This is a genomic window from Mycetocola sp. Y791, assembly GCF_059445325.1.
Genome location: NZ_JCAIUC010000001.1, coordinates 168,656 through 278,949, shown reverse-complemented (window position 1 = coordinate 278,949; position 110,294 = coordinate 168,656). Strand labels below are relative to the sequence as shown.

Here is a 110,294-nt window from a genome sequence, read left to right as displayed (position 1 = left end):
GAACAGATATGCGGCTCCGAACAGCGAGGCCTTGAAGGCGCCGGCAAGCTTGCCGAGCAGAACTTCGCGGGACTCGAGGTCGGCGAGCTTGCCTACCTCTTCGGCGGTCAGAGGGTTACCGTCAAAGTAACCGCCCTTGATCACCAGGAGAGGGTTTGCCTTGGAGAAGTCGCGCATGCTCTTCGCAACGGTGACAGGGTCTCCGTGAACGAAAGCGATGGCCGACGGACCAACGAGCTCTTCGTCAAACGACGAAATGCCCGCGTTGTTCGCGGCAATCTTGGTCAGCGTGTTCTTCACCACGGCGTAGGTTGCGTCCGCACTGATGTTCTTGCGCAGCGTCTTGAGCTGGGCAACAGTGAGGCCGCGGTACTCGGTCAGCAGAACGGCGGTCGAGCTCTGGAATTTCTCCGTGAGTTCGGCAACCGAGGCTTCCTTGTTCGCCATAGCCACTCCTTGATTAGTCTTCCTCGCACCGCGGAGGCGATGCGAGCCAAAAGGGGCAGTCGGTTTTCGGCAAAAAAAGAGCTCCGGCGCAAGCGCACGGAGCATTTTGAGAGAATCTCTAAGAATGTTTCGTTCACCTGCGCGGGTTGTCTCAGCTGAGAACCTTCGATCGGATGCACACTTGCGCGAGCACGCCGAAAACCTGCGGTCTTTGGTTTTGTCCCAGCTTATGGCATCCGCTTCACTTCGCCAAATCGCGTGCTGTCGTCAGGCGAGCGGGCTGAGCGACAACTCACGCAGCAGGGCGGCGGGGTCGTCGTAGACGGCAATGGCGCCGGCCGAGAGCAGTTCAGCCGAACTAAAACCGCCGGACAGCAGGCCGACCGTACGGACGCCGGCGCGCGATGCCGCAATGCAGTCCCAAACGGAATCACCGACGAACACCGCCTCACCTGCGTCCACTCCGGCTTTCTTGAGTGCGATCTCGACGATCGACGGGTCGGGCTTGGCGGTCTCGACATCGTCGGCGTTGGTGGTGGCGTCGATGGCGTCATCGACGTCGAGCTTGCCGGTCAGGATCTCCAGCTCGTCCTCGGGCGCTGAGGTCGCAAGCACGATCCTGAGGCCACGGCCGTGAAGTTCACGGAGGAGGTCCCGCGCCCCGTCGAGCGGACGCAAGCGATCGGCGAGTTCCTTGTAGTACTGCGAGTGCAGGTCTTTGGCACGATCACCGAGTTCGTCGACTTTGTCACCCAGCAGCGCTTCGAGCAGCTTCGCGGAGTCCAGGCCGATCGCGCGGTGGATGCGCCACGACGAGACTTCGGCACCGACGTCGGCGAAGGCGTGCGCCCAGGCCTCGACGTGCAGGTAGTTGGAATCGACGAGGGTGCCGTCGATGTCAAACAGAACGGCGCTCGGGGACGTGGCTGGTGCGGCTTCGGTCAATGGATTCTCCTCCGGTTCGCCGCAACTGTAGCGCGACGCGATCCTCCTCGTCAGGGGATTGCGCCAGCCGCGTCCTTTCCGTCAGTGACGGGCGCGGTGCCCTGATCGGCGAGGGGCAGGCGGATGCAGAATCGGGTGCGACCCGGCGCCGACTCGACGGCGACGGTACCGCCGTGTGCCTCGATGACGCCGCGGGCAATGGCGAGCCCGAGCCCGGTTCCGCCTGACGCGCGCTGTCTGGACGAGTCCCCGCGCACAAACCGCTCGAACACCGACCCGAGCAGGGCCGGGTCGATGCCGGGGCCGTTGTCTGTGACGGTGATCTCGGCGGTGTCCCCGTCGACGGAGAGGGCAGTGACCACTCGGGTTCCATCCGGGGTGTGCACTCGCGCGTTCCCGAGGAGGTTTGCGACGACCTGGAACAGGCGCTGCGCATCACCAAGAACGACCACATCCCGGCCGGGCAGTTCGAGTTGCCAGTCGTGGCCTGACGCCGCCGCTCTGGCGTCGTTGACGACCGAGGACACCAGCGCGCTGAGTTCGACCGGGTCCTTTGCCAGTTCCCGCCCCTCGTCGAGCCGCGCGAGCAGCAGCAGGTCTTCGACGATTGCGGTCATCCGCACAGCCTCCGACTCGATCCGGCCCAGGGCATATGCGGCATCCTCCGGGAGTTCCTCGCCTGACCGTCGGGTCAGCTCGGCATATCCGCGGATCGACGCGAGCGGGGTGCGCAGTTCGTGGCTGGCATCCGACACGAAGGTTCTGACCTTGTTCTCGGATGCCTGGCGAGCGGAGAGCGCGGCGGCGACGTGACCGAGCATCCGGTTAATCGACGCACCAACCCGCCCGACTTCGGTGTCGGGGTCGGCGTCCTCAGGTGGCACTCGGACGGCGAGCGCGACCTCGCCGCGGTCAAGCGGCAGTTCTGACACGGCGGTCGCCGTATTCGCCACCCGGTCGAGCGGGCGAAGCGCGAGCCGCACGATGACGTACGAGGCCGCACCGGCGACGACGAGAACGCCCAGCGTGATCGCACCGATCACGGCAATGAGCTGCCCGAGAGTGAACTCGAGGTCTGCGAGCGGAAGTCCAACGATCATCACGCCGTCCCCCGCCTCGACCGCCACCACCCGGTAGGAACCGAGCTCACCGCCGAGGTCAATCGACTCCGGCTGACCGCCCATGCTCACGGTCAGCAGCGTCTCCACCTGTCCCGCCGTCAGCGGCTGCAGGTCGCCGGCGTCGTCGAGGTAGCCGGCGTAGCGCACCGCTCCCCCGGAGATGATCGCGCCGAGCGTGCCCGCGGACTGCCCGGGCACCCCGATGAACTCGGGCACCGGCGGTTGCCCCCTCGGGGACATCGGGCCATCGTTGCCGCGGCGCGCTTCCTCGGCGCCGTACGACCGCGAGGTCGCGGCCGTCAACTGCGCGTCGACACGGTCGAGCAGCACCGTCCGCACGCTCACCACGCTCGCGAAGCCGATGATCACCGCGGCGAGCGCCAGCAACGCGACGACAGCGACGACGAGACGTCCCCGCAACGTCCACCGCGACATCCGTTTCATGGCGTCGTCTCGGCCGCCTTGAGCATGTATCCGGCCCCGCGAACCGTGTGGATCATCGGCGGACGTCCGGCGTCGATCTTCTTGCGCAGATAGGAAATGTAGATCTCGACGACGCTCGCCCTGCCCTCGAAGTCGTAGCTCCACACCCGATCGAGGATCTGCGCCTTGGAGAGGACGCGCCGCGGGTTGCGCATGAGGAAGCGGAGGAGTTCGAATTCGGTCGCGGTCAGTTCGATCGGGGTGCCGCCGCGCGAGACTTCATGGCTGTCTTCGTCGAGCGTGAGGTCACCGACGGTGATGACGGGGCCACCGGTCGCACCGGTGAGCGTTGAACGCCGGATCAGCGCGCGCAGGCGGGCAACGAGTTCCTCGAGGCTGAACGGTTTCGTCACGTAGTCGTCTCCGCCGGCGGTGAGGCCGGCGATCCGGTCGTCGAGCGCGTCCTTCGCCGTGAGGAACAGCACCGGGACGTCGTCGCCCTGTTCGCGCAGGCGGTGCAGCACGCTCAGCCCGTCGATGTCGGGAAGCATGATGTCGAGCACGATGGCGTCTGGCCGGAACTCGCGCGCAACGTCGAGTGCCTTTCGGCCGGTGGCTGCCGTGCGGGTCTCCCAGCCCTCATAGCGAAGCGCCATCTTCAGCAGGTCGGTCAGGCTGCTCTCGTCATCGACGACGAGCACGCGGATGGCACTGCCATCTGCTCGCTTCAGGGGTACGGATGCCGCTGGCAGCGAAGAAGACTCGAAAGCGCTCATATTTCCAGTATCCGCCCGTTGCTATGAGCCACCTATGAGCAATCTTGGGGGATCCCGTGGCCCCTGTTCGTGTCGCTACACCCGTGGCTGAGCCGCCCACTATTCTCGGGGCATGACCCGCTCCGTCGACGTGGCCAGCCGCACAGTTCCAGCGGGTCGCGACCTCACACTTGACCTTGCCCGCGTGTTCTGCGTGGTGCTCGTCGTTTTCGTCCACATCCTGTTCACGGGGGTCGGGCGCGACGCAAACGGATCGCTCCTGATCGAAAGGACCGTGGAGTTCCAGCCATGGTTCAACGCCGCGACCTGGATCGCGAACATCATGCCGCTGTTCTTCGTGGTCGGCGGCTACGCGGCGAGAGCAGGCTGGCGATCCGCCGTTGCGAAAGGCACGACCGCCGATCAATTCGTGCGCGTTCGCCTGGCGCGCCTCGCTCGCCCGGCGCTCGTCGTTTTCGTCTTCTTCACCGTCGTTCTCGGCGCTGCCGGAGCCCTGGGCATCGACCCTGAACTGGTCGACGCCATAGCGATCGGGGTCGGTTCGCCGCTGTGGTTCCTCGCCGCGTACATGATCGTCCAGGCGCTCGCGCCGGTGATGATGCGGTGGCACGACCGGTACGGCGGGTGGGTGCTCCTGGCGTTGTTCGCTGCGGCGCTGGCGACTGACGGCATCCGCTTCGTTGTGGCTGGCGGCCTTCTCGGCATCGACCGGCTTCCGCCGACCGGATATGAGATCGGGCAGGAGCTCTTCGGCATCCCCAACGTCGCTTTCGTCTGGCTCTTCGCCAGCCAGGTCGGCTTTTTCCTCTACGACGGCTGGTTCGCGAAGCGCCGGTGGTGGCAGCTCCTCCTGCTGGTTGGCGCCGGCTACGTCGCCGTGTGGCAGCTGGTTGCCCTCGGCGGCTATTCGGTGAGCATGCTCGGCAACCAGTGGCCGCCGACCGCGCCCATGGCAGTGTTCGCCGTCATTCAGGCGGCGGCTTTGACCCTGCTGCACACACCACTGACCGCGATGATGCGCACGCGAGCGGCGCAGGGTGCCGTGTTCCTCGTCGGATCGCGGTTGATGACGGTTTACCTCTGGCACCTGCCGATGATTATGGTGCTCATCGGCATCCAGCTGCTCCTGCCACTCCCGTTGCCTGAGCCGGGGAGCGCCGCATGGTGGTGGACGCGGCTCCCGTTCTTCGTCCTGGTTCTCGGGGCCGTGTGGGTTCTGTCGCTCTGGCTGATCAGGTTCGAGAAGGTGCCACCTTTGGGTGCCCCGCGTATCGCGGCGCCGTGGGCCACTCCGGTCGCCGTTTTACTTTTCGTACTGCCCATTCTGGCGATCACGGCGTACGGACTGGACTTCCCGCTCGCCGCGATCGCACTTGGAGCCTGTGCTGCGGCACTGTGGCTGACGGGATCAGAGCGCACCGCCATCCCCCGCGGGTGAGTGCGCGGCCCGCCGACAGCCGCGCACCCACCAGTGCGGCTTCGGTCAGTCGCGCCAGGAGTGCTGCGGGTCGTACCCGAGCACCCGTCGTGCCTTGTCGATCGACAGCAGTGTGTCGTTCGTCCCCAGCTCGCGCGTCACGGGAACGTCGGGGAAGACCTCGGCGACGAGTTCGTCGTTCGGGCGTGACATGACAGTGTCCGCCGCCGCGATGATGAACCGGTCGAAGCCCGTGGTGTCGAGCTCGAGGGCGCGCTCAACCGCCTGGGCACCGTCCCGTCCGTCGATGTAGCCCCACAGGTTCCACTTCCGCAGCGACGCGTCAGAGTCAAAGTCAGGGAACTCCGCGTAATCCTCGGGATTCATCACGTTCGAGAACCGGAGCGCAATGATCTTGAGGTCGGGGTTCCACCGCACGAGCTCGATCGCCATCTGCTCTTCGAGGTGCTTGACCAGCGAGTAAGTGCTCTCCGGCCGTGCCGCGTACTCCTCATCGATGGGAATGTACGGCGGGGGCGTTTCAAACGGCAGGCCGAGAACCGTCTCGCTCGACGCGTAGACGATGTTGCGGATGCCGGCGCGAATAGCACCACTCATCACGTTGTAACTCGCGAGGATGTTGTTGGAGAACGTCGCCACGTTGCTCGCCAGCCCGGCGGCCGGGATCGCGGCGAGGTGAACGACAGCATCGAATCCCGAGTGCCTGTCGTCGACACCGAGCAGTGCGTCGAGGGTCTGACCGTAGTCGGTGAGGTCGACGCGCACGAATCCGGGCCCACGCTCCCCCGTCATGTCGAGGTTGATGACGACGTGCCCCGCGGCGCGCAGTTCGCGGACGACGGTGCGTCCCAGTTTTCCGGATCCACCGGTAACAGCAATTCTCATGGGCCCATTCTGTTGCAGTTGGGGCATCGGGGGTATGGGTGGCGCTCGGGCGTGGTTGAGTGTAAGCATGCAACTCGTCCTTTACACCTCGTCGTTCTGCACCCCGTGCGCCCGCGCCCGAGAGGTGCTCGCCGAAGCCGAACGCGTCGTGCCCAAAGCCAGGGTGGTCGAGCGTGACGTCGCCATCGAGAATGCGAAGGCGGCGGATGACGGCATCCGCCTCACCCCGACGGTTCTCGTCCTCGACGACACGGGCAAGGAAGTCTTCCGCGCGACGGGGGTTCCCACGCTCAACCAGGTGCTCCGGGCCGCAGCCAAGGCGCTCTGACGCTCCGGACCGGGTGCTCGGGCTGAGTCAGCCGGCCGGACCCGCGCGGTCCAGAAACCGACCGCCCCGATAAGGCGCGCCGACAGGGTGCCGGTGGCGGGAGCATCCGCCCGGCCGAGGCACAATAGAGTGTGACTTCCAGCCATCTTGACCGCCTCGTTGCCGATTCATCGGACCGGGTGGCCTGGCTCAGGGCTCGCTCTCGCGGCATCACCGCGACGGATGTGGCCCGGCTCTCGAGCGCGAAGTCGATCGACGCCGTCGCCACCGAGAAGCTCGGCGGCGGTCCCGGCTTCTCCGGGAACGCCTACACCGACCACGGTCGGGCGCGCGAACCTGAGATTGCTCGCTGGGTGGCCGCGACCCACGGCATTTCGCCGTCGTCGGCGCTCTTCCACGCGGAGATCGAGAAGCGTCACCTCGCGACCCCTGACGGCCTCGCCGTATCAACGTCGGGTGCGCTTGTGCTCGCCGAGATCAAGACAACGACCAAGCCGTGGTCGAGCGTTCCCCGCAACTACCTGCGTCAGATCTGGTGGCAGCAGTACGTGCTCGGGGCAGAGCGAACCCTCGTGGTCTGGGAACAGCACGCGAACTTCGTGCCGGTCGGCGAGGAACCGATGTGCCGCTGGATCGACCGCGACGAGAAGCAGATCAACCAGCTGGTCGGACTCGCCAACAACCTCATCGACGAGTTGCACCGCAGAACCACACGCGTGTCGCGGTACCTCGTGCACGACGACCCGTACGACATCCCCTGATCCCTGGTCCGTCGCGGCCCTCCCTGTTCGCGACCGCTGCACGTCCATGCCCGCGCTGCAGATGTTTATGTAGCGCAGGCATGGATCTGGAGCGCTCGCGGGACGATTGTTTGCTGGGTGGGAACTCGGCCGTAACACCACTGACTCATTGTGGGCGTTAGCTGTAAACAGAGCAACAACGACAGGGGACAGAGATGCGTGAGGGTGTGGGGATTGCGTGGCAGACTCGGGGCATGACTGGATCATCTGATGCGTCCCCGGCGGGAGCATCAGCCCCGCCCGCGATTCCCGAAACCATGCGCGCGGCGGTCATCGATGCCACCGGCGACGCAAGTGCATTGCACGAGGCCACTGTCCCCGTCCCGTCCGCGTACAACTCCGAGTTCATCGTGCAGGTCGTGGCCGCCGGCATCAACCCCATCGACGCGAAGACGCGGGCCGGACGCGGCGTCTCTGCCGGCATCCCGAGCTTTCCCGCCGTGCTCGGCTTCGATTTCAGCGGTGTCGTCGTGAAGTCACCGTATGAGGCGCACCCGTTCGCCCCGGGCACCGAGGTGTACGGCATGACCATGGTTCCGCGCACCTCGGGCAGCTACGCGCAATTCGTCGCCGTGTCCAGCCTGTCCGTCGCGAAGAAACCAGCGGCGCTCTCGCACGTCGAAGCCGCCGGTGTGCCGCTGGCCGCGCTGACCGCCTGGGGAATGGTCGTCGAGGTCGCCAAGGCCCACCAGGGCCAGCGCATCCTCATTCACGCAGCGAGCGGCGGCGTCGGGCACTTCGCCCTGCAGTTCGCCAAGTATTTCGGTGCGCACGTCATAGCGACAGGATCGAGCCGCAACCAGGAATGGCTGAGAGAGCTTGGCGCCGATGAGGTCATCGACCACGGGACGACCCGATTCGAGGATGCCGTCAGCAATGTCGACGTCGTCATCGACCTGATCGGAAATGTCAGCGACAACACGGGCTCGCGCTCTCTCGGTGTGCTGCGCGATGGCGGTCTCATCGTCAATGCGCCGACCGGCAGCTGGCCGACCTTCCTCGCCGAGGCCGCTGCCGCGGGAATGCGCGCGACGACGTTCAAGGTCGCGCCGGACGGCGACAGCCTTTCCACCATCTCCCGCCTGCTCGAGTCGGGGGATGTTCGCGTGTTCGTCGACCAGGTTTTCGATCTCGGCAACGCCGCCGAGGCGCACGAGGCACTCGAGTCCGGGCATACCCGCGGCAAGATCGTGCTCACGATTCCCGCACACTGACGGCTGCGCCACACAAGCGCCGCGTCCGGGCGTCAGCTCGCGCGTTCCGAGAGCGCCTGCCCGAGTTCGCTGCGGAAGTAGAGAACGCTGTGTCCGTGCCTCGTCGACGTCACGAGCCCCGTGTCCGCGAGTACACGCAGGTGCTGGTTGACCGCCGAGGTGGAGATGCCAAACCTGATCCCGAGCTCGGTCGATGACGCCGGCGAGCCCAGCGCCCTGAGCAGCGCCGTTCGCCGGGGGCCGATGAGGCTGACGAGAGCACCCTCCGGTGCCAGGGTCTCTGGCTCCCACATCGCGCCCTGACCGCGCGTGGGGTACATGACAAGCGGGGCCTGCCCGGCCTCGACCGGCGCCGACGCCCGCCGGGTGAACATCGTCGGGACGAGGGTGAGACCGAGGCCACCCGTGTACTCGGTCCGGCTCTCCGGTGCGGCAAGGGCGATAGACACCACTCCGTTCTCATAGGTCACCGCCGATGAGACACCGTTGAGCATGACGGCGAGCCCGTCGAGCGCCACGACACGGCCCCTGTGCACGATGTCGGACTCCAGGATCGCCCGCATCCGGGGCCAGTGCGGGCGGAAGCACGCGTCCCAGTACTCCCGGAGGGCGCTCACCATCCGCCGGATAGCCCGGTCAGGCGGCCCGGCAAACACCGGAGGCAACTCCGGGTGCACCGAGAGCACCCCGCGCAAGAAATCGGCAGCCGGGAGCGCCTCGAGCCGGGCGAGTTCGTTCTCGATTCGTGTGAGGGGCGAGTCCGGCCGCGGGTTGAGGAAGTCAGGTGTCCACAACCGGTCGTTGACCAGCGCCGCGAGCACCTCGGTGTCGAGGGAGCGCCTCGCGTCTTCTGTTCGAATAACCCACGGCAGCTGCAGCGGGTAGCGCCCGGGATCCCGGATCGACCGCAGCGAGAGACCGAGCTCGCACAGCGGCGAGATTCCGAACCGCACGCCACCGAGATCGGACTCGCTGAGTTCATACCGCAACATGTAGCCATACGCTACATCACTAACGGATGCCGTTCCGCGCATGGGAGAAAGGAACGTGAGCGCACCACCACCCAGCAACGCCCCCTCCCTCCCCGACACCACACCGATCCCGGACGGCATCCGTCGTCGTGATCGCAGATGGTTCGCTTCGATCACGCAGGATCCCGTTCTGAGTCGGCTTGTGCTCGCCACCCTCGTTTCGACTCTGGGCCGTGGCGTGTTTCTCACGCTCACCGTCCTGTACTTCACCCTCATCGTGGAGCTGCCCGCGATCGAGGTCGCCCTGCTTCTCACGATCTCGAGCGCCATCGGAGTGGGAACGTCTTATCTCGGCGGCCACCTCGCCGACCGGTTCAGCGCCAGGCGCCTCGCCGTCTGGCTGGTGCTCATCGAAGCCGTTGCGCTCGCGTGCTATCCATTGGCGACCTCATTCCCCGTGGCACTCGCCGTCGCGTGTGTCGTCACGGCAACCGCGAGTGCCGCGCACTCCACTCGCGGCGCGATCATCGCCCGCGCCTTCACCGGGCAGGGCAGGGTGGGCGCCCGCGCCGTGCTCCGCACCGTCACGAACATCGGCATCTCGCTCGGCAGCGCCGCCGGCGGAATCGCACTGCTGCTCGCCACCCCGACGGCCTACCGAAGCGTGATGGTGATCGCTGCGGTCCTGACGGGAGCGAGCGCGTTTGTGCTCGCTCGCCTGCCAAAATCCGTCGACGCCCCGCAGCACGACCCGACGAGCGACGTGCCCCGCCCGGTGCGGGGGCGCTCACCGTTCCGAAATCCGACCTACCTCGCGCTCACTGTGCTCTCCGGCGTGTTTGGCATGCAGTTCGGTGTTGCCGAGGTTGGCCTGCCGCTGTGGATCGTCCACGACACCCGGGCACCAAGTGCTGTGTACTCGCTCCTGCTCATCCTCAACACGGTCCTCGTGATCGCATTCCAGGTGCGGCTCTCCCGTGGCACCCACGATGTCGCGCACGCCGGAAAGATCTCGGTGCTCGCCGGCATCCTCATGGTTGTCGCCTGCGGTCTCTACGCCGGGTCCGCTGACGTCGCCATCGGCGTCGCCATCGCCCTCCTCGTGCTCGCCATGGTCGTGCACTCCTTCGCCGAGATCCTCTCGAGTGCCAGCAACTGGGGGCTGAGCTTCGAGCTCGCGGACCAGTCCCGCGCAGGCGCGTATCAGGGGGTCTTCGCCATGGGCTATTCGCTCGGCGCCATGGCCGCGCCGCTCGTCATCAGCGCGACCGTGCTCACCCACGGCACGATGGGCTGGCTGGTTCTCGGTACGGTCTTCCTGCTGTCAGCGCTGGGAATCAACCTGCTCGCGCGACACCACCTCACGACGGCCCTGCCAGTGCCCGTTCCATGACGAAGTCGCTGTGGAGCTCCGGACCGAGGGAGAACTTCTTCTCGCCAACGATGGCGAACCCGCTCTTCTCGTAGAACCGGATCGCCCTGGCGTTGAGCTGGTTGACCCCGAGCCAGATGCCCGCTGCACCCCGTTCTCGCGCTGCGTCGAGCGTGGCCGTCATCAGCGCCGCCGCCACGCCCCTGCCGTGAACCCCCGGCCGGGCGTAGGCCTTGCTGAGTTCGATGGTCGGCCTGATCGTCACCGCAGCGGCGACGTCGGGGTCGGTCGGCTCCCCGCCGATGAGCATCATGTATCCCACCGGCCCACTGTCATCCTCGGCCAGCAGGATGCCACGGTTGCCGTCGTCGAGGTACCGATCGAAGCTCCGCTCCGTCAGATTGCCGGCGATGTACTCGGCGATCGCCTCCGGCGCGCTGCCGGGAGGGCAGGCGAGCGGAAACGTGACGGCAGCGAGCTCCCCCAGCCCCGTGGCATCCGTCGGTTGGGCACGTCGAACAGTCAGGGTCATCCCGGTATTTTATGGAGCACGGCGGAAGCCGCATTGCACGCAAAAAAGGACCCCGCCGAAGCGAGGTCCTTTTTGTGTGTTCCGAGGAACTAGATGGAGTTGATGTCCATCGGGATGCCAGGACCGAAGGTGGTCGAGACGGTTCCCTTGAGGATGTAACGGCCCTTCGAGGAGGACGGCTTGAGGCGGTTGACCTCTTCGAGAGCGGTCGAGATGTTCTCGAACAGCTGCTCGGGCGAGAACGATGCCTTGCCGACGACGAAGTGGACGTTGGAGTGCTTGTCAACGCGGAATTCGATCTTTCCGCCCTTGATGTCGTTGACGGCCTTGGCCACATCGGGGGTGACGGTTCCGGTCTTCGGGTTCGGCATGAGGCCGCGGGGTCCGAGGACCTTTCCGAGACGACCGACCTTGCCCATGAGCTCCGGGGTCGAAACCGCGGAGTCGAAGTTGGTGTAACCAGCGGCCACCTTTTCGATGAGCTCGTCGCCACCGACCTCGTCAGCACCTGCAGCGATTGCTGCTTCTGCTGCAGGGCCCGTTGCGAAGACGATGACGCGGGCGGTCTTACCGGTTCCGTGAGGAAGAATCACGGTACCGCGGACCATCTGGTCTGCCTTGCGGGGGTCGACACCGAGCTTGAGGGCAACCTCAACCGTGGAATCGAACTTGGCCGAACCGGTTTCCTTGGCAAGGTTAACTGCCTCGGCTGCGGTGTAGACCTTGTCAGTGCCGATTTTCTCGGCGGCGGCCCGGTAGGCCTTTGACTTCTGTGCCATGTGAATTTCTCCAATTCGAGAATGTGGTCATTTGCGCCTGGCCGGCGCTGCCACGAATGTTGTGTCGTGAGCCGGCATCAGACGGTGTCTGGCCGACTCGGGTGGGATCCGCCGCCTGTGATGACGGCTGGGTGTCCCGAGGTGTTACTACGCTTCGACGGTGATTCCCATGGAGCGAGCGGTTCCGGCGATGATCTTCGACGCAGCGTCAATGTCGTTTGCGTTGAGGTCGGCCATCTTCTGCTCAGCGATCGAGCGGACCTGCTCCTTGGTGAGCTTCGCAACCTTGACGGTGTGCGGGGTTCCTGAACCCTTTGCAACGCCGGCAGCCTTCTTGATGAGCTCTGCAGCGGGCGGGGTCTTCAGGATGAATGTGAACGAGCGGTCCTCGTACACGGTGATCTCGACCGGGATGACGTTTCCACGCTGGGACTCTGTCTGGGCGTTGTATGCCTTGCAGAATTCCATGATGTTCACGCCGTGCTGACCCAGTGCCGGGCCGATTGGCGGGGCGGGGTTGGCGGCGCCAGCCTTGATCTGAAGCTTAATCAGACCAGTGACCTTCTTCTTCGGAGCCATGTTTCTTCCTTCTTATTGGGTTTCGAGCACCGTCCGTGTGACGGGCGCTCTCCCGCTGGCCCGGTTGGGCCGCGGTGGTTGAGAAAACTTCTAAAGCTTGGTGACCTGGTCGAAGCTGAGCTCGACCGGGGTCTCGCGCTCGAACAGCGATACGAGCACGATGAGCTTGCCGCTCTCCGGCTTGATCTCGCTGATCGAACCGGGAAGGCCAGCGAACGAGCCTTCCTTGATCGTGATGGTCTCGCCGATTTCGAAGTCGACCTCGGCGGGAATCGAGCGAGCCGTCTGGCCGCCCTTCGCTCCGGTGGCCTTCGACTGTGCGGCTTCCTTGACCTCGACGAGGCTCTTCAGCATGTTGAAGGCCTCTTCGAAGCGCAGCGGCGTCGGGTTGTGGGCGTTGCCCACGAATCCGGTGACGCCGGGCGTGTGGCGAACCACAGACCAGGAGTCTTCGTTGAGGTCCATGCGAACGAGCACGTATCCGGGGATGCGCACACGGGTGACCATCTTGCGCTGGCCGTTCTTGATCTCGACGACATCTTCCATCGGAACTTCGACCTGGTAGATGTAGTCGGCGACGTCGAGCGATCCCTTGCGCTGCTCGATGTTCGCCTTGACCTTGCGCTCGAACCCGGCGTAGGAGTGAATGACGAACCATTTGCCCGGCAGGCTCCGCAGTTCCTTGCGGAATGCGTCGTAGGGGTCGGCGTCTTCTGCGTCGGCCTCGTCGCCAGCGGCGGCAGCCTCGACGACATCGGCAACGCCGGCATCCGGCTCCTCGCCGTTGTACGGCGCGACCTCTGGCTCGAATTCTGCTTCTTCTTCGCGCTCGACCTCGATGGAATCTGCGAGAGCGAGAGCAGCGGCTTCAGCCTCTGCAGCCTCGTCGATCTCGAGAGCGTCATCGACGATCGCATCGGCTTCGGGATCTACGGCTTCGGCGAGAGCCTCGACCTCCTCCTCGACGTCAACGATGACATCCGCGGTGTCTTCGATGTGCAGCGCTTCGTGCTCGGCGGGGTTGACAGCCTTCTCTTCGGCCGCGAGCACGTTGCCCTCCTGGGCTTCGTCGTCCTCACTGGACTGCTCAGCGGCAGTCGACCAGTCGACGTCGTCTAGATTTCTCTCCGACACTTAAATCTCTTTCCTTTGGCTCTCGTTTGGCCGGTGCACGGCCACGTTGCGCTGTATGAGGTTCGGATGAACGGATGTCAGCGGCTAGGCCGCCGGAGTACCGAACGTGAAGATCACGACCCAGCTGAACACCTGATCCAGGCCCCAGACAAGCGCCATCATGATCACGACGAACACGAGCACAACACCGGTGTAGCTGAGCAGTTCCTTGCGGGTCGGTGTGACGACCTTCTTGAGCTCAGCGACAACCTGCTTCAGAAACAGGATGATCCCGGCGAAGGGTCCACGCTTTGCGGCACGGTCCTTCTTCGCTGCTGCGACGATTTCCTCGCTCGGTTCGTCGATAACTTTTCGGGCCACCTGGTTACACCTTTCATGTGCCGGGGTGTTAACACCGACGCGCAGGGCGGACAGGACTTGAACCTGCAACCTGCGGTTTTGGAGACCGCTGCTCTACCAATTGAGCCACCGCCCTATGACCGGATACCCGGTCGGGAAGCAAAAACCTGATTCACGATTCTGACCTGCAATCCCCTTCTTACGGCGGTTGCCGAAAAAAGATGAAAATAGGCGCAAAAAAGCTTGGCAGATTTCAACTACCTCCCCAAGTGTACAGGGCGAAATGCTCTCCGCAAACACGAGCACGCCGAGGACAGCAACCTGCCGGGTGTTTACAATCACGACCTCGGCGCGTATGGTTCCTATAGGATATTGGAAGCCGTGATGGCGACCCTGAATGCAATGGAGCACAATGTCGACTGAGAAACCCAAGTACACGGCTGAGACCTGGCCCATCGCCACCTGTCTCCACGCTTTCCCGCCGGTCGATAAGCAAGGCCTCGCCATGCATGACGCCCCGGCCGAGGTGTGGGACGACATGTTCGCACAGGTGGCCGACGTCGGATTCACCCTGGCCGAACTCGCTGACAGCCACGTGCGCCCCGCAGACCTCGAACCATCGAGGCGCGACGAGTTCCTCTCCATCGCGAAATCGCACGGAGTTGGCATCCCCTCGGTGCACCTCCAGCGTCAGAGCGTCATCATGCCGGGCTCTGAAGAGAAGAACCTCGCGTACGCGCACCGCACCATCGACGCGGCAGCCGAATGGGGCATGGAGGTCTTCTCGACCGGCCTGCACCAGCCGTTCAGCGACGCGCAGAAGAAGGCGCTGTGGTTCTGGACAGCGGAGGGCCCGAAGGACCCTGACGACCGCGACGTCTGGGACACCGCCGTCAAGCGCATCCGTGAGCTCGGCGAGCACGCGGCATCCGTTGGTCTTCCGCTCTCCCTCGAGATGTACGAGGACACCTACGTCGGCACCGCGGACAGCGCCGTTCGGTTCGTCGAAGATGTGGGCCTCGACAACGTCGGCATCAACCCCGACGTTGCAAACCTCATCCGCCTGCACCGGCCCGTCGAGGACTGGCGCGAGCTCTTCGCCAAGACGCTCCCCTATGCCAACTATTGGCACGTCAAGAACTACACGCGTGACGAAGCGGCAGACGGAAGCTGGTTCACCTCGGTTCCGTCGACCATGGAAGCGGGTCTCATTAATTACCGCCAGGTCTTCCGGGATGCCATGGCGCTCGGCTACAACGGGATCATCCTCGCCGAGCACTACGGCGGAGACAGCCTCGGCATGTGTGCCACCAACCAGAAGTACATCCGCTCACTTCTTCCGAAGGCCTAGGAGAGAATCATGACCAATCGCATCATCGCCGTCGTCGGCTCCGGATACATGGGTGGGGGAATCGCTCAGGTTCTCGCCCTGTCTGGTGCCCAGGTCCGCATCGCGGATATCTCCGAGGAGATCGCCGTCAAGAACTACGAGCGCCTCATCGAGGAGGCCGCGCAGTTCGTCGCTGACGGGCTGTTCCCCGCCGACGCCGTGGAACGCATCCGCGCCAACGTCTCGCCAGCCGCGTCGATCGAGGAGGCCGTTGCTGACGCCGACTTCATCGAGGAAGCGGTGCCGGAGAAGATCGAGATCAAGCACGCGACGCTCAAGCGCATCAGTGATGCAGCGCGTCCTGACGCGATCATCGGCTCGAACACCTCAACGATCCTGATCGGGTCGCTCGCTGAGGCCGTGACCAATCCGGCCCGGTTCCTCGGCGTTCACTTCTCGAACCCGGCCCCGTTCATCCCTGGCGTTGAACTCATCCCCCACGAGGGAACCGACCCTGCGGCGATCGAGGTCGTCGAAGAAATCGTGAAGGCGACCGGCAAGGAGACGGCGCGGGTCAAGGACGCGACGGGCTTCGTGCTCAACCGCCTGCAGTACGCACTGTTCCACGAGGCGACCCAGCTCGTCGAAGAGGGCGTTGCAACCCCCGAAGACATCGACACGATCGTGCGGACCACGTTCGGCTTCCGCCTTCCGGTCTTCGGACCGTTCGCGATCGCCGACATGGCCGGCCTCGACGTCTACTCGTTCTGCTACGCCTCCCTGCAGACCCGCTGGCCCGAGCGCTTCGCGACCCCGGACTCGCTCAAGGAACTCGTCGACGCAGGCAAGTTCGGCACCAAAACCGGTGCGGGCTACCTCGACGTACCCGCGGAACGCACTGCGGAGCTGATCGCCTACCGCAACAAGGCATACGTCGCCATCAAGAAGCTGATGGATGAGCTCGGCCCTGCCCCCATTCACCCCTCGAACTGACACGATCGGACCGGACATGGCAACACAGTTTCCCGAATCGCGCGCGGTCATCCTCACCGGTGCCGCGTCACCGCGTGGCATCGGCCGCGCATCAGCCCACTATCTGGCCGAGCAGGGCTGGAACATCGGCATCATTGACCTCGACGCGGATGCCGCGGCATCCGTTGCAGCGGAGATTGCGGAACAGCATGGTGTCGTCGCCGCTGGCGCCGGTGCGAATGTTGCCGACGACGCGCAGGTCCGTGCCGCTTTCGACTCGCTCGAGGCTGCGCTGCCCCAGGTCGTCGCGCTCGTGAACCTCGCCGGCGTATCCTCACCGGTGCCGTATCTCGAGGTGACGAACGAGGAGTGGAACCGGGTCCTGGGCATCAACCTGAACGGCGTCCACTTCGCCACACGGCGCGCCGTCGAGTCCATGGTGAAGAACGGCGTCGGCCGGGTCGTCAACCTCTCGTCGGTCTCGGCCCAGCGCGGCGGAGGCACCTTCAGCAAGACGGCGTACTCCGCGGCGAAGGCCGGCGTCATCGGGTTCTCTCGCAGTGTCGCTCGCGAGCTCGGCAAGGACGGGATCACGGTCAACGTCATCTCCCCCGGCCCCATCGACACCGACATCATGGGCGGAACACTCACGGACGAACGCAAGGAAGCCATGGCATCCGACGGCGTTCTCCCGCGCATCGGCACGCCGCGCGACATTGCCGCCGCCATCTCCTACCTCATCAGCGAGGACGCCGGATACGTGACGGGTCAGACCCTGAACGTTGACGGCGGCCTCTACATGCACTGAGGCCGGGATCATGACGGGAGCAACAGGACCCTGGTCCAAAGGCCGCATCCTTTTCCTCGCCCTCGGGATCATTCTCGTTGGAGTGGGAATCTGGTTGCTCGCACCGAGCATCTTCGGCTGAGCACTCCACCGCCCCCGCGTGCCGCGCGCGGGCTACATCGAATAGACCTCAAAGGAGAGCAGTTTGTCCGCGCTAAACCCCACTGCCGGCATTGATCCCAATGCCCACAGCCCGGCGCTCAAGTCGGCGATTTCAAAGGCGGCTCGGCACCTCATGCCGATGCTCGTCATCCTCTACTTCGTTGCGTTCCTCGACCGCACGAACATCGGCTTCGCCGAAGATGCCCTGTCGATGGACCGCGGGATTTCCCAGGGAGCGTTCGCGCTCGGTGCGGGAATCTTCTTCATCGGCTACGCGATCTTCGAGATCCCGAGCAACTTGCTGCTGAAGAAGTTCGGAGCGCGGTTCTGGCTTGCCCGGATCGCGATCACGTGGGGCATCGTCGCCGCGGCGTTCGCCTTCACCACGAACGACACAATGTTCATCATCCTGCGGTTCCTCCTCGGTGTCACCGAGGCCGGGCTGTTCCCCGGTGTCATCATGTTCCTCGCGGAGTGGTTCCCGAACAAGGTCCGCGTGCAGATGTTCGCTATCTTCTACCTGGCACAGCCGTTCTCCCAGATGCTCGGGGCACCGCTCAGCGGCGGCCTGATCAGCTTCGGTGACACCCTGACGCCGTGGCACGGCTGGCAGGTGATGTTCTTCGTCGAGGGCATGTTGGCGGTTGTCGCCGGTATTGCCGCGCTCTTCTTCCTTGTGAATAGTCCGCAAAAGGCGAAGTTCCTCAACCAGGAGGAGAAGGATGCCTTAACCGAGGTCATGGCGAAGGAAGACGCTGTACGCACCGAAGACGGCCCCTCCGGCATCTGGCGCGCGATGTCGAACTGGAAGGTCTGGTACTTCACCCTTATTTACTTCTGCCTCCAGATCGCGGTTTACGGCACCACGTTCTACCTCCCGCAGCAGGTCTCCGGACTGATCGGTCAGGATGTCGGTTGGCAGGTTGGTCTTGTCTCGGCTATCCCGTGGCTGGTCGGTCTGTTCGCCTGCTACCTCGTGGGCAAGAATGCGTCGACCATCAGGTTCCGTCGCAATTGGGGCACGCTGTTCTACATCTTCACCGGTCTCTCGATCTTCGGCTCTGCCTGGGCTGGCGCGAACAACCTGCCGGTCGTTGGCATCCTGTTCATCACACTTGCGGTCGCCAGCTTCCTCTCGGTTGGTCCGATCACCTGGTCGTACCCGACGGCGTTCCTCACCGGAACGGCGGCGGCCGCCGGAATCGGCCTGATCAACTCGCTGGGTAACCTCGGTGGATTCGTCGCACCCATTATGCGTACGAGCTTCAACGAGACCGCACCCACCGAGAGTGGAATCTGGGGCATCGTCTCGCTCGGTGTGTTCGCGTTCCTCGCGGCCGCGATGATGTACTGCACCCGGTTCTTCAAGGCGCGTGCTGATGCGCTCCTCGAAGAGGCTCCTCCGGGACACTAGCTGTCACGGTGAACCGGGTCGGGTCCTCAAGGACCCGGCCCGGTTTTCGTTGGGTGGGTGGTCGCTCGAGTCGCCGCTCGAGCCGGTGCCGCGGCGCCGGGAGGAAATACCGGGGGTCCACCGCCGGTAGCGGCGCCGACCCCCTGATCCGCCGCCCGAAACAACACCCCTTGCTGCGAATCGCTCGCCCCCGCCGCCGGCTGGCCGCGAGCCGCCGCTCGAGCCGGTGGCGCGGCGCCGGGAGGAAATACCGGGGGTCCACCGCCGGTAGCGGCGCCGATCCCGTGATCCGCCGCCCGAAACAACACCCCTCAGGGCGAAGGAGAGTCAGCGCGTGTGCGCGTCCGACCGCGACCGCGACCGCACCTTCTCGATGTGGTCACGCATGGCCCCGGCGACAGCGTCCGGGTCGCCGGTGCGGAACGCCTCGATGATGTGCGTGTGCTCGTTGACGGCATCCTCGGCGTCGGTGACGCCGCTCAGCACCGTTTGGCGCATGCGGTGCACCCTCGTCGAGATGACCTCGGACATGTCGATGAGGAACTGGTTGTTCGTGCCCTCGAAAATGAGGTGGTGGAAGTTCCAGTCGACCGCGAAATACTCACGCAGCAAAGCCACCGAGAGGGCGCCACCCTGGGCCGCCGCACGCACGCGCTCGGTCACCTTCCGGTGCTCCTCGAGCGCTGCCTCGAGCAGAGGAACCAGTTCGTCCGAATGACGTGCCGCGAGCGCCGCGGCACCGCCCTCGAGCACGATCCGGGTATCGAAGAGCGACTCGAGCTGTCCGTCGGTGATCTGCGGAGCGACCCGGTAGCCCTTGAGCGGCTCCCTCGTCACGAGCCCCGTGCGCTCCAGCTGGACGAGTGCCTCGCGCACCGGAGTGGGCGACACATTGAGGTCACGGGCGATCGCGTCGATCGAGAGTCGGGTGCCTGGAGCGACGGACTGGCTGACGAGCATGTCAAGCACGAGGTCATAGACACGGTCCCTGAGCCCTTTGCGCTCAATCACCCCCGCCTGTCCGAGCGGGTAGGTGGATTCAGGCATTGGCTCTCCTCGACGTTCCGTTCTCGAGAGTACCAGCGCCGTGGGGTGCCTTCGCGGCGTCCGCTGCTTCGTCGAGGATGACACGCACGGCATCGGGGTCGTGAGCGAACCGTCCGAGGAACAGGCCATCGACGCTGTCGGCGATGTGTCCGAGGAGGCCGGGGCCTGCGCTGCCGCCGTAGATCACTACCGACCCTGGGAAGTCGGCGAGCGAACTGACGTACTCGCGCAGCGCGGAGCAGACCGTGCGGATGTAGTCAGCCGACGCCGGTTCCGGCGCACCGATCGCCCAGTGCGGCTCGTACGCAACGATGACCCGGCCGTGGTGGCCAGCCGTGCGGCTGGGTTCAAGGGCCGACGCGATCTGGGCCGTGCAGTCAGCGATGGCGTCCTCCGCGGTCGAGCGCACGGTTTCGCCGATACAGAGCACGGGATCGAGCCCGTTGCGCAACGCCGCATCGGTTTTCGCCGCGACAACCTCGGCTGTTTCGCCAAACAGACGCCGCCGCTCGGCGTGCCCCACCTCCACCACGCGGCAACCCAGTTCGGCGATCTCAGCCCCGCTCACCTCTCCGGTATACGCGCCGCTGTCCTCGGTGCTGAGGTCTTGCGCGCCGACCAGCGCAACAGCCCCGAGCGCATCGATGGCGGCAGGAACCGAGAGGAAGGTCGGGATGACGAAGAGCTCGACGGTGCCGTCGGCGATCGCCGGATTGTCCCCGGCGATCGCGGCGACGTCGCGGCACCAGGCCACGGTGCGAGCGTGACTGAAGTACATTTTGTGGCTCACCCCGATCAGGAATCGAGGTGAGCCGGCCGGCGGCATCAGACGCCTTCGTAGCTGCGGATCTCCTGCACCTTGTCGTTGGAGGCGCTCGACTCGTCGAAGGTATAGGTCAGCCACTCGCGCACGAGGCGTCGAGCGAGTTCGAGTCCGACGACGCGCTGGCCCATGCACAGCACCTGCGCGTTGTTCGAGAGCACGGCGCGCTCAACGGAGTATGGGTCGTGGGCCGTGACGGCGCGCACTCCGGGGACCTTGTTCGCCGCAATGGCGACGCCGAGTCCGGTTCCGCACACCAGGAGGGCGCGGTCGGCCTCGCCTCGAGCTACCATTTCGGCTGCCGCTATCGCGATCGTCGGATAGTTGGTGTGGCCATCGGCGTTCACGCCAACGTCGGTGACGGATGCCACGAGGTCGCTGCCCTCGAGGTCGGCTTTCAGCCGTTCCTTGTACTCGAATCCTGCGTCGTCAGAGCCGACGACGATACGAAGTGCGCTCATGTTGTGCTCCTGTTCGTGGGTAAATCAGAGAACGGATGCCGTGGGCAGGACACCCTGCACCACCGCCGCGATCATCGCGAGTGAAACCGCACCGGGATCCGCGACCCCGAGCGCCTTGTCACCGTGCGATCGGGCGCGGCCCATCCCCGGCATCATGTCGGTGGTGCCGTCCGCTGCGTCCTGTGCGGCAGTTGCCGCGGCCGACCATGCGGCGGCAAGACTATCGCCGGAACCAATACGTTGGCTGAGCGTCTCGGCGAAAGGCACGAGCGCGTCGACCATGGTCTTGTCGCCAACCTTCGCCTTACCGAAATCCATGACGGCATTACTGGCGCCGACGAGTCCATCGGCAACGGCGTTCGCCGTGACCGGTGCCGTGTTACCGAGCCGCTCGCCGACGGTGCGGAGGATGACCGCCCAAATCGCGCCGGAGGTACCACCGGCCCGGTTCGACCACTCATCCGCCGCCGAAGCGAGCACACTCTGGGCGCCGGCCCCGTTCGAGTGCGCGGAGCGGGCAGCGGCGAGCGCGGCGTGTGAGCCGCGCTTCATCCCGATACCGTGGTCGCCGTCCCCGGCGATCGCGTCGATGCGGCCGAGCTCTTCGGCGTTCGCGTCGATGACCGAGACGATCGCCTCGAGCGCGGTGACAACCACCGCAGCAGCACGTCTGGACTCGTCGCTCGCGTCGGGGATGACCTCCTCGGCAACCGAGTCGTCGATCTCGTCCCGTTCAACCTGCGCAGTACTGTCGACAGAACCCGTGCGGAACGCGGGGGTGTCGGCAGGGGCGCGCCACAGGGTCTCGAGCTCGTCGTCGAGCCAGAGCAGGGTGAGCGAGACACCGGCCATGTCGAAACTGGTGCAGAACTCGCCGACGTGCGGATCGACGATCACTGCACCGGCATCCTCCAGCAACGTGGCGATGCGGTCGAAAACGACGTAGAGCTCCTCGTTCTTCACCGAGCCGAGACCGTTGAGGATGGGAACCACCCGCGCACCCGACACGGTAACACCCTCGGGAATCTCAGCGGGGTCGAGGAGGCGCTCGACGAAGAGTTCCGCGAGGCCGTCTGCGCTGGGGATGTCGACCTCGTCGATGCCAGGCTCACCGTGAATGCCGAGACCGATGGCCATCCGTCCCTCCGGCACCGTGAACAGCGGCTCGGCGGCTCCAGGCAGCGTGCACCCGGTAAAGGCGACACCCATCGTGCGTGTGCGATCGTTCGCGAGGATGGCGGCTCGCTCGACGCCATCCATGTCGTACCCGGCCGCGGCAGCGGCGCCGGCGGCCTTGAACACCGTGAGGTCCCCTGCGATCCCCCGGCGCTTCTCCTGCTCGCCCGCTGGTGCGCTGAAGATGTCGTCCGTCACCGTCACGGTCCTGCAGTCGATGCCGTCGGCACGGAGCTTGTCCTGCGCTTCGGTGAAGTGGAGAACGTCGCCGGCGTAGTTGCCGTAGCTCAGCAGGACGCCCCTGCCCTGTTCGCTCGCGCGAGCGACCGATTCGACCTGCCGCGCGGACGGCGATGCGAACAGGTTTCCCATAGCGGCCCCGTGTGCCAGACCGTGACCGACCAGGCCGCCGAACGCCGGGTAATGACCTGACCCGCCGCCGATCACGAGGGACACCGTCGGTTCTTCCGAGCGGGTCGAGCGGGTGACCCCTCCTGACACCCGGCGGACCCATCGCGCGTTGGCGCGAGCGAATCCATCGGTCATTTCGTCTGCAAAGTTCTCGGGTTCGTTCCAGAGCCTGGTCATGTGTCTTCCTCGACGTTGAGTGTGTGGTTCGACTAATCCTATAGGATATTTCCAGCCGTGTCGATGGGTCTCAGCTACGCGACTGGCCGACGAAACCGACCGTCATTCGGTCCGATCGGGTGCGACGACCCGGATCACCGCGGAATCATCGGCGGCACCGAGACCCTGCGCCTGGCCAAGCAGGAACAGCTGTTCGGCTGCCGCAGCGACCGGTGCCGGCAGCCCGGCGGCACGCGTTGCCGCGCCGACAATGCCCAGGTCCTTGACGAAAATATCGAGCCTGCTCAACACCTCCGCGCCATCCTCGTCGTACGCTTCCAGCATCCGCGGTCCGCGATTCGAGAGCATGAAGGATCCGGCCGCGCCCGCCTCGAGGGCCGCCAGGGCCTTGCCCGGATCGAGACCAAGCGCGTCAGCGAGGGCGAGCGCCTCAGCCGCAGCCGCGATGTGGACACCGCACAACAACTGGTTGACGGTCTTCATCGCCTGCCCGTCGCCCGGCTTGTCGCCCACCACCGTGAGCGTCGACGCGAGCAGGTCGAGGACCGGACGAGCGCGCTCGAGCGCCCGGGGTGACGCCCCGACGACAATGAGCAAATCGCCCTGCCCTGCCCGAACCGGACCACCGGACAGCGGCGCATCGACAAGCTCGACCCCACGCTCGGCGAGCCGATCGACGGTCGCCGGAATGGCATCCGCCCCGATCGTGCTGGTGAGGATCACGATGCTTCCGGACCGAAGCACCTCGGCGACGCCATCGGGCCCGAAGAGGGCGCTGTCAAGCTGCTCGCCGTTTCTCACCGCGATCAGCACGATATCCGCGCCGCGCGCAGCGTCAGGTGCCGAGTCGAAACAGGTCACGCCCCGCTCAGCGGCGAGCGCCATCCGTGCCGGATCGAAGTCGAAGGCCCGCACTGACAGGCCGCTGGCGAGTCGCGTCGCCATCGGCAGCCCCATGGCCCCGAGACCGAGAATGGCCACGGTGTCAGGGGCGGATGCCTGGGGTGTCGTCGTCATGCGGATCTCCTGTCAGCGCCGTTGCGGGTCACACCCGCGGTGGATGTGTCCGACATCTTATATATTTGGCGCTGTCACCCGGAACGGACCGTGGCGGTTCCGGAGCGGCAGTGGAGCCACAGCGCCGGGTCGACCGGCAGTATCAACGGGGAGCAGCAGATGAGCGACACACCGAACGCGCCGGCGGGCCGCACGATGCAGGAACTCTCGACGGGACTCCCCGCGCCGCTGACCATCCCTGACGCACGTCGGAGGATTCGCGAGGCCAACGAGTCAGGCAACCGCTGGGTGATCGTGCTCGACGACGACCCGACCGGAAGCCAGACCGTTCACGACACCCCGGTGCTGACCAGCTGGGACGCCGATGACCTCGAGTGGGCGTTCGACCAGCCAGGCCACGGGTTCTTCATCCTCACCAACTCCCGCGGGTTCAACGACGACGAAGCCCGCGAACGGGTATCAGAGGTCGCCAGAGCGGTCGAGCGGGAAGCCAGGAGGCGAGGCGCTGAGATCGCGCTGATCGCACGCGGCGATTCCACCCTCCGTGGGCACTACCCGCTCGAGACAGACGTGCTCATCGAGCAGGCGGCAGCCACGGGGACGCCGTTCAACGCTCTCCTCCTCGCTCCTGCCTATTTCCCGGCGGGACGGGTAACCGTGGGAGACGTGCACTACGTCGGCACCGGGAACACGTTCGTTCCGGTCGGACTCTCGAACTACGCGAAGGATGCCACGTTCGGCTTTTCGGCATCGACCCTTCCCGAGTACATCGAGGAAAAGACGGGTGGTGCAATCGCGGCGACGGATGTGATCAGCATCGGTCTCGAGGACATCCGTGAGGGCGGCCCCGAGCGGGTGCGCGACATTCTCCTGGGCTGCACCAACGCCCAGCCGGTCGCGGTCAACCTGCTCGATGAAGCTGACCTCGACGTCGTCGTGCTCGGGCTGTTGCTGGCAGAAGAACAGGGAGCCAGGGTCCTGACCCGCTGCGGGCCGTCGTTCCCGGGAGCGAGGCTCGGCATCGCCGCCCGCGAGCCGCTCACCCACGACGAGATCTTCGCCGGGGGCGAGCGTCCTGGCCACGGACTCGTCGTTGTCGGGTCGCACGTCGAGCTCACCACCCGCCAGGTCGCGCACCTGCAGTCCGAGGTCACCGACATCGAGACAGTTGTCCTCGACGTGCCGCGACTGCTCGACCCGGAAGGCACCGGCCCCGAACTCGCGCGGGTCGCTGAGGCGCTGATCTCGGCGCTCGGCCGCACAGACGTCGTCCTCGCCTCGAGTCGCGAACAGATCACCGGCGACTCCGGTCATTCCAGCCTCGTGATCGCGCAGACGGTCTCCGCGGTGCTCGTCGCACTCACGGAAGTCGCCGTCAGTGATGCGACGCCAGCGTGGGTGATCGCCAAGGGCGGCATCACGTCGAGCGATGTTGCCACGGGCGGTCTGAAGATCCGACGGGCAATAGTGGCCGGCCAGCTGTTCCCCGGCATCGTCTCAGTCTGGCTGCACGTCGGGGAGGACAACCCGGCCCTGAGTGGGCTTCCTTACGTCGTCTTCGCCGGCAATGTTGGTGCGGACGAGACCCTGGCTGAGGCCGTCAAGATCCTCCGCGGCAACGCTCGCGCCTGACGCACGGGCGCGGCCGGGCGGTTACGCCGGTGCGTGCGCCTCGAGGAAGCGGTAGACCTCCACCTGGTCGACGCCCGGAAACGTCCCCGTCGGCAACGCCGCGAGCAGACTCGTCGGCGTCCGTGCCGCAGGCCAGGACTGGTGTTCCCACTTCTCGGCGAGCTCGCTCGGTGCGCTCTTGCAGCAGCTCTCGTCCGGGCAGCTGGACCGCGACCGGTTGGCCGTCTCTCGCCCACGGAACCACTTCACGTGCTCAAACGGCACCCCGACGGTCACCGAGTAATCGCCCTCCTTGGCCTTCTCGATCCGCGACGTGCACCAGTACGTGCCGTTCGGGTTGTCCGTGTACTGGTACCAGGGGCTGAACCGGTCTTCAGCAGCGAAGACGGTGAACGCCGTCCACTTGCGACAGACGGTCGTCCCCTCGACCGCGCCGAGGGCATCCGTCGGGTGCTTCACACCGTCGTTGGAATACGCCTTCACGATCGTGCCCGATTCGTGGACCTTGGTGAAGTGCACGGGGATGCCGAGGCGTGCGGTGGCGAGGTTGGTGAAGCGGTGCGCCGCGGTCTCGTAGGAGACGGCGAACGCGTCGCGGAGATCCTCCATCGAAATCCGGCGGAAGTTCTTCGCCTCGGTGAGGAACCGGACGGCATCCGACTCCGGCAGCAGGATCGCCGCCGTGAGGTAGTTGGTCTCGACCCGCTGTCGGAGGAAGTCGGCGTAGCTCGTCGGCTCCAGGTGTCCGAGCACGTGGCTGGCGAAGGCCTGCACAACGGGCGAGCGCGAGTCGCGGGATGCCGACTGCGACGTGGGCAGGTAGATCCGGCCGTTGCGTGAATCGGTCACCGACCGGGTCGAGTGCGGCAGGTCACCGACGTAGTGCAGCGTGAACCCCAGGTGGTTGGCCATGTCCCCGACGAGCTGCTGCGATACGGGGCCGCCGGTGTGCCCGACGGCGGCGAGCAGCTGCTTCGCCTGCGCCTCGAGCTCGGGAAAGTAGTTGTCTTTCGCCCGCATCGTCGCCCGCAGCGAGGCGTTCGCCCGCCGGGCCTCCTCCGGGGTCGCCGCCCGTTCGCGGTGCAGCCGCTCGACCTCGGTGGCGAGCGCCAGGATCGTGCGCAGCGTGTCGTCGCTGTGCCCCTTCGACACCCGGATCGGGTCGATGCCGAGCGCGGAGAAGACCGGGCCGCGCTGGGCACGTTCGAGCGCCATCTCGAGGGCCGCCCGCTCGCTCGGGGCCTCATCGCGCAGAAGATCGTCGGTAGTTGTGCCGAGGGCCGTCGCGATCTGGCGCAGCATCGAGAGCCTCGGCTCCCGCTTGCCGTTCTCGATCGTCGACACCTGGGACGGAGCGCGGTCGATCGCCGCCCCGAGCTGCTCGAGCGTCATTCCGCGGGCAACGCGCAGCGAACGGATGCGACGCCCCAGCAGGAGGGCGTCGACGGTTCCCGCGTCGGACTCGGGAGTGGCGAGAATTCGTGGGTCAGCTGCGGTGCTGGTCATGGTGCCATCGTCGCATTCGGCGGTCCTTCCGACAACCAGAAGAATCGTGCTTTTTCTACGGACTTTCCGGGTCGGGCACCGCGTGGCGCACACAGACTCTCTGTACGACCTCCGAACCACGGCTCTTCGAAGCCGGTTCGGCCCCCGACGAAGGAGCACAACGATGAGCACCGACAACACCCGCCCAGGCGACCAGGTCCAGACCGCGGCCGAACTGCAGCTCGAGTGGGACGCCAACCCCCGCTGGGAAGGTGTCCGGCGTGACTACACGGCCGCCGAGGTCGTCGCGCTTCGGGGCAGTGTCCGTGAGGACGCAACCCTCGCCCGTCGCGGTGCCGAGAACCTGTGGAACCTCATCCACTCCGAAGAGTGGGTCCCCGCACTCGGTGCTCTCACCGGCAACCAGGCGGTGCAGCAGGTTCGTGCCGGCCTCAAGGCCATCTACCTCTCCGGCTGGCAGGTCGCCGCAGACGCGAACCTCTCCGGCCAGACCTACCCGGACCAGTCGCTCTACCCGGCCAACTCGGTGCCGAGCGTCGTCCGCCGCATCAACAACGCCCTGCTCCGCGCTGACCAGATTGAGTTCGCCGAGACCGGAACCACCACGGTGGACTGGCTCGCCCCGATCGTCGCCGACGCCGAGGCCGGATTCGGCGGACCGCTCAACGCTTACGAACTGATGGCATCCATGATCTCGGCCGGAGCGGCTGGCGTGCACTGGGAAGACCAGCTCGCGAGCGAGAAGAAGTGCGGGCACATGGGCGGCAAGGTCCTCATTCCGACCAGCCAGCACATCCGCACCCTCAACGCTGCCCGGCTCGCCGCCGACGTTGCCGGCGTGCCGAGCGTCATCATCGCCCGCACCGACGCCCTCGCGGCGACGCTGCTGACGAGCGACGTCGACGAGCGCGACCGCCCCTTCCTCACCGGAACCCGCACCGCCGAAGGCTTCTACGAGGTCAACAACGGCATCGACACCGTCATCTCCCGTGGCCTCGCCTACGCCGAGTACGCCGACCTGCTCTGGGTCGAGTCGGCGGAGCCGGACCTCGAGCTCGCCCGCCGGTTCGCCGAGCGCATCCACCAGGACTTCCCCGGCAAGAAACTCGCCTACAACTGCTCGCCGTCGTTTAACTGGAAATCCCACCTCGACGACGCGCAGATCGCGACGTTCCAGAAGGAACTCGCCGCCATGGGCTACGCCTTCCAGTTCATCACGCTGGCTGGCTTCCACGCGCTGAACCATTCGATGTTCACGCTCGCTCAGGACTACAAGAACCGCGCCATGAGCGCATATGTCGAACTGCAGGAGGCCGAATTCGCCTCGGAGGCAGACGGCTACACCGCGACGAAGCACCAGCGCGAAGTGGGCACAGGCTACTTCGACCGGATCGCAACGGCCCTGAACCCCACGAGCGCCACCCTCGCGCTCGTCGGCTCGACCGAAGAAGACCAGTTCCACTAACCATTTTTCCGCCCGGCCGTTCGCGACAGCTCGTTCGCGGCCGGGCGACCCCGAAGGGATTGTCATCATGAACACTCTGCTCACCGAACCCGGCACGACCACGACACCAGCCACCTCCCCCACAGACACCGGCCCTCGCATCGAGGTCGTCGGCAGGCTGCACGAACGATTCGACGAGATCCTCACCCCCGAGGCACTGCAGTTCCTCGCCGAGCTTCACCAGCGCTTCGCCGGTCCGAGGCACGACCGGCTCGCCGACCGCATGCGCCGCCGGTTCGAGATCGGCAACGGCCGTGACCCGAAGTTTCGCGATGACACCGCATCGATCCGGGCGGATGCCACGTGGCGCGTCGCCGGCGCGGGGCCGGGCCTCGAAAACCGTCGCGTCGAGATCACCGGTCCCACCGACCGCAAGATGACCATCAACGCGCTCAACTCGGGTGCTAACGTGTGGCTCGCCGATCAGGAGGACGCAACAAGCCCGACCTGGGCGAACGTCATCGGCGGACAGATCTCGCTGTTCGACGCGATCCGTCGGCAGATCGACTTCACCAGCCCAGAGGGTAAGGAATACACGCTCACCACGGGCGAGACCCCGACGATCGTGATGCGACCGCGCGGCTGGCACCTCGTCGAGAAGCACCTTCGGTTCGTTGACTCCGCCGGTCACTCGATGGCGGCATCCGGAAGCCTCGTCGACTTCGGCCTGTATTTCTTTCACAACGCGCAGGCGCTCATTGACGCGAGCCGCGGGCCGTACTTCTACCTCGCCAAGCTCGAGTCGAGCGAGGAAGCCCGCCTCTGGGACGACGTGTTCACCTTCTCGGAGCAGCGCGCGGGCATCCCGCACGGAACCATCCGGGCGACGGTGCTCATCGAGACCCTGCCCGCTGCGTTCGAGATGGACGAGATCCTCTACGAGCTGCGTGACCACTGCGCCGGGCTCAACGCCGGCCGCTGGGACTACATCTTCTCGATCATCAAGAACTACCGCGGCCGCGGTGCCCGGTTCGTTCTGCCCGACCGCAGCGAGGTGACGATGACCGTTCCGTTCATGCGGGCGTACACCGAGCTGCTCGTGAAGACCTGCCACAAGCGGGGCGCGCACGCCATCGGCGGGATGAGCGCGTTCATCCCGAACCGCCGCGATCCCGAGGTGACCGCCCGCGCGATCGAGAAGGTCTCGGCAGACAAGAGGCGCGAGGCCGGCGACGGTTTCGATGGCACCTGGGTTGCTCACCCCGACCTGATCGAGACGGCCCGCGGTGAGTTCGATGCCGTGCTCGGCGAGCGCCCGAACCAGCTCGACCGCCAGCGCGACGATGTCGAGGTGACCGCGGCGCAACTGCTCGATGTGCACATCGGTCGTGCGGTGACGGATGCCGGGCTTCGCGACAACGTGTCGATCGGCGTTCGGTATCTCGAATCGTGGCTCCGCGGCGTCGGCGCTGCGGCGATCGACAACCTGATGGAGGACGCGGCGACGGCGGAGATCAGCCGCTCACAGATCTGGCAGTGGATTCACCAGGACGTGCGCACCGACGACGGCGCCCCGGTCACCCGGGATCGGGTCGAGGACATCCTCGCTGAGCTGCTCGGGTCGGTCGACAGGTTCGACGGCGACCGGTTCGACGACGCCGCAGAGGTGTTCCGTGACGTCGCGCTGAAGGACGAGTTCCCGACCTTCCTCACGGTGGGTGCGTACTCGAGGTACCTCGTCGACCTCGCCTGACGGCATCCGCGTCGCCCCTGACAAACGGTCCCCGCACGCTCGTGCGGGGACCGTTGTGCGATCGCCGAAGAAAACTTTGGGATCGATGGAACCTTTCGTGGCGTGCCGGACACTACAGGTATGAGTATTCCCCTGAGCGACGCTGACGAGTGGCGCGCTGTCGTGGCCGGAGACGGCGAGGCCTTCGCCCGCATCTTCGACAGGCACAGCCAGCGCGTCTACCGCCACAGCCTCGCGATGGTACCCGCGATTGACGACGCCCAGGATGTCGTCGGGGTCACTTTTCTTGAAGCGTGGCGCAAGCGCGGTGACGTGCGTTTTGTGAACGGGTCACTTCTGCCCTGGCTTCTCGTGACGGCATCCCACTCGTCGAAGAACATCTCGCGGGCGGCCCGGCGGTACCGGAACCTGCTCGAACACGTTCCCCGCCCCGACCCGCAGGCTGGACCCGAGCTGATGCTCGACGACGGCGCCGCGATGACGGCGCTCCGTGACCTCGGGACTCACCACCGCGACGTTGTCGCCCTCTGCGTCATCGAGGGCTTCAGCGAAGCCGAGGCTGCCGAGGCCCTCGGTGTTCCGGTCGGAACCGTGAAGTCCCGGCTGCACCGGGCCAAGAAGACACTGGCCAGTCGCCTTCGCCGGGACGTCACCCCTGAACTGCTGGCTCCGGCGACAAACCGGGCCGCCGCATCCGCCACCCATAACACCGCCTCCGCTTCGATCGAAATGAGTGATTCCCGATGACCTCCCTCGGCACCGAACAATCCAGCGCCCTCCGACGCATCCTCGTCGACACCGTCGAGCACCCTGTGTCCCCTCAGCCACCCAGACGACCTCTGATCGCCGGCCTCATCGCGGTGCCGCTCGCGGCCGCGCTCGTCGTCGGCACCGTCGTGTTCGGCCCCAGCCCGGACGCCGCCCAGGCGTCGGAGGCGCTGCGGAACGCTGCGGACCGGACGATCCGCGTGTCGGACCCGGTGGTTGGCGAGGGCCAGTACCTGAAGATCACCACCGAGGAGGCGTTCCTGGCCTACGAGATCGCCGCGGACGGCGAGTACTCGGCGTACCGGTCGACCTCGGTGTCCGAGGTCTTCGTTCCTGCGAGTCCCGGAGACAGTTGGGTACAGCGGGTGACCGCGCAGCCGGCCACGGAGTTCTACGGTGAGGCGTCGCGCGCGGCAGCCGCGCGTGACTGGGCAAACACGGTTGAGAACGGGGTCGTCCGTATCACGCGGGATTCCGATGGAGACTTCGTCCACGCCCGGGAACTCGGCGGCGAGGTCGACGAGCCCGTTGTGCCGAGCGACCCGGAGGATGCCCTGGCGTTCCTTCACGAGATGCCGTACGGCGACGGCACCGACGCGGGTGCTCTCTCGTACGCCGCACAGTTGCTCCGCGACGGCACGATGGCGGCGGAACAGCGCTCCACGCTGTACCGGGCCCTGGCGCTGCTGCCCGGCATCCGCATCACTGACGGCAACGCTGCCCTGAACGGGCGCACCGGCATCGCATTCAGCATCGACTCCGACACCACGGTCCCGGAGATCATCGTCGACCCGGACACCGGCCAGTTCATCGGCGAACGCTCACTCACTCCTGCTGCGCAGGATGCCATACCTGCCGGAACCGTGGAGTATTACACCGCCGTGACGACGACGGTCGTCGACGAGGCGCCGTAGGCGATCCGCGCCGCCGACGTCGACCTCGCCTGACGGCATCCGTTCGCTTCCAGTGGCGCGATTACGTCTTATGGAGGCTTCATTCGACGTAATTGCGCGACCGGAAGGCGGAGGAACTCCAGGAAACGGGGGCCTTGACGACTTACTTGCTTTTTGCAAGCATGGCTCCTGACGGTGACCGTCACCGCCGGAACGTCAAAGGAGACATCATGACCGACATCTTCGTCAACCTCCCCACAACGGACCTTGAGCGCTGCAAAGCGTTCTATTCGGCCCTCGGCTGGACAATCAATCCGCAGTTCACCGACCAGAACGCCGCGTGCGTTGTTGTCGACACGAACATCTACTTCATGTTCCTCACGCATGAATTCTTTGCCACATTCACCGACAAGCAGATCATCGACACCACCACTTCGGCGCAGGCCTCAACCGCATTCAGCCGGGAGAGCCGTGAAGCAGTGGACGCCATGATGGAGAAGGGACTCGCGGCTGGGGGAACGGAACCGCGCGCCGCCCAGGACTACGGGTTCATGTACTCACGTGACCTCGAGGACCCGGACGGCAACCTCCTCGGATTCCTCTACATGGAACCCGCTGCCGTCGAGAAGGGGCCAGAAGCCTATATGGCAGAACAGGGCGTCGAGGCCTGAAGCGCGCCCCGCCATGACAGCTCGCAATTACGGTCAGAACAGCGGCCTGGTTAGTGCGCTCGAGCTGGTCGGCGAACGGTGGGCGCTGCTCATCGTTCGCGACCTGCTCGTCGGCCCACGCCGCTACACCGATCTCAAGGCCGGGCTGCCGCGCATTCCCACCAACATCCTCAGCACCCGGTTGAAAGAGCTGCAGGAGGGCGGCGTCATCCGCCGCGCCCCGCTCCACCACTCGGTCGTGTACGACCTCACCGATGCCGGCCGTGAACTCGAGCAGGTCGTCCTCGCACTGAGCCGGTGGGGGCTCAGCGCGGCGGGCGAACCGGCCGACGACGACGACATCATCACCGCGGAATCACTGACCCTCGATCTTCGATCCGTGTTCCGAACGGATGCCGCCAGCAGCTACGAACCGACGGCGTACGGTGTGCGGGTGGGTGGCGTCCACCTCACCGCCAGGGTGGACGGTCCGACGCTCGACATTTCACCGGGCGCCTCGGGTGCGATCGACGCCGACCTCGATTTCGCAGCGGGTCACGGCATCCGTTCGGTGATCACGGGCGAGGTGACGGCGGACGCGGCGATCGACCGGGGAATCGTGCGGATCCTCTCCGGCAACGCGGCGCTGATGGACCGCTTCGCTGCAACCTTCACGGCCGCACGGCAGGCGGTACCCTTCTAGGGTGAGCACAACACCGAGACTCTCCACCAAGATTTCCGCCATCGCCGAGTCAGCCACGCTGAAGGTCGACTCGAAGGCCAAGGCGCTGCAGGCCCAGGGCCGCCCCGTGATCAGCTACGCCGCTGGCGAGCCCGACTTCGGGACGCCGCAGCACATTGTCGACGCCGCGATTGCCGCCGCGAGCGACAAGAAGAACCACAGGTACACGCCGGCAGCGGGTCTGCCCGACCTGCGAGAGGCCATCGCCGCGAAGACCCTGCGCGACTCCGGTCTTGCCGCGAGCGCGAGCCAGGTGCTCGTCACCAACGGCGGCAAGCAGTCCGTCTACGAAGCGTTCCAGGTGCTGCTCAACCCGGGCGACGAGGTCATCGTGCCGACGCCGTTCTGGACCACGTACCCCGAAGTCATTGCCCTCGCCGACGGTGTCGCCGTCGAGGTGTTCGCGGACGCATCGCAGGGCTACCAGGTCACCGTCGAGCAGCTCGAGGCCGCGCGCACCGAGCGCACCAAGGTGCTGCTGTTCGTGTCGCCATCGAACCCGACCGGTGCCGTGTACTCGCCCGAGCAGACGAAGGCCATCGGCGAGTGGGCGCTCGAGCACGGGCTCTGGGTCATCACCGATGAGATCTACCAGAACCTCACCTACGACGGCGTGAAGGCCCTGTCGATCGTCGAGGCGGTTCCCGCTCTCGCCGAGCAAACCCTGCTCGTCAACGGTGTCGCGAAGACCTACGCGATGACCGGCTGGCGGGTCGGCTGGACCGTAGGACCCGCGGATGCCATCAAGGCGCTGTCGAACCTGCAGTCGCACCTCTCGGGTAACGTCAACAACATCGCCCAGCGTGCCGCGATTGCCGCGCTCACGGGCCCCCAGGACGACGTCGAGACCATGCGGCTGGCATTCGATCGACGCCGCAAGCTCATCGTCTCCGAGCTCAATAAGATCGACGGCTTTGCCGTGCCGACCCCGCAGGGCGCGTTCTACGTCTACGCGGATGTGACGGGGCTGCTCGGCAGGGAGTTCGGCGGAGTCACGCCGACGACCTCGCTCGAGCTCGCTGATCTCATGCTCGATCAGGCCGAGGTCGCCGCCGTTCCCGGTGAGGCGTTCGGCCCGTCGGGGTACCTGCGCTTCAGCTACGCGCTCGGTGACGACGCACTGCTCGAGGGCGCCCAGCGGCTGCAGAAGCTGTTCGGGTAGGCGCACCCGCCGACGGGTGAACACCCGCCGAGAACATCACTTCCGGTCGAGAACATCCCGAGCAACTGATGCGCTCGACCGCAAGTGATGCGTTCGGCGCAGCCCCCGCCTAGAACTCGACGTTCACAAACACCGGCTCGGGCTGCAGCACGACGCCGAACTCCGCACCGACGCGCATCTGCACGTAGCGTGCGAGCGCGGCGATCTCATCGGCCGTCGCCCCACCCGTGTTGGTCAGGGCGAGTGTGTGCTTGCTCGAGATTGCGGCGCGCGAGCCCGGCAACCGGAACCCGCGACGGATGCCCGAGCGTTCGATCAGCCAGGCTGCGGAGAGCTTGACCCGTGCGTCATGCTCGAGCGACGGGCGCGGGACCTCGCCCGTCCACTCACCGAGGGGGATGACGACCGCGTCGTCTGCGTCGTCATCCGCGATCGGCCAGCGCGGGGCATCCGACGGCAACGACCGGGCGAACGACTCGGAGACGATGGGGTTGGTGAAGAAGGATCCGGCGCTCGAAGTGTCAGGGTCTGCCGGGTCAAGAACCATGCCCTTCGACCGGCGAAGCTCGAGCACGGTGCGCCGAACGTCGGCGATCGGGAGCCGCGTGCCAAGCTCGACGCCGAGCGATGAGGCCAGCTGCGGGTACGCGACAGGAGCGCTCAGCCCGCCGGCATCCGTCAGTTCAACGTCGATCGACACAACAACGCCGTCACGGACCGGGGCTTCCCCGCCGTGCCGCTTGAGCACTGACGTGCGATAGCCAAGGCCCAGTTCGGATGCCGGCACGCGCACGAGGTCGCCGTGTTCACGGTCGAGCAGTTCGACCGCGATGAGACTCGCCGACAGCTCCTGCCCGTACGCCCCGATGTTCTGGATCGGGCCGGCACCGCACGATCCGGGGATGCCGCTCAGCGCTTCGATTCCGGCGAGGCCGCGATCGACGGCATAGGCAACGAGGTCGTCCCAGCTCTCGCCGGCCTCCACCCGGAGCAGCACGCGCCCGTTGGCGGCACCGACCTGTTCGATACCCCGCGTCGCGACGCGAACGAGGGTGCCGTCGTAGCCGTCGTCGCCGACGAGCACATTGGAGCCGCCGCCGAGCACGAACGGATCGTCGCCCTCGTCCCAGACTGCGGTGACGGCGCGAAGAAGCTCGTCGCGGGTGGTGGCGGTGACCGTGTGCGCGGCGGGTCCACCGACCCGGAGGGTCGTCAGTTCAGCGAGTGTCGTCATCGGCGGTTATCCGAGCGCAACGCGCGCCTGGGCCTTGCCGAGGACAGTCTTGCCGTCGAAGCTCACCGTGAGGTCGACGCGCGCAATACCCGGCTCGATCGCACCGATCTTCGCGACCACAGTGACGAGGGCGCCATCCTGCGCGTCGACGATGACCGGCCGGGTGAATTTCACCGCGTAATCAACGACGCGAGCGGGGTCGCCAACCCAGTCGACAACCGGCTGAACGGCGAATCCCATGGTCAGCATGCCGTGGGCGAGAACACCGGGCAGTCCAACGGATGCCGCAACATCGTCGCGGTAGTGAATCGGGTTGAAATCTCCGGATGCTCCGGCGTACCGAACGAGCGAATCGCGCGTCAGCGGGAACTCGCGTTCGGCGATCACGTCACCGACGGTGAGCTGGTCAAGGGTCGGGGTACTCATTCGTCACCTCGCACAACAAGGGTGGATGTCGCCGTGACGACGTGGGCTCCCGAGGCATCGACCATGTTGGACTCAGCGGTCACCATGGCGTGCGGGCCCAGGGTTTTGACGCTCGTCACCGCGAGCGTCGCCGTGAGTTCGTCGCCGGCGACAACGGGCCGGGAGAAGCTGAACCGCTGGTCGCCGTGGACGACCCGCGAGAAGTCGATGCCGGCATCCGGTTCGCTGAGCAGTTGAGCAAGTGTCTGCTCCTGCACAACGACGGGGAAGGTCGGCGGAGCAACGACGTCTGCGTGACCGGCTGCGCGCGCGGCATCCGTGTCGAAGTGGATCGGGTTCGTGGCGAACACGGCTTTCGCGAATTCGCGAATCTTCTCGAGCCCGACGAGATATGGCGGGGCCGGCGGGAACACGCGACCCTGAAGTTCGGGGTTTACTGGCACCAGCCCAGCCTACCCGGGCGCGGCTTCGTCCGGCCGCTCACGGGCATAACCTGCGGCCCCGCCGGGGTTCCGCAAGGGGTACCGGCCGTGAGGCGGATTTCGGGCCGGTGGGTCGGCAAAATCAACAGCCGAGGAGCCAGGGCGCAGAAATAGAGACCGCCGAGTCGGAGGTGGAACCGTTCCGCCCGATCTCGCTATGTCCGGCTGCTGCCAAGGAAGCAGCCGAGCACGTCCCCGATTCCACCCGACGTCTTTCCGCCTCCTCCGAGGAGCCCTCCGAGCACCTCGTGGATCCCGGCGCCGCTTTCCTCGGACGGCTTGTTGCCGCCAAGCAGGCCACCGAGTACCCCGCCAAGGCCGGTCGGTTCCTCCTTCGGCTTCAGCTGGCGCGGCTGCATCGGCTCGACAGGCTGCACGGTCCGGGTCGTCTGTTTGCGGTCCGAGAACTGCTTCGCGACGTAGCTCAATACGATCGGTGCAAGTAGCGGCAGCAGCTGACTGAAGACCGAACCGTCGGGCGCACGAGACTGCCCCGTCCCCGCGGAGAGCGTCGCGACGACCTGGTCCCTGTGCTCGCCGAAGATGTGCCGGACGATCTTTTCCCCGTCCGCGGGGTCGACCTCCTCGAGGTTGACCGGTCCGTCGACGAGAGCGGGCGAATGATCGGAGATCGCTTTCTCGAGGGATGCCGCGCCCGCCGGATCCTCAGCGTTCGTCTCGAGGGCGCTCACCAGGGCGGGCAGAGCCTCTTCGACGGCTGCGGATGCCGTGGATTCGTCGACACCGAGCCGGTTGGCAACCTCGGCTATCGGGATTCTGCCGAGCAGGTCATCCAGTGATGGCATGGTTTCTCCCCCTGTTGCGCGCCGCCCCCATCGTACGACTGGCAAAAGCGTACAGAGGGGCCCCCGACCACGATAGGGACTTCAGTGTGAACGGAGAACTTTCACAGTTCTCCGTTCACACCCCCCCCCCCGTTCCCCGAATTCTCAGGGACGCGCCTCTACTCTGGGGTGTGCTCGTGACGATTCCTCTCTCCCCGACTCCTCCGCCGTGCGTGCCGGACAACCGCGGCGCGGGACCGGGGGTCGTCCGATGACCGACGAGCTGCACCTGCCCGCCTCCGGGCCCGTCGCACACCGGAGAAAGCCACGAGCGGGCGTCGTCGCGCTGCGGTGGCTCGGGTTCAGCCTGGTGCTCACCCTCGTTGTCTCCGGCGGTTACGTGCTCTACAACTACCAGCGCTTCGTCACGGGAATCACGCACATCGATGCCATCCCGCAGTCGACGGGTGACGACGCAGACGACGTCGATGGAAAGAGCCAGAACATCCTTCTCGTTGGCGACGATCACCGGCCGGCCGGGGCGTCAGATGAAGACCTGGCCAAGCTCGGGACCGAACATGACGACGGTGGCGTAAATACCGACACGATGATCGTGATGCACATCCCGGCGGACGGGTCCAAGGTCACCCTGCTCTCGTTCCCCCGGGACTCATGGGTCGATATCCCCGGCCACGGCAAGAACAAGCTCAACGCCGCTTTCGGCCTGGGTGGGAACGAGGCGGCTGGCGCTCAATTACTCATCCAGACCATCCAGAACCTCTCGGGCCTCACCATCGACCACTTCGTCAGAGTCTCATTGCTCGGGTTTTACGAGGTGGTCGAGGCTCTCGGCCCGGTCGAGGTATGCCTGATCAACGCGGTCAAGGACCCCTACTCGACCGTCGATTTGCCCGCGGGCGTTTCGACACTCAACGCTCAACAGGCCCTGGCCTTCGTGCGGCAGCGCCACGGTTTGCCCAACGGCGACCTCGATCGTCAAGTTCGGCAGCAATACTTCCTGTCGGTGGAGGCGCGCAAGATGCTGTCGGCGGGCACCCTCCTCAACCCGGCCAAACTCCAGAAGGTACTCGACGCGGTGTCCTCGTCGATCGAAATGGATCCAGGCCTCAACCTGATCGATCTGGCCGCCCAGCTTCGCAACCTGAAACCGGACAACATCGAGTCCGCCACGATTCCCGTCCTTGGCATGCCGATGATCAAGGTTGGCCGACAGAAACTGTCCGTCGTGGACATCGACCACGCCGCGATGCCCGAATTTATCGCCGGAGTGACCGGAGTGCCGACCCCGTACGGTGCTGCGGTCGCCGCCGCACCATCGGAGACAACGGTCAAAGTGGTCAACGGTGCTGGCATCTCCGGGGTAGCACAACGGAACACCGATGCCCTCGCGGCCGTCGGGTTCATCGTCACCGAGCCTGGTTCTGGCACGATGATTCCGAAGACGACGATCACGTATCCCGCGGGCCAGGAAGCGCAAGCCAAGGCGCTCTCGAGCTACTACCCGGGAGCGTCGGTCGTTCAGTCCGAATCCGCAACGGTCGTCACGCTCACCGTCGGTGCCGACAACCCGACGTTGACCGACCCGAACGCGCCAGTAGCTCCGCCAAGCGAGTCGCCCGTGGACCCGACGCCGACCCCCACCCCGACCAACTCTCCCCAGAGTTTCGGCGAAACCGCCTGCATCAACTAGCGGTTCGCGCCAGCTGGGGCGAGCACCGCGAACGACTAGCGCGAGCGAAGCACTTTCACCGTCATCTGCACAGCGATGGCAACGAGGAAGATCGCGAACAGCACGGATGAGAGCGCGGGCGAGATAACAGCGGCAACAGCGACCCCGGCGGCCGTGGTCGTGCAGGCGGCAACGCCGATCACGGCGGCGGCCGGCAGGTCGACGTTGCCCCGCCTGAAGTTTCCGATGGTGCCGAAGAGCGCCGTTGGAATGATCACGGCGAGCGACGTGCCCTTTGCGACGAGGTCACTCGCGCCGAAGAGAAGGATCAGCAGCGGCACAATCACGACGCCACCACCGATGCCGAGGAGACCGGAAAGGACGCCAGTGCCAAGGCCGAGCACCACGAGCCCCGCCCCGCTGAGCACCGTGATCTCAACAAAAGCATCACGCGACGGTGTGACGAGGAACAGTGTTGCGATCACGACGAGAAGAAACCCGATAAAGAGCGAGGTCACGACCCGCCGCGGAATACGGTTGAGCAGCCGGATGCCGATCTGCGCTCCGACGACACTGCCGACGATCAGGAGAAGCGCGGCGATCCAGTCGACGGATCCGCTGAGTGCGTAGCTGAGCACACCAACGGATGCCATCGGCACGATCGCGGCGAGCGACGTGCCCGCGGCGATGCGCTGGTCAAGGGCGAGCAGGAGCAGAAGAGCGGGAACAATCAGGATGCCGCCACCAACGCCGAAGAGGCCGGACAGGAACCCTGCGGCGAGGCCGATGAGGACAAGCCAGGCCCAGTGTCCTCGCGTTCGTGGCTGTCGCATCCGTCTCCCCTTCGCGGCCCAGACGGCCGAGAAAGAACCTACCAGCCGCCACACCGCCATCGACCTGGCTGGCAGGCCGTGTGAAAGCGCTGCGAGCTCGGGCTGCAGCGCACGCCCGGGGTCCCGGCTAGTGCCAGAATTGGAGGAGGCGCGCTTGGTGCGGGCCTCGAGGGGATTGAGGAACCGATGAAGGTCATTGCCGATATCGAAGTGTGTGTTGCCGCCGGAGTGTGCGCAGCCATCGCGCCCGACGTTTTCGACCAGGACGACGAGGTGGGCAAGGTCATTCTGCTGAACGCCAACCCGGGCGCCGATGAGCACGATGCCGTCCGTGACGCCGTCCTCAGCTGCCCGTCGGCAGCACTGAGGCTCGTCGAAGAGTCGTGAGCGACGCCCCTCCCTCTCATGTCGTCATCGTCGGGGCGTCGGCCGCTGGGCTGACCACCGCCGCAGCGCTCCGCCGAAACGGGTACGACCGCGAACTGACCCTCGTCGACAGTGAACGCCACCCGCCGTACGACAGGCCGCCCCTCGCCAAACAGCTGCTCACCGGCGAGTGGGCGCCCGAACGCATCGCGCTGAAAACCGACGCCGACCTCGAGAGCCTGGGGGTGAGCATCCGTTCGGGTGTCACGGCGACGGGGCTCGACGTCGGTCGTTCCGTTGTATCGCTGTCGGATGCCACGGACCTCGCGTTCGATCGCCTCGTCGTCGCGACCGGGGTGACTCCACGGGTGCTGCCGGATTCGACGCACCTCGCGGGAGTTCATACCCTTCGAACCATCGACGATGCGCTCGGGCTGAAGGAAGAACTCGTCGCCGGGCGGCACCTCGTGATCGTCGGCGGTGGTTTCCTCGGCACGGAGGTCGCGGCGGCTGCCGTCGGGCTCGGACTCGACGTCACCCTGGTGAACGCGCTGCCGACGCCGCTCGAACGCGGGCTTGGCCCGGCGATCGGCGCCGAGGTGGCCGCCCTGCATCGGCTTCACGGTGTCGAGCTGCGGACCGGAGCTGCGTCCGCGGTGCGCTCGCTGGTGTCAGCGGGCGGCCGGGTGACCGGCGTCGAGTTTGCCGATGGTTCCCGGCTGGGGGCGGATGTCGTTTTCGTCGCGATCGGCGCGACCCCGGCGATCGGCTGGTTGGCTGGCAGCGGGCTGCGGCTCGGCGACGGGGTCGAGTGTGCGCCTGACCTGTCCGCGGCGTCCGGCGTTTATGCCGCCGGCGATGTGGCGCGCTGGGACAACCCGGCGTTCGACCAGTCGATGCGGGTCGAACACCGCACGAACGCGACCGAGCAGGCCGTGCACGTCGCGGGTCGATTGCTCGACGGAGCCCCGGATGCCTTCGCCTCGGTGCCCTACTTCTGGACCGACCAGTACGACCTCAAGCTGCAGGTGCACGGGTGGATCAAGGGGTATGACGAGGTGCGGATCCTCGAGGGTTCGCTCGTCGAACGCCGGATGATTGCCGTGTTTCGCCGGGGTGACCGGGTGGTCGGCGCGCTCGGCGTCGGCGCCGCGAAGGCGCTGCGCCAGTGGCGGCAGCTCATCGTCGACCGCACAGCCTGGGCGGACATCGTCGGGGGCTGAGGCTCCGCGGGCGGGTCGTGCGCGGGTCGCGTCAGGGGCTGCGGTACGACTCCGCCAGGCGACGGAAGCCCTCGTCGAGCGACACCGCGGGCGTCCACTCGAGGTCGGCGCGCGTGCGGCGCTGGTCGAACCAGTGCGCCGTCGACAGTTGCTCGGCCAGGAACCGCGTCATCGGCGGCTCGTCAACGCCGGGCTTCACGCGCCAGGCCCGCTCGATAAGCGACCCGGCACCACGGGCCAGGCCGGCGGGCACACTCCAGCGCGGTGCCGCGACTCCGGCCGCGCCACAGATTCCGGCGAGCAGCTCAGCTACCGGCCGCGGCTCCCCATTGGTGAGCACGTATGAGTTGCCGTGAACGGCATCCACCCGCTCCAGCGCGGCAGCGATACCCGACGCCGCGTTATCGATGTAGATCGTGTCGATGAGCGCGGCTCCAGCATCGAGCAGCGGCAGCCGTCCGGACCGCGCACGTTCCACCACCCGCGCGACGAGTTGCGTGTCACCCGGACCCCAGACGAGGTGCGGCCGAACGGCAACGACCCGAAGCTCCGGCGAGTCAGCGGCAAGAGCGAGCAACTCGGCCTCCGCCTTGGTCCGCGCATAGTCGCCGCGAGCGTGCGTCGGGTCGGCGGGCAGCGCGTCATCCCCGACGATCGACGTCCCGGCGTGAGCAACGGACGGCGACGACACGAACACGAACTTCCCGATACCCGAGGCGGATGCCGCGGCCAGCAGGTTGCGTGTCCCGCCGACGTTGATGCGGTCGAAATCGGCCGGGTCACCGGCGAGCGACACCTTCGCGGCCAGGTGGACTATCGCGTCCTGGTCCGCAACCGCGCGAGCGACAGCATCCGTTTCGGTGACCGAACCGAGCACATCGGTAACGCCATCGACGCCGGATGGGCGCCGCTGAAAGGTCGTCACCTCGTGACCGGCCGAGCGGATCTCGGCGGCAACTGCACGCCCGAGCAACCCGCTCGCACCGGTGACGAGGACTCTCACGGGTTCGTCATCCGTCCGCCGGCGAGGATGCCGCCGGCCCAGTCGGACAGGGCCGAACGGTTGATCTTGGAATTGTGACGGATGTCGGTTGGCAGCCGCGGAACGACGAGGGCAGCCGCAATCGGAACGTCGACCATGCCGCGGATGGCATCGGCAAGCGCAGGCGTCGCGAGGGACACATTCCGAGCCGGCGGCACGGTCTCAACGACGGCGACGACCTGGCGATTGCCGTCAGGGCCGACACCGACGACACCGGCGCGCGCGACCTCGTGCAGCCGCTCGATGGCCTGCTCGGGTCCGACGGGGGTCAGCACGCCGTCCGCCGTTGCGATGACGTGAGGCATCCGGCCCTCGACCCAGAGCCGGCCAGCGGTGTCGAGGTGGCCGACGTCGCCGGTACGGTGCCAGCGTTCGCCCGGCACTCCCCCGCGGCGGCTGGCCCGGTGGGTCAGCCAGAGCCGGTCGTAGTGGTCTTCAACGTGCGGCGCAGAGACGATGATCTCGCCGGTGACGTTCGGCTCGTCGGTGAGGTCTTCGGTGGAGCGACCGGTCTCGTCGAGCGGCGCGATGCGCACGCGCGTGACGCCCGTTGGCCTGCCGACGCACACGCCACCAGCACCGGCTTCGGCTGCAGCCTCACGGATGCCGTCGAGCGTGATGTCGGTCATCAGCAGCCCCTCAGTCATGCCGTACGGGGTATGCGCTGTCGCGTTCGGCATGAGCGCCGAGATCGCGGCGAGCAGGGGTTCGGAAACGGGCGCACCGGCGGAGAGGAACCGTTCGACCCCGGCGAGCGCCTCGCGGTCGGCGTCCGTCAGCTCGCCGGCGGTGGCGACGACATTCGCGACCGCGGCCGGTGACAGGAACACGACCGTGGCGTCAACGGCGGCGACCGCTGCGGCGACGGCGGTCGCGGTGAGGGTCTTCGGCGAGGTCACGTCCATGTCGGGCGTGACCGACCGGGCGCCGAGCGCCGGGCCGAGCAGCGCGAACGGCGCAAAGCCGGCGACGAGCCCTGTCCCAACGCCGACGCCGTACTGAGCGGCGAGCGCGTCACGCACCGCGGACAGCTGGGCGTGGGTGTAGACGACGCCCTTCGCCGGCCCGGTCGAGCCTGAGGTGAACAGCACGGCAGCGGTGTCGGTCGGTGCGGGAGGCTCTGGCATGATCTCGTCCGAACCGAGCGAGATCAGGTCGGAGAGCGAGTACGACACGTCGAGCGCGCGGCGAACCGGCGCCGGGTAGGTCGCCGTCGAGATCTTCTGGCCGGGCCAGCCGAGCGCGCGCGCCGCAGCAAGACCGGTCGCCGCACCGATGATGTGGTCGGGGCACGCGCCGCGAACGGCTCGGGTCAGTCCCTTGAGACCGAGGCCAGCGTCAGCGACGACGACGATCGCGCCAATCCGCAGGCACGCGTAGAGAACGGCGACGAGGTCGGCGCTCGGCGGGATCAGCAGCGACACCCGGTCGCCCTTGGTCACACCGATCGCGCTGAGTCCAGAGGCAATCTGGCGCACCCGGCGCGACAGCAACTTCCAGCTGACGACGCGCGGCTCATCGCCCGTCGGCGGCACCATGTCGACCACGACCGTGTCGTCGCTGTCACTCAATTCGTCGAGGTAGTGCCAGAGCGGCTGGCGCTCGTCGTCGGCAGCGGCATCCGTTGCGGCGACAGAATCGGCACCGGCAGAGCGGATGCCGTCGGCCAGCCAGGTCAGGACGGCACCGGCGTAGTCCACGTCTTCCGCGACGAGGTGACCGGCACCTTCGAACCGGTGCACATCGGCGTGCGGCAGCCGGTCGATGAGGTCGTCGAGGTACTTGTCGCTGAAGATCGGGTCTCGCGGACCCCACAGCATGAGCGCAGGAACGGTGAGCTGGGCGACCCCCGAGGAGATCCGGGTGAGTTCGGCGAAGCTCTCGTGGCCGGCGTCGACGGGGATGTCGGCGACGAAACCGCCGATGCCGCCGCGCCGGGTCGCGTCGCTGTATGGCGCGCGGTAGCCGTCCTTGACGGCTTTCGGCAGCGCCGGGTTGGCGAGGGCCAGGGTCGTCTCGAGGAACGCGGGCGTCGCCACCGTGGCGTTGCCGAGCAGCGCCGGCTGCAGCGCGAGCCGGAGCGGCGCAGGAATCTGGTCGGTTTCTGGCTGGTGCACGGCCGTGTTGAGCAGCATCACACCGGCGAGCAGGTCGGGGTGATCGACGGCCCAGCCGAGCGACACGACACCGCCCCAGTCGTGTCCGAGGGTGAACACCGGTCCGTCGAGCTCGAGCGCGTCGGTGAGCGCACCGAGGTCCCGAACACGCTGCGAGAGCGGTCGACGCTCACCCGTGCGTTCGGAGAAGCCCATGTCCAGCTGGTCGACGGCGATAACGCGCCACGCCTCGCCGCCGTTGGCGGCGGCATCCGTCGCCTGTGACACGAGACGGCGCCACAGGTACGACCAGGTCGGGTTACCGTGAACGCAGAGAATGGTGCCGACCGGCGTGACGCCAAGTTCGGCGAGGCGGCCGGCGTTGTCGAGAACGTGCCAGTCGTGACCAACGGATGCCGCGGCATCCGTCGTCGTCACGATCCGGGAGAAGGCGGGATCGAGCCCGTCGAGGCCGAGCGGGGGAAGGGTCGCGGGCGAGCGCAGCTCAGCCGCACGCGGCAGCCGGGGACTCACCAGGCGAGTTCCATCATCGCCGTGTTGAGGCCGGAACCAACGCCCATGAGCAGCACGCGGTCGCCGCTCTTGAGGCTGTCCGCCTGCGAGGCGAGCGTGATGGGGATGGACGCGGGGCCGACGTTGCCGAGGGTCGGGTAGGTCAGTGGCACCCGAGTGCGATCGATGCCGATCGCCTTGATGATGGCGTTGGTGTGCACGTCGGACACCTGGTGCATGATGTAGCGGTCCATCGAGGCCCAGCTCCAGTCGGTGCGGGCTTCTTTCCACGCCGAAGTGACGAGCTGCATGCCGCCCTTGAGCAGCGCCTTCGCGTCGGTGAACATGCCGTCGACGCTGCCGACGCAGAGTTCGTTGAACTGGGTGGCCGCACGAGTGACGCCGCCGAGGATGCGGTGCCCGTTCGGGTTGTCATCAGCGCGACCGAGAACAGCGGCTGCAGCGCCTGACCCGAGGGTGAGGCTCGCGAACTCGCTCATGAAGTCTGTGCGGCTGATGTCCGGGCGGTGAAGCCGCTCGATGGTGTTGTGCTGGATCTCGTCGGCATCCTCGCCGTCGATGATCACCGCGTATTCGATCTGACCGGCGTCGATGAGCTGCGACGCCAGGGTCATCCCGTTCACGAAGCCGAGGCACGCGTTGGCGATGTCGAAGTTGATCGCCGACGACGGCAGGCCGAGCCCGTGGTGCATCTTGACCGCGACAGACGGTTCGAGGTGCTTGCGGGTCACCGAGGTGTTGATGAGAAGGCCGACTTTGTCGGGAGTGATACCGGCGGATGCCATGGCGCGATTGCCTGCATCGACCGCGGCGGTATCGAAGGTGACGCCTTCTTCCCAGTTGCGGCGCTCGTGAACGCCGGCGACGCGCTGCAGCAGGCGCTGCGGCAAACGCAGCCGCTTGAGCACGGGTTTCAGGCGGGCGTCGATCTCCTCCGACGTTGTGACGCGAGAGGCGAGTGTGGACGAAACAGACAGCAACGAGACGTTGCGATGTGTGGTCGTTGCATTGCCGGCCAAAAAAGACTCCCTCTCGACCTCGGCGACGCCGAGTACCCATCGATTTTACGTTGCCGCGGGCTGAACGTTTACCGGGGTTGCACTCCGTCGCCTTTGCATGCATGGTGCGACGGCCGGGATGACGGAAACAGGGGCCCCGGAAACGGAGAAACCCCAAGGTGGCGAGACCTTGGGGTTCAGTGGGAAGAGGCCTTGAGGGGCCTTTCCCCGTAGCAGGAGCGGGATTCGAACCCGCGACCTCACGATTATGAGTCGTGCGCTCTCACCAACTGAGCTACCCTGCCGCGAAACTTCGCCCGGGCTTACCGAGAAAGTAACGAGCCCCGAGTCGGGTTTGAACCGACGACCTCTTCCTTACCAAGGAAGTGCTCTACCACTGAGCTACCGGAGCGTGGCCATACGAAATGGCACCAGTAGAGACTAGCATCCATCGCGGGGTGCTTCGAACCATACCGGGCGCTTGTGCTGGAACCGTAGCATGGCAGGAGGGAAGGACCCATGACCGAGATCTCACACGCACCGCCCATCGACCTGACTCTGTCGGGACGGTACCGCCTGCTCGCGCTCATCGGCGCAGGCGGCATGGCCTCGGTGTACCGTGCCCACGACGAGTCGCTGCAGCGCGACGTCGCCGTCAAACTTTTTTCGCCGGCATCCGCGTCGCCGGGCGACTTCCGCCGGCAGCAGGGCGAGATGTCATTGCTCGCGAGCCTGACCCACCCCGGGCTCGTGACGCTGCTCGACGCCGGAACCGATGAGACCGACCCGCTGCACCCCCGCTCCTACCTCGTGATGGAACTCATCCGCGGGTCAGACCTCCGCGAGGGGCTCGCCCACGGGGCGCTCAGCGCCGACGACACCCGGCACATCGGTGCCGACCTCGCCGATGCCCTGAATTACATCCACGACAGGGGCGTCGTGCACCGCGACGTGAAACCCGCGAACATCCTGCTCGCCCACACGGCGGGCAACGACACGCGCCCGCACCCGAAGCTCAGTGACTTCGGCATCGCCCGCCTGGTGGATGGCACCCGCATCACGGCGACGCACTTCACGGTCGGCTCCGCGGGGTATCTCAGTCCCGAACAGGCCCGCGGAGACGACGTCGGACCGGCGAGCGACGTGTACTCCCTAGGCCTGGTCCTCCTCGAGTGCGCGACCGGCCGGCGCGCATTCTCCGGGTCGGGGCAGCACGCGGCGCTCGCTCCGCTGACGCGTGACCCCGAGCTGCCGGGTGACCTTGACCCGCTGCTCGCCGAGACGCTCACCGCCATGACTGCGCGGCTGCCCGCGAACCGGCCGACCGCGCACGAGGTCGCGCTGGCGCTTCGCGGCATCCGGCGGCTCGGCGCTTACCGGTCGGCCGCAGACCCCGACGAGGCGACCGCCGCGATGGCCGTGGTCGACACCGGCTCCCCCACCGCGGCGACCGTGGTCGACACCGGCTCCCCTACCGCGCTGACCGTGGTCGACACCGGCTCCCCCACCGCGCTGACCGTGGTCGACACTGGCTCCCCTACCGCGTTGACCGTGGTCGACACCGGCTCCCCCACCGCGCTGTTGGGTGCCACGTCGGAGGCCAGCACGGCGCGGACCGCACTCCTCACACCCGGCACACCCGGCACGTCGCGAGAGTCGGTAACGGATGCCGTGACGGCGGCGTCGGTGCCCGCACGGCCACGCCGGCGCATCAGGTTGACGGCAACCCTCGCGGCAGCGGCAGCAGCCGTCGTCATCGCGACCGCCGTCGCCCTGGGGGTCTCCCTGAGCGGCACCACAGAACCTGCGCCCGTCGACTACCCGGCGGTGCCGGGCGAGATCGGCGAGCACCTCGACGAGCTGCAGAAGAGCGTGACACCATGAGCGCCCGTTTCATTGCCGGTCCCCCCTCCCGTGTGGCGCCGCTCATGCTCGCGTCCGTTCTGGGCGTCGCCACGCTGACGGGGTGCCAGTCGAGCGCGCCGGACCTGGACACCGACGCGGCGACGCGCTTCCAGGCGACAGTGCTCACGGTCACGCAGGCGGTGGCCGACGGTGAACTGCAGCTCGCGCGTGACACGCTCACGACGTTCGACACCGAACTCGAGGAGGCAGCCGCCGACGGCTCCGTCTCATTCGCTCGGCACAAGCGCATCGACGCGGCACTCGCCGCAGTGCTCGCCGATGTCGACGCCGCACTGGCAGCACAGGCCCCGGCGCCCGTCGAACCGGAGCCGCAGCCGCAGCCGCAGCCGACAACGACCGTCACGCCCGTGAGTCCCACGACGCCGGTCCCCGACGAGGAAAACGAAGACGAACCCGATGAGTCCGAGCCCGATGAGTCCGAGCCGGACGAGTCGGAACCAAACGGGCCCGGGAACGGGAACGGCAACGGGAACGGGAACGGGAACGGCAACAACGAGAAGGGGCCCAAGGCGCCCAAAGCCCCCAAGGAGCCGAAAGCCCCGAAGGCCAAGCCGGGCGAGTAGGCCCGTCCGCGAGTTGCGCGGCGAGCACGTCGCTCCGAGCGCTTCCCCGCGAGCACGTCCCCTCGCCGGGTTGCACCGCGAGCACGTCCCCTCCGAGCGCTGCACATCCATGCTCGCGCTGCAGAAGTATCTGCAGCGTGGGCATGGATGTGTAGCGGTGGTGAGGAAGCCCGGCTACGGCGCGCTCGAGGCAGCCGGCGCTACAGCGCGACGCCCGCCAACTGCCACACGGCGAAAGCCGGCCCGTCGCCCGACAGGCGGATGCCATCCTCGTCGGTGGACAGCGCCGCCGAACCGAACAGGCGGGTGGCTGATGGCACGCCGCCGACGGCATCCGCGCGCAGGTGCAGATCGAAGTCCGCGCGCGCCGCAACCACGAGGATCGTCTCGAACTCGTCTTCGCGGGCGTAGACGAGCACATCGTCACCGACGTGCAGCCACCGCATACCGCCGCCGTTGAGCGACGAGTGCGCACGGCGCAGGCCGATGAGCGTCGCGTACAGGTCGATCCGCTCGCCGGCTTCGTCGGCGCGCTCCCACGGCATCGGTGTCCGCGAGTGTTCGCCGTCGATACCGGTGAGCCCGAACTCGTCGCCGGCGAAGACGACCGGGATGCCCGGCAGCGTCATCGACATGCCGAGCGCGACGGGGATCACCCCGGGCAGTGCGTGCGTCGCGAACCGCGGGGTGTCGTGGGTGTCGAGCGCGTTCATGGTGGCGAGCCTGGTCTGCCACGGGAAACCCGCGGAGAACTGCCGGTGCGCGCGATAGAACTGCTGCCCGGTGTACGTCGGCATGGTCGACATGTTCATCCCGAGGCCGCCGCCCGCCGGGGTGCCCGGTTCGCTGAGCCAGCCCCAGAGCGGCCGGGTGAAGTTGGCGTAGGTCATCGCACCGTGCCAGCCGTCGCCCTGGAAATCGACCGATGCGTCATTGGTCGACTCAGCGACGAGCAGGGTGTCTGGATTCACGTCGATCATCGTGCGGCGGATGGTGCGGCGCACATCGGCGTTGAGGTCCTGGTCCGCCAAACGGCCGGTCATGTTGGCCACGTCGATGCGCCAGCCGTCGAGCGCGAACGGGGGCTTCAGCCACTTGGCGACGATCGAGTCATCGCCCTCGATGAACCGGCGGCGCAGTTCGGGCGAGTTCCAGTTGAGCTTCGGCAGGCTCGGCACGCCCAGCCACGACGCGTACGTCTCCTGCTCGTCATCGAGCCAGTGATAGAAGTCGCTCTCGATGGCTTCCGGATGCCGGTGGGCAGCGACGAACCAGTCGTGGGCGTCGCCGGAATGGTTGCTGGTGAGGTCACCGAGGACGCGGAGTCCGCGAGCGTGCGCGGCCTCGACGAGCCGCACGAGCGCCTCATCGCCGCCGAGCAGCGGATCGACGGCGTCGAAGTTGGACGCGTCGTAGCGGTGATTGGATCGGCCCGCGAAGATCGGGGTGAGGTACAGGGCGCTGACGCCGAGCTTCTCGAGGTGGTCAAGGTGCAGGGTGATGCCGTCGAGGTCGCCCCCGAAAAACTGCTGCGAGCGAGCGGGCTGCTCGAGCAGAACCTCGTCGTCCCACTCGGCGGGGATCGCCCAGTCCGGAGCTTCCCGCTGGCTGGCTGCCGCACTCCGCGCAAACCGGTCGGGGAGGATCTGGTACAGCACGGTGCCTGATGCCCACCGGGGAGGAGCGGGGTGGCTCGTGAGCTTGAAATCCTCGCTGTCGAGCGTCTCGGTGTCGAAGACGCCGCGGGCGTTGATCCAGTGGTCTCGCCCGTCGCCCGTCCGCACGACCCACCGGTAGCCGTGCACCGGGTTCTCGATGAGAATCTCCGCCTGCCACCAGTCCCAGCCGGCCACTGTGCTCAGCAGGGTGGCTTCAGAGAAGCGCGGCTCGCGATCCGGGTTCGAACGCACCCGGACCGCGAGCGGCTCGCCGAGGGCGTGCGGCACGCGGAGCCGGACCTGCACCCACTCGCCGAGCGCCGGCGACTGGTTGGAGACGTAGAGCGGGGACCCGTCGTGGTGCGGTTCCATTACTTGACGGCGCCGGCGGTGAGGCCGGAGACAATGTACTTCTGCAGGTACAGGAACAGCGCCATCACCGGGATCGCCGCGAGCACTGCACCGGCGGCGAAGACGCCCCAGTTGCTGGAGAACTCCTGCGACACGAACTGGTAGAGGCCGACGGCGAGTGTCTGCCGCTCGGGACTCACCAGCACAACGCTCGCGATGACGAAGTCGCTCGTGGTTGCGATGAAGCTCAGCAGCCCGACCACCGCGAGGATCGGTGCGACGAGGCGCAGGATGATGGTGAAGAAGATCCGTGCGTGACCGGCACCGTCAAGCTTGGCCGCTTCGTCGAGCGACGACGGGACCGTGTTGAAGAACCCGTACATCAGGTACGTGTTCACGCCGAGCGCTCCGCCGAGGTACACGAGGATCAGGGCGATCTGGTTGTCCAGGCCGAGGATCGGGAAGATATCGCCGAGCGTCGTGAGCAGGAGGAAGATCGCGACCACCGCGAGCAGCTGCGGGAAGATCTGCACGATCAGCAGCGACATCAGTCCGAACCGGCGGCCGACGAATCGCATCCGGCTGAAGCAGTATGCGGCGAGCGCGCCGAGGAAGACGGTTCCGACCGCCGTGGTCAGGCCGATGACGAGAGTGTTCACGAACCACGCGGCGTACGGCTGCTCCGGAGTGTTGAACAGGTCGACGTAGTTGTCGAGGCCGAACGCGGAGAAAAGACCGTTCGACTGCAACAGTGTGCCGTTCGGGTTGAACGACGCGCTCAGGACGTACAACAGCGGGAAGACCGAGAAGACGACCATCACGATGCCGACGAGGTGCCGCCATCCGGTTGCTGCGAACCAGCGGCTGAACTTGAACGGCCGCTTCGTGGGGATCGAGCGTGGCTCGGTCGGGGTGCCGGTAGCGGCGACCGTTGGAATGGTGAGAGACATTAGTTCAAGTCCTCCAGTGCCTTTGTCTGCCGAAAGCTCACGATGGCGATGATCGCCACGATCACGAAGATGATGATCGAGAATGCGCTCGCGAGCCCGTAGTCACGGTTGGCCCCGACGAACGCGACCTTGTAAACCATCGAGATGAGGATGTCGGACCCGCCGACGTTGATGCTCGCCGACGCGTCTCGCGGACCGCCGTTGGTGAGCATATAGATCAGATTGAAGTTGTTGAAGTTGAACGCGAACGATGAAATCAGCAACGGGGCAACCGAGACGAGCAGCAGGGGGAACTTGATGCGGCGGAACACCTGCCACGGGTTCGCGCCGTCCATCTTCGCCGCTTCCTGCAGTTCGTCGGGGATTGACTGGAGTGCCCCGGTGCAGACGAGGAACATGTACGGGAAGCCGAGCCAGAGGTTGACGAACAGGATGCTGAACTTCGCCAGCCACTCGTTGGTCAGCCAGGGGATCTCTGCCCCGCCGAGGAGCGCGAGGTTGACGAACCCGAAGTCCTTGTTGAGCATTCCAGCCCAGACGAGGGCGCCGAGGAAGCCGGGGAACGCGTACGGCAGGATCATCAGCACGCGGTAGAACTTCCTGCCCCGCATCCTCATGTCGTTGAAGACGACAGCGAGGAACAGGCCGAGCATGAACGTCGTCGCGACGCTGAGTATTGCAAAGAGGAAGGTCCACGTCGTGACGGCGATGAGCGGTCCGCGGATGCTCTGGTCGGTGAAGGCCGTGAGGTAGTTCTCCGCCCCGATCACGACGCTCCAGCCTGGCAGCAGTTCTTCGCCGTCCTCCGAGGTGAACGCGCCGTTGCCGGTGTCGGAGTAGACGACACCGGTCTCGGTGTTCGTCATGGTGTCAGCGGCCTCGTCGTAGGCAAGCGTGGAGAGGTAGAGGTACGCGCTCGATCCGTCGGGGGTTCGGAGAGCCCCGTCGTTGGGGTCGTCCGAGATCTGCACGGTCATGGCCGCGATCGCGTCCTGGTTGGTGACGATGTCGGTGAAGTTGAGGCTGGTGTAGCCCGGCAGGCTCACGGCCTTGTCGCCGGACATCTCGGCGTCGGACACCTCGGTCAGCGGGGTCTCGGTGTTTCCGATCAGCACGTCACCGTCGGGGTCAGTCACCAGGAAGCTGAACGCGCCCAGCTGCTCAACGACGGTGAGGCCGTAGGTCGGAGAGTCCGGCACACGGTACTGGGCCGACTGGATCAGCGAGCTGACGGCATCCGCTTTGGTGCTGTTGTGGCCGGTGCCGTAATTGGTGAAGGAGATGTACGCGGTGTAGCCGATGACGAAGATCTGGAAGATCAGGAGGAAGACGAGGCCGGGGGCCAGGTACTTCAGCGGCAGCAGTCCACGCTTGAAGTAGATGACGTTGATCGCCACGGTGACCAGCAGGACGATCGCGAAGATCACCCAGTCCTGCCGGAGGAAGAGCACGAAGAGGCCATAGACGGCAATGGCGTCAACGACGGCGAGCATGCCGATCTTGATGAGGAGAGCCGTTATCGACCCAGACGCGTGTTCAGCGATGCGAGCGGCGCGCTTCTGCCGCTTCGACTCGGCGACCTGCGGTGTGGTCTCGGGGGATTTCTCGGTGCTCGTCTGCATGGTCGCCTCAGTTGATGTGTGCGTGACGGAGAAAGGATGCCGGGTGGCGAGCTATCGCCCGCCTCCCGGCATCCTGACTTCGTTATTCTGCGATCGCAGCCTGGATGTCTGCGGTCATCTTGGTCCACAGCTCGGTGGGGTCACCTTCGCCGTTGATGATGGCTGCCTGGGTGACACCCCAGAACTGCCAGACCTTACCCATCTGCGGGATGGTCGGCTGGGGGACGCCGTTGACGCCCACCGCACCGAATGCGGCGACGATGGGGTCGCTTGCCGCAGCCTCGAACGAGGCGGTGAGGGCCGGCGGACGCTGGCCCTTTTCGAAGAGAGCGGTCTGAACGTCTTCGGTGGCGATGAAGTTCGTGAGGAACTCGTTGGCCGCGAGGGTGTTCTTGCTCTTCGCAGAGACGAAGAAGGCCTGCACGCCGACGAAGGGCTGTGCGGGCTGTCCGCCTGCGGACGGGATCGGGTCAACGGCAACGTCGATGCCGGCTTCCTGAGCGCCGCCGACGTTCCACGGACCGGTGAGGAAGTACGGGCTCGCACCGGCGTTGAACTTCTCCTGCGCGATGTCGCTCGTGAGCGAGGTGCTCAGGTTGCCAGCCGCGCCCTGCTCCGCGAGCCAGGTCGCGAAGGCGGTGCCGGTACCGATCTGCAGGTCCTCCGCGTTGTAGCTGCCGTCGGGGTTGGTGCCGAAGACAGGAGCACCGAACGAGGTCTGGAACGGGTACAGGTGGTACGGGTCGCTCTCAGGTCCGACCTGCACGATGAAGGGGAACTCGGTTCCGGCTGCCTTGCCCGTTGCGACCATGTCGTCGTATGACGTCGGTGCGTTGGGTGCGAGTGCCGTGTTGCGCAGGAGCGCGAGGTTCTCGATCGCATACGGCAGGCCGTAGGTCTTGCCCTCGTAGCTCGTCGCCTGGATCGCGACGTCTTCGAACTCGGCGGCCTTGTCGCCGAGCTCGATCGGCTGAACGACACCGTTGGTGACGAAGTTGCCGAGCCAGTCGTGGGCGCCGATGGTGATGTCAGGGCCCTTGCCCGACGGGACCTGGGCGATGAACTCGTCCTGGATCTTGGTGAAGTCCTTCTGGACCAGCTTCACCTTGACGCCCGATTCCTCGGTGAAGTCTTCGGCCGCTTCCTTGAGCACCGGCGCGCGGTCCGCGTCGACCCAAACGGTCAGTGTCGATTCTGAATCGCCCTCTGCCTTGTCGCTTCCGCCGGCAGAGCAGCCCGCGAGCGACAGTGCGGCAACTGCCGCCAACGCGCCCGCCTTCAGGAACGAAGAGTTTTTCACCCTCATTGGTGTGCCTTTCATGATTACGTGTGTGAACGAGGCCTCGTTGCCCGTCATGGCCGCCGACGAAGCCGATCCAGTGTTCCGGTTCGGGACGCCATGAGCGCGAAAGGCCATTCTCTCGGTGCCGACAAGTGCTGTAAGCGTTTCCAGATATACCCGGTCGATGTGTAAAACACAAGCAACGGCGCGCCCCTTTCGGGGACAGTTACCCATTTGTCACCTCAGCCGTCCCGTAAGCGCTTACAGAGCGTGAGACGGATGCCATAGAGTAGCCGCATGAATACCCCCACCAGCCCCGAGTGGTGGCGCTCCGCCGTCATCTACCAGATCTACCCTCGTTCCTTCGCCGACGCGAACGGCGACGGCATCGGCGACCTGCCTGGAATCACCTCTCGACTCGGTTCGCTGTCTGACCTCGGCATCGACGCCATCTGGCTCTCACCCTTCATGACGAGCCCGCAGAAGGACGCCGGCTACGACGTCGCGAACTACTGCGATGTCGACCCGCTCTTTGGAACCCTCGACGACTTCGACGCGATGACCGCGAAGGCGCACGAGAACGGCATCCGCGTCATTGTCGACCTGGTCCCCAACCACTCCTCCGACGCACACGAGTGGTTCCAGGCTGCACTCGCCGCAGGCCCCGGTTCGCCAGAACGCGCGCACTACATGTTCCGTGACGGCAAGGGCGAGAACGGCGAGCTTCCCCCGAACAACTGGCAGAGCGTGTTCGGCGGACCGGCGTGGACCCGAACCACGAACCCCGACGGCACTGCCGGGCAGTGGTACCTGCACCTCTTCGACTCGAGCCAGCCTGACTTCGACTGGAACAACGAAGACGTCCGCACCATGTTCCGCGATGTCCTGCGCTTCTGGCTGGACCGCGGCGTCGATGGATTCCGCGTCGACGTTGCCCACGGCATGATCAAGGCCGACGGCCTGCCCGACTACACCCCGCCGGCCGAGGGCGGCAGCATGGGCGGTACCACCCCGCTCGGACTCGAGCCGGGTATCGACGACTTCGATGACATCGACGGCGGCGCTCCGTACTGGGGCCAGGAAGGTGTCCACGACATCTACCGCGACTGGCACCAGGTCCTCGAGGAGTACGAGGGCGACCGGGTGCTGTGCGCCGAGGCGTGGGTCGAACCGCTGGCAAAGATGGCCAAGTGGGTGCGCCCCGACGAAATGCAGCAGGCATTCAACTTCCCGTACCTCGAGACCCCGTGGGAGGCATCCGCCCTGCGCGCTGTCATCGACGAATCGCTCGAGGCGTTCAGCACCGTCGGCGCACCGAGCACCTGGGTCCTCTCCAACCACGACGTGGTTCGCCACGCATCACGGCTCGCGCTGACCGCCGAGAACCCGCAGGGCCACGGCATCGGCCCGAAGAGCCCCGGCCAGCCCGTTCGCGAGATCGGCCTCCAGCGCGCCCGAGCGGCAACGGCGCTCATGCTCGCGCTTCCCGGTGGCGCGTACATCTACCAGGGCGAGGAACTCGGCCTGCCCGAGGTCATCGACCTGCCGGATGACGCCCGCCAGGACCCGACCTGGTTCCGTACGAACGGCGAGCGGTACGGCCGTGACGGATGCCGTGTGCCGATTCCGTGGGAAGCGGACGCTCCGGCATATGGCTTCAACTCCACCGGCGACGCCTGGCTGCCGCAGCCGGCCGACTGGGCACCGTACGCCCGTGACGCCCAGGCTGGTGTTGAGGGTTCGACGCTCGAGCTGTACCGCGAGGCGCTGCGCGTCCGTCGGGAGCAGTCACTCGGCCTCGGCACCCTCGAGTGGATCGATGGCCTCGGCGACGACGTGATCGCGTTCACCAACGGCACGGTTACCGTGGTGGCAAACACCAGCACAACCGATGTCGCGCTGCCGGCGTCGCTCGCGGGAGCTGAGCTGATCCTCTCCAGCGGTGCGTTCGACGGCGAAACACTCCCGGGCGACACGACGGTCTGGCTCCGCACACCGTAGTTGCTCGTGAAGGGGCGGATCGCGATCGCGATCCGCCCCTTCTGCATCCCTGCCTTTGGACCCTCGCACCGAGACCCTGGCCGTGCTCAACTGCCTCCATGAGCGCGCTGGACAACCCCGCCGGGCCCGGTTCGCACGCGAACGAGCCCCACTCGAGCAACGGCCTCGCGAGTCGACTCAATTGGCTGCGCGCCGGCGTTCTCGGCGCCAACGACGGCATCGTCTCCACCGCGGCGCTTGTCGTCGGCGTCGCCGGTGCGACGACCGCCTACCTGCCGATCCTCTCGGCGGGCGCCGCCGGGCTCATCGGAGGCGCCATCTCGATGGCTCTCGGCGAGTACGTCTCGGTGTCGAGCCAGCGGGACAGCGAGCGCGCTCTCGTCGCGAAGGAGCGCACCGAGTTGCGTGACATGCCGGACGAGGAGCTCGAGGAACTGACGGGAATGCTCCAGCAGCGCGGCCTGCAGGAAAGCACGGCGCGCCAGGTCGCCACCGAACTCACGGAGCATGACGCTCTCGCCGCGCATCTCTCGGTCGAACTCGGAATCCGCGAGGCCGATATCGCCAACCCCTGGCACGCCGCGTTCGCGTCGGCCGTCGCCTTCACCGTCGGGGCGATCCTGCCGATGCTCGCGATTCTCCTGCCGCCCGTCGAATGGCGCATCCCCGTGACATTCGTCTCGGTGCTGATCGCCCTCGCGCTCACGGGGGCGCTGGGGGCGAAGCTGGGCGGCAGCCCACCGCTTCGCCCGACGATCCGAGTGGTCGTTGGTGGCGCACTCGCCCTCGGCGCGACGTTCGCTGTCGGTAGCCTGCTCGGTACAGCGGGAATCTAGGCGGGACTCCAGACCGGATCGATTCGACAACGGATGCCGTCAATCGGGAAGCAGATCGCCTCACCGACGGTTCCCCCTGCGAGAGAGCACGAACCAGCCGTGCCGTGAAAGGGAGACATGTCGATCGTCGTCACAGGAGCAACGGGCCAGCTCGGCCGGCTCATCATTGAACACCTGCGTGAGCCCGGCGCGCAGCCAGGCGAGATCACCGGCACCGGTCGTTCCGAGGAGAAACTCGCCGAGCTGGGGTCAGCTCTCGGCGTCAGAACTGCCGTCGTCGACTACTCGAAGCCCGCGACTCTCGATGCCGCTTTCGCCGGAGCCGACACTCTGATGTTCGTTTCCGGCAGCGAAGCCGGGCGACGGGTCGAACAGCACAGGAACGTCGTCGATGCCGCGGTTCGCGCCGGGATATCGCGCATCGTCTATACGAGCGCGCCGCACGCCGACACCTCCACTCTCGTGCTCGCCCCCGAGCACAAGGCAACCGAGGAGATGATCCGTGCCAGCGGCATCCCCTTCACCTTCCTCCGCAACAACTGGTACACCGAGAACTATGTCGGCGCCTTCTCGCAGGCGACAGCGTCAGGCACCTACCTCGCGAGCACAGGCGAAGGCCGCGTGGCGAGCGCATCGCGAACCGATTTCGCGGAGGCTGCAGCGGTCGTGCTCCTCGGGAACGGGCACGACGGTGCCGTCTACGAACTCTCGGGTGATGTCGCCTGGGACGGCAACCAGCTCGCCGCGGCCTTCAGTGAACTGGCCGGACGAGCAATCACCTTCACCCCGGTAACGCCGGAGGAGCACGCCGCCGCCCTCCGGGCTGCGGGTCTCGATGAGGGAACCATCGGTTTCATCGTCCGCCTCGACGGAGACATCCGAAACGGCGACCTCGCGGACACGTCAGGCGACCTGTCTCGCCTGATCGGACGACCGACCACGCCGCTGCTCGAAGGGTTACGGCTGGCGCTCAGCTAGACCCGCCGGCATCCGGCACCCGGCATCCGGCATCCGGCATCCGGCATCCGGCATCCGGCATCCGGCATCCGGCATCCGGGCATGAAAGTGACACTTTTTGTGGGTGAGCGCGAGCATCACCCACAAAAAGTGTCACCTTCGAGTGATCCAACGCCCAGCGGATGCCCCGGCGGAGGATTCCGTCGGCTACTGGTTCGCGCGCTTCTTTCGCACAGCGCCCGCGACGAAGTGCAGCACGACGCCGGCAGCGAGAAGCAGCAGCCCAAACAGCCACACCTGACCGCTCTGCTGGGTGAGCAGGAGGACGCAGGAGAGAACGCCGAGGACGGGCACGAAGGTCCAGACCTTGAAGTGCTTGTGCTCGACCTTGTCGCGGCGGAGCACGAGAACCGCGACGTTCGTGGAGATGAACACGAAGAGCAGCAGCAGAACGACCGTCTCGGCGAGGGTCGACACGTCACCGACGAGGGTGAGCGCCATCGCAACCAGGGTCGTCGCCACGATCGCGGCCCACGGTGTCTTTCGCTTCGGCAGTACCTTGCCGAGGACGCTCGGCAGAAGTCCGTGTTCCGCCATGCCGTAGGTGAGGCGGCTCGACATGATCATCGTGAGCAGCGCACCGTTGGCGACGGCGACGAGGGCGATGAGGCTGAAGATCCACTCGGGGATTCCGACACCGCTTGCAGCGACAACCGCGAGCAGCGGGCCGGACGAGTCAGCGAGTTCGCTCGCCGGCAGCGCGATCGAGCTGGCGAGTCCGACGAGGATGTACACGACGCCGGCTGTGGCGAGCGACCCGAACAGCGCGAGCGGGTAGACCTTGCTCGGGTTCTTGATCTCCTCGGCGACGTTGGCGCTCGTTTCGAACCCGACGAACGAGTAGTAGGCGATGATCGCGGCGCTCAGGGTCGCGACCGCTGGCACCGAGCCAGCGGGGAACTCACCGATGCGCGACACGTCGCCACCGCCGTTCGCGAGCATGATGGCGACCACAACGACGACGATGACGAGACCGCTCAACTCGATGATCGTCATGACGAAGTTGCTTCCCATCGACTCACGGATGCCGCGCGCGTTGAGGCATCCGACGAGCGCGAGGAAAACAATGGCTGCGGGAATCGGCGGCACGTCGAGGAAGGTGCCGAGGTATTCTCCGGCGAAGGCGAGTGACAGTCCTGCGGCGCTGACCACGCCGGCTGCCAGCATGCTGAAACCGACGAGGAACGAGATGATCGGCTTCTTGAACGCCCGCTCGGCGAACACCGCGGCGCCGCCGGCCTTCGGGTACTTGGTGACCAGTTCCGCGTACGAGCCGGCGGTGAGCAGAGCGAGCAGCAGAGCGAGAATGAGCGGTGCCCACAGCGCCCCGCCGACCTCGGCCGACAGCACACCCATGAGAGCGTAAATCCCTGCGCCGAGCACATCGCCAAGGACGAACAGGAAGAGAAGAGGACCTGTGATGCTCCGCTTGAGTTTTGACGCGGGGGCGGTGTCCGCCTGACCCGCCGGTGTAATAGAGGTCATGAGCGTCTTTCTCGATGAATGCGATAGCCACTGTCGGCTCGTGGGTCGCTTGCGTCTGCAAGGGTAAGAGAGCGGATGCCGTCTGCCGAAATTTGCGGCGGGGCTTGCGCGCTGATAAATATCGTGCCATCGCAGTCTGAGAGTCTTCGAAAAGCGCCTCACAGCATCCGTCTGGGTAAACTGGCCGGGTGTCCAGACTTCTCGTAACCGGCGGCGCCGGATTCATCGGCTCGAATTTCGTCCACTATGTTCTCGCGAACACCGATCACACGGTGACGGTGCTCGACAAGCTCACCTACGCCGGGAACCTTGCTTCGCTCGCGGGACTGCCCGAGGATCGCTTCACCTTCGTGAAGGGTGACATCCAGGATGCAGCCCTTGTCGACTCGCTCGTGGCAGACACCGACGCGGTCGTGCACTACGCGGCAGAGAGCCACAACGACAACTCACTCAACGACCCGCGGCCGTTCCTCGACACCAACATCATCGGGACATACACGCTGCTCGAGGCCGCCCGGAAGCACGACAAGCGTTTTCACCACATCTCGACTGACGAGGTCTACGGCGACCTCGAACTCGATGACCCGAACCGGTTCACCGAGAGCACCCCGTACAACCCGTCCAGCCCGTACTCGTCGACCAAGGCGGGCAGCGACCTGCTCGTTCGCGCCTGGGTCCGCTCGTTCGGCGTGAAGGCGACGATCTCGAACTGCTCCAATAACTACGGGCCGTACCAGCACGTCGAGAAGTTCATCCCGCGCCAGATCACCAACGTGCTCCGCGGCGAGCGCCCCAAGCTCTACGGCTCCGGCGAAAACGTGCGCGACTGGATCCACGCCAACGACCACTCGTCCGCGGTGCTCACGATCCTCGACAAGGGTGAGATCGGTGAGACCTACCTCATCGGCGCCGACGGCGAGAAGAACAACAAAGAGGTCGTCGAACTCATCCTCACCCAGCTCGGCCAGCCCGCTGACGCGTACGACCACGTCGTCGACCGTGCCGGCCACGACCTTCGCTACGCAATCGACTCGACCCGTCTGCGCACCGAGCTCGGCTGGGCTCCGCAGTTCTCCGACTTCGAGGCCGGTCTTCGCGACACCATCGAGTGGTACCGCGACAACGAGGCATGGTGGGCGCCGCAGAAGGACGCCACCGAGGCTCGTTACAAGGAGCAGGGCCAGTAACCCTCACGCGCGAGAAGCCGGGCCCGCGGGCCCGGCTTCTGTTGTTAAGCAGACCGGTCAGCCGAGAACGGATGCCTCCGCGCCCGCTTCGATCAGCATCTCGTGGAGCGCGTCGAAGAGAACGGGATCGGCGGCGAGGGTGAAGTCGCGGCTCGCCGCTGCGCCGTGCAGGCCGCCGACGCGGGCGCCGGCTTCCTCGGCGATGAGCGCGCCGGCAGCGTGGTCCCACGGGTTGAGTCCGCGCTCGTAGTACGCGTCCAGTCGGCCGCACGCGACGGAGCACAGGTCGAGCGCCGCCGAGCCCATGCGGCGGATGTCGCGGACCTGGCCGACCAGCTGCTGCACGATTCCTGCCTGCCAGATGCGGCGCTCAGCGGTATAGCTGAAACCCGTTCCGACCATCGCAAGCGACGGAGTGACATCCGTGTTCGCCCGAATCATTGCGCCGTTGAGGGTTGCGCCGGCGCCGCGCGAGGCGCTGAACGTCTCCCCCGCCGCCGGGTTCACCACGGTTCCGGCGAGCCCGATCCACGAGTGCGGGTCAGGGTCGCCCTCGACGACGGCGATGCTGACCGCGTAGTTCGGGATGTCGTAGAGGTAGTTGACGGTGCCGTCGATCGGGTCGACGACCCAGGTGACTCCGGTCGAACTGCCCGTTGCCGTCGACTCCTCACCGTAGAAACCATCGCCGGGGCGCGCATCGGCGATCAGCGAACGGATGAGGTCCTCCGACTCCCGGTCGGCGAGGGTAACGACATCTTCGGCCGACGATTTGGAGGCGGCGACGGTGACGCCCTCGCGACGGCGACGGTGGATGAGTTCACCGGCCTGGAGTGCGATTTCGGTGGCAAGGTTCTGCAGCTCAACGCTCATCGGGGAGTCCTCTCGGTTCCCTCTCAACGCTAACCCAGAAGCCAGCCGGGCAATGTCCCCGAATCGGTGTCCTGAGTTTGATTGTCAGGAGTTTCGAACGTATATTCGACTTATGCCGGATCTGTCGAACTTCACGAAAGCCATCGAGTGGGAGGTGACCCACGGTGCATCGCAGACTCCGATCGCAGTGATCCGGAAACTGAAGCTCGGCCCTGGACACGTACTGTACTTCCGGGCGGTGACATGGCACGCCGACCCGGGTCGGCGTGAACTGATCGGGTACTGGGGGTCGCTCGCCGAGGCCACCCAGAACGTCTACGGGCTGTACGAACGCAAGCTGCCATCCCAGCTCCTCGCGTCGAGCGGAAGCACGTGGAGAGAACCCCTTCCGCTGACCAGGCCCAAGGCGCCGCCAACGGGCTGAACCCGGCGGTTCGAGACCGCGGGACGACGGTCAGGTCGCGGGGTGCGCCTCGGGGGCGTCGACCTCAGGCTCGACAGCGCCCGCGGTATCGCACGCTGCGGATGGCGCGGTCAAACCCGGGCCGGATGTGGCGTCGGGAGGGCAGTCGACCCCCGCCTTCTTTCGCCCCCACAGGCCTTCGGTAGTGATCTGCGCCCGGATGCGCGTCAGCATCGATTCGAGCTGGTCCTGTTCTTCGGGGGTCAATGGATCGAAAACCGATTCACGCACGAAAGTCACATGACCCGGTGCCGCGGCGCGAATTTCGTCCCATCCCGCATCGGTGAGTGCGATGTCCTGGCCTCGACCGTCAGCATCCGAATGAGCTCGGGCGACGGTTCCCTTGACCTCCATGCGCTTGACCAGGTGGGAAAGCCGACTTCGGTCCCAGCCCAGGCCGGCGGCAAGGTCGCCGGACCGCTTTCGCGCGCCGGGGCATTCGGAGAGAGCCGCAAGCACCGAGTACTCCACAACGGACAGCGCTGAATCCCGCTGGAGCTGGCGATCAATCGCGGTGGGAAACTCCCAAATGAACTCGCGGAGGGTCAGCCAGACGGCCTTTTCCCTGTCGTCCAACCAGCGTGGCTGAGACTCTTCTGCACTCATCGAAAGATTCACCTCCATTTAGTTGACATGACAATCAATGACACCCAGACTGTTACCGTCAGACTAATTGACACATCAACTATTTGGAAGGTCGCCAATGACTAAGATCGCTATTGTCACCGGAAGCACCCGCCCGGGACGCATCAACCTCGGCGTTGCCGAATGGGTTCTCGCGCAGGCGCAGCAGCGCACGGACGCTGAGTTCGAGCTCGTTGACATTGCGGCTTACAACCTGCCGGTCCTCGATGAGGGATACCCCGCCGCGTACCAGAACTACGCGAACGACCACACCAAGGCATGGTCCCAGAAGATCGCCGAGTTCGATGGATACATCTTCATCACCGGCGAGTACAACCACTCCGTTACCCCGGCCCTCGCCAACGCGCTCTCCTACCTGAACGCCGAGTTCAACAACAAGGCAGCCGGCATGGTCGGATACGGATCAGCTTCGGGCGTTCGTGCGGTCGAGCACCTCCGCGGAATCCTCTCGGAGCTCCAGCTCGCCCACGTTCAGAAGACCGGCATGTTCAGCCTCTTCACCGACTTCGAGAACTTCAGCACCTTCGCACCGACCGAGCTCTCGGCCGCGACCGTTGCGCCGATGCTCGACCAGCTCGTCGTGTGGGCCAAGGCCATGGAGACCGTCCGCGACGCAGCGCTCGTCGCCGCGTAAGTCTTCTCCACCTTCGTTCAGGGTGCCTCGCCGTCGGCGGGGCACCCTGTTCTCGTTCACGGTCATCCCCTGCCCCGTCAGCACGCCCGGTTCCGATGTCAGGCCAGGGGAACCCACGCTGACTCTGGCGTCGCTTGATCACCGCGATCGTCGAATTCTTCCGAATCGTCTGAAGCACCGAGTAACCGGCGCGTGAGCTCATCGCGGGCTGAGAGCAGGCGGTCCATCGCAGCCGCCAGATCGTCATCGGTCGGCTGACGATCCTCCTCAGCAGCCAGCAACATGGTGCGGCGCATGACCTCTTTCGCAAAGGCACCTGTTGCGCCCTCAGCGCGACCGGCTGCACGCTCGATCGCTTCGGTCGAAAGCGTCATTTGGTCGGCGTAAAGAGTGAACAGCCGGGTTCGTGCATCGGCATCCGGTCGTGGAATCTCGACAGCAAGGTCGATTCTGCCGGGACGGTCGACGAGCGCGTTCTCAAGAACTTCAACGCGGTTGGTGGTGAGCACGAATGCGACGTCCGCGTCGCCATCAAGACCGTCGAGGGCGTCAAGCATGGCGAACAACAGCGGTTGGGGTCCCATCGAGAAACTCCGATCGGTCGCCACCAGGTCGACGTCCTCAAGCACGACAATGGCGGGCTGCATGGCGCGCGCCAGTTCAGCGGCCTGCGTGACGAACTGGATGCTGGCACCGTCGAGGACGACAGCGGTGATGTCGGGGGTCTCGCTCAGCAAGTGCCGTATCGTCAGGGTCTTGCCTGATCCGGGCGGGCCGTACAGCAAAACGCCTCGTTTAAGGTGGCGGCCTGAAGCCCTCAGAACATCCCGGTGCGTGCCAATGGTGATCACCTGTCTGGTGAGGTCATCGAGAACCCCGTCCGGGAGGATCACCTGGTCGCGGGCCACCGTCGGCCGCTCCAGGAAGTCGATGCCCGCCGCACTCGGACCGTACTCGTTGCCGCTGAATGAGAGCACCTGCCCGCGAAGCACACTGCGCTCGAGCATCAAGCGACGCAACTCCACCAGAAGCGCCGTGGAGCCGGCCTCGTCGGCCGCGAGGATCTCGAGCCGCGCGCTGGCCCGGCCGTATTCGGGGCGGGCACCCCGCTGCAGGACGGCTATCCGGCGCCCGTGCACGGTCAGCAGACGCAGTCCGAACGCAACCACTCGCCGTTCGCCCGTAGGCCCGATGGGTGAGGACACGTAGTCGACCGGCCCCGGCGCGAAACGAACGAACGGGCTGCTCAACAACTCCTGAAACGAGTTGGACTCGCGCTGCTGGCCGCCGGTAATCCCGATCACCGAACCCGGCGCGGTGAGTTCATCGAGTGCGATGTCGGCATCAACGAGCCGGTGCATCGGCAGCTCTTCGGTCACCATCGGAAGTAGCGCGACCTCGGATTGCAGGAACTCCTGCACGACCTCACCAAGAGGAGTGATGGCATCCACCGCGGGACGGGGAGCAAGAAGGACGTCATCCATGAACCGACGGAAGGTCTCGATGAAAGCTTGCTGTTGTTCGTCCACATGTCCTCGCATCGTCGATGGTGCCGGTCAGACGTCAGGCTATCGTCTGGGCCAGACGTAGGACAGGAAATCCTGGTTCGGACGACCTCGGTAGTCGCGGGGACCTGCGGCCTTGGCGCCAACCGTGCGGTGGGGCTGCCGGAGGCCCTTCGACTCCCCTGGCCTTCGTGTATAGACTGATGCGCTGCCTGGCAGCAGTCCGGTTGGCCTTTGATGGCTGATCGTTCTGACAGCGGTAATCCGTGGACCACGGAGGGCGACCCAATGACAGATCTTGCTCGCGTGACAGATCTCGCTCGCGGTCCCTCTCGCTCGCTCCCTCGCGGCATGTGGCGCCACCCACGGGTACTCATCGACCAGATCGCGAGGAGTTCACCCGCGCGCGTAGCTCTGATCGTGTTCGCGCTGGTAACGCTCGTCTTCACGCTGTTGCTCAGCCTTCCGATTGCGGCGAGAGACGGCCGAGCGACGGCACTCGACGATTCATTCTTTACTGCTGTTTCGGCGGTAACAGTGACGGGGCTGGTCACCGTGAACACGGCAGAGCACTGGTCGTTCTTCGGCCAGGTCGTGATTCTTCTCGGGATCCAGATCGGTGGCTTGGGCATCGTCACTATCGCATCTCTCCTCGCCCGCGCGGTGACCCGCCAGCTCGGCGTGCGAAACAAACTTCTCGCGCAGCAGGGCATCAGTACCGGCAAGCTCGGCGAAGTGGGGAGCCTGCTCCGAATCGTGGTTCTCACCACGCTCTCCATCGAACTCGCGCTGGCTGCATTCCTCGTTCCCAGCTTCATCGTCGCTGACCGGTCGTGGCTGCAGGGGCTGTGGCACGGCATCTTCTATGCCGTGTCTTCGTTCAACAACGCTGGATTCGTGTCACACCCGGACGGCCTCGTCGGTTTCGTCGGAAACGGCTGGATCCTCGTGCCGATCATGGTTGGGGTGTTCATTGGGAGCCTCGGCTTCCCGGTATTCATGGTGCTGATGTCTGCGAAGTTCGAGGTTCGGAAGTGGAGCGTCCACGCGAAACTCACCCTTCTGGTGACGACAGTTCTTCTGGTCATTGGCGGCGTTCTCTGGGCCGCATTGGAATGGTCGAACAGCTCCACAATCGGGAACATGCCTCTCGGCGAGAAGCTGTTCAACGCCCTGTTCGCCTCAACGATGATGCGGTCCGGCGGCTTCAGCCTTGTGGATCCCAGTTCGTCTGAACCGATCACCCTGCTCGCAACCGACGCCCTGATGTTCGCCGGTGGTGGGTCCGCTTCGACCGCCGGTGGCATCAAGGTCACCACTGTTGCCGTGCTGTTCCTCGCGATCATCGCTGAAGCCCGAGGCGATACCGACGTACGCGTGTTTGGCCGAACCATCCCGCAAGGAGCCCTCCGCGTCGCCATCAGTGTGCTGTTCCTCGCCGCAACCCTGATTCTGGTTGCGACCGGTCTCATCATGGCGGTGACCAGAGAACCACTGGATCGCATCCTCTTCGAGGTCATTTCTGCATTCGCGACCTGCGGCCTCAGCGTTGGATTGAGCGAAGAGTTGCCGCCGAGCGGAAAGTACATCCTGGCGCTCTTGATGTTCGCCGGACGGGTCGGCCCCATCAGTCTCGCGGCGGCACTCGCGGTCCGGCAACGTCGCCAGCTTTACCGGTACCCCAACGAAAGCCCCATCCTGGGCTGACCGTGACCACGGCGTTCAAGCACCTCCTCAACGAAACCAACCCCGGCCATGAGCACAACGGCGCCGAACGTGAAGAATCGGCTTGCTGTCCTGCAGTTTGCGCATGGGGCCAGCGATGGCCCAACAAAAAAGCCCCCGGAAACCGGGGGCAATCTGTGTTACTCGAGGTTTCGGACGACTTATCCGAAAGCTCGAGAGAACGTAGTGTGGCGAGTGAGGGATTCGAACCCGCTTTGTGCCCGCGGAATCACGCCAGCAAATTCACAGAGGCCCGGAATCTCAGGGGTTTTGAATCACGTCGGTCCGTTTCAATTCAGTGAGATGCCGAGAACTTGTGGGGGGTTTGTGGGGGTTAGGGTACCTCAGCCCGCTCCGGATCATGGACGGTGATCTTGGTGTCAGGCGGTGATGCAGCAGCAATCGCCTCAATCTCATCCGCAAGCTTGTTAGCTGACTTCGTGCGCCGATCTCGAAGCAGCGGCACGGCACGGCGCGCTAGGCGTGCCAACTGATCAAACTTCTGTACGAGCGCTTCATGCTCCGCGTAACGGAGCTGTTCATCCGCCCCCACCCAAGTTTCGATGATCCGGGCACGTGCGAAAGATGAATCATATTTCTCTTCCGTTTCTGCCCTAACTTCTTCTTCCTTCAGCCATGGAGCGTGATCCAATACCTTCTCCACGCGTTCATCTACCCAGTGGTTGATCAGCGTGCGCTCCTTAACCGCCAATCGGATAGCTCGACCAGGTGATTTTCGAATGAGCTCCTGCGCGATGCGACGGGTCAGTAACCAGCGCACACGGAGGACACCTTCATCGAGCATGGCACCTGGGCTCTGAGAAATCTCTTCCTTGCTCCACCCAAGCATTTCGGCCAACCGGTCCACGTCACTAATCTCGCCGATACCCATGGCACCGTTGTAGTAAAGCTCGATCACGTCCGGCGCTAAATCCCAGAACACGTCCTGAACGACATCTCGCTCGTTGGCATCTGGTCGGCCGTCCGCCTCTAAATCTACCCATCGGGCTTCGTACTCAAGCAGGTTGTCGCGCTGTGCCCAGGGGCACTTCAATCTGCCGGCTGGCACCCATTTCGTATCCCCTCCGAACCGGTCATCCATGAACTCGACCCGAGCCCGTGGCGGGTACGTCAGCCGAAGCTTCTGTATCTCAACTTCGAGCAACGGTGCACCCTGCTTTTCGCGGTACGCCCACACTTGACCAATCTCCATGGAGCCATTCAATTACTTGAATTGGCCGTTGGTCTAGGTCTACGCGCGTCTGCGTCGTCGCTTCGGGGTCGGCGAAACGAGGCCCCACACGGCGAGGGCGGCGATAATGACAAAAGGCCAGGGCTGAGCCTCAAATGCAGAGACGAAGATCCCGGCAGCAGCAGGGATCGCATCGATAAGTAGCTGAATGTAGTTGATTTCCATGGCCGGAGGCTATCGAAGGCCGCCGACATTACTCGTGGAGCAGAAACCCTTGGCTCTCTGCCCGACGCAGCCAAGCGCGTGCGCCGTCGAGAGGCTGCATCACCGTAAGCCCGCTGACGAGGTTCTCGTAGCTTTCGATCATCGCTTGTCGTGGGGGCTTGCCGAGAGCTTCCACGACGGTACTCGTTGGGGCCCATGTTCGATCATTTGACCAATTGATCGGATAGGTAATCGGCCATTCGAGTCCGCCAGAGTGAGTGGCGCAAACGACGGCACCATGGGTGGCCGCGTTACGAGCCATACGTAACCCGAGGAGCACCGAGCCATCAGGGTCGCTGTTCCGCGCGTTGGTATACCCCGGAAGCTGCTCGAGCATCTCGTCCAGACAGCAGGCCCAAAATGATGCCTGCACCGCAAGGATGTGCGGGTGCGCCTTTGCGTCTTCACGTAATGTCTCGACGGCGAGATGGAAGGCAACGTTCGCGAACCGGGCAGCAAGAGATGTGTGTTGGCTTTCCACGCGACCAACCTACCTGAGGCACCGGGTCGGCATGTGCGGAGGATACGGACGGGCTAGCGCCCGACTGGCTGGTGCGGCATCATGTGTTCACCCAGACGCGGAGGGGCGCTTCACTGAAGGGATGCAGAATGTGGACGACATGATTATTGGGGTCCTCACCGTCGCTGTTGCCGTCATCACGGCTGTCGTGACACTCATCACAGCGATTAAGGACCGCTCGGGCGTACATCAGCTGGAAAAGCTCGGGGCAGTCATCAACACGATGAAGCACACGTCCCCCCAGCGAAAGATGCTCGAGAGCATACGTGACGAGGCTGCTACCGAATGGGGCATCAAAGCCCTCGGGAGGCGAGAAAAGAAGAAGCTGCGTTGGACCCTTTACGCGCTTGGGTTCCTCTACCTCGCCATTTTGGCCTGGAACCTGGGCTATGGCATGGGGTGGGATTGGATTTCCTATCCACCCCCTTGGGCTGGGTGGGCGATGTGGGGCTCTTATGGCGCTTGGGTCTTGCTCTATCTCCATCGACGGGAGCGGCTGCACGAATGGGAACGCACGGAACGCGCATCACGAAACCTCCCAGTGAAGGCCTAAGCGATGAGCGACGACTCAGGGTCATATGACACACCCAACTGCCCACAGTGCTTAGTGAGGATGGAAGCAGTCGAGCATGGCGACACGGCGGTATGGGAATGCCCCCATTGCAGTTTGGTGAAACCTAGCTGAGCTTTCAAGCGCCGCGCAATCGCCGGTGGCAGGGAAATTCCGCGACATTCATAGGACCTTATCTGAGTGGAGTAGGCAGTGACCGGCTTGTTGCGGGAGGTGCGCACCAGAGGTCAAGAGCCGTCCATCCGACCGGAAATCCCATATCACCCTCAAGGCTGACGCCACTGATGTTGGGGAATTTCTTCGCTTGGGTCGCGAACGTTCGATGCCAGTTCGACGTGTCATCGTAACTTCGAAGCGCGTATGCGAGAACGGCCGCCCAAACGTAGAGCTTCTTACGGTGCGGGCTATGCGCCAGATGGTGTAGATCCGGTTCAACCACCGCGGCGTTGATGGGCCCTAGAGCTCGGGACTGTTGCCTATTCCACAGGCGGTTATGATGCGCACAGTGGTTGCGAATGATCCCGAGGCCTACGAGCCACTTGTGGAATACAACTCCGTTCGAGACACCGAATCGGTTCGCGATCGTGTTCTGATCGTATTTGTTAAGCAGGCCATACAGGCGAGTCAAGCCTCCGAAGTCGAAGGTTTCGACCGCGATCCAGATGGGCACTTCGCTAGAGTATTTCGCCGCCACGTGTTGTATAAAGTCTTCCGAGCGGGCACGCTCAATGAGCCTGTCGTATTGGGCGACCCAAAAGTCAAACATGTCGGCGTGCTGACCTGTGCCGCTCGATGGCGGCAACTCTGCACAGGCCTTTGGGTCGAGGGCGTTCCTTCGAGTTTGACCGAACTTATCGCGTTTGCCGAGTACGTGCGCGATCTGGAAGCGCATGGCGAGCTCCAAGGCAGCTATGCCATCGAAGGTCTTATCACGGAGCCCGTGATCGAACCGAGCCAATGCAACCGCATCCTTCAATTTCGCGCCGGGGACATAGTCGTCCGCGCGGAACTGAAATGCCGTATCGCGTTGTTCGCCTGGGGCAAGCAGCCGCCGAAACGGATACGTGTACGCCCCTAAGCGGTAATAGCCATAGTCGTGGAGGGCTTCCAGTGCTTCTGCGTCGGGCGAACAGTCGAGCCCCTTGCCCCGTAAGTGAGAGAGTTGATCACTAAGGCAGAGATAACTCTTGGTGTACGGCTGCATGGCTTGAATCTAGCCCAAAAGAAAACCGGCCCGTAGCAGTTCGAAGACTACAAGAGGGGCCGGTGTTTATGTGATTAGCCTACCAGAACCGTCGCACATTGGTCGCACATTGGCGCACGAATCGGCCGAGCTCCTATTGAATGCGGTCGGCGGCGCTAAATCTCGTGCGTAACGTGTGCCCCGAATGCCGGACGGGAGACCTACGCGCATAAGGGAACGACGAAAAGGAAGATTCTGCCCGCTCAGCAAGAGTCACCCGGAGTAGGCATACTCTGCACCCCTATCCGCACGATACGCTCACCCCATGACGGCAGCATTTGAGTACATCTACGCGACCCTCCCAGTTGGGCCCGTGCCGAAAACGGTTGGGTTCGACGCGGTTGTGTCAATGGAACTCAACGAGTACGCGGCCCAGGGTTGGCGAGTCGTAACCACCACCCGCACTGGCAGCGGCTACACGCCGCTGAACGTCGTACTCGAGCGCCCTGTGAATGTCTGAACCAGTCAAGGGTTCAACTGAGTGGATCAAAGCCGAGCAGGCAAAAGTCGGCAAGCCGCTTAGTCCCGGCAAGAGCTGCCTCGGGTGCTTCGGTTTGCTCGTCGTCGTGGCCCTCATCTTTGGCGGCTGTGCGGCCCTTGCTGGGTCCACGGATGATGCGCCGAACTCGAACAACAATCAGTACGAGGCAATCGCCCAGTGTGAAACCCGCATAGAGAAGTTGCTAAAGTCCCCGGCTACTGCCGAGTTCGACAGCAGGGCCGACGGCTCGGGCACATGGACAGTGACGGGGACTGTTGACTCCGAGAACGGTTTCGGTGCGCAGGTCCGAAGCGAATTCGAGTGCACTGTTGTGATGAATAGCGACTCGACAGCAACGACCACGGTCAACTTTCTGACACAGCGTTGACAGTCACATTTCGAATCTAGCCAGCACCGACAGCTCCGAAATCGAACGGTAGGAACCGATGAGCGAAATGATCCCCTTTTGGTCAGCCGTTGTCGTCGCGATCTTGACTGTGGTCGTGGGACCGCTATTGAGAGGGGATCTCGGAAGTGGTTTAGCGCGACGTACCTTGCATCATGCAGAGCTGCGCTCCAAGCTGAGCGACCAATCGGTGTCAGCAAGACACATTGATCTGTTGCTAGAAGCCGAGACTAAGGCATTGAGCAATCGCGAAATCAGTCGGATCGGCCGCAAGCTGAACGGCTCAAACGTCGCTGCGTTGATCTTCGTTTCCCTTGGAGGCGGGGCCATCGTCTACGCACTCGCATCCTGGGCTCTGGGAACAACAGCCCCTTTGTTCGCCGCCATATTGTGGGCCCTTACGATACTGGTCGGCCTGTTCTTCGTCCTCTTGGCGACGGCAGGCTTGGGAACCTTGTACGCGCCGGCAAAGGATCGAGAGACCCGCGAACGCGAGAAGTCCGAGCGCAGGATTGTGAATCGAGGAAAGACATTGAGATAGTTGGCGGGCTTCTCGCGGACTCCGCTCACCGCGCGTATGGCAGGCTCTCGATCCACGCCAGCAACTCGGTTGTCGGCAGAATCCGTTTGCCGTCCACCCATCGAGGGTTGATATCCCCGCGAGCAATGACACGCTCAAGCAGGGCTGGTGAGATTCCCACCGCTTCAGCAGCACCTTTGACGGAGTACGCGAGGGGCTGAGGCTGAGGACGAATGTCTCTCGGTTCTTCGTTTTCGCTGATCATGGGCAGGACCCTACACGGCGCTGTTTTTCCCGCGCCATGGGTTTCCTGTAGCGCTCGAGATACCCTCACTCCATGAGCGACTTGGAAACGCCCAACTGCCCGAAGTGTCTGGTGCGGATGGAAGCCGTCAAGAGCGGCGATGCTGCCGTGTGGGAATGCCCCGAATGCGGGCTCGTAAAGCTGTGAGCAGCTAATACGCCCCGCTCTGGGGTGTTCAGGCGTGTCCGTGCTAGGTCACGGGTTCCGTAGGATCGCAGCATGTCCGTGCTCCCTAGCCCCGCGTGCGCCCTCCGTTGGGTATGGGTCGCGCGCATTCCCGCACTTCTAACGCTGGGGCTAGAGCACGATGAGTGAAATGCTGCCAAAGGTATCCCCAGGTTGGTACACCGATCCCACCGGAATGCTGCGATGGTGGGACGGGACCGCATGGGGGCCTTACGCGCCTCGAGCCGGCACCCTCAGCCAACCGGCAAGACTCGGTCAGAAAGATGTCGGAACGGCATATCTGCTCCTGTTACTGCTCGGTGGATTCGGCGCCCATCACTTCTACTTGGGTAACACAAGCCTAGGCATTTGGTTCCTGGTGCTGTGGTGGGGAGGTTGGGCGACCACTTTCATCGGCGTGGGTTTTGTGCTTCTCATAGCAGCCTCGATATGGCTTATTTTTGATCTCTTCAACCTGCCCGGCGAAGTTCGAGCCGAGAACGAACGGATCTTCCGTTCGGCGGGTACCTACTAACGGCTGTGGCTAGCCAATAACGCAAGATAGCCCCCAGCATCCGAAGACGCTGGGGGCTATTTGTTACTGGCGTCCGCGCCGGAGCTGACGTGAGTTCGTCTGGTCCGCGATGCTGATGCGATGATCCGCTTCCAGTTGCATTCGCCCGACGAGTCCACCGCCTGCGTCTTTCACGACGAGAGTGACACCGCTGAGCACAACTTCTGACGGGCCAGAATTCACGTACGTGGTTTGGTTGTTCGTTGCGTAACTTGGATGGCCATACGCCCCGTACGCGCCGTAACCTCGCGCGGTGTCGTCGGGGATCTGTGATGCCATCCACGCGAACGAGCCCTCCGGCGGACCACCGGCAGTGCCTCCCAGAGCGAGTCCCTTTATGTGGTCACCCACTGCATCGGCATTGATCGCCTTCAGCAGCGGTCGGTACTTCTCAGCCGACGACGCGCGAATGACTTCTTCGCCGTTCGACAGCCACGACAGGATCGAATCAGAGGTGCCGGTTCCTGGTCCCCGGATCGTTCCACCCGTCGCGTTGTATGCAGCCTTCACCTGACCCGGATCAGCACCCGTCTGCTTGATCTGGGCTTGAATTATTGCCGTTCGGTTCCGGGCAAGGTTCGCCAGGATCGCCTCAGCCGTGTCCACGTCGGTTACCTTCGCCGCCGTGTACACGTTGTCTGGGATCAAGCCCAGCTTGTCGGCGTACGCTTCAGCCTCCTGACCCGTTATGCCAAGCTGTCCAAGCATCTCAATGAGGCGAGTTCGACCGGTTGCGAGCACGGCATTGGCGTCTACCTGCGAGCCGGTCTGGTCGAGTGTTGCCGCCGACGCCTCAAGAGCAGCGCGGGCAATACCGTCGAGCGCTGTTTCATTCGCACGTCCCGCTTCTGTCGTGATGTCCAGCGTGCTGCCGTTGTCCTTCAGCGACTGTTCGAGGGTGTCGTAGGAATCCTCGAGCGCACGGTTTGCATCACGCACTGAGAGCGTTTCCGAGCCGAACCCCCGAATGGCGTCCGAGAGTTCATCGACACTTGCCCCAGTGTCTGACGCTTTGCCTTGCAGCGTGTCCAGGGCGTCGGTGTTCGTCTTCGCGGCATCGGTCGCATCACCCATGGCGCTCTTCTGCTCATGCCACTGCTTCTGCGATTCCTTCGTCTTGTCCGTCAGCCCGCCAATGGCTTTAGCAACCACGTCCGCCGAAACCGCTGCCTCGGAAAGCGGGTCGCGCTGTTCGTTGAGCACCTTGTTCACGTCGCGGATCGCGTCGCCCTCATCGAGAACGTAGTCAGTGAGATCCTTCGTGCTCAGGCCGAGAGTCTTCGCGGAATCAATCAGCGGACCCATCGCCTGGAGCGCGTTGACGACCTGTTCCCGGGTGTTCCGGGTGAAGGCTCCCGTGTTCGCGTCGAGCGACTCTGTGAGGGAATCCGTGAGCGCTTTCGCTTCGGCCTGCTCGCCAGCGAAGATGGCGAGCCCACCTGCCGCCGCTGCCACGGACAGACCCACCGGACCCATCGACGCCGTAAGAAGCGCACCAGCCTTCTGGGCCGTAGGCCCCATTGTGGCGAGCGCGGCATTGAACGCGGCAACCTTCGGCGTCCCGAGCAGGAACGCGCCCCCAGCGAGGCCCACAGCGGCAGCGAGCCCACCTGTAGCAAGAACAACCCCCTTCACCAGTTCAGGAGCGGCGTTGTACAGGTCGATCACGTCAGTGAGCGTCTGCGTCATTTCACGGAGCACGTCGTTGCCCGCGGAACCGGTCTGAATCAGTGCGGTGTCGAACGCGCCACCGAGCGCTTCAACGTCACCCTTCAAGTTGTCGAGACGATCCTTCGCGACCTGCGCGGCGTAACCCGAATCGTCAACAGCCCGAGTCCACTCATCGACGCCGGTAGCTCCTGCTTTGTACAGGGACGTTGCAGCGGTGATCGTTTCCCGGCCGAACACGATGCCCATGGACGCTGAGCGTGACGCATCATCCATGCCCGAGTACGCCTTCGACAGCTCGCCGGCTGCGTTCTCCATCCCTAGGAATTTTCCGTTGGCGTCGTAGAGGTTGATGCCCAACCGTTCGATCTCTTTACCCGCCTGGGCTGACGGAGACGTGAGCGACGAAAGGACCGCGCGGAGACCAGTACCAGCCTGCTCACCGATGATGCCCTGCTGTGCGAACAAAGCGAGCGTGCCCGTGGTTTCTTCGAGCGAGATCCCCAGGTCGTTGGCGACAGGTGCAACGAACTTCAGTCCAGCGGCCAGGTCATCGACGGACCCCATCGCTTTACCTGCACCAGCGGCGAGAACATCAGCAACATGCCCTGCTTGATCGCCGTCGAGGTTGAACTGCTGAAGGGCCGTAGCGGAGATTTCAGCCGCCCGGGCAACACCGAGCTGACCGGCGGATGCAAGGTCCAGAGAACCCTTCAGGGCGCCGCCCATGATGTCCGCAGTGTCGAGGCCGGCCTTGGAAAGTTCCTCAATCGCGTTCGCAGACTCAGTGGCCGAAAACACGGTTGACGCGCCAGCCTCGAGAGCCGCAGCAGACAGTCTCTCCTGGTCAGCGGCAGTCGCTTGAGTGGCCGCCTGAACGTTCGACATTGCGGCGTCAAATTCGGCGTACTTCGCAACAGCCAGCGCGATAGCTGCCGACGCACCGATGCCCATCGAGATGGACGCCTTGCCTAGAACGTCGAACGCTTCCTTTTTCTGGGCCAGCTTCTCAGCGTCGGTACCCAGTTCTTTCGTGGCCTTCGCGGCCTTTTCCATCCCGGCGAGGTAGTTGTTGACCTCTGCGACAAGCGAGACTTTGACGGTTCTATCGGACATTGGTTGTCCCTCTATTCAGTTGTTTATTCAGTTGTGGTTTGTGCGTGCCTTTCGGCAGCGTCAGTTGTTGGGCACGTCGGCCCGGTTCTTGTTGCGGCTCATATCGATTTCGGGTCCCACGGCTGATCCGGCATGCTCACCGAATCGAAGACGAATGCGGGGTGCTCGACCTCGTACTTCCTGCGCGCCTCCATGAGCGGGTCGTAGTACTTCGCAACCCACTCGTTCCACCGCTGCAATCGCACATTCACCGGTGCCTTGAAGTCGTCCACCCATACGGGCCAAGCAGGTTCTTGCAAACCCTGTAAGTTCGCGGGAGTTGACCGTCGCCTCATTCAGACCTCACCCCACGCACGCCAACACGCTGCTGAGGGAGCCGAAGAGTGTCTTCCATCTCCACAGGGATTCGCAGGGACGCCATGCACTTCGCTAGGGTCACCGCCTGCTGACGGAACTCGACAATCGCCGGATTTGTTTTCATCCCCTGAGGAGACGACACGACAACCTCACCGTCATCGATGACAACTTGCAGTCGGTCGAGCACGTCAACGATGCGACAAGCCTGCAAAAGCACTGCTTCCTCGTGCTGGGCAAGCTCAAAGTCGCCCAGTACGCGGTTCCACAGGCGCCTGCCGCCCATTTTGAGACCCAAAGGGGCCCTAGATTTGGTCATTTCATACCTTTCCAGCGCGTGAAGCCACGCATTTTGCCCAATAGGGCGATTGATCCAGCTAGCGGGGACGGATGGTGCCTATACCCGGAGGGGCGTGAGCGAGCCTTCAGGGGGCACCTCCCCGTGGGCGTCATCGGCGCCCGAAGAGTTGGTTGATGTAGTCGCGATCTTCTGTCGCTCTGTCGTTGTCTTCGAGTTCGAAGGCTTCGTATGGCTCTTCGGCGTGACTGAATCGGAGGCTTGTGAAGTCGCGGTGTTCGCTCGGGTCGTCGTAGTCATCCATGCGTGTGTTCCTTTGCTGGTGGGTACAGAGAAGGCCGACACCCTGGTGAGTGTCGGCCTTATCTGTGTGTGGTTGGGAGTTAGCGCCGCCGCTTTGTCATGGCTGCTTCTGGGTCGTATTCGTCAGCGAACCCGTTTGGGATGGCGATGCTGATCTGCGTCGCTTGATTGGCGGCGATCATGGTGTCCGGTGTGATGGCGAGTGGGCCACCTCTCCGGCTCATGGTCACTGCCGCGAGGAAGAGCGTTCGCGCTTCTTCTTCGGGCAGCTCGATGGAGTGTTCGTTGACCCTCACTACTCCGGTTCGGACGAGGGTGGTGGGTGTCACCATGCGGCGTATGCCAGCGCACGCTGGAAGCTGTTCTCGTTTAGCCGGGCGAGCTGGTTCAGTTCGGTGGCTATGCTCGCGAGCTCTGGCTTCTGCTGGTTGAACGCGTTGACGGGTTCCGCCCAGTTCGCTTCGAGTGATCTGCGGAACACGGCGTGGGCGAGGGAACGGTCGTCTGTGCGGAGTGCACGTGTGATGACGCGCTCAGCTTCGTCAGGTGTTTCGATTCGGTCGGCTCGGTCCTGGGCGTCCCTGAAGGCGATGAGGTCGGATGCGGTGGAACCCATCTTGGCGTCGAGTGTCTTTTCACGAGACGTGATTGCGTCCTTGACGATGGCCTTCTCTTTGTCCTTCAGGGCTGCGAGACGGATCTTTGCCGCTTCTTTTGCTTCACTGATTTCGATTGCTTTGCCTTCAGCGCTGAGCGCGGTGTTCCTATTGATCTCATCGGTTCGGCGTGCGAGCGCGTTTTGGGCGGCGCTGGCTTCTCCACGTACGGTGGCGATCTGGGTTTCGATATATGAAAGTGTCATTGTGGTTCCCTTGCGTGTGATGGTTGTCGAGTTTTGAGGCTCGCTAAGTACTTCTTGCCTTCGGCGACGGGGATGAGCCATTGCCTGCCCTGTTGTTCAGCCAGGAGCCATCCCCGGTTGATGTGGTTGATTATCGTTCGGGGTGTGGAACCTGCCCTCGCTGCGAGCTCAGACGTGTTCCACCACAACCAATCTCCTCCTGTTTCCGCACTCTGACCTTGGAATTTTCCGTTCAGGGAATCGGTGTACGAGAGTGCCGTTTCATAGATTTCAACCAGTGTTCGATAGAGCTCGTCGTTCTGCCCACGGGCATGGATTCGTAGTTCGTTGAGCTTGGCTGCACGCCAGAGCATCGCTGCGTCTCGACCGTCGAGGATGACGGTTGAGCCGGCGTATCTGCGTGCCGCCATCAGGGTGCGCCTGCTGCGAGTTGGGACATGTTCTGTTCCTTTCGGGAACGACAAAGGCCCGTCCACCTGTGCTGGTGAGCGGGCCTTTGTTAGCTGTTGGTTATGGTTCAGTCGTCTTCGAGAATCTTCCTCTGGCGGCAGCCCATGACGAATGCCTGAAAATTCCGCATGAACGCTGGAAGTTGAAGTTCGTTGGCCTCATGGAGCACCCACTGGGTGAACAGGTCCGCTGCCGACGTGACGACATGGATTCGGTACAGAGCGGGTTCCGCCTGAAGCGTGTACAGACTCGGCGGTATCTTGCCCTCAGCCGACATGATCTCCGCCGCAAGGAGCTTTATCGCAGCGTCGATCTCGTCCGGAGTGGCGTAGACCGTCAGGTTCTCCCCGTCCTCTTGGCTTAGCTGCACTACAACGTCTTCCGCGTGCTTGTCGGAGTATCTGCGAAGTTCGGGAAGCTTGCTATTCACTAGGTCGTTGAAAGCTTCGTCGGTGCTGTCTGTCATGGCTTACCTTTCGGGGCGAGAAAACCGGGGTGCTTCTGTGTCGAGTCTGTCGTAGACCCCCGTCGCTCCGGTTCGCATGTCACTGTGGCTTCCCTTCTCCATTCGCAATCTCCATTTCAATGAGGTTGCGCCTCATCTCTTTTCGCATGTCCGTCTTTGGAGAACGCTTCCTAAGCTCATCAAATGCTGGCGCAGTGATGCTCGTCAGGATGATGTTCAGTGCTCCAATCACGAGGGGGTGAAACAGATCGACCCCCACCCGTTCACCGTGCTTCATCAGCACACGGGTGATCTCTTCGGGGCCGTCCGGATGCGCAGCCAGGTCAACGGCGAGGTAGAGCGAATCATTAGCAATCGCTGCTGCGTCCGTGACCCCCACGGGCTCGCCCATGACAGTGGAGAACATCATCGGTTGCTTGTTGAGTACTGCGAGTACGGCTTCAAAGTTGTTCATGCTTCTGCTTTCTCGGAATGGTCATGAGTAGTGGAAGGCCACCCATCGAGGGGACAAGTGTCAGACCACAATTCAGGGGTCAATGAGTAATCGGTCGTGCTGTTCGTGTCACGCACAATCGCCCCACCGGAGTCATACGACACTTGGGCAATGGCGAGCACGTCACGGATCTCCTTCGAGCGAGTCCGAATGTCGTCAATCAGTGCAGGCGGTGGATTCGTGACCCCCAACACCTCGAGGCCATCCGGCTTCCACTCGAAGCTGATCCCGTACGCATACGCCTCAGCCATGAGAGGCAAAACCTCTGGTGCGGCGAAACGCATCACGCCACCTCCATCGGAATGTGAAATGAGGTCGAATCTGAAACTGAACCGGGAATGGCGACAACAGGCCAAGCACCAACCGCTCCGGTGCTCTCTTCCACGTTCAAAGCCCTTTCATCTCCTTCTTCGTAATTAGCCAGTCCTGTCCTGTCCATTTCGTCGTGCGAATCGTTCTTCGACTCGTTGAACGAATCGTTAGATGAGGGAAAGCGGACTGCCTGCTCCCGTGTGGGTGGTGTCGCCTTCCCGCGTTGTGCACGGTTTTCCTTGTTGACTCGCTGTTGTGTAATCACAGCGGCCTTGGTGCGCTGGTAGCGGGCGTGATGGAGCACGACGTAAGAGTTGCCCTCTTCCGTCCACCAGCCACCGAGCAGCAGTTCTGGAACGGCCTCAGGGGTCTTCGCGAAGCGGCGCACTTCCTCCTTCGGAATCCTGAGATCCAGGAGCTTCCGGTTGGACCACACAAGAGCATCGGTGTGGAGCCGGAAAGCAGCGTCTGAGAGCGTCCAGCAGTCGTCAGTGAAATCGTCACTGAGCTTCGTCCACGTCATGCGGTGCCCCGGCTTCCCCCTGAGCACCGGTTCCACCCATACGCCGCCCCGATAGCGACGCCGTTCAGCGCGTCGAGCTTGTCTGCTGCCGCTCTCAGGAACGCCGGGTACGCGGCCCACTTGTCCGCTTCCTGCCGAAGTTCAGAAGAGGTCATGCGACCGCCTTGAGCATGCATGTCGATGTCGCTCACGAATACTCCCGTGTCCTCCGTCCAGAGACCCACCAGCGCGGTGTCTTCGAACTCAAGATCGGGCAGGGAGTGTGTCCACTCGTTCGGAGGGGCGATGGGGTCGTGCAATTCACCGCAGCATTCGGTTACTCCACAGGGTGTGGCCTTGGCTATGGCGTGTTTCCTGTCGTACTCCTCGAGGTGGTCGATGGGGTCTGGTATCGTGGTTGTTGAAGTCATTGATCCTTCTCCTGCGTGATTGTTGGGTTGGGTTTCTTCGCCCTCGCCTGAACATTTGGCGCTCCAACGCCGTTCAGACTGAGGGCTTTCTTCTTTGCCATGACATTGCGTATGGCGGACTCGCCCACGGGGTCACCGTGCGCGAGGAAATACTGCTCGAGCATTTCCGTGTTAGTCATCTCACGCTCGAACCTGCGAACGTATGCGCGGATGACTCGGGACAGTTTCGACGGTGAGACATCGAGCTTCTGATCGTCGGCAAGTTGCATGCCCCGACGAAGTAGTTGCTCGACAACTCCCCGCTCTCCCGCGATGTGGTTCCGCGGCGCTTTGAGTGCAGACACCGATCAGACGGCCGCGAGCGCGGTCCCTAGTCGAGCGCTCGACTCAATCCACTCGATGACTTCCGATTCCTTGTAAAGGACCTTCTTCGGGGTGGGCTTGTAGTACCGCGGCCCAGTGCCGGTAAAACGCAATTGCGCGAGCGAGTTCTTCGTCATGCCCGGCGCGATTTCGCAAACACGATCCGGAGTTATGTATCTATCCATGTCCCTCTCCTTCGATTATTCTAATTCAGTTTCGTTAGTGCCACTGTTTTAGAATAACTCTAAGTTGGCTTGATTTGCAATACCAAACTGGATTAGTGTGCAGTTCATGGATCATCGTGAATTCGCCGACTACTGGGACCGCGCATTTATCTCTGGATTGAAACGGGAACGGCAGGCACAAGGCCTCTCGCAAGCCGAGCTTGCTGAGCGCATGGCAGATCTCGGATACAAATTCCACCAAGCGACGATCCACAAGGTAGAGAACGGCGACCGCAAGGTAACGGCGTCGGAAGCGTACGGGCTCGCTGAAATCCTCGATGTTCCCCTTGAGCAGCTATACGACTGGGAAAGCGTCCGAGTAACCCCTGAGGCGCGAATGCATCTAATCCGAACCCAAGCCGACAACGTGCTTCAAGGCCTCCTAAAGATGGACGAAGACGCTATGCGCTTGCGGATGGCCCTCGAGGCCCTTCGCACCAGTGTTGCCCAAGCCCAAGCTGATGGCCTCAAGGAGCGCGAAACCGTCGACGACCCGGAAATCGACATCGCGCAATACTACGAGCCGCTTCTATCGCTGAGTCTTCACAACGAGTTTCTCTGGCGGCTGCGCAACGAGGTCTGGGATGCCGACTTTGCGCACCTTTCAGGCAATCTCCCCGGGGGCATTATCGGTCTCGGCCCCATGGACACCCAAGAAGACGGCCCGTCGTAATGTCGCGTCCGACAGAAGCGTTATGCACCCCAGCGCGCGGTGCTTTCTACCCACGCCACAATTTCCGACTCGACGTACAGAACTGTCTTTGCCGTCGGCTTGCGGTAGTTCGGGCCGGTGCCCTGGAATCGCATCTGCGCGAGCTTGCCGCGAGTGAGTCCGGGAACGAGGCTCGCGACCTGGTCAGGGGTCAAATAAATGGGCATGAGTGCCTCTCGATGAAGCGTTACCACCCTGCTCGAGTGGGAGGCCTCGGAGCCGAGTGCCTCAATGCCCTCTATGCACTCGGAAACGGCGAGGTGCGAAAGACCGCATTTTGCCGCCTTCACACCTCGTCCAAACCCCGCGCATAGATACCGAAGAGGACGCAGATAGCGACCGGAAACGGAAACATCATCATGGGCAGCATCGAGAGTTACGAAACCAAGGCAGGGCGCCGCTACCGGGTGCGCTACCGAGACCCCGACCGGAAGTCACGCGAGAAGGGAGGCTTCAAGCTCAAAAGGGACGCCGAAGCGTTCCTGGCGTCGACGACGGTTGCAGCAAACCGCGGCGAGTATATGGACCCGGGTAGCGCCAAAGCCACCATCCGCGAGCTCGGCGCCGCCTGGCTCGCGAACCAGACGCACCTGAAAGTGTCGTCGTACACGCCGCTCGAGACCGCGTGGCGGCTGCACATCGAACCCGAGTGGGGCAACCGCCGAATCGGGGAGATTCGTCACTCCGAGGTGCGCGCATGGGTGACCCGGTTCACGAACAACGACGGCAAGACTCGCTCGGCATCCGTCGTCATCCGCGCGTACGGCGTCCTCGCAGCAATCCTCGACGTCGCGGTACTGGACCGCCGCATCGCGTCCAACCCCGCACGCGGCGTCAAGCTCCCCAGAAAGGGCAAGAAGCGTCGTGCATACCTCTCCCCCCAGCAAGTCGAACTCCTCGCTCACCACTCTGGCGAGAACGCCGTCATGGTTTACGTCCTCGCGTACACCGGTATCCGATGGGGTGAGGCCATCGGCCTGAGGCTCCACAGTCTGGACATGTTGCGACGCCGGCTTCTCATCGAAGAGAACGCCGTGCTCATTGGCAGCAAGGTCCACGTCGGCACCCCGAAGACTCACGAGCGACGCAGCGTGCCATTCCCCCGGTTCCTGTCCGAGTACCTCGCAAGAACATGCGAAGGCAAGCGACGTGACCAGCTGGTGCTCGGCGACGGCGACGTGTACTTCGGTCGAGCCTTCACCCACCAGGGCTGGTTCGCGAACGCGGTAGCAGCGGCACAGGTGGACGACCCGGACTTCCCCCGCATCACTCCGCACGACCTCCGACACACGGCCGCGAGCATCGCAATCCACTCCGGTGCGAACCCGAAAGCGGTGCAACGGATGCTCGGTCACGCGTCCGCAGCGATGACCCTCGACACGTACGCTGACCTGTTCGAAGACGACCTTGACGCCGTTTCAGAACGCATGGATGACGTACGCGCGGAAACGATTGTGGGGGTTTCGTGGGGGAAAGCCCTCTAGAAACGAGTAAAACCCCCGGAAATCCGCATGATTCCGGGGGTTTTGTACGTGGCGAGTGAGGGATTCGAACCCCCGAATGCTGAGCAGTCTGATTTACAGTCAGATCCCTTTGGCCGCTTGGGTAACTCGCCAGAACGCATCCGACCGACTTGTACAGACAACCGAAGGCGCTGTAAAAGAATACTCTGTGCCTGCCCGCTTCGAGAAATCGGCGCCTTGGCGACGCGCGCCTACAGTCGAATCCGGCCCGTCGTATCCGGAACCGGAGGCAACTGCAGCAGCGCCCCCTCGGTGCGGCAGGTCCACCCGGCGATGAGCATCGCCTCGTCGAGAACCCTCTTCCAGGCGTCGAGTCCCCGCGGGATGCCGCCGGTCACGAGCGCATGGACCGTCGCCGCGAGCGTCGCATCGCCAGCACCCATGGTGTCGATGACCGGCCCGGGCAGATCGGCAATCGGTGCGACCACGCGACCGAACGCGGAGACTATTTCGGCGCCATTGCGGCCAGCCGTGGCCAGCACGTGAGCGGTACCGGCAAAGCGGAGCCGGTGCACAAGGTCAGCCAGCGCAATGCCGTACAGCAGTTCGGCGTCTTCGTCGCCGACCTTCGTCAGCAGGCTTGCCGCCGCGAGCCGTTCGAAGTTGAGGACGAAGGCGGCCGTGTCGTGCAACATGCCCGCACGCGGGTTTGGGTCGATCACGAGCCTGCGACCCGGATTCAGCACAGACTCTTCAAGCGCAGCACTCTGCTCATCGTCATCGAACGGGAAGCAACTGACCACGACGAGCGGAGCATCCGCTATCGCCAGCCGCTCCTCGTCACCAAACACGATCCGCCGCTTCTGCGCCGCCTCATTGAAGCTGTAGCGCGGCTCACCGTCGGTGCGGTCGCTCGTGGCGCGCGAGCTGCCGAGCGGCCCCGGCGTAGCGATGAGGTCGACACCGTGCAGGTCGAGGAACGAACGGATGCTCGCGCCATCGGCGTCATTCCCCACCATGGCGATGAGCGTGGTGGGCACGCCCAACCGGGCGAGGCCAACGGCGACGTTGAGCGCCGCACCCCCGACGAAGTCACGGCTGGTCTCACCGTCACGCATCTCGTCGATGAGCGCATCGCCAATGACGACTGTGCGGGCGTCGTTTCTCTCCATGGGACTCCGTTCTCCTTCGAGGGTCGCACACCTCCGCCACGGCACGCCAGATCCGTCGCGGCGACCGGGCCCTCCAACCATCGCAACTGGCCGTCGCTATGCTGGCGACTGGTACATTTCCGGCACGAAGGAGTCCCATGGCGGGTATCGATGACGTTGCACGTCACGCGGGGGTCTCGACGGCCACCGTTTCGCGGGCGCTGAGCGGCCGCGGGTACGTCTCAGATGCCACGCGGGAGAAGGTCGAGCAGGCGGCCCATGATCTGGACTACGTCGTGTCGTCGAACGCGTCGAGCCTCGCGTCGGGTCGCACCCGCAACGTTGGGGTCGTGGTGCCATCGCTCAATCACTGGTTCTTCGCATCGGTTGTCGAGGGCGCTGAGAGCGCTCTCCTTCGTCACGGCTACGACCTCACCCTCTACAACCTCACCGGCGGCGGAGACGAACGCAAGAGCGTGTTCGAGCACTTCCTGCTGCGGCAGCGCGTTGACGCGGTCATCGCGATCGGCCTCGAACTCACCGAGGCAGAGGTCTCGAGCCTGCACGCGATGGGAAAACCACTCATCGGGGTCGGCGGCGCCATCGCCGATGTCTTCAGCCTCACCATGGATGACGTCGCCGTCTCGCGCCTCGCCACCGAGCACCTCCTCAGCCTCGGCCACACCCGCATCGCTCACATCGGAGGCGGCAAGGAGTTCGACCGCGACTTCCACCTGCCGTCCAAGCGGCGGATCGGGTATGAGGGTGCACTGAAGGATGCCAGCGTCACCCCGGATCCTGCCCTGTTCCGTCCCGCAGATTTCACCCTGCCCGGCGGCTACGAGGCGGCGAAACAACTGCTCGGCAGCCCGCACAACCGACCGACCGCGATCGTTGCGTCCTCGGACGAGATGGCGATTGGCAGCATCCTCGCCGCCCGCGATCTCGGGTTGCACGTGCCGCAGGACGTCTCCATCGTCGGCATCGACGACCACGAGCTGTCGACGTTCTTCGGGCTGACGACCGTTGCACAGTTTCCACTGCGGCAGGGCGAGCAGGCGGTCGAGGCGCTCATGGAGTACCTCGAACCAGACAAGGATGCCCCGGCGAGCGCGGGAGTGCCCCTCTACTACGAACTCATCGTGCGGTCATCGACCGCGCGGCCGGGCGAGTAGGCGCACTCCCCCGGGTCCCCCGCCCACGGCATCCGCGTCGAACGGATGCCGTCGGCGCGGCACAAGGAAAAAGGCACCAGATAAGGGCGCAACGACCGTTTTCGTCCTTGCCTCGCGCCGATGTCCTTATCTCAGCGCGACGCGGGTGCCCGAGTGAGCGCCCTAGCTCGCGGCGGCTGCCCGCTCCGCGTACAGGGTGCCCGCCCGCGCGACCGTCGCGACGTACTCGTCGTTGGGGTTGTAGCCGCGGACCGCGGTCTGCCAGCCGGTCTCGGTGACGAGGTCTCCCGACACCCGGCAGAGGTAGTTGGCGGTGGCCATCGCCGCATCGTCGAGGTTCTGCGGGTCCTCGACGCCGTCAGCTGCATCGGCCCGATCGCGCGATCGTGTTCGGCATCGCCGTCGATGGCACCGGCATCCGAATCCGGGATCGCCACGTTACCGTCGCCATCGAGCGCGACGCCGTAGATGGGCGGAGCTACCGTTCCGTCGTCCCCGACGGCAGATCCACCGTGGCGACCGTGGTCGCTCTCCGCGAATCCCACCCCGGCGATCGTGTTCCACCCGAGCCCGCACGCGGGCATCTGCTCGGCCTTCGCCAGTGCCGCGCCGGCGTAGGCGCGCAGCGCACGCTCCGGGATCCGCGTCGCCTCGGCCGTGACCGCGACCCACGCGTCGTCGACGCGTCCCGGATTGCCCGGCATGCTCGGCACGGCCGCAGCGGCCGGCGGCTCGGCCGGGGCGGCGAAAGTCGGGGCCTGCCCCTCCGACGACTCGGTGCGCGAATCGGGGGCCGGTGTGGCACACGAGCTGAGCAGCAGAGCGGATGCCACGACACCGGCGGCAAGGGCAAGGCGGGCAGACAGCATCCGCTTATCTTCGCATTCCTGCCCGGGAGCTTGCCCGACGCAGGCTCACCCCGCCTGACCGCGGAAACACGTACCATGGGGCCATGGCAGATTCATCGTTTGACGTGGTTAGCAAGGTCGACAAGATGGAGGCGGACAACGCACTCCACCAGGCGCACAAGGAGATCGAGCAGCGCTACGACTTCAAGGGCACCGGGGCGTCCATCGCCCAGTCCGGCGACAAGATCCTCATGAAGGCCAACAGCGAAGAGCGCGTCAAGGCGATTCTCGACGTCTTCCAGACGAAGCTCATCAAGCGCGGCATCTCGCTCAAGAGCCTCGACTCCGGCGACCCGTACGCGAGCGGCAAGGAATACCGCATCGAAGCGGAGCTCAAAGATGGCATCACCCAGGAGAACGCGAAGAAGATCAACAAGATCATCCGCGACGAGGGACCCAAGGGCGTCAAGAGCCAGATCCAGGGCGACGAACTGCGCGTTCAGTCCAAGAGCCGCGACGACCTGCAGTCAGTGATCGCGCTGCTCAAGGGCAAAGACCTCGACATCGACCTGCAGTTCATCAACTTCCGCTAGAGCTGCCCGCGAGGGTTGCGCGCGCGGATGCCTGTTCGCCCGCGGGCCTGGCCCCTTGCGTGGACGAAAACGGTTGGGTTTCGCGACACACCGCAACCGTTTGTGGCGGAGCACGTGCTGCTTCAGCCATTTCTGACGGAACAGAGACACCGTCACGGGCAGCGGACTAAACTCGCGCCACTAGTCCCTGCAGATGGAGTCGTCGTGAGCGTTCTCGTCCTCGGTGCTGGCGCCGTCGGATCGACGGTCACCAGCGCCTTCCTCGGCAGCGGTGAAACCGTCACCGTTGGCACGCGGTCCGCGACCCAGCTCCCGGGCGCTGCCGCCGTCCCACTCGATGCCTCAGACGCCGGCGCACTAACCCGCGCCGCGGAGGGGTGCTCGACGATCGTGGTCTGCACCAACCCTCCCTACCATCGGTGGCGCAGCGACTGGCCACCGATCGTCGACGCCGTCATCCGTTCCGCTCGACTGACCGGTGCAAGCATCGTGATGGTCGGCAATCTGTACTCGTACGGTCACGCAAGCATGCCGATGAAAGAGACCACCCCCGAGCAGCCCGCCGAGTCGAAGGGTGAGGTCCGCCGTGACGTGTGGGCCGCCCTGCGCGCGGCAACCCAGCGCGGTGATGTGCGTGCCGTCGAGGTGCGGGCGAGTGACTACTTCGGCCCTCGAGCGGGAGCGGATGCCCACCTCGGCACCCGGTTTTTCGAACCGATCCTCCACAGCAAACGATCGTGGGCCATCGGCAACCCGGCGCTCGCGCACAGCTGGGCATATCTTCCTGACCTGGCCAGCACCGTTGTCGCCGCGAGCAGGTTCGACGGTGACTGGGGGCGCATCTGGCACGTTCCCGCCGCGACCGACCTCAGTCGAACGGCAATCTGCCACCAGGTGAACGAGCGGTACGGCGTCCGGGGCTCGATCTCGGCAATCCCGCGCCGGCTCCTCTCGACGATCGGAGCGGTCAATCCCGTCATGCGGGAGGTGGCGGCGTCGAGCTACCAGTTCCTCGCCCCGTTCCTCTCGGATGCCACGGAGACCGAACGCGAACTCGGTGTGCGGGCGACCGACTGGGAGACCGCGCTCGATGACACCGTCGAGTTCTACCGGTCCTGACGCAGTTCGATGCGAGCGCGGCACATCCATGTTTCCGCTGCAGAAGCATCTGTAGCGGAAACATGGATGTGTAGCGCTCGGTGTTGCGAGGGGCAGATTCGAACTCACGCGGATAACTCAACCACGGACCGGCCCGTTCGCGGTGGCGCTACACCGGCAGCTCGTCGAGCTCCTCGTCTTCCTTCCCGTCAGAGACTCCCCTGCCGAGCGTCTCGCCCCGGAAGAACGCCGGCCGGCGGATCGCCTGGATGATCATGATGACGATGCCCGAGACGATGACCGCCATCCCGAGGATGAAGACGAGACCCACCCCGCCGATGTTCGACCCCGAACCGTACTCCGGGTCCATGCTCTCGATGATTGTCGTGAAGAACAGCGCCGCGAGGATGACTCCGCCGATGAGCGGGAACAGCAGCATGAAGAAGAAGTTCCGCGTCGACGCGAAGACCTGCCTGCGGAAGTACCAGACCGCCGCGAACGCCGTGAGCCCGTAGTAGAAGCAGATCATCATGCCGAGAGCGGTGATCGTGTCCCACAGCACGTCTTCCGAGACGAATCGCATGATCGCGTAGAACGCGCTCGCCACGATGCTCGACACGATCGTCGCGAAGCCCGGCGTGAGGAACCGCGGGCTCACCCGGGAGAACCGCTCGGGCAGCGCGCCGTAATGGCCCATCGCCAACAGGGTCCGCGCCGGCGACACGAACGTCGACTGCAGGGATGCCGCCGAACTGGAGAGCACCGCGATCGAGACGAGGATGGCGAGTGGCCCGAGTACGGGGCCAGCCAGCGCGAAGAATACGTTGCCCTGGATCTCCTCGTTGCCGAGTCCGAACTCCCCCGTTCCGATGCCGGCGAAGCTGATCGACGCCGTCGCGATGAGCAGGTACAGCACGACGATGATGAACACGGTGAGGGTCGCCGCCCGCCCGGGTGTTGACCTCGAGCCGCGGGTTTCCTCGTTCATCGTCAGCGTGACATCCCAGCCCCAGAAGATGAAGATCGACAGCGAGAGTCCCGCCGCGAACGCACTGAACGACTCGACGGCAAAGGGGTTGAACCACTCGAGGCTCACCGGGACGGCATCGAACGCCGACCCGTTGGCGACGTGGATGAACGCGGCGATACCGAAGATCACGAGCACGATCAGCTGGAAGCCGACGAGAACGTACTGCACCTTCTGGGTTGTCTGCATGTCGCGGTAGGAGATCGCCGTGGCCACGAACATGAACGTGAGGCAGGTGACGACGTTGATCACCGGGTTGAGCGCGAGGTCAGCCAGGTCGGGATTGCCGAAAATCTGCGCGAGCATGAGGTAGAAGAAGTCGACGGCGATGCCGGCGAGATTCGACAGCACGAGAATCGTGGCCGCGATGAGGCCCCATCCCGTCATCCAGCCGATCCACGGCCCGAACGCCCGGGTTGCCCAGGTGAACGAGGTACCGCTGTCCGGCATCGCCCGGTTGAGTTCGCGGTAACCGAAGGCGACGAGCAGCATCGGGATGAAGCCGACGAGGATGATGGCCGGCACCTGCAGCCCGACCTCGGACACCGTCGGGCCGAGCGCCGCCGTCATCGTGTACGCAGGGGCGATGCACGAGATGCCGATGACAACCGCGCCGATCAGGCCGACCGAACCGGCGCTGAGGCCCTTCTTGGAGAGACCGTGTTCGGTTTTCTGGCTCGTCATAGCCTCAGTCCTCAACCGTCAGAACGCTGTCGCGCGGAACCACGATCATCGGAACCGGCAGCTCGCGAAGCATCTTCGCCGCCGTCGTCCCGAGGAACAGTTGCCTCGGCTGCCCGAGCCGACTCGATCCGACGAAAACGACCTCACCCGGATCCCAGTCGAGCGCGGCCACCGCATCTTCGATCCGGTTTCCGGATGCCGTCAGCGCGGTCACGTCGACATCGTCGGGCAGGTGCTCGGCCGCATAAGCGACGGTCTTCGCGGCGTGCTCCTCGGCCCGCGCACGAACGGCCGGTGGCGTGTCCACGCCGTCGGAATCGAGGGCGACCAGTGACACCAGGCGAAGCGGCACCTTCGCGGCCCTCGCCGCGAGAATCCCCGCATCGAGCAGTTCCTTCGCGCCGGTACGTGTGCCGACCGCGCAGGTGACCCGGGTGATCCCGTCGAGTCCGATCTCGGAGACGGATCCCTCCGGTGCCAGCGCGACCGGCACGACAGCCGAGTGCAGGAGCGCATTGGCGACGCTGCCGACCGTGAACCGGCCGAGCAGTCCGCCGCGTGCGGCACCGACGATGATCATCCGCGCCTCGAGGTCCCGGCTCGCGTCGAGCAGACCCTGCGCGAACGACTCGGCGTACACGATGTGACCCCGCACATCCATGTCCCTCGGCACGAAGGCGAGCGCGTGGTGCAGCCAGTCCTCAGCGGCCCGGTGCAGGAACTTCTCGTAGCCGGCATCGACCGGCACGAGCGCCGCCCGCGCCGCGCTTCGCAGCACGATGACGATGTCGAGGCCCCGGTTCATGGAGCGCGCGAGCCTCACGGCGAGGTTGAGTGCATCCTCGCCGGAGGGTGTATCGGTGTAGCCCACGAGGTATCGCATGTCGAGTCGCTCCTTTGCGATCGGGTACAGCGGGAGGTGCGGGTTGGTTAGTTTCGGTCGTCGAGAATTTCCTGGGCGGTTTCCCACCCGCGCCGGATGGCACCGTCGACGTGCTGGTACCCCTCGGCGGCCAGGTCGCTGCACGACCAGTGGATCGGTCCGACCGGTGAGCGCAGGTCGGCGCCGTACCGGTGCAGGCCGCCCATGTCGAAGCTCGCGGCATACGCGCCGCGGGTCCATTCCTCGCTGCTCCAGTCGCTCTCGTAGTACACGACGGGTAACAGTGCGTCTTGACCGAAGTAGTGCGACAGCGACGTGAGGATGATCCTCTTGCGTTCCTCGGCGGGGAGGGCGAACAGCCGGTCTGCTTTCTGGTCGGACACGAATCCAACCAGGGTGCCACGCGGGTCGTCGTGGTTGGTGTTGTCGTAGGCCTCGTGCACGATCTCGTACGGGCTGAACGAGGTTCCGGACAGTCCGGCATCCCGCCAGAACGGTGACGCGTAAACCGCGTGCACCTTGATCACGAGCCCGAGCGAGAGGTGCTGGTGCATCTGCTGCTGGCGCCGGGGCAGCGGCGGCTGGAAGTCGATCCGCGTGTAGAGGTTTGGTGGCACAGCGACGATGGCGTGGCGGGCAGATACGGTCATCCCGTCGGCGACGGCACGCACCCCGTCCGGGCCGTATTCAAGCCGGCGTACCGGCTGCGACAGGAACACGTCGTCGCCGAGCTTCTCGGCGAGAAGCAGCGGCACCTGCTGCAGGCCGCCGATCACCCGTTTGTCGAGGATGAAGTCGGCATCGACGAGATTCGAGAAGCTCCCGGCGGATGCCGCCATCAGGATCGCCTGCAACGCACTGAAGCTGTGGGCCGGCTTGGTGAGCATCGCGTCCGCGATGAAGAGCGCGATGTTGTCGCGAGCCTCGATGTCATCGGTCTGGCCCTCGAGCCACTCGATCCAGGTCACCGAATCGAGTTCTTCGGCGCGCGGGTGCGCCCACGGTTCGCGCGGGCCGATCTCAGCGACGAGTTCGTCGAGCACACCGATGAGCCGTTCCATCTCGCGCTGGGTCGATGCCTCGACGGGGAAGATTTCGCCGGTGAACCGGGTGAGCGTTCCTTCGGCGTTGATGTAAACGCTGTCGCCGTCGCGGTACCGGGAATACGTCTCCAGCCCGAGCTCCGCGAGCGTCTCGATGAGTGCATCCTGGTCGGGAGAGACCCACTGGCCGCCGATCTCAAGGATCGCCCCCTCGATGTCGTTCGTCCAGAGCCGGCCGCCGACCCGGTCGCGGGCCTCGAGCACGGCGACGCTGAGTCCCGCCTCGCGCAGCTTGTGAGCTGCGGACAGTCCCGACGCTCCCGCCCCGATGATGACGACGTCTCGCTGCAGTTCGGTCATGCTGTGCTCCCTGGAATCCGGCATCGTCATTCGCCGATCGCGCTCATGACGTGCTTGATTCGCGTGTAGTCCTCGAGTCCGTACGACGACAGGTCCTTGCCGTAGCCCGACATCTTGAACCCGCCGTGCGGCATCTCGGCAGCGAGCAGAATGTGGGTGTTGATCCACACAGCGCCGAAGTCGAGGTCGCGCGCCATCCGCATCGCGGTGCCGTGGTCCGTCGTCCAGACGCTCGATGCGAGCCCGAAGTCCACGTCGTTGGCCATCTCGACGGCCTGCTCCTCTGAGGCGAAGGTCTGCACGGTGAGCACGGGGCCGAAGGTCTCCTCCTGCACGCAGGCGTCGATCTGCGAGACCCCGGCGATGACGGTCGGCGCGTAGTAGAAGCCCTTGTCACCGACGCGGTGGCCCCCGGTCAGCACCTTCGCGTGTGAGGGCAGGTCGTCAATCACCGCAGACACCTTCTCGAAGTGCGATGCGTTGTTGAGCGGGCCGTAGTAGGCGTCGGGGTCTTCTGCGTCGCCCGTTGTCGTCGCTTCCGCTGCCGCGACGAGCGCAGCGGTAAATTCGTCGGCGACCGACTCGTGCACGAGCACGCGGGTGACCGCTGTGCAGTCCTGGCCGGCGTTGAAGTAGCCGGCGCCGGCGATCCCCTCAGCGGCACCAGGGATGTCCGCGTCGGCGAATACGACGGCCGGAGCCTTCCCGCCGAGTTCCAGATGCGCGCGGTGCAGGCTCTTGGCAGCGGATGCCGCGACCGCCATTCCGGCGCGCACGGAGCCGGTGATCGACACGAGCCCGGGCACGGGGTGCTCGGTCATCAGCTGTCCTGTGCTCCCGTTTCCGAGCACGACGTTGAGCACGCCGTCGGGGAGGATGCCCTGCGTCAGCCGGGCGAGAACCAGGGTGGACTCTGGCGTCGTGTCGCTCGGCTTGAGCACGACCGTGTTGCCCGCAGCGAGCGCCGGAGCGATCTTCCAGATGGCCATCATGATCGGGTAGTTCCACGGTGTCACCTGCGCAACGACGCCGATCGGCTCGCGCCGCACGAACGAGGTGTGCCCCTCGAGGTACTCCCCCGCGCTCTTGCCCTCGAGCACGCGCGCGGCGCCGGCGAAGAACCGCAGGTGGTCGGCGCCCGTGAGCACCTCTTCAACCCGGATCGTCTCCCGTGGCTGACCGGTGTTCCGGTGCTGGGCCTCGACGAGCTCGTCTGCGTTCGCCTCCATGGCATCCGCAATTTTCAGGAGCAGGGCCTGCCGCTGGCTCGGCGTTGTGCGCTTCCAGGTCGAGAATGCCGTCTTTGCCTCGGCGAACGCGGTGTCGACATCGGCGACGTTCGAGATGGGCGACACCGCGACGACCTCCCCCGTTGCCGGGTTCACCACCTCGAGAGTCTCGGTTCCCTGAGCGTCGACAAAGCTTCCGTTGATGTAGTTCTGGAGCAACGTCACTGTTCTTCCTCTCTCGTGGCCCGGCGTCTTACGACATCGGTGTCATTGTGTACTTGGTCGAGAGGTATTCGTGGATTCCCTCGACCCCGCCCTCTCGGCCGATTCCCGACTGCTTGACTCCGCCGAACGGGGCAGACGCGTTGGAGATCACACCGACGTTGAGCCCCATCATGCCGGTCTGAAGCTTGTCGATCATCCGCTGTCCGCGGGCGAGGTCTTTCGTGAAGACGTAGCTGACGAGTCCGTACTCGGTGTCGTTGGCCAGCCGGATGGCATCCGTTTCTTCGCTGAATGGAACGATAGCGAGTACTGGGCCGAAGATTTCCTCGCGCAGGATGTTCGAACCCGCCTGCACGTCGGTGAGAACCGTCGGCTCGAAGAATGTGCCCTGCCCGTCGAGAGCGGAACCACCGGTGAGGAGCGTGGCACCCTTCACAACGGCGTCGTCGACGAGTTCGCTGGCCTTGGTCACCGCATTGTCGTCGATGAGAGGGCCGATGGTGACGCCCTCCTCGGTACCGCGGCCGATGCCGAAGCCCGTGACCCGTTCGGTGACGCGGCGCGCGAATTCCCCGGCGACCGACTCGTGCACGATGAACCGGTTGGCCGCCGTGCAGGCCTGGCCGACGTTGCGGAACTTCGCGGCGATGGCGCCGTCGACAGCGGCATCGAGGTCGGCGTCGTCGAAGACGATGAACGGGGCGTTGCCGCCGAGTTCCATCGAGGTGCGGAGCACGTTCTTTGCCGACTGCTCGATCAGTTTCTGGCCGACGGGAGTCGATCCGGTGAAGCTGAGCTTGCGCAGGCGGGGGTCGTTCAGCAGCGGCTCGGTGACGGCGCTCGACGAACTCGTGGTGAGCACGTTGACGACGCCGGCGGGGAGTCCCGCCTCCTCCAGCAGCTTTGCGAAGTAGAGCGTGGTCAGCGGTGTGAGCGACGCGGGCTTGATCACGACCGTGCAGCCGGCGGCGAGCGCCGGGGCGATCTTGCGGGTCGCCATCGCGAGCGGGAAGTTCCACGGGGTGATGAGGTAGCACGGCCCGACCGGGTGCTGCGAGACGATGGTACGGCCGGTGCCCTCGGGGTTGACGCCGTAGCGGCCGGTGATGCGCACGGCCTCCTCGCTGAACCAGCGAAGGAATTCACCACCGTAGGTCACCTCGCCGTTGGACTCGGCGAGCGGCTTGCCCATCTCGAGCGTCATGAGCAGCGCGAACTCGTCGCGGCGCTCCTGCATCAGATCGAATGCCTTGCGGAGGATGTTCGACCGGGTGCGTGGGGCCGTTGCCGCCCACTCGTCCTGCACGGCGACGGCGGCGTCGAGCGCTGCTGTCGCGTCCTCGGCGGATGCGTCGGCAATCGACGCGAGAACGGCACCGGTCGACGGGTCTTTCACATCGATCGTCTTCTGGGTCGACCGCCACTCACCGCCGATGAACAATCCGGTCGGGATCTTGGCGAGCAGGGCGGATTCGGAAATCATGCGTTCTCCAGTGCGGAAAGAACGACGTCGATGCCTTCGGAGAGCAGCGCGTCGGGGATGGACAGTGGGGGCAGGAAACGGATGACGTTACCGTACGTTCCGCAGGTGAGGACGATGACGCCGTTCGCCGCTGCAGCCCTGGCGATGGCGCTCGTCAGCGCGGCATCCGGTTCATGCGTCTCGGGGTCAACGAACTCCACGGCGATCATGGCGCCGCGACCACGGATGTCGCCGATGCGAGGATCGGTCTTCTGCACTGCGGCGAAACGCGAGGTGACGGTCTCGCCGATCGAGCGGGCGACGGTGGCGAGGTCGTCGGCGAGATACGTCTCGATGGTGGCAAGCGCGGCGACACAGGCGAGCGGGTTGCCGCCGTAGGTGCCGCCGAGGCCACCGGCGTGTGTGGCGTCCATGATCTCGGCACGCCCGGTGACCCCGGAGAGCGGGAGGCCGCCGGCGATACCCTTCGCGGTGACGACGATGTCGGGGACGAGACTCTCGTGCTCCGAGGCGAACAGGTCACCGGTGCGGCAGAAGCCCGTCTGCACCTCATCGGCGATGAACACCACGTCGTTGGCTCGGGCCCACTCGGCGAGCGCGGGGAGGAAGCCGGGGGCGGGGACGATGAAGCCGCCCTCACCCTGGATGGGCTCGATGATGATCGCGGCGAGGTTGGCCGCTCCGACCTGTTTCTCGATCATCGAGATCGCCCGCTTCACGGCTTCCTGGCCGCTCAGGCCGTCGCGGAACGGATACGACATCGGGGCGCGATAGATCTCGGAGGCGAACGGGCCGAAGCCGCTCTTGTACGGCATCGACTTGGCGGTGAGCGCCATGGTGAGGTTCGTTCGCCCGTGATAGGCGTGGTCGAATGCGACGACTGCCCGCTTGCCGGTGTAGCTGCGCGCCACCTTGATGGCGTTCTCGACGGCTTCGGCGCCGGAGTTGAACAGGGCGCTGCGCTTCTCATGGTCGCCGGGGGTGAGCTCGTTGAGCTTCTCGGCGACCTCGACGTAGGAGTCGTACGGCGTGATCATGAAGCAGGTGTGGGTGAATTGAGCCACCTGCGCCTGTACGGCCTCGACCACGCGCGGCGCGCTGTTGCCGACGCCGGTGACCGCGATGCCCGAACCGAGGTCGATGAACGAGTTACCGTCGACGTCGACGACGACCCCGCCTCCCGCGGCTGCGGCAAAGACCGGCATGGTGGTTCCGACCGCTCCGGCGATCGCGCTCTGCTTGCGGGCCATGAGTTCCTGCGACCGCGGGCCGGGGATCGCTGTGACGATCCGCCGCTCCTGCGCGAGCGACGGCCCTCCGGTGACCTGTGTGGTGAGTGGCATGGGGCTCCTGTCGGTGTAGCAAGCGTACGAGCGAGCGGGTCTCCCCGGAACTGACAAAGTGGCCATGACTTGTGCACCAGTTGCCAGTCTGGCAATTCCGCGTACGCTGAGGCCATGCAACCCACCGTGCACGGCCTGCTTCACAACGCGGGCCTCGGGCTCCGGCTCCTCGCCGGAAACGACTCGTCGAGGCTCTCCGAACCCGTCTCCTGGATCCACAGTTCCGACCTCGCCGACCCGACGCCATTCCTCGGCGCCGGGCACCTCGTGCTCACCACTGGCACCCAGTTCGAGGCAGCGACAGCTGCCACCTTCTCCGGCTACGTCGAGCGGCTCGCCGACCACGGCATACTCGGTATCGGGTTCGGAAGTGAGGTGGTCCGCGCCGCGACGCCCGACGGTCTCATCGCGGCGTGCGACGGGGCCGACATGCCCCTGTTCGAGGTGCCGTACCGGGTACCGTTCATCGCGGTCGTCCGCTCGGTTGCCGACCTCATCGCCGAGGCCGCGCATGCCCGCGACACCTGGGCGCTCAATGCGCAGCGCGCCATTTCCTTCGCCGCATTGAAACCGGATGCGGTTACCGCGGTTCTCGCGGAACTCTCCCGCCAGCTGGGTCGCTGGGTCGCCCTCTACGACTACCGCGGGCAGAAAACCGTGACTGTCGACGAGGCATCCGTTCTGGCGCACCTCGATGTTCCCGAACTGATAACGCGCGTGGACGCTGAAGCCGGACGGCTGATTGCACGCGGGCAACGGTCCAGTTCGACGATCAGCGACATCGCGGGCCAGGCTTCGCTGCAGACTCTCGGCCGCCGCGGGGAGCTTCGCGGTGTGCTCGTCACAGCGGGTGCCGAACCGCTGGACGCGGCAGATCAGAGTGTCGTGACGAGCGTCGTTGCCCTGGTCGGGCTGGCCATCGAGCAAGCCCGGGAGCTCGGCCGCGCGCACGGACGGTTGCGTGGCGGGCTCTTTCAGGCCCTGCTCGAGGGCAATGTGGCGTTCGCGCAGCGGATCGTTTCGCAGCTGGGTGGAGTGCTCCCGGCTGAACCCGTTCGCGTGCTCGCGCTGGCGCCGCAGGGCTCCCGCGATGCGCTGGTGTCCGAGCTCGACGTCCGCCGAGGTGGTGAGCCGTTCCTCGCGGCGGAGAACGGGCGAGTGTACGTCTGCGTGGCCGCAGAGGATGCCGTCGCACTCGCGGACGAGTTGAGCCTCGCGCACTCCCTCGCCGTGGGGATTTCCGATCCGCTCCCGTTGGCGGCGACCGCGACGGGTGTGGAGCAGGCCGTGCGCGCCCTCGACAAAGCGGGTGAGGCATCCGTTCTGGAGTTCGGTGCCCTCGTTTCCGGGAGCCTCGCTGGCCTCCTTCGCGAAACGTCGGCGGCGGAGCTCGCCAGGGCGCTGCTGCGTCCGGTCAGGGAGCATGATGCGGCCACAGGCACGACCCTCGTCGAGAGTGCACGCGTATGGCTCGAACACAACGGGTCGTGGGACCCTGCGGCCAAACAGCTCGGAATCCACAGGCACACGCTGAAGAGCAGGGTCGCCCTCGTGGAGAAGCTCACCGGGCGGGAGCTTCGGAGCTTCGAGGCCCGCACCAACCTGTGGCTGGCGCTGCAGCTCGAGTAACGTCCACGCCGGTGAGGCGGATGCTGTCAGTGCAGGAGCGGATGCGGTCAGCGCAGGTACGCGCGCGCCCACTGCACCATCTGCCCATACGCGACGGCGCGCACGGGTTCGGCCGAGAGCAGCACGTCGTGAATGGCGCGGTCGATTTTCGCCACGGTGACTGTCGGGGCGAGCCGGAGCGAATGTTCGGCGATCTCATCGATGACAAGCACACTGTCGCTCTCGAGCATCCGTTCCGTCCAGGTCACCGACAGGGTCGACCTGGACGACATCATGCTGAGCACCGGCGCACCGATCGACAGGCCTGCGGCGACGCGCTGATGCCCGGCGAAGATCGCTGCCAGCCACGCGGGGTGGGTCGGAAACCCGCGCGCCGGCCGCCACTCGGTGTTGTAGTCCCACTCGCCATCCATCGCGCTCGATACGGCGCGGGTATAGAACCCGAGGTCAACGTTCGGCAGAGGTGCCCGCGGGTCGAGCCGCGCACCGATCGTCGCGAGCGGCGCAAGCGCCCTGCGCCCGACCGCGCCCGCCTGAAACTCGAGCCACGGGCTGTTGAGCACGAGGGCCTGCGCCCGCTGCGGATGCCGGTCAGCCCACAACGACACGGTGAGGCCGCCCGTCGAGTGGCCCATCAGGAGCAGGCGGCGGGTTGGCTGCTCGCCGATCCCGTGGCCCATGACCGTCAGGGCCGCCTCGATGTCCTCGTCGTAATCAGCGAGGTTGGTGATGTAGCCGGGCGTTTGGTACTCGCGGAGCGACCGCCCGTACTTGCGCAGGTCGATGGCAAAAAACCTCGCCCCCTGGGCGCTCCAGAATTCGGCGAGTTCGGTCTGGAAGAAGTAATCGGACCAGCCGTGCACATAGAGCACGTCCCAGCCGCGAGCCGCGGCTTCGTCGTTGAGCATCGACGCAATACGACGGAGCGGCACCTCCCGGTGGCGCACCAGCGTCGCGACCATGGGCCCCTCAAAATCGGAGTCCAGGTCGAGCGTCAGCTGTTCGAACGGCTCACCGAGAATGTCGGGCTTCCAGCTGTGCCCGACGCTCTCGGTGTGCGCGCTCGAAACCACCGAAATTACGGCCGTGGCGGGAGCGGCGGCTGCTGGCCCTGAGGAGCGGCGGGGTGCTGGGGTGCCTGCTGCTGGGGAGCATAGCCCTGAGGGGCCTGACCCTGCTGGGCGGCGTACCCCTGAGGAGCCTGCTGCTGCGGGGCGTAGCCCTGAGGAGCACCGAACTGTCCTGCCGGTGCAGCAGGGGCCTGCTGGCGAGCAGGAACGGCGCGCGCGATGAGCACTCCGAGCGCGAAGAGTGCCGTGTAGATGAGAGCAGTGGACAGCGACCCGACGATTGCCGAGCTGAAGATGGTCTCTCCGAGGTACGAACCACCGGTGATGACAGCCCAGACGAGGTTGATGACGACGAGTCCGGCGAGGCCGACCGCGCCACCGATCGCGATCTTCTTGAGCAGTTCGACAGTGGTGCGCGCCTTTTCGAGAGGTGCGACGTACAGCGCGCTGACCGCGACGAGTCCGGCGAAGACGGCGGCGGCGACGAGAGAGATGACGAAGTAGATGAACCGGTCACCGAAGAGTCCGTAGACCGCGTTGCCGATCAGCCCGAGAATGCCGGTGACCGCCTCGAACCCGACCACGACAGCGCCGCCGAAGATCACCTGGCGCAGGATGCCCTTGTCAACCGGGCGCGACTGCTTCTGCGGCGCCTGCGGCGCATAACCACCCTGCGGGGCATAGCCACCCTGCGGGGCGTAACCACCCTGCGGCGCGTAACCCCCCTGCGGCGCTGAGCCTGGCTGGGGTCGCGCGCTTACCGGCGGGACGGGCTGAGAGTTCGGGTTCTGGGGAGGCTGCTCGATCGACATGCACCCACCCTATCGGCCGCGCCGCAGCCCGCGAATGGACAGAAGTCCCCGGCGCTGCCCGCTCGCTACTCGTTGACCGCTTCGCCGCGCGAGATCGCGACCATGTCCTCGCGAGGCACGACCTTGATGCGCGCGCGTCCCTGCGGTTCACCGAGCTTCATCTCGTGCTGGTCGAGGTTGTGCCAGCCCTCGAGATCCGTGTATTTGACCCCACGCTCGTCGAGCATGTCGATAACGCCCTGCTCGGTGGGATCCGCCGGTGTCCACCAGTTGCTCTCGCCGTTGATGACGTGCTTGATCGTTTCCATGGCGTCGGACTTGGTGTGCCCGATGAGACCCACCGGTCCGCGCTTGATCCAGCCGGTGGCGTAGACACCCGGCACCACGTCGTTGCTGCCCTTCTGGAGCACCATGCCCTCGCGGTTGGGGATCACTCCGTGGCGCTTGTCGAACGGGATGCCCTCGAGCGGCGACCCGAAGTATCCGACAGCCCGGTAGACGGCCTGGACCGGTATCTCGCGAATTTCGCCGGTCCCGACGACGCCGCCCTCGGCATCCGGTGTCGTGCGCTCGTACCGGAGTGCAGCGACGTGACCCGAACCGTCGGAGACGATCTCGATCGGCTTGGCATAGAAGTGCAGGTGGAGACGCCGTGAGGCCGAGCCGACCTCGCGCTGCCGCCATTTCTGCAGCACCTTGTCGATGACCATGACCTGTTTGTTGGTCGCGATTGCCGCCTTCGACGCCTCGTCGTAGTCGAAGTCCTCGTCATAGACGATCAGGTCGACGTCACGGAGTTCACCGAGCTCCCGCAGTTCCAGCGGCGTGAACTTGACCTGCGCGGGGCCGCGCCGGCCGAACACGTGCACATCGGTGACCGGCGAGGCTTTGAGGCCCTCGTAGACGTTCTGGGGAATCTCCGTCGACAGCAGATCTTCGGGGTGCTTGGCAAGAATTCGTGACACGTCGAGCGCGACGTTTCCGTTGCCGATGACGGCGACCGACTGAGCCTCGAGGGGCCAGGTGCGGGGAACGTCCGGGTGTCCGTCGAACCAGCTGACGAACTCAGCTGCCCCGTAGGAGCCTTCGAGGCGGATGCCGGGAATGTCGAGGTCGGCGTCCTGGATGGCGCCAGTGGCGAAGATCACAGCGTGGTAGTGCTTCTTGAGGTCGTCGAGCGTGATGTCGGTGCCGTAGTTGACGTTGCCGAAGACGCGAATATCACCGCGGTCGAGCACCTCGCGGAGCGCGGTGATGATTCCCTTGATGCGGGGGTGATCGGGCGCGACGCCGTATCGGACCAGACCGTATGGTGCAGGAAGCCGGTCGAACAGGTCGATCGACACGTCGAAGTTGCGTTCTGCCTTGAGCAGGATGTCTGCTGCGTAGATCCCTGCGGGGCCGGCTCCGACGATGGCGAGTCTCAACTTGGTCATTCGGGGGTACGTTCCTTACTTGCTGCGGTCGACGATGGTGTCCGCAAAGCGGGTGAGAGCCTGTTTCACCGGGCCGTCCGGCAGCGGCGCGAGCGCCTCAACGGCTTCACGCGCCCACTCGTGGGCCTCGGCGAGGGTGCGGGTGGTGACGTCGTGAACGCGGAGTTCCGCGATCGCCGCGTCGAAATCGGCGGATGCCGCGTCGCCGTCGGTGCCGGCGGCATCCGTCTCGATACGGGATACAAGCGCAGCCGCAGACTCGTCGGTGGCGGCGAGCGCGCGAAGGCGGATGAGCGGAAGTGTTGCAACGCCGGCGCGCAGGTCGGTGCCTGGGACTTTGCCGGTCTCCTCCGGCTGCGGCGAGAGATCGATGACGTCATCGATGAGCTGGAAGGCGACGCCGATCTTTTCGCCGTACTCGACAACAGCTGGCTCGAATTCGCGGGGGGCTCCGGAGAAGATCAGTCCGGCCTGAGCGGCGAGTGCGATGAGCGAGCCGGTTTTGTCGGCGAGGACCCGGATGTAGTGCTCTTCCGGGTCTTCGTCGCCCTGCGGCCCGACGGTCTCGTGCAGCTGTCCGAGGACGAGTCGCTCGAAGGTATCGGCCTGAAGCTGCGTCGCACGCTCGCCCAGCTTCGCCATCAGCTGGCTTGCCCGCGCGAAGAGGAGGTCACCGGTGAGGATGGCAACCGAGTTGCCGAACACGGCATGGGCACTCGGGACGCCCCGCCTGCGGTCGGCGTCGTCCATGACGTCATCGTGGTACAGCGACGCGAGGTGGGTGATCTCGATGGCCTCAGCCGCCTGGATCACCTCGTCCGTGTTGCCGTTCCCGAGCTGGGCGGTGAGCAGAAGCAGCATGGGGCGAACGCGCTTGCCACCGGCCTCGAGCAGGTATCGCGACGTTGAATCGGCGACGGAGTCGGTGAAACTCAGTTCCACCTCGAGGGCGTTCTCGATGCGCTGGAGCCCGTCGTCGACCGACGCGAGCAACTGCTTGCTTTTCGCTGACGCGAAGATACGTTCGGTCTGGCCCAGATGACTGGAAAGGCTCGTCGCACGCCGGATAGCACTCGGATTCACGAGGACTAGCCTACCCGTGCCCGGGGTTCTGGTTTATTTCTCCTCGATCCCCCAGGGGGAACCGTATCCGGCGGGCGAATCGGCGGCGAGAAGGTCGAGGAACGGGCGGGAATCGAACGCCTCCGGGCCGAGAACTCCGGTCCCGCCCCACACCCCCGCCGCCAGGAGTTCGAGCGCAACGGCCGGGTTGATCGCGGTCTGCCAGACGACGGCCTGGGAGCCGTACTCCGCCATCGTCTGCTCGTTGTCGGCCACGTGATAGAGATAGGTCGAGCGCGGAGCGCCGTCCTTGCCCGTTCCGCGCACCCAGACCCCGGCACAGGTCTTGCCGCGCATCCGATCACCGAGGGTCGCCGGGTCGGGGAGACAGGCAGCGACAACGTCGCGCGGTGAGACCTGGGCGCCCTTGACCGTCACCGGCTCCGTTCTGTCGAGACCGGTCTTATGGAGAACCTGAAGCACCTGGATGAACTCGTCACCGAGTCCGTACTTGAAGGTCACCCGCTTCGCTTTCGTCCAGCGCGGCATGAGGAGCACTTCCTCGTGCTCGACGTTAACGCACTCGACCGGACCGATTCCGCCGGGAAAGTCGAAGATCTCGGGTTCACTGAATGGCGGCGTTGTGAACCAGCCGCGCTCTCGCTCGAAGATCACCGGCGGGTTGAGACACTCCTCAATCGTGGTCCAGATCGAGAACGACGGTGCGAAGTCGTACCCGTCAACGATGAGGTTCGCGCCGTCGCGCACCCCGAGTTCGTCGATCTCGCTGAAGAGTTCGTCTTCGGCGTACCGCGCGAACACATCGGAGAGACCGGGCTCGACGCCGATACCGACCAACGCGAGCCGACCGGCATCCGCCCACTTTTCGGCCTGCGCGAATTGCTCATCACCGAGCTTCACGCCGGGAAGCTCGAAGGGCTTGTCGGGATGCGGACGGGAGAGACTCATGGCCATGTCGAGGTAAACCGCATCGGCGGCGAAACAGCCGTCGAAGATCGGCATCACGAACCGAGGGTCGACGGCGTTGAGCACGTGGGTAATGTCGTGCTCACGGATGAGCGCGGCAACAGCGTCTGCGCTCGATGCATCGACCTGCGCCGCCGCAAATCGGGCGTCCCCGAGGTCGGCGACCAGTGTCCCGGGTCGGATCGGATCGTAATCGGCGATGACGAGGCGCTCGAAGAAGGTGCGCCGGGCGAGGATGCGAGCAGCGGCAGACCCGACCCCTCCGGTGCCGACGATCAGGATGCGCATGGCGCTCCTCTCGTGTGACGGTGCTGATTCGGGTTGGTCGTGCCGGGCTGGCGTTGCCGGGCTGGTTCGTTCCGGCCGGTCACGTCAGGCCGCCGTCGACCGAACGGCCGTACTCGTCGGGGCTGTCCGGGACGAGCACCTCGGTGTCGCGGTTGAGAGTCTCGCCACGGAAGAACGGCTTCGACCGGGGGAACACCCACCACAGGAGCATGAGGACGACACCGAGCGCGAGCGCACCGACTCCAACGACGAAGGTGCCGCCGATGCCGAAGATGATCGTGTAGCCGTAATCCACGTCGTACATGTCGATACAACTCTGGATGAACGCATAACCGAGCATCAGCCCGCCGAGAAGTGGAAACAGGCCCTTGAAGAAGAAGTTGCGCGGCGAGGTGAAGAGTTCCCGGCGGAAGTACCAGACGCACGCGAGGCCCGTGATTCCGTAGTAGAACGCGATGGCGAGGCCGAGCGAGAGGATCGAATCGGCGAGGATGTTTTCCGAGATAAAGGTCATGCCCACGTAGTACACGATCGCGACGATCCCCATGACAAGGGTCGAGAATGACGGTGTCTGGTGCTTCGGGTGCACTTTCGCGAACCGCCTGGGCAGCGCCCGGTACGCGGCCATCGCGAGGGTGCCGCGCGCGGTCGGCAGAATCGTGGTCTGCGTCGACGACACCGCCGAGACCAGCACCGCGACGACGAGGATCCAGGCCCATGGCCCCAGGATCAGGTCCTTGAGCGCCAGGAAGACGTCGTTGGCGTTGTCTTCGTTGGCGAGTCCCGTTCCATCCGTTCCCAGGCCGGCGTACGACATCGCGGCGACGGTCACCGAGACGTAGGTCACGAGGAGGATCGCCGTCGTGACGACGGCAGCCCGGCCGGGGATGCGCTTCGGGTCTTTTGTCTCCTCGTTGAGGGCGAGGCAGGTGTCCCAGCCCCAGTAGATGAACAGGGCAAGCAGCACCGCCTCGATGAACCCCGAGTAGTCGGCGAACGCGAACGGGTTGAACCAGTCGAGTGAGACGGGCGTTGGGTTGGGCGCGTCTCCCGATGCAACCCGAACGAACGCGACGATGACGAACAGGGCGAGTGCCAGGTACTGCACGGCCAGGAGGACGTTCTGCACCCGTTCGCCCACCTGGATACCGCGATAGCTCACCCACGTCATGAGTGCGATGAACACGACCCCGGTCGCGGTGACCACTGCGGCGTTCGACGCGAGCGACCCGTCACCGACGAGCAGCCAGAGGTATTGCCCACCGACCTGCGCGAGGTTGGCGAGGACAACCATCCCAGCGACGGCAACTCCCCAGCCGCCCATCCAGCCAACGAACGGGCCGAATGCCTTCGTTCCCCAGGTGAAGGTCGTGCCGCAGTCGGCAACCGCGCGGTTGAGTTCGCGGTAGGCAAACGCGATGAACAGCATGGGGATGAACGCGACGATGAAGGCGATCGGTGCCTGTGCCCCGACGGCAAGCACCACGAACCCGAGGGTCGCGACGAGCGAGTAGACGGGCGCCGTCGACGCCAGCCCGATGACCACTGACCCCCAGAGGCCGAGAGCCCCGGTTGCGAGGCCCTTCCCTCCGCCGCTGGAAGCTGACGGGCGCGAAGCATCCGTCGACCGCGTTGTCATGAGCGAAAGGTACTGCTGGACAGATTCGGATGTCAATGCCGGTGTGACGGGTGGCCAGGCGAGTGTGGCTTCGCCTGAGCCGGTGTCATCGCGTTCGTGATCCGGGAGCTGAGGGCTGGACGGATGCCACGCGCTCGCGTCACTATAGGACCGTTCAGGCGTTATTCGTATGTGCGCCGGAAACGGAGCAATCATGTTCTTGAGGGGCCTCGCCACTGTCAGCTTTTTCGCCGACGACATCGATGCGGCCAGGAAGTGGTACACCGAACTGCTGGGGATCGCGCCTTACTTTGTGCGTCCCGAAAGCGGACCTGCCGCGTACATCGAATACCGGATCGGTGACTACGAACACGAACTCGGGATCATCGATCGCCGATACTCACCGCACCAGACGGCGACCGATCCGGGTGGCGCCGTCGTCTTCTGGCACGTCGACGATGTCGAGCAGGCGCTTGACCGCCTGCTCGCCCTCGGCGCGACCGAGCATGAAGCGATCACGAAGCGGGAAGCGGGTTTTGTGACGGCATCCGTCGTCGATCCGTTCGGCAACATCCTCGGCGTGATGTACAACCCGCACTATCTCCAGATCCTCGAGTTCCGCACGGGCGGGATGCTGGGCGAGTAATGGCCGCGGAGCAGGAGACGCGGCGTTTCGACGGACCCGATGAGTTTCGCGCCTGGATTGAGGTCGAACAGGACACGTCACCGGGCGTCTGGCTCGTGATGGCGAAGAAAGGATCGGGGCAAACCACGATCACGTACGCCGAGGCGCTCGATATCGCGCTCGCCTACGGCTGGATCGATGGGCAGGCCCGCCGCGTTGACGACGCAACCTATGTCCAGCGCTTCACCCCGAGACGATCCCGAAGTCCCTGGTCGATGCGCAACGTACGCTTCGCCGAGGCCATGATCGCCGAGGGGCGGATGACGCCCCGTGGTATCGCGGAGGTCGAACGCGCCCGCGCCGACGGCAGGTGGGATCGGGCATACGAGGGACCGAAGACGGCGGAGCCGCACCCCGACTTCCTCGCCGCCCTCGAAAAGAACCCGGCCGCGGCTGAGTTCTTCGCCTCGCTCAACAGCCAGAACCGTTTCATGGTCTACTACCGGATCCAGGAGGCAAAACGGCCGGAGACCCGTGCGCGGCGGATCGAGGCGTTCGTCGAGCAACTCGCGCGCGGCGAGACGCTCTCGTGAGTGGGCCGGCGTGAGGGGGGCGCAGGATGCCACCCTGGTATTCGGGGTAGCCGGACGGCTCAGGAGTACCGGCTCGGTGTTCGCCGAGGACGAGGCCCGGCTCCTGATCGAGGCCGCGGCGGATGCATCGGAGCTGGACCTGCTGGTCGGCCGTCGGTCCGCGGGCGAACCGCTCGAGTACATCGTCGGCTGGGCCGAGTTCTGCGGACTCCGCGTTCGGGTTCGACCCGGGGTCTTCGTACCTCGCCGGCGCACCGAGTTTCTCGTCGACCGCGCGGCGTTCCTCGCCACGCAGCGCGGGCATCCGCTCGTCATCGATGTCTGCTGCGGGTCGGGCGCCATCGGAGCGGCGTTGATGGCCCGGTTCCCCGCGATCGGGTTGTGGTCGACCGACATCGATCCGGCTGCTGTTGCGTGTGCCCGCGAGAATCTCGCCGGCACCGTCGTAGAGGGCGATCTCTTCTCGTCGCTGCCCGCCGACCTGCGCGGGCGGGTTGATCTTGTGGTCGCGAATGCACCCTATGTGCCGACCGCGGAGATCACGATGATGCCGCGGGACGCGCGACTGCACGAGACACTCGCGACCCTCGATGGCGGCCCCGACGGGCTTGACCTTCACCGGCGGATCAGTGCTGAGGCGCCCGCCTGGTTGCGCGCGGGTGGGCACCTCCTGATCGAGACGAGCGAACGTCAGGCCGACCGGACCGCCCGGATTGTCGCGGATGCCGGCTTGGACGCCAGGATCGAGCGCTCGAGCGAGTTCGGCGCGACGGTCGTCACGGGCACGAGGTGATCGCGCGCGGCACCCTCGGCTGCGTGCTCGGGCCGCGCGCGGCACTGTCGCCCCGGGCGGAGAATCGCCGGGTCCATGGCACATCCGTGCCCCGACCCGGGCATTTACCTCCCGAAACACACCCGAGGAGTCGCAACCTGACGCCAACACGCCGGGCCGCACGCTCGGCTGTCGCCCACCGCCACGGCCGCGAACCCGACCGGGCCGCGCGCGGCACTGTCGCCCCGGGCGGAGAATCGCCGGGTCCACGGCACGTCCGTTCTCCGACCCGGGTATTTACCTCCCGAAGCACACCCGAGGCGCGGAGGCACGTCGGGCAGTTCGAGTGGCGACTAAGCGCGGGGCTTCGTACCGCGGTGGAGGGCGACGATCCCGCCGGTGAGGTTGCGGTACTGAACCTCGGTCCAGCCGGCGCCCCGCATCCACGACGCGAGTTCGGCCTGCTTCGGCCACGCCTTGATTGAGTCGTTGAGGTAGTCGTATGCGTCGGGGTTGGAGCTCGAGAACTTCACCATCACCGGCGTCACCCGCTCGAGGTAGAAGTCGTACAGGCCCTTCATCACCGGGTTCGGCGGGGTCGAGAACTCACAGATGACGATGCGGCCACCTGGCTTCGTCACCCGGAACATCTCGGCAATTGCCTTCTTCGGCTCGACGACGTTGCGGAGACCGAACGAGATCGTCGTTGCGTCGAACTCGTTGTCGCCGAACGGGAGGTCAGTGGCATCCGCTTCGACGAACTGCATGTTGCGCACGCGACCGTACTTCTTGCGGCCAACCTCGATCATGCCGGGTGAGAAGTCGGCGGCAACCACTGTTGCGCCCGACTTCGCGAGCGAGGCACTGGAGGTGCCGGTTCCGGCAGCCAGGTCGAGAATGCGGTCGCCGGGGTGCGGGTCGACGGCACGGGTCGTGGCCACTCGCCAGAGCATGTCGTTGCCGACGCTCATCACCGCGTTCGTCCGGTCATAGTGCGTGGAAACCTGGTCGAACATGGCCGATACCTGCGATGGCTGCTTGGAGAGATCTGCCTTGTTCATCCCCCAAGCATACGTCGCGAGGGATGGATGATCCGGACAGGCGGGTACCGGGTCGCTGCCGCCTCAAAGCCCGCTGAGCAGACGGCGACAACCGGCTGGGAGGGCACCGTCGAGGCGTAGGCTTGAGACGTGATTCAACCCGGCACAATCGCTCCGCATCCGCGTGTGCGGCACCTCACCGTCAGGACCCATAAGGTCGACGACGTCCGCTCACTCCTCCCCCTCGCCGACCCCCATGCCCCCTTGCTGTGGGTACGACAGGGCAACGGCATCGTCGGCATCGGCGAGGCACTCCGGCTCGAATTCGCGGGGCCAACCCGCATGAGCGACGCCGCGGTGCTCTGGCGAGAGGTCGCCGCCGCTGCTGACGTTATCGACGAGGTACGGATGCCGGGCAGCGGCCTGGTCGCGTTCGGCACGTTCGCGTTTTCCGCCTCTTCGGAGAAGTCCAGCGCGCTCATCGTGCCCCGTACGATCATCGGCCGCCGCGACGGCCAGAGCTGGCTGACGCAGATCACCGTCTCGGATCCGGACGCAGTCTCTGACGCCGCGCCGACGGCATCCGCCCCTCGCCCAACCCCGTTCGGCACTGAGTACCGGCTCAGCCTGACGCCGGGAGCGGAGAGCGCCGACGGGTTCAAGGCCCACGTCGCCGAGGCTGTCGGACATATCGTTTCCGGCGACGTCGACAAGGTGGTGCTGTCGCGGGATCTCAGGGGTCACCTGCCCGCGGGTGCCGACCTCCGCCGTGTGCTCGCCGACCTCGCGCTCGGCTATCCCAATTGCTGGACATACTCGGTCGATGGGCTCATCGGCTCGAGTCCGGAGACCCTCGTCACCGTGTCGCACGGATCGGTCACCGCGCGCGTGCTCGCCGGCACGGCCTCCCGCGGGATCGACGCCGCGAGCGACACCCGCGCGGCCACCGAGCTCGTGTCGAGCACGAAGGACCAGGACGAACACCGGTTCGCCGTTCAGAGCGTGCTCGAGTCGCTCCGGTCGCACACCGCCCACGTGATCACCAGTGAGACGCCCTTCGCCCTCAAGCTGCCGAACCTGTGGCACCTCGCCACGGACGTCGAAGGCACACTGACCGACGACGCCACCTCCCTCGACCTGATCGACGCCATGCACCCCACCGCCGCCGTGGCCGGAGCACCGACCGCGACGGCGACGGCACTCATCGACGAACTCGAACCGTTCGACCGCGGCCGGTATGCCGGGCCGGTCGGCTGGGTCGGCGCCGACGGAGACGGCGAGTGGGCGATCGCCCTGCGGTCGGCCCAGGTCGAGCCGAACGGAGATGTCACGGCATATGCCGGCTGCGGCATCGTCGCCGACTCTGACCCCGAGAAGGAACTCGCCGAGACCGCAATGAAGTTCCGGCCCATCCTCGACGCGTTCGCCTAGAGCGGGGTCACCTTCGACTTCGAGCGCGTTGGCAGAGCGGATGCCGGTTCCAGCGTGGACGCCGCGAGCCGCGCCTTCTGCTCGTCCACGTCGAAGTCGGCGGCGGGCCACTGCGGGTCGATGTCCGTGAGAGCGTCGAGCAACAGTCGCTGTACGGCGGCGCGCGCGTACCACTTGTGGTTGGCCGGCACGACGAACCACGGGGCGTGCTCGGTCGACGTCCGCTCGAGCACGCGCTGATACGCCGCCTGGTAGTCGGGCCAGACTTCTCTCTCGTCGATGTCTGCCGGGTTGAACTTCCAGTGCTTGTCCGGGCGATCCAGCCGCTCAGCCAGGCGGCGCTTCTGCTCATCCGGGCTGATCTGGAGCATCACCTTCACGATGCGCACGTTTCGGTCGATGAGGCGCGATTCGAAGTCGAGGATGGCGTCGTAACGACGTTCGATCTCCTCCTCGCTCGCGAGCTTCCGAACCGAGCCGATGAGGACGTCTTCGTAGTGCGACCTGTCGAACACTCCGATGAAGCCGGGCTCGGGAACCCGCCTCTCGATTCGCCAGAGGAAATCGTGCCTGCGCTCTGCCCGCGTCGGCGCCTTGAAAGCGGTAAGTGTCACGCCCTGCGGGTCGACGGAACCAACGACGTGGCGAACGATCCCGCCCTTGCCCGCCGTGTCCATTGCCTGCAGAACG

114 protein-coding genes and 4 tRNA genes (2 of these 118 running past the window's edge) are annotated in these 110,294 nt (G+C 65.1%); 46 read left to right on the top strand and 72 right to left on the bottom strand.

The genetic code is table 11. The annotated features are described in order from the left end of the window. The 4 genes from rplJ to AC1C2N_RS01440 form a co-directional block, all read right to left on the bottom strand. Positions 1-447, bottom strand: partial view of a 50S ribosomal protein L10 gene (gene rplJ / locus AC1C2N_RS01455; protein ID WP_108390152.1) — the 5' portion only. The gene continues 69 nt to the left of window position 1, outside the view; only the first 447 of its 516 coding nucleotides appear in the window; its start codon is at positions 445-447; the stop codon falls past the left edge of the window. 267 nt (positions 448-714) lie between these two features. Next, complete coding sequence (locus AC1C2N_RS01450) at positions 715-1,392, bottom strand: HAD family hydrolase (RefSeq protein ID WP_495432577.1); 678 nt, start codon at positions 1,390-1,392, stop codon at positions 715-717. A gap of 50 nt (positions 1,393-1,442) precedes the next feature. Continuing rightward, complete coding sequence (locus tag AC1C2N_RS01445; protein ID WP_495432576.1) at positions 1,443-2,957, bottom strand: sensor histidine kinase; 1,515 nt, start codon at positions 2,955-2,957, stop codon at positions 1,443-1,445. Then, the gene (locus tag AC1C2N_RS01440) at positions 2,954-3,712 is read right to left on the bottom strand and encodes a response regulator transcription factor (protein WP_483405255.1); all 759 of its coding nucleotides are present in this window, start codon (positions 3,710-3,712) and stop codon (positions 2,954-2,956) included. Before AC1C2N_RS01440 ends, AC1C2N_RS01445 begins: the two co-directional genes overlap by 4 nt. Positions 3,713-3,824: 112 nt before the next feature. On the opposite strand from AC1C2N_RS01440, the gene AC1C2N_RS01435 reads away from it, so the two are divergent. Next, the gene (locus tag AC1C2N_RS01435; protein ID WP_495432575.1) at positions 3,825-5,150 is read left to right on the top strand and encodes an acyltransferase family protein; all 1,326 of its coding nucleotides are present in this window, start codon (positions 3,825-3,827) and stop codon (positions 5,148-5,150) included. A gap of 45 nt (positions 5,151-5,195) precedes the next feature. Here the strand turns inward: AC1C2N_RS01435 and AC1C2N_RS01430 are convergent, their stop codons facing one another. Continuing rightward, a complete protein-coding gene (locus AC1C2N_RS01430) occupies positions 5,196-6,035 on the bottom strand; it encodes an NAD-dependent epimerase/dehydratase family protein (RefSeq protein WP_495432574.1) in 840 nt (279 codons plus the stop codon). Positions 6,036-6,102: 67 nt separating this feature from the next. Between AC1C2N_RS01430 and AC1C2N_RS01425 the strand changes: the two genes are divergently transcribed. The 3 genes from AC1C2N_RS01425 to AC1C2N_RS01415 all read left to right on the top strand — a co-directional run bounded on the left by AC1C2N_RS01425 (position 6,103) and on the right by AC1C2N_RS01415 (position 8,377). Further along, complete coding sequence (locus tag AC1C2N_RS01425; protein WP_483405250.1) at positions 6,103-6,363, top strand: thioredoxin family protein; 261 nt, start codon at positions 6,103-6,105, stop codon at positions 6,361-6,363. 131 nt (positions 6,364-6,494) lie between these two features. Continuing rightward, a complete protein-coding gene (locus tag AC1C2N_RS01420; protein ID WP_108390146.1) occupies positions 6,495-7,124 on the top strand; it encodes a YqaJ viral recombinase family protein in 630 nt (209 codons plus the stop codon). A gap of 233 nt (positions 7,125-7,357) precedes the next feature. After that, positions 7,358-8,377, top strand: coding sequence for an NADP-dependent oxidoreductase (locus AC1C2N_RS01415; protein ID WP_495432572.1), 1,020 nt, complete (start codon positions 7,358-7,360; stop codon positions 8,375-8,377). A 32-nt stretch (positions 8,378-8,409) separates the two neighbouring features. On the opposite strand, the gene AC1C2N_RS01410 is transcribed toward AC1C2N_RS01415, so the two are convergent. Next, positions 8,410-9,369, bottom strand: coding sequence for an ArsR/SmtB family transcription factor (locus tag AC1C2N_RS01410; RefSeq protein ID WP_495432571.1), 960 nt, complete (start codon positions 9,367-9,369; stop codon positions 8,410-8,412). A gap of 55 nt (positions 9,370-9,424) precedes the next feature. Between AC1C2N_RS01410 and AC1C2N_RS01405 the strand changes: the two genes are divergently transcribed. Then, entirely contained in the window at positions 9,425-10,741 is a 1,317-nt protein-coding gene (locus AC1C2N_RS01405; RefSeq protein ID WP_495432570.1) for an MFS transporter, read from the top strand. Here the strand turns inward: AC1C2N_RS01405 and AC1C2N_RS01400 are convergent. From AC1C2N_RS01400 to AC1C2N_RS01375, 6 genes are all read right to left on the bottom strand, one after another. Next, on the bottom strand, positions 10,710-11,252 hold the full coding sequence (locus AC1C2N_RS01400) for a GNAT family N-acetyltransferase (protein ID WP_495432569.1): 543 nt from the start codon (positions 11,250-11,252) through the stop codon (positions 10,710-10,712). The genes AC1C2N_RS01405 and AC1C2N_RS01400 overlap by 32 nt on opposite strands. An 89-nt stretch (positions 11,253-11,341) precedes the next feature. Beyond that, a complete protein-coding gene (rplA, locus tag AC1C2N_RS01395; RefSeq protein WP_108390141.1) occupies positions 11,342-12,031 on the bottom strand; it encodes a 50S ribosomal protein L1 in 690 nt (229 codons plus the stop codon). Between the two features lie 147 nt (positions 12,032-12,178). Next, positions 12,179-12,610, bottom strand: coding sequence for a 50S ribosomal protein L11 (gene rplK / locus AC1C2N_RS01390; RefSeq protein ID WP_108390140.1), 432 nt, complete (start codon positions 12,608-12,610; stop codon positions 12,179-12,181). A 90-nt stretch (positions 12,611-12,700) separates the two neighbouring features. Further along, positions 12,701-13,744 carry a transcription termination/antitermination protein NusG gene (gene nusG, locus AC1C2N_RS01385; protein ID WP_483405245.1) on the bottom strand — a complete coding sequence of 348 codons (1,044 nt, stop codon included), beginning with the start codon at positions 13,742-13,744 and terminating at the stop codon, positions 12,701-12,703. An 84-nt stretch (positions 13,745-13,828) separates the two neighbouring features. After that, on the bottom strand, positions 13,829-14,104 hold the full coding sequence (gene secE, locus AC1C2N_RS01380) for a preprotein translocase subunit SecE (protein ID WP_108390138.1): 276 nt from the start codon (positions 14,102-14,104) through the stop codon (positions 13,829-13,831). Between the two features lie 42 nt (positions 14,105-14,146). Beyond that, positions 14,147-14,219: transfer RNA gene (locus AC1C2N_RS01375), tRNA-Trp, on the bottom strand. A gap of 276 nt (positions 14,220-14,495) precedes the next feature. Between AC1C2N_RS01375 and AC1C2N_RS01370 the strand changes: the two genes are divergently transcribed. The 4 genes from AC1C2N_RS01370 to AC1C2N_RS01355 all read left to right on the top strand — a co-directional run bounded on the left by AC1C2N_RS01370 (position 14,496) and on the right by AC1C2N_RS01355 (position 18,748). Next, positions 14,496-15,434 carry a sugar phosphate isomerase/epimerase family protein gene (locus AC1C2N_RS01370; RefSeq protein WP_495432568.1) on the top strand — a complete coding sequence of 313 codons (939 nt, stop codon included), beginning with the start codon at positions 14,496-14,498 and terminating at the stop codon, positions 15,432-15,434. A gap of 9 nt (positions 15,435-15,443) precedes the next feature. Beyond that, positions 15,444-16,406: a 3-hydroxyacyl-CoA dehydrogenase family protein gene (locus AC1C2N_RS01365; RefSeq protein WP_495432567.1), complete on the top strand. Its 963-nt coding sequence runs from the start codon at positions 15,444-15,446 to the stop codon at positions 16,404-16,406. A gap of 16 nt (positions 16,407-16,422) precedes the next feature. Beyond that, entirely contained in the window at positions 16,423-17,193 is a 771-nt protein-coding gene (locus AC1C2N_RS01360; RefSeq protein WP_483405242.1) for an SDR family NAD(P)-dependent oxidoreductase, read from the top strand. Positions 17,194-17,377: 184 nt separating this feature from the next. Continuing rightward, positions 17,378-18,748: an MFS transporter gene (locus tag AC1C2N_RS01355; protein WP_483405241.1), complete on the top strand. Its 1,371-nt coding sequence runs from the start codon at positions 17,378-17,380 to the stop codon at positions 18,746-18,748. Between the two features lie 327 nt (positions 18,749-19,075). Here the strand turns inward: AC1C2N_RS01355 and AC1C2N_RS01350 are convergent, their stop codons facing one another. From AC1C2N_RS01350 to AC1C2N_RS01330, 5 genes are all read right to left on the bottom strand, one after another. Beyond that, complete coding sequence (locus AC1C2N_RS01350; protein ID WP_483405240.1) at positions 19,076-19,795, bottom strand: GntR family transcriptional regulator; 720 nt, start codon at positions 19,793-19,795, stop codon at positions 19,076-19,078. Further along, positions 19,788-20,621: a triose-phosphate isomerase family protein gene (locus AC1C2N_RS01345; protein ID WP_495432566.1), complete on the bottom strand. Its 834-nt coding sequence runs from the start codon at positions 20,619-20,621 to the stop codon at positions 19,788-19,790. Before AC1C2N_RS01345 ends, AC1C2N_RS01350 begins: the two co-directional genes overlap by 8 nt. Further along, positions 20,621-21,079 carry a ribose-5-phosphate isomerase gene (locus AC1C2N_RS01340; protein WP_483405238.1) on the bottom strand — a complete coding sequence of 153 codons (459 nt, stop codon included), beginning with the start codon at positions 21,077-21,079 and terminating at the stop codon, positions 20,621-20,623. The genes AC1C2N_RS01345 and AC1C2N_RS01340 overlap by 1 nt, the downstream gene beginning before the upstream one ends. A 24-nt stretch (positions 21,080-21,103) precedes the next feature. After that, positions 21,104-22,843, bottom strand: a complete 1,740-nt coding sequence (locus tag AC1C2N_RS01335) for a dihydroxyacetone kinase family protein (RefSeq protein ID WP_495432564.1) — start codon at positions 22,841-22,843, stop codon at positions 21,104-21,106. Between the two features lie 102 nt (positions 22,844-22,945). Next, positions 22,946-23,860 carry an NAD(P)-dependent oxidoreductase gene (locus tag AC1C2N_RS01330; protein WP_495432563.1) on the bottom strand — a complete coding sequence of 305 codons (915 nt, stop codon included), beginning with the start codon at positions 23,858-23,860 and terminating at the stop codon, positions 22,946-22,948. A gap of 159 nt (positions 23,861-24,019) precedes the next feature. Between AC1C2N_RS01330 and AC1C2N_RS01325 the strand changes: the two genes are divergently transcribed. Next, complete coding sequence (locus AC1C2N_RS01325; RefSeq protein ID WP_495432562.1) at positions 24,020-25,492, top strand: four-carbon acid sugar kinase family protein; 1,473 nt, start codon at positions 24,020-24,022, stop codon at positions 25,490-25,492. A gap of 21 nt (positions 25,493-25,513) precedes the next feature. Here AC1C2N_RS01325 and AC1C2N_RS01320 read toward each other — a convergent pair whose 3' ends face one another. Next, the gene (locus AC1C2N_RS01320; protein WP_495432561.1) at positions 25,514-26,998 is read right to left on the bottom strand and encodes a helix-turn-helix domain-containing protein; all 1,485 of its coding nucleotides are present in this window, start codon (positions 26,996-26,998) and stop codon (positions 25,514-25,516) included. 163 nt (positions 26,999-27,161) lie between these two features. Here AC1C2N_RS01320 and aceA point away from each other — a divergent pair, with 163 nt between their 5' ends. The 7 genes from aceA to AC1C2N_RS01285 all read left to right on the top strand — a co-directional run bounded on the left by aceA (position 27,162) and on the right by AC1C2N_RS01285 (position 34,410). Continuing rightward, positions 27,162-28,463, top strand: a complete 1,302-nt coding sequence (gene aceA / locus AC1C2N_RS01315; protein WP_483405233.1) for an isocitrate lyase — start codon at positions 27,162-27,164, stop codon at positions 28,461-28,463. A 67-nt stretch (positions 28,464-28,530) separates the two neighbouring features. Beyond that, positions 28,531-30,195 carry a malate synthase A gene (gene aceB, locus AC1C2N_RS01310; RefSeq protein WP_495432560.1) on the top strand — a complete coding sequence of 555 codons (1,665 nt, stop codon included), beginning with the start codon at positions 28,531-28,533 and terminating at the stop codon, positions 30,193-30,195. Between the two features lie 120 nt (positions 30,196-30,315). After that, a complete protein-coding gene (locus AC1C2N_RS01305; protein ID WP_495432559.1) occupies positions 30,316-30,942 on the top strand; it encodes an RNA polymerase sigma factor in 627 nt (208 codons plus the stop codon). After that, a complete protein-coding gene (locus tag AC1C2N_RS01300; RefSeq protein ID WP_495432558.1) occupies positions 30,939-31,877 on the top strand; it encodes a hypothetical protein in 939 nt (312 codons plus the stop codon). Before AC1C2N_RS01305 ends, AC1C2N_RS01300 begins: the two co-directional genes overlap by 4 nt. A 209-nt stretch (positions 31,878-32,086) precedes the next feature. After that, complete coding sequence (locus AC1C2N_RS01295) at positions 32,087-32,527, top strand: VOC family protein (protein ID WP_495432557.1); 441 nt, start codon at positions 32,087-32,089, stop codon at positions 32,525-32,527. A 13-nt stretch (positions 32,528-32,540) separates the two neighbouring features. Then, positions 32,541-33,209, top strand: a complete 669-nt coding sequence (locus AC1C2N_RS01290) for a winged helix-turn-helix transcriptional regulator (RefSeq protein WP_495432556.1) — start codon at positions 32,541-32,543, stop codon at positions 33,207-33,209. A gap of 1 nt (position 33,210) precedes the next feature. After that, a complete protein-coding gene (locus tag AC1C2N_RS01285; RefSeq protein ID WP_495432554.1) occupies positions 33,211-34,410 on the top strand; it encodes a pyridoxal phosphate-dependent aminotransferase in 1,200 nt (399 codons plus the stop codon). Positions 34,411-34,519: 109 nt separating this feature from the next. On the opposite strand, the gene AC1C2N_RS01280 is transcribed toward AC1C2N_RS01285, so the two are convergent. From AC1C2N_RS01280 to AC1C2N_RS01265, 4 genes are all read right to left on the bottom strand, one after another. Next, positions 34,520-35,644, bottom strand: a complete 1,125-nt coding sequence (locus AC1C2N_RS01280) for a UDP-N-acetylmuramate dehydrogenase (RefSeq protein ID WP_495432553.1) — start codon at positions 35,642-35,644, stop codon at positions 34,520-34,522. Between the two features lie 6 nt (positions 35,645-35,650). Continuing rightward, on the bottom strand, positions 35,651-36,070 hold the full coding sequence (locus tag AC1C2N_RS01275; RefSeq protein WP_483405225.1) for a MaoC family dehydratase: 420 nt from the start codon (positions 36,068-36,070) through the stop codon (positions 35,651-35,653). Next, on the bottom strand, positions 36,067-36,513 hold the full coding sequence (locus AC1C2N_RS01270) for an FAS1-like dehydratase domain-containing protein (RefSeq protein ID WP_495432552.1): 447 nt from the start codon (positions 36,511-36,513) through the stop codon (positions 36,067-36,069). Before AC1C2N_RS01270 ends, AC1C2N_RS01275 begins: the two co-directional genes overlap by 4 nt. Positions 36,514-36,707: 194 nt before the next feature. Then, a complete protein-coding gene (locus AC1C2N_RS01265; RefSeq protein WP_495432551.1) occupies positions 36,708-37,358 on the bottom strand; it encodes a DUF937 domain-containing protein in 651 nt (216 codons plus the stop codon). Positions 37,359-37,608: 250 nt separating this feature from the next. Here AC1C2N_RS01265 and AC1C2N_RS01260 point away from each other — a divergent pair, with 250 nt between their 5' ends. Then, positions 37,609-39,048, top strand: coding sequence for an LCP family protein (locus AC1C2N_RS01260; RefSeq protein ID WP_495432550.1), 1,440 nt, complete (start codon positions 37,609-37,611; stop codon positions 39,046-39,048). A gap of 35 nt (positions 39,049-39,083) precedes the next feature. On the opposite strand, the gene AC1C2N_RS01255 is transcribed toward AC1C2N_RS01260, so the two are convergent. Beyond that, a complete protein-coding gene (locus tag AC1C2N_RS01255; protein WP_495432549.1) occupies positions 39,084-39,920 on the bottom strand; it encodes a sulfite exporter TauE/SafE family protein in 837 nt (278 codons plus the stop codon). A gap of 126 nt (positions 39,921-40,046) precedes the next feature. Between AC1C2N_RS01255 and AC1C2N_RS01250 the strand changes: the two genes are divergently transcribed. Together AC1C2N_RS01250 and AC1C2N_RS01245 are read left to right on the top strand one after the other, a co-directional pair. After that, complete coding sequence (locus AC1C2N_RS01250) at positions 40,047-40,247, top strand: ferredoxin (RefSeq protein WP_483405220.1); 201 nt, start codon at positions 40,047-40,049, stop codon at positions 40,245-40,247. Next, complete coding sequence (locus AC1C2N_RS01245) at positions 40,244-41,449, top strand: NAD(P)/FAD-dependent oxidoreductase (protein WP_495432548.1); 1,206 nt, start codon at positions 40,244-40,246, stop codon at positions 41,447-41,449. Before AC1C2N_RS01250 ends, AC1C2N_RS01245 begins: the two co-directional genes overlap by 4 nt. A gap of 31 nt (positions 41,450-41,480) precedes the next feature. Here the strand turns inward: AC1C2N_RS01245 and AC1C2N_RS01240 are convergent, their stop codons facing one another. From AC1C2N_RS01240 to AC1C2N_RS01220, 5 genes are all read right to left on the bottom strand, one after another. Continuing rightward, positions 41,481-42,452 (bottom strand): NAD-dependent epimerase/dehydratase family protein, encoded by a 972-nt coding sequence (locus AC1C2N_RS01240; RefSeq protein ID WP_495432547.1) that lies wholly within the window; start codon positions 42,450-42,452, stop codon positions 41,481-41,483. Next, positions 42,449-45,121, bottom strand: a complete 2,673-nt coding sequence (locus AC1C2N_RS01235; RefSeq protein WP_495432546.1) for an alpha/beta fold hydrolase — start codon at positions 45,119-45,121, stop codon at positions 42,449-42,451. Before AC1C2N_RS01235 ends, AC1C2N_RS01240 begins: the two co-directional genes overlap by 4 nt. Next, a complete protein-coding gene (locus AC1C2N_RS01230; RefSeq protein WP_483405216.1) occupies positions 45,118-46,140 on the bottom strand; it encodes a 3-oxoacyl-ACP synthase III in 1,023 nt (340 codons plus the stop codon). Before AC1C2N_RS01230 ends, AC1C2N_RS01235 begins: the two co-directional genes overlap by 4 nt. 210 nt (positions 46,141-46,350) lie before the next feature. Continuing rightward, a tRNA-Met gene (locus tag AC1C2N_RS01225) sits at positions 46,351-46,424 on the bottom strand. Positions 46,425-46,459: 35 nt separating this feature from the next. Then, positions 46,460-46,531 (bottom strand) — tRNA-Thr (locus tag AC1C2N_RS01220). A gap of 107 nt (positions 46,532-46,638) precedes the next feature. Here AC1C2N_RS01220 and AC1C2N_RS01215 point away from each other — a divergent pair. Further along, positions 46,639-48,003, top strand: a complete 1,365-nt coding sequence (locus AC1C2N_RS01215) for a serine/threonine-protein kinase (protein WP_495432545.1) — start codon at positions 46,639-46,641, stop codon at positions 48,001-48,003. Next, positions 48,000-48,608, top strand: a complete 609-nt coding sequence (locus tag AC1C2N_RS01210) for a hypothetical protein (protein ID WP_495432544.1) — start codon at positions 48,000-48,002, stop codon at positions 48,606-48,608. Before AC1C2N_RS01215 ends, AC1C2N_RS01210 begins: the two co-directional genes overlap by 4 nt. Positions 48,609-48,808: 200 nt before the next feature. Here the strand turns inward: AC1C2N_RS01210 and AC1C2N_RS01205 are convergent, their stop codons facing one another. The 4 genes from AC1C2N_RS01205 to AC1C2N_RS01190 form a co-directional block, all read right to left on the bottom strand. Then, on the bottom strand, positions 48,809-50,638 hold the full coding sequence (locus AC1C2N_RS01205; RefSeq protein ID WP_495432543.1) for a glycoside hydrolase family 13 protein: 1,830 nt from the start codon (positions 50,636-50,638) through the stop codon (positions 48,809-48,811). Further along, complete coding sequence (locus AC1C2N_RS01200; protein WP_495432542.1) at positions 50,638-51,567, bottom strand: sugar ABC transporter permease; 930 nt, start codon at positions 51,565-51,567, stop codon at positions 50,638-50,640. The genes AC1C2N_RS01205 and AC1C2N_RS01200 overlap by 1 nt, the downstream gene beginning before the upstream one ends. Continuing rightward, entirely contained in the window at positions 51,567-53,189 is a 1,623-nt protein-coding gene (locus tag AC1C2N_RS01195; RefSeq protein ID WP_483405210.1) for an ABC transporter permease subunit, read from the bottom strand. Before AC1C2N_RS01195 ends, AC1C2N_RS01200 begins: the two co-directional genes overlap by 1 nt. An 82-nt stretch (positions 53,190-53,271) precedes the next feature. Next, the gene (locus AC1C2N_RS01190; protein WP_495433066.1) at positions 53,272-54,495 is read right to left on the bottom strand and encodes a sugar ABC transporter substrate-binding protein; all 1,224 of its coding nucleotides are present in this window, start codon (positions 54,493-54,495) and stop codon (positions 53,272-53,274) included. Positions 54,496-54,768: 273 nt separating this feature from the next. Between AC1C2N_RS01190 and AC1C2N_RS01185 the strand changes: the two genes are divergently transcribed. The 3 genes from AC1C2N_RS01185 (at position 54,769) to AC1C2N_RS01175 (ending at position 58,286) form a co-directional block, all read left to right on the top strand. Then, positions 54,769-56,472: a glycoside hydrolase family 13 protein gene (locus AC1C2N_RS01185; RefSeq protein ID WP_495432541.1), complete on the top strand. Its 1,704-nt coding sequence runs from the start codon at positions 54,769-54,771 to the stop codon at positions 56,470-56,472. A gap of 98 nt (positions 56,473-56,570) precedes the next feature. Next, a complete protein-coding gene (locus AC1C2N_RS01180) occupies positions 56,571-57,308 on the top strand; it encodes a VIT1/CCC1 transporter family protein (RefSeq protein ID WP_483405208.1) in 738 nt (245 codons plus the stop codon). 117 nt (positions 57,309-57,425) lie between these two features. After that, positions 57,426-58,286 carry an SDR family oxidoreductase gene (locus AC1C2N_RS01175; protein ID WP_495432540.1) on the top strand — a complete coding sequence of 287 codons (861 nt, stop codon included), beginning with the start codon at positions 57,426-57,428 and terminating at the stop codon, positions 58,284-58,286. Between the two features lie 186 nt (positions 58,287-58,472). Here the strand turns inward: AC1C2N_RS01175 and AC1C2N_RS01170 are convergent, their stop codons facing one another. Further along, positions 58,473-59,810, bottom strand: a complete 1,338-nt coding sequence (locus AC1C2N_RS01170; protein WP_483405206.1) for an APC family permease — start codon at positions 59,808-59,810, stop codon at positions 58,473-58,475. A gap of 188 nt (positions 59,811-59,998) precedes the next feature. Here AC1C2N_RS01170 and rfbB point away from each other — a divergent pair, with 188 nt between their 5' ends. After that, positions 59,999-60,997 carry a dTDP-glucose 4,6-dehydratase gene (gene rfbB, locus AC1C2N_RS01165; protein ID WP_495432538.1) on the top strand — a complete coding sequence of 333 codons (999 nt, stop codon included), beginning with the start codon at positions 59,999-60,001 and terminating at the stop codon, positions 60,995-60,997. 57 nt (positions 60,998-61,054) lie between these two features. Here the strand turns inward: rfbB and AC1C2N_RS01160 are convergent, their stop codons facing one another. Beyond that, complete coding sequence (locus tag AC1C2N_RS01160; protein WP_495432537.1) at positions 61,055-61,870, bottom strand: inositol monophosphatase family protein; 816 nt, start codon at positions 61,868-61,870, stop codon at positions 61,055-61,057. 112 nt (positions 61,871-61,982) lie between these two features. On the opposite strand from AC1C2N_RS01160, the gene AC1C2N_RS01155 reads away from it, so the two are divergent. Beyond that, a complete protein-coding gene (locus AC1C2N_RS01155) occupies positions 61,983-62,294 on the top strand; it encodes a hypothetical protein (RefSeq protein WP_495432536.1) in 312 nt (103 codons plus the stop codon). A 30-nt stretch (positions 62,295-62,324) separates the two neighbouring features. Here AC1C2N_RS01155 and AC1C2N_RS01150 read toward each other — a convergent pair whose 3' ends face one another. Further along, positions 62,325-62,939 carry a MarR family winged helix-turn-helix transcriptional regulator gene (locus AC1C2N_RS01150; RefSeq protein ID WP_495432535.1) on the bottom strand — a complete coding sequence of 205 codons (615 nt, stop codon included), beginning with the start codon at positions 62,937-62,939 and terminating at the stop codon, positions 62,325-62,327. 97 nt (positions 62,940-63,036) lie between these two features. On the opposite strand from AC1C2N_RS01150, the gene AC1C2N_RS01145 reads away from it, so the two are divergent. Further along, the gene (locus tag AC1C2N_RS01145; RefSeq protein WP_483405201.1) at positions 63,037-63,612 is read left to right on the top strand and encodes an NADPH-dependent FMN reductase; all 576 of its coding nucleotides are present in this window, start codon (positions 63,037-63,039) and stop codon (positions 63,610-63,612) included. A gap of 98 nt (positions 63,613-63,710) precedes the next feature. On the opposite strand, the gene AC1C2N_RS01140 is transcribed toward AC1C2N_RS01145, so the two are convergent. Beyond that, positions 63,711-65,096, bottom strand: coding sequence for an AAA family ATPase (locus AC1C2N_RS01140; protein WP_495432534.1), 1,386 nt, complete (start codon positions 65,094-65,096; stop codon positions 63,711-63,713). Positions 65,097-65,405: 309 nt separating this feature from the next. Here AC1C2N_RS01140 and AC1C2N_RS01135 point away from each other — a divergent pair, with 309 nt between their 5' ends. Further along, a complete protein-coding gene (locus AC1C2N_RS01135; RefSeq protein WP_495432533.1) occupies positions 65,406-66,824 on the top strand; it encodes a TrkH family potassium uptake protein in 1,419 nt (472 codons plus the stop codon). 352 nt (positions 66,825-67,176) lie between these two features. On the opposite strand, the gene AC1C2N_RS01130 is transcribed toward AC1C2N_RS01135, so the two are convergent. Genes AC1C2N_RS01130 through AC1C2N_RS01120 form a run of 3 tightly spaced genes read right to left on the bottom strand, consistent with a single transcriptional unit; the run spans position 67,177 to position 68,779 of the window. Beyond that, positions 67,177-68,055, bottom strand: a complete 879-nt coding sequence (locus AC1C2N_RS01130) for a hypothetical protein (protein WP_495432532.1) — start codon at positions 68,053-68,055, stop codon at positions 67,177-67,179. Between the two features lie 39 nt (positions 68,056-68,094). After that, a complete protein-coding gene (locus AC1C2N_RS01125) occupies positions 68,095-68,259 on the bottom strand; it encodes a hypothetical protein (protein WP_495432531.1) in 165 nt (54 codons plus the stop codon). Positions 68,260-68,287: 28 nt separating this feature from the next. Next, on the bottom strand, positions 68,288-68,779 hold the full coding sequence (locus tag AC1C2N_RS01120) for a hypothetical protein (protein WP_495432530.1): 492 nt from the start codon (positions 68,777-68,779) through the stop codon (positions 68,288-68,290). A gap of 121 nt (positions 68,780-68,900) precedes the next feature. On the opposite strand from AC1C2N_RS01120, the gene AC1C2N_RS01115 reads away from it, so the two are divergent. Beyond that, complete coding sequence (locus AC1C2N_RS01115; protein WP_495432529.1) at positions 68,901-69,371, top strand: hypothetical protein; 471 nt, start codon at positions 68,901-68,903, stop codon at positions 69,369-69,371. A 3-nt stretch (positions 69,372-69,374) separates the two neighbouring features. Next, positions 69,375-69,503: a zf-TFIIB domain-containing protein gene (locus AC1C2N_RS01110; protein ID WP_495432528.1), complete on the top strand. Its 129-nt coding sequence runs from the start codon at positions 69,375-69,377 to the stop codon at positions 69,501-69,503. Between the two features lie 58 nt (positions 69,504-69,561). On the opposite strand, the gene AC1C2N_RS01105 is transcribed toward AC1C2N_RS01110, so the two are convergent. Continuing rightward, positions 69,562-70,593, bottom strand: coding sequence for an Abi family protein (locus AC1C2N_RS01105; protein WP_495432527.1), 1,032 nt, complete (start codon positions 70,591-70,593; stop codon positions 69,562-69,564). A gap of 304 nt (positions 70,594-70,897) precedes the next feature. Here AC1C2N_RS01105 and AC1C2N_RS01100 point away from each other — a divergent pair, with 304 nt between their 5' ends. The 3 genes from AC1C2N_RS01100 to AC1C2N_RS01090 are packed head-to-tail and all read left to right on the top strand — an operon-like array spanning position 70,898 to position 72,060. Beyond that, on the top strand, positions 70,898-71,092 hold the full coding sequence (locus AC1C2N_RS01100; RefSeq protein WP_495432526.1) for a DUF4177 domain-containing protein: 195 nt from the start codon (positions 70,898-70,900) through the stop codon (positions 71,090-71,092). Further along, on the top strand, positions 71,085-71,501 hold the full coding sequence (locus tag AC1C2N_RS01095; RefSeq protein WP_495432525.1) for a hypothetical protein: 417 nt from the start codon (positions 71,085-71,087) through the stop codon (positions 71,499-71,501). The genes AC1C2N_RS01100 and AC1C2N_RS01095 overlap by 8 nt, the downstream gene beginning before the upstream one ends. Positions 71,502-71,559: 58 nt before the next feature. Further along, a complete protein-coding gene (locus AC1C2N_RS01090) occupies positions 71,560-72,060 on the top strand; it encodes a hypothetical protein (RefSeq protein WP_495432524.1) in 501 nt (166 codons plus the stop codon). Between the two features lie 25 nt (positions 72,061-72,085). On the opposite strand, the gene AC1C2N_RS01085 is transcribed toward AC1C2N_RS01090, so the two are convergent. After that, entirely contained in the window at positions 72,086-72,304 is a 219-nt protein-coding gene (locus AC1C2N_RS01085; RefSeq protein WP_495432523.1) for a helix-turn-helix domain-containing protein, read from the bottom strand. A gap of 72 nt (positions 72,305-72,376) precedes the next feature. Between AC1C2N_RS01085 and AC1C2N_RS01080 the strand changes: the two genes are divergently transcribed. Both AC1C2N_RS01080 and AC1C2N_RS01075 read left to right on the top strand, forming a co-directional pair. Next, positions 72,377-72,490 carry a zf-TFIIB domain-containing protein gene (locus tag AC1C2N_RS01080; protein ID WP_495432522.1) on the top strand — a complete coding sequence of 38 codons (114 nt, stop codon included), beginning with the start codon at positions 72,377-72,379 and terminating at the stop codon, positions 72,488-72,490. A 160-nt stretch (positions 72,491-72,650) separates the two neighbouring features. After that, on the top strand, positions 72,651-73,043 hold the full coding sequence (locus AC1C2N_RS01075) for an NINE protein (RefSeq protein ID WP_495432521.1): 393 nt from the start codon (positions 72,651-72,653) through the stop codon (positions 73,041-73,043). A 63-nt stretch (positions 73,044-73,106) separates the two neighbouring features. Here AC1C2N_RS01075 and AC1C2N_RS01070 read toward each other — a convergent pair whose 3' ends face one another. The 13 genes from AC1C2N_RS01070 to AC1C2N_RS01010 all read right to left on the bottom strand — a co-directional run bounded on the left by AC1C2N_RS01070 (position 73,107) and on the right by AC1C2N_RS01010 (position 80,885). Next, entirely contained in the window at positions 73,107-75,866 is a 2,760-nt protein-coding gene (locus AC1C2N_RS01070; RefSeq protein WP_495432520.1) for a phage tail tape measure protein, read from the bottom strand. A 98-nt stretch (positions 75,867-75,964) separates the two neighbouring features. Beyond that, positions 75,965-76,138, bottom strand: coding sequence for a hypothetical protein (locus AC1C2N_RS01065; RefSeq protein WP_495432519.1), 174 nt, complete (start codon positions 76,136-76,138; stop codon positions 75,965-75,967). Between the two features lie 59 nt (positions 76,139-76,197). After that, positions 76,198-76,506 carry a terminase gene (locus AC1C2N_RS01060; RefSeq protein WP_495432518.1) on the bottom strand — a complete coding sequence of 103 codons (309 nt, stop codon included), beginning with the start codon at positions 76,504-76,506 and terminating at the stop codon, positions 76,198-76,200. A gap of 163 nt (positions 76,507-76,669) precedes the next feature. Beyond that, positions 76,670-76,822: a hypothetical protein gene (locus tag AC1C2N_RS01055; RefSeq protein ID WP_495432517.1), complete on the bottom strand. Its 153-nt coding sequence runs from the start codon at positions 76,820-76,822 to the stop codon at positions 76,670-76,672. Between the two features lie 79 nt (positions 76,823-76,901). Next, positions 76,902-77,153 carry a hypothetical protein gene (locus tag AC1C2N_RS01050; RefSeq protein ID WP_495432516.1) on the bottom strand — a complete coding sequence of 84 codons (252 nt, stop codon included), beginning with the start codon at positions 77,151-77,153 and terminating at the stop codon, positions 76,902-76,904. Continuing rightward, entirely contained in the window at positions 77,147-77,683 is a 537-nt protein-coding gene (locus AC1C2N_RS01045) for a hypothetical protein (protein ID WP_495432515.1), read from the bottom strand. The genes AC1C2N_RS01050 and AC1C2N_RS01045 overlap by 7 nt, the downstream gene beginning before the upstream one ends. Then, positions 77,680-78,093 (bottom strand): hypothetical protein, encoded by a 414-nt coding sequence (locus AC1C2N_RS01040; RefSeq protein WP_495432514.1) that lies wholly within the window; start codon positions 78,091-78,093, stop codon positions 77,680-77,682. The genes AC1C2N_RS01045 and AC1C2N_RS01040 overlap by 4 nt, the downstream gene beginning before the upstream one ends. A gap of 107 nt (positions 78,094-78,200) precedes the next feature. Next, a complete protein-coding gene (locus tag AC1C2N_RS01035) occupies positions 78,201-78,599 on the bottom strand; it encodes a hypothetical protein (protein ID WP_495432513.1) in 399 nt (132 codons plus the stop codon). Between the two features lie 79 nt (positions 78,600-78,678). Then, positions 78,679-79,053: a hypothetical protein gene (locus tag AC1C2N_RS01030; protein ID WP_495432512.1), complete on the bottom strand. Its 375-nt coding sequence runs from the start codon at positions 79,051-79,053 to the stop codon at positions 78,679-78,681. Between the two features lie 322 nt (positions 79,054-79,375). Further along, positions 79,376-79,927 carry a hypothetical protein gene (locus AC1C2N_RS01025; protein ID WP_495432511.1) on the bottom strand — a complete coding sequence of 184 codons (552 nt, stop codon included), beginning with the start codon at positions 79,925-79,927 and terminating at the stop codon, positions 79,376-79,378. Further along, on the bottom strand, positions 79,924-80,337 hold the full coding sequence (locus AC1C2N_RS01020) for a hypothetical protein (protein ID WP_495432510.1): 414 nt from the start codon (positions 80,335-80,337) through the stop codon (positions 79,924-79,926). Before AC1C2N_RS01020 ends, AC1C2N_RS01025 begins: the two co-directional genes overlap by 4 nt. Further along, positions 80,334-80,606, bottom strand: coding sequence for a hypothetical protein (locus AC1C2N_RS01015; protein WP_495432509.1), 273 nt, complete (start codon positions 80,604-80,606; stop codon positions 80,334-80,336). The genes AC1C2N_RS01020 and AC1C2N_RS01015 overlap by 4 nt, the downstream gene beginning before the upstream one ends. Positions 80,607-80,684: 78 nt before the next feature. After that, positions 80,685-80,885, bottom strand: a complete 201-nt coding sequence (locus AC1C2N_RS01010; protein WP_495432507.1) for a helix-turn-helix transcriptional regulator — start codon at positions 80,883-80,885, stop codon at positions 80,685-80,687. A 106-nt stretch (positions 80,886-80,991) separates the two neighbouring features. On the opposite strand from AC1C2N_RS01010, the gene AC1C2N_RS01005 reads away from it, so the two are divergent. Further along, complete coding sequence (locus AC1C2N_RS01005; RefSeq protein ID WP_495432506.1) at positions 80,992-81,597, top strand: helix-turn-helix domain-containing protein; 606 nt, start codon at positions 80,992-80,994, stop codon at positions 81,595-81,597. A 20-nt stretch (positions 81,598-81,617) separates the two neighbouring features. Here AC1C2N_RS01005 and AC1C2N_RS01000 read toward each other — a convergent pair whose 3' ends face one another. Continuing rightward, positions 81,618-81,803: a helix-turn-helix transcriptional regulator gene (locus tag AC1C2N_RS01000; RefSeq protein WP_495432505.1), complete on the bottom strand. Its 186-nt coding sequence runs from the start codon at positions 81,801-81,803 to the stop codon at positions 81,618-81,620. Positions 81,804-81,995: 192 nt separating this feature from the next. On the opposite strand from AC1C2N_RS01000, the gene AC1C2N_RS00995 reads away from it, so the two are divergent. Further along, entirely contained in the window at positions 81,996-83,120 is a 1,125-nt protein-coding gene (locus tag AC1C2N_RS00995) for a tyrosine-type recombinase/integrase (RefSeq protein WP_495432504.1), read from the top strand. Positions 83,121-83,169: 49 nt separating this feature from the next. Here the strand turns inward: AC1C2N_RS00995 and AC1C2N_RS00990 are convergent. Both AC1C2N_RS00990 and AC1C2N_RS00985 read right to left on the bottom strand, forming a co-directional pair. Next, positions 83,170-83,251: transfer RNA gene (locus AC1C2N_RS00990), tRNA-Tyr, on the bottom strand. Between the two features lie 99 nt (positions 83,252-83,350). Further along, a complete protein-coding gene (locus AC1C2N_RS00985) occupies positions 83,351-84,271 on the bottom strand; it encodes a carbohydrate kinase family protein (RefSeq protein ID WP_495432503.1) in 921 nt (306 codons plus the stop codon). A gap of 137 nt (positions 84,272-84,408) precedes the next feature. On the opposite strand from AC1C2N_RS00985, the gene AC1C2N_RS00980 reads away from it, so the two are divergent. Further along, a complete protein-coding gene (locus tag AC1C2N_RS00980; protein ID WP_495432502.1) occupies positions 84,409-85,425 on the top strand; it encodes a LacI family DNA-binding transcriptional regulator in 1,017 nt (338 codons plus the stop codon). A 162-nt stretch (positions 85,426-85,587) separates the two neighbouring features. Here AC1C2N_RS00980 and AC1C2N_RS00975 read toward each other — a convergent pair whose 3' ends face one another. Then, the gene (locus AC1C2N_RS00975) at positions 85,588-85,746 is read right to left on the bottom strand and encodes a hypothetical protein (protein WP_495432501.1); all 159 of its coding nucleotides are present in this window, start codon (positions 85,744-85,746) and stop codon (positions 85,588-85,590) included. A gap of 631 nt (positions 85,747-86,377) precedes the next feature. On the opposite strand from AC1C2N_RS00975, the gene AC1C2N_RS00970 reads away from it, so the two are divergent. After that, positions 86,378-86,866: a YajQ family cyclic di-GMP-binding protein gene (locus AC1C2N_RS00970; protein ID WP_108390083.1), complete on the top strand. Its 489-nt coding sequence runs from the start codon at positions 86,378-86,380 to the stop codon at positions 86,864-86,866. A 204-nt stretch (positions 86,867-87,070) separates the two neighbouring features. Next, a complete protein-coding gene (locus tag AC1C2N_RS00965; RefSeq protein WP_495432500.1) occupies positions 87,071-87,985 on the top strand; it encodes an NAD-dependent epimerase/dehydratase family protein in 915 nt (304 codons plus the stop codon). Positions 87,986-88,133: 148 nt separating this feature from the next. Here the strand turns inward: AC1C2N_RS00965 and AC1C2N_RS00960 are convergent, their stop codons facing one another. Genes AC1C2N_RS00960 through gabT form a run of 6 tightly spaced genes read right to left on the bottom strand, consistent with a single transcriptional unit; the run spans position 88,134 to position 96,241 of the window. Then, positions 88,134-89,675, bottom strand: a complete 1,542-nt coding sequence (locus tag AC1C2N_RS00960; protein WP_483405164.1) for an APC family permease — start codon at positions 89,673-89,675, stop codon at positions 88,134-88,136. A gap of 4 nt (positions 89,676-89,679) precedes the next feature. Then, positions 89,680-90,558 (bottom strand): universal stress protein, encoded by an 879-nt coding sequence (locus AC1C2N_RS00955; RefSeq protein ID WP_495432499.1) that lies wholly within the window; start codon positions 90,556-90,558, stop codon positions 89,680-89,682. A 47-nt stretch (positions 90,559-90,605) separates the two neighbouring features. Then, positions 90,606-91,961: a flavin monoamine oxidase family protein gene (locus tag AC1C2N_RS00950; RefSeq protein WP_495432498.1), complete on the bottom strand. Its 1,356-nt coding sequence runs from the start codon at positions 91,959-91,961 to the stop codon at positions 90,606-90,608. Between the two features lie 26 nt (positions 91,962-91,987). Then, complete coding sequence (locus AC1C2N_RS00945; RefSeq protein WP_495432497.1) at positions 91,988-93,415, bottom strand: gamma-aminobutyraldehyde dehydrogenase; 1,428 nt, start codon at positions 93,413-93,415, stop codon at positions 91,988-91,990. Between the two features lie 28 nt (positions 93,416-93,443). Further along, on the bottom strand, positions 93,444-94,898 hold the full coding sequence (locus AC1C2N_RS00940; RefSeq protein WP_495432496.1) for an NAD-dependent succinate-semialdehyde dehydrogenase: 1,455 nt from the start codon (positions 94,896-94,898) through the stop codon (positions 93,444-93,446). Continuing rightward, complete coding sequence (gene gabT, locus AC1C2N_RS00935; protein ID WP_495432495.1) at positions 94,895-96,241, bottom strand: 4-aminobutyrate--2-oxoglutarate transaminase; 1,347 nt, start codon at positions 96,239-96,241, stop codon at positions 94,895-94,897. Before gabT ends, AC1C2N_RS00940 begins: the two co-directional genes overlap by 4 nt. A gap of 114 nt (positions 96,242-96,355) precedes the next feature. On the opposite strand from gabT, the gene AC1C2N_RS00930 reads away from it, so the two are divergent. Then, the gene (locus AC1C2N_RS00930; RefSeq protein WP_495432494.1) at positions 96,356-97,870 is read left to right on the top strand and encodes a PucR family transcriptional regulator; all 1,515 of its coding nucleotides are present in this window, start codon (positions 96,356-96,358) and stop codon (positions 97,868-97,870) included. A 47-nt stretch (positions 97,871-97,917) separates the two neighbouring features. Here AC1C2N_RS00930 and AC1C2N_RS00925 read toward each other — a convergent pair whose 3' ends face one another. The 6 genes from AC1C2N_RS00925 to AC1C2N_RS00900 form a co-directional block, all read right to left on the bottom strand. Beyond that, positions 97,918-98,943 carry an alpha/beta hydrolase gene (locus AC1C2N_RS00925; RefSeq protein ID WP_483405157.1) on the bottom strand — a complete coding sequence of 342 codons (1,026 nt, stop codon included), beginning with the start codon at positions 98,941-98,943 and terminating at the stop codon, positions 97,918-97,920. A gap of 5 nt (positions 98,944-98,948) precedes the next feature. Beyond that, positions 98,949-99,752, bottom strand: a complete 804-nt coding sequence (locus tag AC1C2N_RS00920; RefSeq protein ID WP_495432493.1) for a hypothetical protein — start codon at positions 99,750-99,752, stop codon at positions 98,949-98,951. A 65-nt stretch (positions 99,753-99,817) separates the two neighbouring features. After that, positions 99,818-101,188 (bottom strand): FAD-dependent oxidoreductase, encoded by a 1,371-nt coding sequence (locus AC1C2N_RS00915; RefSeq protein ID WP_483405155.1) that lies wholly within the window; start codon positions 101,186-101,188, stop codon positions 99,818-99,820. Between the two features lie 15 nt (positions 101,189-101,203). After that, positions 101,204-102,271 carry a polyprenyl synthetase family protein gene (locus tag AC1C2N_RS00910; protein WP_483405154.1) on the bottom strand — a complete coding sequence of 356 codons (1,068 nt, stop codon included), beginning with the start codon at positions 102,269-102,271 and terminating at the stop codon, positions 101,204-101,206. 33 nt (positions 102,272-102,304) lie between these two features. After that, on the bottom strand, positions 102,305-103,525 hold the full coding sequence (locus AC1C2N_RS00905; protein ID WP_495432492.1) for a saccharopine dehydrogenase family protein: 1,221 nt from the start codon (positions 103,523-103,525) through the stop codon (positions 102,305-102,307). A gap of 79 nt (positions 103,526-103,604) precedes the next feature. Then, the gene (locus AC1C2N_RS00900; RefSeq protein ID WP_495432491.1) at positions 103,605-105,164 is read right to left on the bottom strand and encodes an APC family permease; all 1,560 of its coding nucleotides are present in this window, start codon (positions 105,162-105,164) and stop codon (positions 103,605-103,607) included. Between the two features lie 193 nt (positions 105,165-105,357). Here AC1C2N_RS00900 and AC1C2N_RS00895 point away from each other — a divergent pair, with 193 nt between their 5' ends. From AC1C2N_RS00895 to AC1C2N_RS00885, 3 genes are read left to right on the top strand one after another with little or no spacing between them, the layout of a single operon-like run. After that, the gene (locus AC1C2N_RS00895) at positions 105,358-105,789 is read left to right on the top strand and encodes a VOC family protein (protein ID WP_495432490.1); all 432 of its coding nucleotides are present in this window, start codon (positions 105,358-105,360) and stop codon (positions 105,787-105,789) included. Then, on the top strand, positions 105,789-106,361 hold the full coding sequence (locus tag AC1C2N_RS00890) for a YdeI/OmpD-associated family protein (protein ID WP_483405150.1): 573 nt from the start codon (positions 105,789-105,791) through the stop codon (positions 106,359-106,361). Before AC1C2N_RS00895 ends, AC1C2N_RS00890 begins: the two co-directional genes overlap by 1 nt. Positions 106,362-106,371: 10 nt before the next feature. After that, positions 106,372-107,154 (top strand): putative protein N(5)-glutamine methyltransferase, encoded by a 783-nt coding sequence (locus tag AC1C2N_RS00885; protein WP_495432489.1) that lies wholly within the window; start codon positions 106,372-106,374, stop codon positions 107,152-107,154. Between the two features lie 332 nt (positions 107,155-107,486). Here AC1C2N_RS00885 and AC1C2N_RS00880 read toward each other — a convergent pair whose 3' ends face one another. Continuing rightward, positions 107,487-108,194, bottom strand: coding sequence for a demethylmenaquinone methyltransferase (locus tag AC1C2N_RS00880; protein WP_483405148.1), 708 nt, complete (start codon positions 108,192-108,194; stop codon positions 107,487-107,489). Between the two features lie 129 nt (positions 108,195-108,323). Here AC1C2N_RS00880 and AC1C2N_RS00875 point away from each other — a divergent pair, with 129 nt between their 5' ends. Continuing rightward, on the top strand, positions 108,324-109,604 hold the full coding sequence (locus AC1C2N_RS00875; RefSeq protein ID WP_483405147.1) for an isochorismate synthase: 1,281 nt from the start codon (positions 108,324-108,326) through the stop codon (positions 109,602-109,604). Here AC1C2N_RS00875 and AC1C2N_RS00870 read toward each other — a convergent pair. Further along, positions 109,601-110,294 carry the 3' portion of a PPK2 family polyphosphate kinase gene (locus AC1C2N_RS00870; RefSeq protein ID WP_495432488.1) on the bottom strand. 386 nt of this gene lie beyond the right edge of the window, so only the last 694 of its 1,080 coding nucleotides appear in the window; the start codon falls outside the window, past its right edge; it ends in the stop codon at positions 109,601-109,603. The genes AC1C2N_RS00875 and AC1C2N_RS00870 overlap by 4 nt on opposite strands.

Bases quoted from the DNA above. Each gene is read 5' to 3' on its own strand.
- AC1C2N_RS01445 (WP_495432576.1), bottom strand. From the start codon at position 2,957: ATGAAACGGATGTCGCGGTGGACGTTGCGGGGACGTCTCGTCGTCGCT.
- AC1C2N_RS01440 (WP_483405255.1), bottom strand. From the start codon at position 3,712: ATGAGCGCTTTCGAGTCTTCTTCGCTGCCAGCGGCATCCGTACCCCTG.
- AC1C2N_RS01435 (WP_495432575.1), top strand. From the start codon at position 3,825: ATGACCCGCTCCGTCGACGTGGCCAGCCGCACAGTTCCAGCGGGTCGC.
- AC1C2N_RS01430 (WP_495432574.1), bottom strand. From the start codon at position 6,035: ATGAGAATTGCTGTTACCGGTGGATCCGGAAAACTGGGACGCACCGTC.
- AC1C2N_RS01425 (WP_483405250.1), top strand. From the start codon at position 6,103: ATGCAACTCGTCCTTTACACCTCGTCGTTCTGCACCCCGTGCGCCCGC.
- AC1C2N_RS01415 (WP_495432572.1), top strand. From the start codon at position 7,358: ATGACTGGATCATCTGATGCGTCCCCGGCGGGAGCATCAGCCCCGCCC.
- AC1C2N_RS01410 (WP_495432571.1), bottom strand. From the start codon at position 9,369: ATGTTGCGGTATGAACTCAGCGAGTCCGATCTCGGTGGCGTGCGGTTC.
- AC1C2N_RS01400 (WP_495432569.1), bottom strand. From the start codon at position 11,252: ATGACCCTGACTGTTCGACGTGCCCAACCGACGGATGCCACGGGGCTG.
- rplA (WP_108390141.1), bottom strand. From the start codon at position 12,031: ATGGCACAGAAGTCAAAGGCCTACCGGGCCGCCGCCGAGAAAATCGGC.
- rplK (WP_108390140.1), bottom strand. From the start codon at position 12,610: ATGGCTCCGAAGAAGAAGGTCACTGGTCTGATTAAGCTTCAGATCAAG.
- AC1C2N_RS01370 (WP_495432568.1), top strand. From the start codon at position 14,496: ATGTCGACTGAGAAACCCAAGTACACGGCTGAGACCTGGCCCATCGCC.
- AC1C2N_RS01365 (WP_495432567.1), top strand. From the start codon at position 15,444: ATGACCAATCGCATCATCGCCGTCGTCGGCTCCGGATACATGGGTGGG.
- AC1C2N_RS01360 (WP_483405242.1), top strand. From the start codon at position 16,423: ATGGCAACACAGTTTCCCGAATCGCGCGCGGTCATCCTCACCGGTGCC.
- AC1C2N_RS01350 (WP_483405240.1), bottom strand. From the start codon at position 19,795: ATGCCTGAATCCACCTACCCGCTCGGACAGGCGGGGGTGATTGAGCGC.
- AC1C2N_RS01345 (WP_495432566.1), bottom strand. From the start codon at position 20,621: ATGCCGCCGGCCGGCTCACCTCGATTCCTGATCGGGGTGAGCCACAAA.
- AC1C2N_RS01340 (WP_483405238.1), bottom strand. From the start codon at position 21,079: ATGAGCGCACTTCGTATCGTCGTCGGCTCTGACGACGCAGGATTCGAG.
- AC1C2N_RS01335 (WP_495432564.1), bottom strand. From the start codon at position 22,843: ATGACCAGGCTCTGGAACGAACCCGAGAACTTTGCAGACGAAATGACC.
- AC1C2N_RS01330 (WP_495432563.1), bottom strand. From the start codon at position 23,860: ATGACGACGACACCCCAGGCATCCGCCCCTGACACCGTGGCCATTCTC.
- AC1C2N_RS01325 (WP_495432562.1), top strand. From the start codon at position 24,020: ATGAGCGACACACCGAACGCGCCGGCGGGCCGCACGATGCAGGAACTC.
- AC1C2N_RS01320 (WP_495432561.1), bottom strand. From the start codon at position 26,998: ATGACCAGCACCGCAGCTGACCCACGAATTCTCGCCACTCCCGAGTCC.
- aceA (WP_483405233.1), top strand. From the start codon at position 27,162: ATGAGCACCGACAACACCCGCCCAGGCGACCAGGTCCAGACCGCGGCC.
- aceB (WP_495432560.1), top strand. From the start codon at position 28,531: ATGAACACTCTGCTCACCGAACCCGGCACGACCACGACACCAGCCACC.
- AC1C2N_RS01305 (WP_495432559.1), top strand. From the start codon at position 30,316: ATGAGTATTCCCCTGAGCGACGCTGACGAGTGGCGCGCTGTCGTGGCC.
- AC1C2N_RS01300 (WP_495432558.1), top strand. From the start codon at position 30,939: ATGACCTCCCTCGGCACCGAACAATCCAGCGCCCTCCGACGCATCCTC.
- AC1C2N_RS01295 (WP_495432557.1), top strand. From the start codon at position 32,087: ATGACCGACATCTTCGTCAACCTCCCCACAACGGACCTTGAGCGCTGC.
- AC1C2N_RS01290 (WP_495432556.1), top strand. From the start codon at position 32,541: ATGACAGCTCGCAATTACGGTCAGAACAGCGGCCTGGTTAGTGCGCTC.
- AC1C2N_RS01280 (WP_495432553.1), bottom strand. From the start codon at position 35,644: ATGACGACACTCGCTGAACTGACGACCCTCCGGGTCGGTGGACCCGCC.
- AC1C2N_RS01275 (WP_483405225.1), bottom strand. From the start codon at position 36,070: ATGAGTACCCCGACCCTTGACCAGCTCACCGTCGGTGACGTGATCGCC.
- AC1C2N_RS01265 (WP_495432551.1), bottom strand. From the start codon at position 37,358: ATGCCATCACTGGATGACCTGCTCGGCAGAATCCCGATAGCCGAGGTT.
- AC1C2N_RS01260 (WP_495432550.1), top strand. From the start codon at position 37,609: ATGACCGACGAGCTGCACCTGCCCGCCTCCGGGCCCGTCGCACACCGG.
- AC1C2N_RS01255 (WP_495432549.1), bottom strand. From the start codon at position 39,920: ATGGCGGTGTGGCGGCTGGTAGGTTCTTTCTCGGCCGTCTGGGCCGCG.
- AC1C2N_RS01250 (WP_483405220.1), top strand. From the start codon at position 40,047: ATGAAGGTCATTGCCGATATCGAAGTGTGTGTTGCCGCCGGAGTGTGC.
- AC1C2N_RS01215 (WP_495432545.1), top strand. From the start codon at position 46,639: ATGACCGAGATCTCACACGCACCGCCCATCGACCTGACTCTGTCGGGA.
- AC1C2N_RS01210 (WP_495432544.1), top strand. From the start codon at position 48,000: ATGAGCGCCCGTTTCATTGCCGGTCCCCCCTCCCGTGTGGCGCCGCTC.
- AC1C2N_RS01205 (WP_495432543.1), bottom strand. From the start codon at position 50,638: ATGGAACCGCACCACGACGGGTCCCCGCTCTACGTCTCCAACCAGTCG.
- AC1C2N_RS01200 (WP_495432542.1), bottom strand. From the start codon at position 51,567: ATGTCTCTCACCATTCCAACGGTCGCCGCTACCGGCACCCCGACCGAG.
- AC1C2N_RS01195 (WP_483405210.1), bottom strand. From the start codon at position 53,189: ATGCAGACGAGCACCGAGAAATCCCCCGAGACCACACCGCAGGTCGCC.
- AC1C2N_RS01190 (WP_495433066.1), bottom strand. From the start codon at position 54,495: ATGAGGGTGAAAAACTCTTCGTTCCTGAAGGCGGGCGCGTTGGCGGCA.
- AC1C2N_RS01185 (WP_495432541.1), top strand. From the start codon at position 54,769: ATGAATACCCCCACCAGCCCCGAGTGGTGGCGCTCCGCCGTCATCTAC.
- AC1C2N_RS01180 (WP_483405208.1), top strand. From the start codon at position 56,571: ATGAGCGCGCTGGACAACCCCGCCGGGCCCGGTTCGCACGCGAACGAG.
- AC1C2N_RS01175 (WP_495432540.1), top strand. From the start codon at position 57,426: ATGTCGATCGTCGTCACAGGAGCAACGGGCCAGCTCGGCCGGCTCATC.
- AC1C2N_RS01170 (WP_483405206.1), bottom strand. From the start codon at position 59,810: ATGACCTCTATTACACCGGCGGGTCAGGCGGACACCGCCCCCGCGTCA.
- AC1C2N_RS01160 (WP_495432537.1), bottom strand. From the start codon at position 61,870: ATGAGCGTTGAGCTGCAGAACCTTGCCACCGAAATCGCACTCCAGGCC.
- AC1C2N_RS01155 (WP_495432536.1), top strand. From the start codon at position 61,983: ATGCCGGATCTGTCGAACTTCACGAAAGCCATCGAGTGGGAGGTGACC.
- AC1C2N_RS01150 (WP_495432535.1), bottom strand. From the start codon at position 62,939: ATGAGTGCAGAAGAGTCTCAGCCACGCTGGTTGGACGACAGGGAAAAG.
- AC1C2N_RS01145 (WP_483405201.1), top strand. From the start codon at position 63,037: ATGACTAAGATCGCTATTGTCACCGGAAGCACCCGCCCGGGACGCATC.
- AC1C2N_RS01140 (WP_495432534.1), bottom strand. From the start codon at position 65,096: ATGGATGACGTCCTTCTTGCTCCCCGTCCCGCGGTGGATGCCATCACT.
- AC1C2N_RS01135 (WP_495432533.1), top strand. From the start codon at position 65,406: ATGACAGATCTTGCTCGCGTGACAGATCTCGCTCGCGGTCCCTCTCGC.
- AC1C2N_RS01130 (WP_495432532.1), bottom strand. From the start codon at position 68,055: ATGGAGATTGGTCAAGTGTGGGCGTACCGCGAAAAGCAGGGTGCACCG.
- AC1C2N_RS01125 (WP_495432531.1), bottom strand. From the start codon at position 68,259: ATGGAAATCAACTACATTCAGCTACTTATCGATGCGATCCCTGCTGCT.
- AC1C2N_RS01115 (WP_495432529.1), top strand. From the start codon at position 68,901: ATGCAGAATGTGGACGACATGATTATTGGGGTCCTCACCGTCGCTGTT.
- AC1C2N_RS01110 (WP_495432528.1), top strand. From the start codon at position 69,375: ATGAGCGACGACTCAGGGTCATATGACACACCCAACTGCCCACAGTGC.
- AC1C2N_RS01105 (WP_495432527.1), bottom strand. From the start codon at position 70,593: ATGCAGCCGTACACCAAGAGTTATCTCTGCCTTAGTGATCAACTCTCT.
- AC1C2N_RS01100 (WP_495432526.1), top strand. From the start codon at position 70,898: ATGACGGCAGCATTTGAGTACATCTACGCGACCCTCCCAGTTGGGCCC.
- AC1C2N_RS01095 (WP_495432525.1), top strand. From the start codon at position 71,085: ATGTCTGAACCAGTCAAGGGTTCAACTGAGTGGATCAAAGCCGAGCAG.
- AC1C2N_RS01090 (WP_495432524.1), top strand. From the start codon at position 71,560: ATGAGCGAAATGATCCCCTTTTGGTCAGCCGTTGTCGTCGCGATCTTG.
- AC1C2N_RS01085 (WP_495432523.1), bottom strand. From the start codon at position 72,304: ATGATCAGCGAAAACGAAGAACCGAGAGACATTCGTCCTCAGCCTCAG.
- AC1C2N_RS01080 (WP_495432522.1), top strand. From the start codon at position 72,377: ATGAGCGACTTGGAAACGCCCAACTGCCCGAAGTGTCTGGTGCGGATG.
- AC1C2N_RS01075 (WP_495432521.1), top strand. From the start codon at position 72,651: ATGAGTGAAATGCTGCCAAAGGTATCCCCAGGTTGGTACACCGATCCC.
- AC1C2N_RS01070 (WP_495432520.1), bottom strand. From the start codon at position 75,866: ATGTCCGATAGAACCGTCAAAGTCTCGCTTGTCGCAGAGGTCAACAAC.
- AC1C2N_RS01060 (WP_495432518.1), bottom strand. From the start codon at position 76,506: ATGGGCGGCAGGCGCCTGTGGAACCGCGTACTGGGCGACTTTGAGCTT.
- AC1C2N_RS01055 (WP_495432517.1), bottom strand. From the start codon at position 76,822: ATGGATGACTACGACGACCCGAGCGAACACCGCGACTTCACAAGCCTC.
- AC1C2N_RS01050 (WP_495432516.1), bottom strand. From the start codon at position 77,153: ATGGTGACACCCACCACCCTCGTCCGAACCGGAGTAGTGAGGGTCAAC.
- AC1C2N_RS01045 (WP_495432515.1), bottom strand. From the start codon at position 77,683: ATGACACTTTCATATATCGAAACCCAGATCGCCACCGTACGTGGAGAA.
- AC1C2N_RS01040 (WP_495432514.1), bottom strand. From the start codon at position 78,093: ATGGCGGCACGCAGATACGCCGGCTCAACCGTCATCCTCGACGGTCGA.
- AC1C2N_RS01035 (WP_495432513.1), bottom strand. From the start codon at position 78,599: ATGACAGACAGCACCGACGAAGCTTTCAACGACCTAGTGAATAGCAAG.
- AC1C2N_RS01030 (WP_495432512.1), bottom strand. From the start codon at position 79,053: ATGAACAACTTTGAAGCCGTACTCGCAGTACTCAACAAGCAACCGATG.
- AC1C2N_RS01025 (WP_495432511.1), bottom strand. From the start codon at position 79,927: ATGACGTGGACGAAGCTCAGTGACGATTTCACTGACGACTGCTGGACG.
- AC1C2N_RS01020 (WP_495432510.1), bottom strand. From the start codon at position 80,337: ATGACTTCAACAACCACGATACCAGACCCCATCGACCACCTCGAGGAG.
- AC1C2N_RS01015 (WP_495432509.1), bottom strand. From the start codon at position 80,606: ATGCAACTTGCCGACGATCAGAAGCTCGATGTCTCACCGTCGAAACTG.
- AC1C2N_RS01010 (WP_495432507.1), bottom strand. From the start codon at position 80,885: ATGGATAGATACATAACTCCGGATCGTGTTTGCGAAATCGCGCCGGGC.
- AC1C2N_RS01005 (WP_495432506.1), top strand. From the start codon at position 80,992: ATGGATCATCGTGAATTCGCCGACTACTGGGACCGCGCATTTATCTCT.
- AC1C2N_RS01000 (WP_495432505.1), bottom strand. From the start codon at position 81,803: ATGCCCATTTATTTGACCCCTGACCAGGTCGCGAGCCTCGTTCCCGGA.
- AC1C2N_RS00995 (WP_495432504.1), top strand. From the start codon at position 81,996: ATGGGCAGCATCGAGAGTTACGAAACCAAGGCAGGGCGCCGCTACCGG.
- AC1C2N_RS00985 (WP_495432503.1), bottom strand. From the start codon at position 84,271: ATGGAGAGAAACGACGCCCGCACAGTCGTCATTGGCGATGCGCTCATC.
- AC1C2N_RS00980 (WP_495432502.1), top strand. From the start codon at position 84,409: ATGGCGGGTATCGATGACGTTGCACGTCACGCGGGGGTCTCGACGGCC.
- AC1C2N_RS00975 (WP_495432501.1), bottom strand. From the start codon at position 85,746: ATGGCCACCGCCAACTACCTCTGCCGGGTGTCGGGAGACCTCGTCACC.
- AC1C2N_RS00970 (WP_108390083.1), top strand. From the start codon at position 86,378: ATGGCAGATTCATCGTTTGACGTGGTTAGCAAGGTCGACAAGATGGAG.
- AC1C2N_RS00960 (WP_483405164.1), bottom strand. From the start codon at position 89,675: ATGACGAGCCAGAAAACCGAACACGGTCTCTCCAAGAAGGGCCTCAGC.
- AC1C2N_RS00955 (WP_495432499.1), bottom strand. From the start codon at position 90,558: ATGCGATACCTCGTGGGCTACACCGATACACCCTCCGGCGAGGATGCA.
- AC1C2N_RS00950 (WP_495432498.1), bottom strand. From the start codon at position 91,961: ATGACCGAACTGCAGCGAGACGTCGTCATCATCGGGGCGGGAGCGTCG.
- AC1C2N_RS00940 (WP_495432496.1), bottom strand. From the start codon at position 94,898: ATGATTTCCGAATCCGCCCTGCTCGCCAAGATCCCGACCGGATTGTTC.
- gabT (WP_495432495.1), bottom strand. From the start codon at position 96,241: ATGCCACTCACCACACAGGTCACCGGAGGGCCGTCGCTCGCGCAGGAG.
- AC1C2N_RS00930 (WP_495432494.1), top strand. From the start codon at position 96,356: ATGCAACCCACCGTGCACGGCCTGCTTCACAACGCGGGCCTCGGGCTC.
- AC1C2N_RS00920 (WP_495432493.1), bottom strand. From the start codon at position 99,752: ATGTCGATCGAGCAGCCTCCCCAGAACCCGAACTCTCAGCCCGTCCCG.
- AC1C2N_RS00915 (WP_483405155.1), bottom strand. From the start codon at position 101,188: ATGACCAAGTTGAGACTCGCCATCGTCGGAGCCGGCCCCGCAGGGATC.
- AC1C2N_RS00905 (WP_495432492.1), bottom strand. From the start codon at position 103,525: ATGCGCATCCTGATCGTCGGCACCGGAGGGGTCGGGTCTGCCGCTGCT.
- AC1C2N_RS00900 (WP_495432491.1), bottom strand. From the start codon at position 105,164: ATGACAACGCGGTCGACGGATGCTTCGCGCCCGTCAGCTTCCAGCGGC.
- AC1C2N_RS00895 (WP_495432490.1), top strand. From the start codon at position 105,358: ATGTTCTTGAGGGGCCTCGCCACTGTCAGCTTTTTCGCCGACGACATC.
- AC1C2N_RS00890 (WP_483405150.1), top strand. From the start codon at position 105,789: ATGGCCGCGGAGCAGGAGACGCGGCGTTTCGACGGACCCGATGAGTTT.
- AC1C2N_RS00880 (WP_483405148.1), bottom strand. From the start codon at position 108,194: ATGAACAAGGCAGATCTCTCCAAGCAGCCATCGCAGGTATCGGCCATG.